At 71.9% G+C, this 93,368-nt stretch carries 57 protein-coding genes, 8 tRNA genes and 3 pseudogenes (1 of these 68 running past the window's edge); 18 read left to right on the top strand and 50 right to left on the bottom strand.

Translation table 11 applies throughout. From position 1 onward, the window contains the following. The 3 genes from thrS to ACGFWI_RS13490 form a co-directional block, all read right to left on the bottom strand. On the bottom strand, window positions 1–938 hold the 5' end (the start) of the coding sequence (gene thrS, locus ACGFWI_RS13480; RefSeq protein ID WP_393906111.1) for a threonine--tRNA ligase. 1,042 nt of this gene lie to the left of the window's left edge; the window shows 938 of its 1,980 coding nt (coding positions 1–938); it begins with the start codon at window positions 936–938; its stop codon lies off the left edge, out of view. A 111-nt stretch (window positions 939–1,049) separates the two neighbouring features. Continuing rightward, window positions 1,050–2,228 carry a hypothetical protein gene (locus ACGFWI_RS13485; RefSeq protein WP_393906112.1) on the bottom strand — a complete coding sequence of 393 codons (1,179 nt, stop codon included), beginning with the start codon at window positions 2,226–2,228 and terminating at the stop codon, window positions 1,050–1,052. Next, window positions 2,228–2,794 carry a DUF4365 domain-containing protein gene (locus ACGFWI_RS13490; protein WP_393906113.1) on the bottom strand — a complete coding sequence of 189 codons (567 nt, stop codon included), beginning with the start codon at window positions 2,792–2,794 and terminating at the stop codon, window positions 2,228–2,230. Before ACGFWI_RS13490 ends, ACGFWI_RS13485 begins: the two co-directional genes overlap by 1 nt. A gap of 199 nt (window positions 2,795–2,993) precedes the next feature. Here ACGFWI_RS13490 and ACGFWI_RS13495 point away from each other — a divergent pair, with 199 nt between their 5' ends. Continuing rightward, a complete protein-coding gene (locus ACGFWI_RS13495; protein WP_393906168.1) occupies window positions 2,994–3,719 on the top strand; it encodes an exonuclease domain-containing protein in 726 nt (241 codons plus the stop codon). A 115-nt stretch (window positions 3,720–3,834) separates the two neighbouring features. Here the strand turns inward: ACGFWI_RS13495 and ACGFWI_RS13500 are convergent. From ACGFWI_RS13500 to ACGFWI_RS13515, 4 genes are all read right to left on the bottom strand, one after another. Continuing rightward, window positions 3,835–3,906: transfer RNA gene (locus ACGFWI_RS13500), tRNA-Val, on the bottom strand. A 108-nt stretch (window positions 3,907–4,014) separates the two neighbouring features. Continuing rightward, the gene (locus ACGFWI_RS13505) at window positions 4,015–4,476 is read right to left on the bottom strand and encodes an SRPBCC family protein (protein WP_393906114.1); all 462 of its coding nucleotides are present in this window, start codon (window positions 4,474–4,476) and stop codon (window positions 4,015–4,017) included. Window positions 4,477–4,562: 86 nt separating this feature from the next. After that, window positions 4,563–4,634: transfer RNA gene (locus tag ACGFWI_RS13510), tRNA-Val, on the bottom strand. Window positions 4,635–4,688: 54 nt separating this feature from the next. After that, on the bottom strand, window positions 4,689–5,120 hold the full coding sequence (locus ACGFWI_RS13515; RefSeq protein WP_393906115.1) for a TIGR02611 family protein: 432 nt from the start codon (window positions 5,118–5,120) through the stop codon (window positions 4,689–4,691). Between the two features lie 190 nt (window positions 5,121–5,310). On the opposite strand from ACGFWI_RS13515, the gene ACGFWI_RS13520 reads away from it, so the two are divergent. Further along, window positions 5,311–5,724, top strand: a complete 414-nt coding sequence (locus ACGFWI_RS13520) for an SsgA family sporulation/cell division regulator (protein ID WP_003959770.1) — start codon at window positions 5,311–5,313, stop codon at window positions 5,722–5,724. A 227-nt stretch (window positions 5,725–5,951) separates the two neighbouring features. Then, window positions 5,952–6,521 (top strand): CGNR zinc finger domain-containing protein, encoded by a 570-nt coding sequence (locus ACGFWI_RS13525; protein ID WP_393906116.1) that lies wholly within the window; start codon window positions 5,952–5,954, stop codon window positions 6,519–6,521. 48 nt (window positions 6,522–6,569) lie between these two features. Here ACGFWI_RS13525 and ACGFWI_RS13530 read toward each other — a convergent pair whose 3' ends face one another. Next, complete coding sequence (locus ACGFWI_RS13530; protein ID WP_018087659.1) at window positions 6,570–6,725, bottom strand: hypothetical protein; 156 nt, start codon at window positions 6,723–6,725, stop codon at window positions 6,570–6,572. A 68-nt stretch (window positions 6,726–6,793) separates the two neighbouring features. Next, entirely contained in the window at window positions 6,794–7,255 is a 462-nt protein-coding gene (locus ACGFWI_RS13535) for a hypothetical protein (RefSeq protein ID WP_393906117.1), read from the bottom strand. A gap of 196 nt (window positions 7,256–7,451) precedes the next feature. Here ACGFWI_RS13535 and ACGFWI_RS13540 point away from each other — a divergent pair, with 196 nt between their 5' ends. After that, window positions 7,452–7,979: a DsbA family protein gene (locus ACGFWI_RS13540; protein WP_393906118.1), complete on the top strand. Its 528-nt coding sequence runs from the start codon at window positions 7,452–7,454 to the stop codon at window positions 7,977–7,979. 26 nt (window positions 7,980–8,005) lie between these two features. Here the strand turns inward: ACGFWI_RS13540 and ACGFWI_RS13545 are convergent, their stop codons facing one another. From ACGFWI_RS13545 to ACGFWI_RS13555, 3 genes are read right to left on the bottom strand one after another with little or no spacing between them, the layout of a single operon-like run. After that, on the bottom strand, window positions 8,006–8,836 hold the full coding sequence (locus tag ACGFWI_RS13545; RefSeq protein ID WP_393906119.1) for a GNAT family N-acetyltransferase: 831 nt from the start codon (window positions 8,834–8,836) through the stop codon (window positions 8,006–8,008). Window positions 8,837–8,871: 35 nt separating this feature from the next. Then, window positions 8,872–9,696 (bottom strand): aminotransferase class IV, encoded by an 825-nt coding sequence (locus ACGFWI_RS13550; protein ID WP_393906120.1) that lies wholly within the window; start codon window positions 9,694–9,696, stop codon window positions 8,872–8,874. After that, window positions 9,693–10,760 (bottom strand): chorismate-binding protein, encoded by a 1,068-nt coding sequence (locus tag ACGFWI_RS13555; protein ID WP_393906121.1) that lies wholly within the window; start codon window positions 10,758–10,760, stop codon window positions 9,693–9,695. The genes ACGFWI_RS13550 and ACGFWI_RS13555 overlap by 4 nt, the downstream gene beginning before the upstream one ends. A gap of 177 nt (window positions 10,761–10,937) precedes the next feature. Between ACGFWI_RS13555 and ACGFWI_RS13560 the strand changes: the two genes are divergently transcribed. The 5 genes from ACGFWI_RS13560 to ACGFWI_RS13580 all read left to right on the top strand — a co-directional run bounded on the left by ACGFWI_RS13560 (window position 10,938) and on the right by ACGFWI_RS13580 (window position 11,409). Next, window positions 10,938–11,010, top strand: a tRNA-Gly gene (locus ACGFWI_RS13560). A 35-nt stretch (window positions 11,011–11,045) separates the two neighbouring features. After that, window positions 11,046–11,119 (top strand) — tRNA-Cys (locus ACGFWI_RS13565). 1 nt (window position 11,120) lies between these two features. Further along, window positions 11,121–11,192: transfer RNA gene (locus tag ACGFWI_RS13570), tRNA-Val, on the top strand. Window positions 11,193–11,231: 39 nt separating this feature from the next. Beyond that, window positions 11,232–11,303, top strand: a tRNA-Val gene (locus ACGFWI_RS13575). 34 nt (window positions 11,304–11,337) lie between these two features. Then, a tRNA-Val gene (locus ACGFWI_RS13580) sits at window positions 11,338–11,409 on the top strand. 48 nt (window positions 11,410–11,457) lie between these two features. On the opposite strand, the gene ACGFWI_RS13585 is transcribed toward ACGFWI_RS13580, so the two are convergent. The 3 genes from ACGFWI_RS13585 to ACGFWI_RS13595 form a co-directional block, all read right to left on the bottom strand. Beyond that, window positions 11,458–11,739, bottom strand: coding sequence for a zf-TFIIB domain-containing protein (locus tag ACGFWI_RS13585; protein ID WP_393906169.1), 282 nt, complete (start codon window positions 11,737–11,739; stop codon window positions 11,458–11,460). A 73-nt stretch (window positions 11,740–11,812) separates the two neighbouring features. Then, window positions 11,813–12,826 (bottom strand): phosphotransferase, encoded by a 1,014-nt coding sequence (locus ACGFWI_RS13590; RefSeq protein WP_393906122.1) that lies wholly within the window; start codon window positions 12,824–12,826, stop codon window positions 11,813–11,815. A 245-nt stretch (window positions 12,827–13,071) separates the two neighbouring features. Next, window positions 13,072–13,278 (bottom strand): hypothetical protein, encoded by a 207-nt coding sequence (locus ACGFWI_RS13595; protein ID WP_393906170.1) that lies wholly within the window; start codon window positions 13,276–13,278, stop codon window positions 13,072–13,074. 609 nt (window positions 13,279–13,887) lie between these two features. Between ACGFWI_RS13595 and ACGFWI_RS13600 the strand changes: the two genes are divergently transcribed. After that, window positions 13,888–15,243, top strand: a complete 1,356-nt coding sequence (locus ACGFWI_RS13600) for a serine/threonine-protein kinase (protein WP_393906123.1) — start codon at window positions 13,888–13,890, stop codon at window positions 15,241–15,243. Window positions 15,244–15,447: 204 nt separating this feature from the next. On the opposite strand, the gene ACGFWI_RS13605 is transcribed toward ACGFWI_RS13600, so the two are convergent. From ACGFWI_RS13605 to ACGFWI_RS13645, 9 genes are all read right to left on the bottom strand, one after another. Beyond that, a complete protein-coding gene (locus ACGFWI_RS13605) occupies window positions 15,448–16,263 on the bottom strand; it encodes a TrmH family RNA methyltransferase (protein WP_393906124.1) in 816 nt (271 codons plus the stop codon). Window positions 16,264–16,316: 53 nt separating this feature from the next. Beyond that, window positions 16,317–17,555 (bottom strand): uroporphyrinogen-III C-methyltransferase, encoded by a 1,239-nt coding sequence (gene cobA, locus ACGFWI_RS13610; RefSeq protein WP_393906125.1) that lies wholly within the window; start codon window positions 17,553–17,555, stop codon window positions 16,317–16,319. A 166-nt stretch (window positions 17,556–17,721) separates the two neighbouring features. Continuing rightward, window positions 17,722–21,744: a nicotinate-nucleotide--dimethylbenzimidazole phosphoribosyltransferase gene (cobT, locus tag ACGFWI_RS13615; RefSeq protein ID WP_393906126.1), complete on the bottom strand. Its 4,023-nt coding sequence runs from the start codon at window positions 21,742–21,744 to the stop codon at window positions 17,722–17,724. 235 nt (window positions 21,745–21,979) lie between these two features. Then, a complete protein-coding gene (cbiE, locus tag ACGFWI_RS13620; RefSeq protein WP_393906127.1) occupies window positions 21,980–23,200 on the bottom strand; it encodes a precorrin-6y C5,15-methyltransferase (decarboxylating) subunit CbiE in 1,221 nt (406 codons plus the stop codon). 176 nt (window positions 23,201–23,376) lie between these two features. Then, complete coding sequence (locus tag ACGFWI_RS13625; protein ID WP_393906128.1) at window positions 23,377–24,012, bottom strand: GNAT family N-acetyltransferase; 636 nt, start codon at window positions 24,010–24,012, stop codon at window positions 23,377–23,379. A 288-nt stretch (window positions 24,013–24,300) separates the two neighbouring features. Then, on the bottom strand, window positions 24,301–25,158 hold the full coding sequence (locus ACGFWI_RS13630; protein WP_393906171.1) for a MetQ/NlpA family ABC transporter substrate-binding protein: 858 nt from the start codon (window positions 25,156–25,158) through the stop codon (window positions 24,301–24,303). 95 nt (window positions 25,159–25,253) lie between these two features. Continuing rightward, window positions 25,254–25,988 carry a methionine ABC transporter permease gene (locus tag ACGFWI_RS13635; protein WP_393906129.1) on the bottom strand — a complete coding sequence of 245 codons (735 nt, stop codon included), beginning with the start codon at window positions 25,986–25,988 and terminating at the stop codon, window positions 25,254–25,256. After that, the gene (locus tag ACGFWI_RS13640) at window positions 25,985–27,061 is read right to left on the bottom strand and encodes a methionine ABC transporter ATP-binding protein (RefSeq protein ID WP_393906130.1); all 1,077 of its coding nucleotides are present in this window, start codon (window positions 27,059–27,061) and stop codon (window positions 25,985–25,987) included. Before ACGFWI_RS13640 ends, ACGFWI_RS13635 begins: the two co-directional genes overlap by 4 nt. A 410-nt stretch (window positions 27,062–27,471) precedes the next feature. Continuing rightward, window positions 27,472–28,119 carry an HAD family hydrolase gene (locus ACGFWI_RS13645; RefSeq protein ID WP_393906131.1) on the bottom strand — a complete coding sequence of 216 codons (648 nt, stop codon included), beginning with the start codon at window positions 28,117–28,119 and terminating at the stop codon, window positions 27,472–27,474. Window positions 28,120–28,236: 117 nt separating this feature from the next. Between ACGFWI_RS13645 and ACGFWI_RS13650 the strand changes: the two genes are divergently transcribed. Together ACGFWI_RS13650 and ACGFWI_RS13655 are read left to right on the top strand one after the other, a co-directional pair. Then, a complete protein-coding gene (locus tag ACGFWI_RS13650; protein ID WP_393906132.1) occupies window positions 28,237–28,605 on the top strand; it encodes a hypothetical protein in 369 nt (122 codons plus the stop codon). Then, window positions 28,598–29,056 (top strand): hypothetical protein, encoded by a 459-nt coding sequence (locus ACGFWI_RS13655; protein WP_393906133.1) that lies wholly within the window; start codon window positions 28,598–28,600, stop codon window positions 29,054–29,056. The genes ACGFWI_RS13650 and ACGFWI_RS13655 overlap by 8 nt, the downstream gene beginning before the upstream one ends. Before the next feature lie 52 nt (window positions 29,057–29,108). On the opposite strand, the gene ACGFWI_RS13660 is transcribed toward ACGFWI_RS13655, so the two are convergent. Both ACGFWI_RS13660 and ACGFWI_RS13665 read right to left on the bottom strand, forming a co-directional pair. Continuing rightward, the gene (locus tag ACGFWI_RS13660) at window positions 29,109–29,651 is read right to left on the bottom strand and encodes a GNAT family N-acetyltransferase (protein ID WP_393906134.1); all 543 of its coding nucleotides are present in this window, start codon (window positions 29,649–29,651) and stop codon (window positions 29,109–29,111) included. Between the two features lie 327 nt (window positions 29,652–29,978). After that, window positions 29,979–31,115 (bottom strand): glycerophosphodiester phosphodiesterase, encoded by a 1,137-nt coding sequence (locus ACGFWI_RS13665; RefSeq protein ID WP_393906135.1) that lies wholly within the window; start codon window positions 31,113–31,115, stop codon window positions 29,979–29,981. Window positions 31,116–31,411: 296 nt separating this feature from the next. Here ACGFWI_RS13665 and ACGFWI_RS13670 point away from each other — a divergent pair, with 296 nt between their 5' ends. Beyond that, a complete protein-coding gene (locus ACGFWI_RS13670; protein ID WP_393906136.1) occupies window positions 31,412–32,080 on the top strand; it encodes a lysophospholipid acyltransferase family protein in 669 nt (222 codons plus the stop codon). Between the two features lie 82 nt (window positions 32,081–32,162). Here ACGFWI_RS13670 and ACGFWI_RS13675 read toward each other — a convergent pair whose 3' ends face one another. The 6 genes from ACGFWI_RS13675 to ACGFWI_RS13700 all read right to left on the bottom strand — a co-directional run bounded on the left by ACGFWI_RS13675 (window position 32,163) and on the right by ACGFWI_RS13700 (window position 39,944). After that, complete coding sequence (locus ACGFWI_RS13675; RefSeq protein ID WP_393906137.1) at window positions 32,163–34,133, bottom strand: bifunctional metallophosphatase/5'-nucleotidase; 1,971 nt, start codon at window positions 34,131–34,133, stop codon at window positions 32,163–32,165. Between the two features lie 225 nt (window positions 34,134–34,358). Next, a complete protein-coding gene (locus tag ACGFWI_RS13680) occupies window positions 34,359–35,996 on the bottom strand; it encodes an MFS transporter (protein ID WP_393906138.1) in 1,638 nt (545 codons plus the stop codon). Then, a complete protein-coding gene (locus ACGFWI_RS13685) occupies window positions 35,993–36,544 on the bottom strand; it encodes a TetR/AcrR family transcriptional regulator (protein ID WP_393906139.1) in 552 nt (183 codons plus the stop codon). The genes ACGFWI_RS13680 and ACGFWI_RS13685 overlap by 4 nt, the downstream gene beginning before the upstream one ends. A gap of 149 nt (window positions 36,545–36,693) precedes the next feature. Beyond that, on the bottom strand, window positions 36,694–38,136 hold the full coding sequence (gene argH / locus ACGFWI_RS13690) for an argininosuccinate lyase (protein ID WP_393906140.1): 1,443 nt from the start codon (window positions 38,134–38,136) through the stop codon (window positions 36,694–36,696). A gap of 119 nt (window positions 38,137–38,255) precedes the next feature. Then, window positions 38,256–39,449: an argininosuccinate synthase gene (locus ACGFWI_RS13695; protein WP_393906141.1), complete on the bottom strand. Its 1,194-nt coding sequence runs from the start codon at window positions 39,447–39,449 to the stop codon at window positions 38,256–38,258. A 117-nt stretch (window positions 39,450–39,566) separates the two neighbouring features. Next, window positions 39,567–39,944 carry a DUF488 domain-containing protein gene (locus ACGFWI_RS13700; RefSeq protein ID WP_393906142.1) on the bottom strand — a complete coding sequence of 126 codons (378 nt, stop codon included), beginning with the start codon at window positions 39,942–39,944 and terminating at the stop codon, window positions 39,567–39,569. Between the two features lie 142 nt (window positions 39,945–40,086). On the opposite strand from ACGFWI_RS13700, the gene ACGFWI_RS13705 reads away from it, so the two are divergent. From ACGFWI_RS13705 to ACGFWI_RS13725, 5 genes and pseudogenes are all read left to right on the top strand, one after another. Then, window positions 40,087–40,160: transfer RNA gene (locus tag ACGFWI_RS13705), tRNA-Pro, on the top strand. A gap of 96 nt (window positions 40,161–40,256) precedes the next feature. Then, a complete protein-coding gene (locus ACGFWI_RS13710) occupies window positions 40,257–40,394 on the top strand; it encodes a hypothetical protein (RefSeq protein ID WP_393906143.1) in 138 nt (45 codons plus the stop codon). A gap of 1,180 nt (window positions 40,395–41,574) precedes the next feature. Continuing rightward, window positions 41,575–42,062 (top strand): annotated as a pseudogene (locus tag ACGFWI_RS13715) (SDR family oxidoreductase); the annotation flags it as partial. A gap of 126 nt (window positions 42,063–42,188) precedes the next feature. Then, on the top strand, window positions 42,189–42,599 hold the full coding sequence (locus ACGFWI_RS13720; RefSeq protein WP_393906144.1) for a DUF4232 domain-containing protein: 411 nt from the start codon (window positions 42,189–42,191) through the stop codon (window positions 42,597–42,599). Between the two features lie 252 nt (window positions 42,600–42,851). Next, the gene (locus ACGFWI_RS13725; RefSeq protein ID WP_393906145.1) at window positions 42,852–43,493 is read left to right on the top strand and encodes a response regulator transcription factor; all 642 of its coding nucleotides are present in this window, start codon (window positions 42,852–42,854) and stop codon (window positions 43,491–43,493) included. A gap of 94 nt (window positions 43,494–43,587) precedes the next feature. Here the strand turns inward: ACGFWI_RS13725 and ACGFWI_RS13730 are convergent. The 18 genes and pseudogenes from ACGFWI_RS13730 to ACGFWI_RS13815 all read right to left on the bottom strand — a co-directional run. Next, window positions 43,588–43,924: pseudogene (locus ACGFWI_RS13730) on the bottom strand (helix-turn-helix domain-containing protein); the annotation flags it as partial. Window positions 43,925–44,091: 167 nt separating this feature from the next. After that, window positions 44,092–44,662: pseudogene (locus ACGFWI_RS13735) on the bottom strand (GNAT family N-acetyltransferase). Window positions 44,663–44,760: 98 nt separating this feature from the next. Then, entirely contained in the window at window positions 44,761–67,125 is a 22,365-nt protein-coding gene (locus ACGFWI_RS13740; RefSeq protein WP_393906146.1) for a hypothetical protein, read from the bottom strand. 125 nt (window positions 67,126–67,250) lie between these two features. Beyond that, a complete protein-coding gene (locus tag ACGFWI_RS13745) occupies window positions 67,251–68,090 on the bottom strand; it encodes a type VII secretion system-associated protein (protein WP_393906147.1) in 840 nt (279 codons plus the stop codon). Between the two features lie 106 nt (window positions 68,091–68,196). Further along, window positions 68,197–68,583, bottom strand: a complete 387-nt coding sequence (locus ACGFWI_RS13750) for a hypothetical protein (protein ID WP_393906148.1) — start codon at window positions 68,581–68,583, stop codon at window positions 68,197–68,199. Further along, window positions 68,576–69,019: a YbaB/EbfC family nucleoid-associated protein gene (locus ACGFWI_RS13755; protein ID WP_393906149.1), complete on the bottom strand. Its 444-nt coding sequence runs from the start codon at window positions 69,017–69,019 to the stop codon at window positions 68,576–68,578. The genes ACGFWI_RS13750 and ACGFWI_RS13755 overlap by 8 nt, the downstream gene beginning before the upstream one ends. A gap of 164 nt (window positions 69,020–69,183) precedes the next feature. Next, entirely contained in the window at window positions 69,184–72,567 is a 3,384-nt protein-coding gene (locus tag ACGFWI_RS13760; protein ID WP_393906150.1) for a hypothetical protein, read from the bottom strand. Window positions 72,568–72,714: 147 nt separating this feature from the next. Then, on the bottom strand, window positions 72,715–74,172 hold the full coding sequence (locus ACGFWI_RS13765; protein WP_393906151.1) for a hypothetical protein: 1,458 nt from the start codon (window positions 74,170–74,172) through the stop codon (window positions 72,715–72,717). Between the two features lie 285 nt (window positions 74,173–74,457). Continuing rightward, window positions 74,458–75,063, bottom strand: coding sequence for a hypothetical protein (locus ACGFWI_RS13770; RefSeq protein ID WP_393906152.1), 606 nt, complete (start codon window positions 75,061–75,063; stop codon window positions 74,458–74,460). Between the two features lie 46 nt (window positions 75,064–75,109). Next, complete coding sequence (locus ACGFWI_RS13775; protein ID WP_393906153.1) at window positions 75,110–75,400, bottom strand: WXG100 family type VII secretion target; 291 nt, start codon at window positions 75,398–75,400, stop codon at window positions 75,110–75,112. 82 nt (window positions 75,401–75,482) lie between these two features. Next, window positions 75,483–75,818, bottom strand: a complete 336-nt coding sequence (locus tag ACGFWI_RS13780; protein ID WP_393906154.1) for a WXG100 family type VII secretion target — start codon at window positions 75,816–75,818, stop codon at window positions 75,483–75,485. Window positions 75,819–75,869: 51 nt separating this feature from the next. Further along, window positions 75,870–79,292, bottom strand: a complete 3,423-nt coding sequence (locus ACGFWI_RS13785; RefSeq protein ID WP_393906155.1) for a right-handed parallel beta-helix repeat-containing protein — start codon at window positions 79,290–79,292, stop codon at window positions 75,870–75,872. Next, window positions 79,289–82,234, bottom strand: coding sequence for a hypothetical protein (locus ACGFWI_RS13790; protein ID WP_393906156.1), 2,946 nt, complete (start codon window positions 82,232–82,234; stop codon window positions 79,289–79,291). Before ACGFWI_RS13790 ends, ACGFWI_RS13785 begins: the two co-directional genes overlap by 4 nt. 2 nt (window positions 82,235–82,236) lie before the next feature. Then, on the bottom strand, window positions 82,237–83,565 hold the full coding sequence (gene eccB, locus ACGFWI_RS13795) for a type VII secretion protein EccB (RefSeq protein ID WP_393906157.1): 1,329 nt from the start codon (window positions 83,563–83,565) through the stop codon (window positions 82,237–82,239). A gap of 10 nt (window positions 83,566–83,575) precedes the next feature. After that, a complete protein-coding gene (gene eccD / locus ACGFWI_RS13800) occupies window positions 83,576–84,979 on the bottom strand; it encodes a type VII secretion integral membrane protein EccD (protein ID WP_393906158.1) in 1,404 nt (467 codons plus the stop codon). 57 nt (window positions 84,980–85,036) lie between these two features. Further along, complete coding sequence (gene eccCa / locus ACGFWI_RS13805; RefSeq protein ID WP_393906159.1) at window positions 85,037–89,002, bottom strand: type VII secretion protein EccCa; 3,966 nt, start codon at window positions 89,000–89,002, stop codon at window positions 85,037–85,039. A gap of 239 nt (window positions 89,003–89,241) precedes the next feature. Next, window positions 89,242–89,883, bottom strand: coding sequence for a response regulator transcription factor (locus ACGFWI_RS13810; protein ID WP_393906160.1), 642 nt, complete (start codon window positions 89,881–89,883; stop codon window positions 89,242–89,244). 542 nt (window positions 89,884–90,425) lie between these two features. Beyond that, on the bottom strand, window positions 90,426–93,350 hold the full coding sequence (locus tag ACGFWI_RS13815; protein WP_393906161.1) for an AAA family ATPase: 2,925 nt from the start codon (window positions 93,348–93,350) through the stop codon (window positions 90,426–90,428). Window positions 93,351–93,368: the final 18 nt, after the last annotated feature.

Raw genomic sequence — 93,368 nt, forward strand, 5'->3', positions numbered from 1 at the left:
GTGTAGACGAACTCGTACCCCGACTCCTCGTGACGCCGCCGCGAGTAGTCCTCCATGACCCGGCGGATGATGCCGCCCTTGGGGTGGAAGACCGCCAGACCCGAACCGATGTCCTCGGGAATGGAGAACAGGTCGAGCTCCGCACCGAGCTTGCGGTGGTCGCGCTTCTCGGCCTCGGCGAGGAACTCCAGGTGTGCCTTGAGCTCGTCCTTGGTCGGCCAGGCGGTGCCGTAGATCCGCTGCAGCTGCTTGTTCTTCTCGCTGCCGCGCCAGTAGGCGGCGGCCGAGCGCATCAGCTTGAACGCCGGGATGGCACGGGTGCTGGGGAGGTGCGGACCGCGGCACAGGTCCTTCCAGCACAGCTCGCCGGTCTTCGCGTCGAGGTTGTCGTAGATGGTCAGCTCGCCGGCGCCGACCTCGGCGGAGGCGCCCTCGGCGGCGTCCGCGGCCGAGCCCTTGAGCCCGATCAGCTCGATCTTGTACGGCTCGTCGGCCAGCTCCTCGCGCGCGGCGTCATCACTGACCGACCGGCGCGCGAACTTCTGCCCGCGCTTCTGGATCTCCTGCATCTTCTTCTCGATGCGCTTGAGATCGTCGGGGTGGAACGGGGTCTCGACATCGAAGTCGTAGTAGAAGCCGTCCTTGATCGGCGGACCGATGCCGAGCTTCGCCTGCGGGAACAGCTCCTGGACGGCCTGTGCCATCACATGCGCGGTGGAGTGCCGCAGGATGTTCAGACCGTCCTCGGAAGTGATCTCGACGGGCTCGACCGCATCGCCGTCGGCGACCTCGTACGCCAGATCCTTCAGCTCTCCGGCCACCCGCGCGGCCACGACGCTGCGCTCGCCCTGGAAGAGGTCGGCGGCCGTAGTGCCCGTGGTCACCACGCGTTCTTCCCGCTCGGAATCGCGTTGGACGGTCACACGGACGTCTGACACCGGTCTCTCCTGACTCATGTCTCTTCACGTCAGCGATTGCTGCGCAGCCGAATCGTACCGATCCACCGGACCCGACCGCGAAACGGTTTCACCACCCCGGCTCGAAAGCCGCTATTCCTCGGCGCCGCACGCCTCCTCGAAAAAGTCGAGGTTCTCCTGCAGCGACTTCAGCAGCCGGTCCCGCTCCGCCTCGTCGACCTGTACGGGCGTGACATCACGGCCGCCGGTGATCCGGCGGAACCCGCCCCGGCTCTCCAGCCGCCCGCTCACCCGGATGGGCAGTCCCACCAGGTGCGCATGCCCCGCGATGCGGTAGTCCTCCTCCCCCAGCGCGACCCGCACCTGCACCACATCCGCCCCGGTGATCACCCGCAGCCGCGCCGTGCCGGGCCCGCCCGGCCGCTCCCTGCGCAGCCGTATCACCGCGCCGGTCACCCGGACCGGCAACGACGGCTCATCGCGGACGTAACGCTGGGCGGCCTGCTGCAGCGCGGGCAGATCGCCGGGCGAGAACTCCACCGGCTCGGGGCGGGCCGGGCAGCCTGCCGGAACGCCGGCCCCCGGCGACCACTCGACCGCGATCCGCACCCCCTCCGCGTCCCGCACCAGCGCGATCAGTGCCTGGACCAGCTCATGGCAGACCCCCAGCTCGACGGCCGCGTCGTAGGCCTCCATACCGCCGGTGGCCCGCTGGTAGTCGGTGGCGTCGCGGACCGCGTGCAGCGCCCGCTGCAGCCCGGCGACCGCACTGCGCCCGCCGCGCACCGGGACGAACGCGGTCAGCCGGCGCCCGGCCGCCGCCGGACCGACCAGCACCTCGCCCATGAACCCCTCGGCCTGCCGTTTGTGCCGGGCGCCGTAGTAGCCGGCCCGGCCGTACGTTCCCAGCGCCCCGGCGATCAGCATCGAGCGGGCCGCGCCGCGCAGCTGTTCCTGCGCGATCCAGTACGCGGCCCCCGAGCCGCCGTCGGGGACCTCACGCTCCCAGCGCACCTCGTCGCTGGGCACCGCGAGCCCCACCAGCACCTCGCGGGCGGAGGACGAGGAGCTCTGCGCCAGCGCCGCCAGCGCCTCCGCGAGCAGCTCCCCGCTGTCGGGGAAGCGGCGGTCGTGCGGCACCAGCAGGCTGGTGCCGCCGGCCCCGCCGGGCGGCGTCCACCGGGCGTAGTGGCCCGCGGCCCCGCCCCGGCGCCGCCAGCCGTGCCGGGCCAGCAGCGCGCTGAGCACCGCCGGATCGAGCTGCGCGGGATCCAGGAGCCGCGCATCGTATTCGTCGGTCGGCCGGTACATCAGGGTCTCCCTCCCGCCCCGACCCGCGTCATGATCTCGCAGAGCGCTCGGTCGTCGAAGATCCGCGCGGTCGGGATCCGCACGGTGGTCCTGCGCCGGCCGGTCACCGGATGGCCGGCCAGATTGATCCAGTAGCAGCAGTGCCGCAGTTCGAGACGGTCGTGGCCGGCCAGCAGCCAGTCCTCCTGGGTCCGTGGGACCAGCATCACGACCAGGATCTTGTGTACCGATACGGGCGTACGGGCCAGCTTCACCAGATGGTCGTTGTCGAGCGTGAAGGCGAAGGTCGGCCCCGGCGGGCGGGGTGCGGTCTGGTAGGTGCACTTGAGCTGCACCTTGATGGTGACTTCGTCGTCGACGGTGTGACCGGGCGCGCCATGGCTGACGTGCCAGTCGATTCCGTTGTCCGGGAAGGGCTGCGCCAGCGAACATCCGGAGGCGGCGGCGACCGCGTGCAGATAGCCCACCTGGAGGGTCTCCATGCAGGCCGTGGTGGCGAGTCCGCCGCGCTGCGGTGTGGTCAGCTGGGGCAGCAGCCCGCCCGGTTCGGGCTGCGCGAGCGTCATCGCGGGGGTGCCTTCCGGGCTGTGCCGATCGATGTGAGTGGATGACGGGGAGAAGGCGGAGCGCGTCGGCCCGTCCCTCTGTTTTTCTCCGCGTCAAGTGGTCCGCAAACAAAGACGGTTCGACCACCGCGCCTCTCGGGTATCACCAGCTCGGGTGGCGTGCATGTCATCCCCTGTACGAGCGCGAGGAGTTGGGATGATGCCGTGCTGGTATGACGGTCCACTTGCCGCCTTCGACACCGAGACCACGGGGATCGATGTCGAGCGCGACCGCATCGTCTCCGCGGCCCTGGTGGTCCAGGAGACAGCGCGTTCCGCGCCCCGGATCACCCGTTGGCTGATCAACCCGGGCGTCGAGATACCCGAGGCCGCCACGGCGGTACACGGCCTGACGGCCGACCATCTCGCGCTGCACGGCCGCTGGCCCGCGCCGGTACTGGAGGAGGTCGCGCGCGCCCTGGCCGCCCAGTCGGTGGCCGGCCGCCCGCTGGTCGTGATGAACGCCCCGTTCGATCTCACCCTCCTGGAACGCGAGTTGAGGCGGCACCGCGCCAGCTCGCTCGGCGCCTACCTGGGCGCCCATCCGCTGCGCATCCTCGATCCCCACGTCCTCGACAAACACCTGGACCGCTACCGCAAGGGCCGCCGTACGCTCACCGACCTGTGCGCGCACTACGAGGTCGAGCTGACGGACGCCCATGAGGCGGCCGCCGACGCGCTCGCATCGCTGCACGTCGTCCGGGCGCTGGGGCACCGCTACGCGGACCGTCTGGAGGGACTGCAGCCGGCGGAGCTGCACACCCGCCAGGCGCTCTGGTACGCCGCCCAGGCGCGTGGGCTGCAGGCCTGGTTCGCCCGCAGCGGCAACCCCGAAACCGTTGATCCGCATTGGCCGCTGCGTCCCGAACTCCCCGCCGCGGCCTGATCCCTCATCAGCAATTCCGGAGCGACCGGCAAAGGCACCGGACGGAATTCCCGGTGCCGTGTTCTCCAACAAAAAGAACCGGGCCGCTTTTTGGCGGCCCGGTTCTTGATCCCGGTGGGCGATACTGGGTTCGAACCAGTGACCTCTTCGGTGTGAACGAAGCGCTCTCCCACTGAGCTAATCGCCCGGGCGTCGACGAGGTTTCCCTCGTGAACGAGCAGAACAATACAGGCCGTCCGGGCCTTCCATCAAATTCCTGTTCCGCCGCGGTCCCGGACCGCCGCGCCGGGGCACCTCATCCGCGGGCCAGCCAGGCGGCAAGACCACGGCGCCCGGCCCGCATCATCAGCGCGTGATTGGCGAGGAACACCGGCCGGCCGAGCAGCGCGAACCGCCGCAGCAGCGGCTTGCAGACCTCGACGTCCTGCTCGAAGACGGCGCGGGTGCCGCCGGCGCCGGGCACCACCGTCCAGCGCGCCCAGCCGGCCAGATCTCCGCGCATCTCTATCTCCAGCACCCCCGCTCCCGGGTCCCGCACGCGCTCGCTCGCCACGACCGTCAGGTCGTACGGCAGCAGCGACCGGAAGCGGGCGGTACCGCTGCGGTCGTCGAGCGGGTTCACCTCACGGACCTGGGGCCACCACCGGGGGTATGCCTCGGCGCGTTCGAGGACGGCGTAGACGACGGTCGGCGGGGCGTTGAGCAGCCATACGCTGCGGAAGCGGTAGCGATGCAGTCGGCGAGACCAGGCGGGCATGATCCCAGTGTGCGCCCCAGCGGGGCGCGCGCACCCAACAACAGCGACAGCCCGGAGACTTGAAGTCTCCGGGCCGTCGTCCGGGGTGGGCGATACTGGGTTCGAACCAGTGACCTCTTCGGTGTGAACGAAGCGCTCTCCCACTGAGCTAATCGCCCGGGCGCACCGCCAACATTACCCCACGTCGGCGGGCGGTTCCGACCATGCCGACGTCACTCGGAGACGTGCCACGGCATCGCGAAGCCGAACTTCCAGACATAGACCGCGAGCGCCGCGGCGATGATCACCAGGCCGATGGTGGTCAGAATGATGTTGCGTCGCCGCACCGCCGGATCGAGTGCCTTCCGGGCCGCTTCCGTGACCTTCCGCTTGGTCCAGCGCAGCACCAACTGGGCCCAGACGAATTCCGTCGCCCAGATCGCCATACCGCCGAAGATCACCAGCCAGCCCGGCCCCGGCAGCGGCAGCATGATCACGCCGCCTACCACGACCGCGAGGCCGACGACGAAGACTCCGACCTGCCAGCTCAGATGCAGTGGCCGGGAGCGCTTGATGAAGTGCGGCGCTCTCGAACCGAGCGGCTGCTCGGCCGGAGCGGCGTCCTCCTCCACCGTTCCGGGCCCCCCGTTACTCTGCGTATTCATGCCCACAAACTTACCGGACGGGATGGGTCCGGCGGAGTTACCGCCGAGGACGATCTCGCAATCCGCCGGAAGAGGTACCTGAAGCCACACAAAACCGTCAGAGGGGTTTACAACGGCACCGTAGGTGGCATGTCGATTTCGCCGACGTGCGAATCCCCGAGCGCACACTGAGCGAAAGGCCCTGGCGCTTATGAACACCACGGTCAGCTGCGAGCTGCACCTGCGCCTCGTTGTGTCGAGCGAGTCCTCACTGCCTGTACCCGCGGGCCTGCGGTATGACACGGCCGATCCCTATGCCGTGCATGCCACCTTCCATACCGGAGCCGAGGAGACTGTCGAGTGGGTTTTCGCCCGCGATCTCCTCGCCGAGGGCCTGCACCGGCCCACAGGCACCGGAGACGTCCGTGTATGGCCGTCCCGGAGCCACGGACAGGGCGTTGTCTGCATCGCCCTGAGCTCGCCGGAAGGCGAAGCCCTGCTCGAGGCGCCCGCACGGGCTCTCGAGTCGTTCCTCAAAAGGACCGATGCCGCCGTACCACCCGGTACGGAGCACCGGCATTTTGATCTCGACACCGAGCTCTCCCACATCCTCGCGGAGAGCTGAGACGCAGACCGGTTACCGAAAGCACCCAACCGCTCACGCTTGCGTCCGTCCGACTCGGGGAGACGGCGCAGGACCGACAAGTTCATACGGCACACTTCGGCGTCGTCGCCGCGGACCCACCGCGGAGTCGGCGCTGAAGCTTGTTCCAGGCGCTAGAGTCGGCGACCATTCGGCAACGACACCAGGGGCGGTACCCGTCCGGCCCCACCCTGCCAGGGAGCGGAACCGTGATGATCAGCCATGACACCCGGTGCGCGCTGGAAGCGGTCGTCGATCTGCTGAACACCGCTCCGGAGGGCGAATCGCCCGGAGCGCCGGACAGCCTGACCGACCTCGCAGGCCTTGAGGACTTCGTCCGGCGCAACGACGTCAGCGACGTGGGTCCGCTCGGTGCCGGCGACCTGGCGGCCGTACGGTCCGTCCGCGAGCGGTTCGCGCGGATCTTCGCGGCCGATGACGACCGCACCGCGGCCGAACAGCTGAATTCGCTGGTCGCCTCGGCGGGCACCACACCGCAGCTGACCGATCACGACGGGTACGACTGGCACGTCCACTACTTCGCGCCGGGCGCGTCGGTCGCCGAGCATCTGGCCGCGGACGGCGGGATGGCGCTGGCCTTCATCGTCGTCGCCGGGGAGCGCGAGCGGCTGCGGCACTGCGAGGCGCCGGACTGCCGGCATGCCTTCGTCGACCTCTCCCGCAACCGCTCCCGGCGCTACTGCGACAGCCGCACCTGCGGAAACCGGCTGCATGTCGCGGCCTACCGGGCTCGGCGGCGGGAGGCCGCAGCGGGCTGAGCGCCGGGCGCGGCGCCCCGGCAGCGCGGAGCGGCGGCACCTACCGCCTCACAGGAGAAAGAGGTCGTGCACTGCCCCGAGAAGGAGCAGAAAGCCGATAACGGCGAGGAAGAGCATCAGCGGCGGCTGGGACAGCGCGAACAGGCAACCGCGCGGTTCGGGGGACGGGGCGTCGTCTTGGGCGAGGGCGCACTCATCGTTCATCTCGCGCGCATCATGACGCAGATGATCGTCCCAGTGCGCCCGATAAGCGCCTCAGCAGGGGTAGTTCATCAGATCCCGTGCTTTTTCAGGATCGCTTCGATGTCCGAGAAGTCATCCTTGGGTGCACCGCCCTTGCCCTGAGCGGCCTTCCCCTTGGGGGCCGGCTGCGCCGCACCCCGGGCGGCTCCGAGGGAGGGCGCGGAGGCGGCCGGAGCCACCGCGTCGGACCGGTCGGCCGCCGCGGCCTTGCGTTCCTTGCGGCTGCCGATCCCGCCCCTGCGGCGCTCCACTCCCCTGCTGATCATGAACAGCACGGCGGAGAGCGCGAGCACACCGAAGCCGGCCCAGACCGTGGGCTTGAAGACGATGTTGGTGACCCAGTCGATGACGCCGGTCATCACCAGGCCGACGGGGATCAGGGAAAAAGCGGCGATGCGGGTCGCGGCCAGGAACCGCTTGCGGTAAGCCGTCAGCGCGGCGATGCCCAGGCCCGCTGCCGACACCGCGGCACAGACGGTCGAGGTCAGCATCCGGTCCTCCTGCCGATGATGAGCGAGCAGGCACTCTGCTCCCTTCCATCCTGCCTTGTCCGGCCGCATGGGGGCCATGTTCCGGTACGGGCTCAGGGACATCTCGGGGTTGCGCTCCTCCGCAGGTCCCGGTTCGGCCACCGGGCCCGGGGTACCACCCGGCGTGAGCCGGGGGAGGGCTGGAAGACTGACTCCCATGAACGACGCCACCGCCTCCGCCGCCCGTACCGACCGCCCCGTTCTGGACGTGTGGTGCGAACTGCAGTGCCCGGACTGCCATGCCGCCCTGGAGGACCAGCGGGCGCTGCGGGCACGCTACGGCGACCGGCTGGACATCCGGCTGCGCCACTTCCCCCTCCCCAAGCACAAGCACGCCTACGTCGCCGCACAGGCCGCCGAGGAGGCGATCGAGCAGGGCCAGGGCCTGCAGTTCATCGAGGCGGTGCTGGCGCGTACCGACGAGCTCGCCGCACGCGGCGAGAAGCTGCTGCTGGAGATCGCCGGAGAGCTGGGGATGGACGCCGAGGAGCTGGACACCGCGCTGATCGACGGGCGGCATCTGCTGGTCGTCGACGCGGACCAGGCCGAGGGCAAGGCGATCGGGGTGACCGGGACCCCGACGTATGTGATCGGCGGCGAGCGGCTGGACGGCGGCAAGAGCCAGGAGGGGCTGCGCGCCCGTATCGAGGAGATCGCCGACCGGCTGCTGGCCGGCCAGGGCTGAGCCTCACGGGCGCTTTCCGGGCTCCCTCACAGGATCGGCTTCCACAGCAGGTACCCGGTGGGCCGGTAGCCCAGCGACGCGTAGAGGCCGAGCGCCGGCGCATTGTCCGCGTAGACGTTCAGGCCGACGGTGGTGTGGCCGGCGGCGAGGCTCTCGCGCTCGGCGACGAGCATCAGGGTGCGGCCGTGGCCGTGCCCGCGATGGGCGGGCGCAACCCGTAGGTCGACGACATAGCCGCCCGGCTGTTCCGGCATCCGCAGGGCGACCCAGATGCTGCCGACGTCCACGCCGCGACGGGCCAGGACGCGCAGCGCCTGGTCGGGCGTGTCCACACCGTCCGGCAGCAGGGCGCGATGGCCCGCGGCCGAGGTCTCCTCGGCGCGTGCGCGGGGCATCCCCTGGCCCAGCTGCGTACGGACGTGCTCGGCGAGCGCGGCGTCCCGCCAGGCCGGGTACTCCGGCTCGGTCAGCGCACGGTCGCTGCTGTCCTCGGGCAGCCGGGGCGGACCGTCGAGGGTCTTGCTCATCGTGCGGCTGCGCTCGGTGTAGCCCAGTGCCGCCGCGAGCCGCCCGGCGGCCGGGGCGCCGGCCGGGACGGTCACCTCGATCTGCCGGCAGCCCCAGCCGCGCAGCACTTCCTCGGCGGCGAGTGCGGCGACCGTGGCGCGGCCGCGTTGCCGGTCCGGCGCCTCGATGGTCAGCTCCGCGATCCGGCCGGCCGCGGGGCCGAACCGGGCGTCCGTCGACAGCCGGATCCCGCCGACCCGGCGGCTGTTGACGCAGATGTCGTACGGCCGGGCCCGGCGCCCGTCGTCGTGTCGTTCTTCCGGTCCCGCGGGGCGCAGCGTTGTCGTCACGAGGACTTTCTACCCGCCCCTGCGCGGGCCCGTCATCACCGCGGATCGAAGTCGGCGGCGGACTGCTCGTCGAAGATCCGCATGGCTTCCGCGGTCACCGGGCCCGGGCCGTCGGCGAGTTGGCGGCGGTCGATACGGGTCACGGCCTGGACGTCGCGCAGGGTGGAGGTCAGGAAGATCTCCTCGGCCCGCTCCAGGGCGTCCAGCGGCAGATCGGTCTCCTTGGCGCCGGCCCAGCTGACGGTCAGGGCACGGGTGATGCCCGCCAGGCAGCCGGAGTGCAGCGGCGGCGTGTGCAGTTCGCCGTCCAGGACGACGAAGACATTGGAGCCGGTGCCTTCGCAGAGCGCGCCGACGGTGTTGGCGAACAGCGCCTCGGAAGCGCCCCGTTCACGTGCGCGGGCCAGGGCGACGACGTTCTCGCCGTACGACGTGGTCTTCAGGCCGGTGAGCGCCCCGCGTTCGTTGCGGGTCCACGGGACGGTGACGGCGGCGGTGGTGTCGGGGCGGCGTTGGGTCTCGGAGAGCGCGATGACCAGCGTGGGACCGGCGTCGCCGCGGTCCGAGCCGAGCGGTGAGACGCCGCCGGTGTAGGTGAGCCGCAGCCGGCCCAGCGCCATCGGGTTGGCGTCGAGGACCGCCGCGCAGCCGCGCCGCACCTCGTCAAGATCGGGGTCGGGCAGCCCGAGTCCGCGGGCGGAGGTGGTCAAGCGCTCCAGATGGCGGGTGAGGGCGAAGGCGCGGCCGTGCTCGGCCTTGATGGTCTCGAAGACTCCGTCGCCGACCGTCAGCCCGTGATCGAAGACCGAGACCCGGGCGCCCTCGGCGTCCTGCAGCCCTCCGTTGAGCCAGATCTTCATCGCTTTCCTCCACTCGCCTCGTGCAGGCCCGACGCTACCGCGAGCAGCCTGCGCGCCTTCAACTCGGTCTCGGCCCACTCCCGCTCCGGATCGGAGTCCCAGATGATCCCGGCGCCGGCGCCGAAACGGAGCACCGGGCCGCCGGGCGGGGTGCGGTCGATCCAGAACGTACGGATGCCCACCGCGAGCTCGCCGGTGCGGCGGTCCGCGTCGACCCAGCCGACGCCTCCGCAGTACGGGCCGCGGGGCGCGGTCTCCAGCTCGTCGATGATCCGCAGTGCGCTGGACTTGGGGGCACCGGTGACCGATCCGGGCGGGAAGGTGGCAACCAGCAGATCCGCCCAGGCGGTCTTCTCATTCGCCTCGGCCAGTTCGCCGCGCACGGTGGAGACGAGGTGGACCAGGCCGGGGTGCTCCTCGACGGCGCACAGTGCCGGGACGGTGACGGAGCCGGTGGCGCAGACCCGGCCGAGATCGTTGCGGACCAGGTCCACGATCATCACGTTCTCCGCCCGGTCCTTCGCCGAGAGGTCCGCCGCGGTCCGGCCGGTGCCCTTGATCGGGCCGGACGCGACGGTGCGGTCGTCACGCCGCAGATACAGCTCCGGTGACGCACTGGCGATCTCGACGCCATGGCCGGGCAGCCGGATCGTGCCCGCGTACGGCGCCGGGTTACCGCGGGCCAGCACCGCGGACAGCGCGTCCACGTCGGCACGGCCGGGATCGGGCAGCGGCGCGGTCAGCACCCGGCAGAGGTTCACCTGGTAGACATCGCCGGCCGCGATGTGTTCACGGATACGCCGCACCCCGCCGGTATAGGCGTCGCGGTCCAGGGAACTGGTCCAGGCGCCGGGTGCGGGGCCGCGCCAGCCGTCGGGGGCGGGCCCGTCCGCCGCGGTGGCCGGCCGTACGTCGCCGAAGCGGGCGCAGACCACCGCGCCCTCGAAGTCGGCGGCCACGGTCCACCAGCCCGTGGAGTCCAGAGCCGCGGGATCGCTGGTCACATCCAGCAGGTCGGTGGCTATCAGGCCGCCGAAGCGTGCCATCGGAGCGAAGTCGTGCACGTCAGCGAGTCTATGGCGGCGGCCCGGACCGTGCCTGTGCCGAGCGAGCAGCGCAGCACGCTGCACAAACGCGTTTTTGTACTGGCCCCGGAATCCGCTAGAGTTCAACACGTCGCCGGGACACGCAAGCGCCCCGGAGGCCGCGTAGCTCCCGGACGTAGTCTGGGAGAGACATCTGCGGACGTAGCTCAGTTGGTAGAGCACCACCTTGCCAAGGTGGATGTCGCGAGTTCGAGTCTCGTCGTCCGCTCGATGTGGGGGATCTTCCCGAACCCCCTCACTCCTGGTGGAGTGGCCGAGAGGCGAGGCAACGGCCTGCAAAGCCGTCTACACGGGTTCAAATCCCGTCTCCACCTCCAAGGACGATTAGCTCAGCGGGAGAGCGCTTCCCTGACACGGAAGAGGTCACTGGTTCAATCCCAGTATCGTCCACTGGAATCCCCGACTGTGCTTGACCGGGGGGTCCGTCCCGCGCGATTAGCTCAGCGGGAGAGCGCTTCCCTGACACGGAAGAGGTCACTGGTTCAATCCCAGTATCGCGCACGTAGCTGCGGATCTTCGTGATCCGCGGTCCCGAGGACGATTAGCTCAGCGGGAGAGCGCTTCCCTGACACGGAAGAGGTCACTGGTTCAATCCCAGTATCGTCCACACCTGAACCCGAGGGCCGGAGCATTCGCTCCGGCCCTCGGTCGTTGTTCAGGAGGAGAAGAGCATGTGGCCGAAGCTGCGCTGGTGATGGCCATGGTGGCCATGGTGACCGTGGTGGCCCTGGTGCGGGGCGCCCCAGGCGGGGGCGGCGGGGTAGGCCTGCGGGGCGGGCGGCGGCGGGGCCTGCTGGGACCACTGTGACTCGAGACGGGTGAGCGCCTCCAGCTCCCCGTAGTCCAGGAAGATCCCCCGGCAGCCGGCGCACTGTTCTATCTGGACGCCGTTGCGGTTGTACGTCTGCATCGGCGCATGGCACTTGGGGCACTGCATCGTCGGCTCAACTCCTGTCATCCATCACGGCTCACTGAGACGCCGCCGGAACGGCGTCCCGGCGACGAGGTGTTCACCCTATGTCCGGGCCGGCGGGCGCCAAGTGGTCCGGGAGGGAAGTCATCCGGGCGCAGGCGTCGACGACCGCTGTCTCGACCTCGTCCAGGGGGCGGGAGGCGGTGGCGGCCTTGGCGACGGCGAGCGCGGCGGTCTGCACGGTCAGGGCACGGGCCGGGACCTCCAGGTCGGGCCAGGGATCGCCGGACGGCCGTACGGCAGGGCCGCCGGCGGCGCGGTAGGCGGCAAGGAAACGCGTCCAGATCTCCGGCGCGAGCAGGCCGGTGGCGAACCACGCGGCGGGGCGGGCCAGGTCCCAGGCGCTGTCGCCGCTGCCGAGGTCGTCGATGTCGATGAGGAGCCAGGGGCCGTCGGTGGCCGGGTGGCGGACGAGCTGGCCCAGGTGCAGATCGCCGTGGCAGAGGGTGCCGGCGCGCGGCGGCGGGGCGGCCTCCCGGGCCCACGGCGGCAGCAGGGCCCAGGCACGCGCGACGGCCGCGGCGGCCGCGGGCAGCGATCCGGTGCCGGGCCGGGGCGCGGACGGCGGGCCGCCGTCCGGGCCCAGGGCGGTGCGCAGGCGGGCCAGGGCGCGGGCGGCCTTGGCGGGGCCGCGCATCGGCGGTACGGGGCCGGGCAGTTGACGCGGGTCGACGGTGTGCAGACGGGCCAGCAGGTGGGCGGCGGCTTCCCAGGGCGCGGCGTCGGGGTCGTCGGGCGGAACCGGGCTGCCGTACGGCCAGCGGGTGAGGGCCCGGCCGTCCTCGGTGAAGGTGAGGAAGCCGTCGGGGGCGGTGACCGGGAGCGGGGGCAGCAGGATGCCGTGCAGCAGCGGGTGGGCGGCGATCCGTAGCCGGGCGGCCAGGTCGTGCGGGTCGCCGTCGGGGGCGTGTGCCTTGGCGACCGTACGGCCGCTGCGGACGACCGTGCCGTCGGGGCGGTCGGCGAGCACCTCGGGGGCGGTGGCCGGTGCGTCCGGCCGGGCCGTCGTCGCGGACAGGGCGGCCAGGCGGACGAGCAGTGAGGTGGTCATCGATCCCCCGAGTCCTGCGCGTGCCGGATGCGCCGTGGGTGGTGGTGCGAGCTGTGGGCGGCCCGGAGGGGGATCGTACGCGCGGTGCGCGTGGGCCGGGGCAGGGCAGGTGGCCGGGAAAACTCGACGGCCGGGCATCTCCCCAGATGCCCGGCTGTCGTGCCGTCCGCCGCACCCCCGTCCCCACGGGGTTTTCGGCCGGAGGTCCCCCGTCCCGGGCCGCTCTCCCGGGCCTGGGGTGCCGCTCAGCGCCCCAGCATTCCGGCCACGGACGACGCCTGTGTCATGACGGCTTCCCAGCCGCCGAAGACCACGGCGAGAACGATCGCCAGCGGCAGCACCATGGCCACCGCGACGAGGGGGTGGCGAGTGCCGGAGGACTGCCGGCCGAGCACGGCAACGGCTCGCCGCCCCTGCGCCCGAAGGACCGTCCGCCCTGGGATCTCCGCCATCGTCCCGCTCCCGTCGTGACTGGAGCGGCGGGCGTTGACCTCGGGGGACGAGTGCTGCGCCCGCCGCTTGAAGACAACAGTAGGCACGCGGCCACCGACGGGCGTCATGCCGTCGTACCGATTGGTCGGCCTCCAGGAGGATGACGGGTCCGCGCCCCGTGTACTCCCCTGGGTGGAGAGACGGCTCCGGGCCTTGGGGATCTCCCCCAGGGGGACGGTTGCGCTGCCTTGGCCCGCGCAACTCCTGAGGGTGACCTCGCTCACGTCGTCCGCTCCCCCGCGCACCGCTCTCGCACCCCTGCGGACTGCCGCGCCCACCCTCGCCTTCCGCCCCCCGGCCGCATCCCCGGCATCCGCCGCCAACCCGTCCCGATCCCCTTACATCCCGTCAATCCCCCTTCTGCGGCGGATCATTGGGGTCCCGTAGGGGAAGTCGGCATGCCCGGCGGCCGGTTTTCCTCCCGCACTTCGAGAATCGCACCCGCCACCGGCAATCCGGCCACCGACGCATGCGCGGCCTCTCAGCACAGCGAGCCGCCAATCCGTAAGCTGTGCCACGTCAGACGGTTGGCAGCGGAGGGGGCTCCCCACCGCAGGTAGGGGACGGACATGGCGATGATGCGGCTCCGACGCGAGGACCCGCGTGTCGTCGGGACGTTCCGGCTGCACCGCCGGCTCGGTGCGGGCGGGATGGGCGTGGTCTATCTCGGCTCGGACAAGCGCGGGCAGCGGGTGGCCCTCAAGGTGATCCGGCCGGACCTGGCGGAGGATCAGGAATTCCGCTCCCGGTTCGCACGGGAGGTCTCGGCGGCCCGGCGGATCCGCGGCGGCTGTACGGCCCGGCTGGTCGCGGCCGATCTCGATGCGGACCGCCCCTGGTTCGCCACCCAGTACGTCCCGGGGCCCTCGCTGCACGACAAGGTCAACGAGGCCGGTCCGCTGTCCCCCGCGCAGGTCGCCTCCATCGGCGCCGCGCTGTCCGAGGGGCTGTTGGCCGTCCATGACGCGGGAGTGGTGCACCGCGACCTGAAGCCGTCCAACATTCTGCTGTCGCCCAAGGGCCCGCGGATCATCGACTTCGGTATCGCCTGGGCCACCGGCGCCAGCACGCTGACCCATGTCGGTACGGCCGTCGGCTCGCCGGGATTCCTCGCACCGGAGCAGGTGCGCGGGGCCGCGGTGACACCGGCGACCGACATCTTCGCGCTGGGCGCCACCCTCGCATACGCCTGCACCGCGGACTCCCCCTTCGGGCAGGGAAGTTCGGAGGTCATGCTCTACCGCGTGGTCCACGAGGAGGCCCAGCTCGCCGGGGTGCCGGACGCGCTGGCGCCGCTGCTCGCCTCGTGTCTGGCCAAGGATCCGGCGGACCGTCCCAGCACCCTGTCGCTGTCGCTGCGCCTCAAGGAGATCGCGGCACGTGAGGCGCACGGTCCGTCGGGCGGGCCGCTGGAGAACGGGGCGGGTGCCGAGGCCGGTTGGGAGCGTGCGGAGCGCCGTCCTTCGGACCGGCCGACCGGGCAGCGGGCCGAGGAGTATGCGCGCCAGCACACCGAGCGGCGGACGGCCGGCAGCTCCTCGCCGCGTCCGCATCCGTCCCGCCCCCCGGCTTCGCGGGACGCGGTCTCCCGGCCGTCCGGTCCGGCCTCGGCCGCGGGGAAGAACCCGCGGAAGACCGGCGAGCGCACGGCACGACGTGTCCCGGCCGCACGGCCCACGGGGCGCAACGGGACGCGCACTCCGGTGCGTACGACGTCGGGCGGACGCCGTCCCGGCCCCGACCGCAGGCTGCTGCGCCAGCGCGTGATCGTGTTCGTGGTGGTGACCCTGCTGGTGGCGCTCGGTATCGCGGCCGCTCAGGGGTGCCAGGGGCCGGCCCATGGGCTGGGTGTGGAGCGGCCGGTGCCGGTCGCCCCGTCCGGAGGCGTGGACGGGCCCTACGGGGTGGGGGAACAAAACCACTAGGGGAGGCGGATGCCCCCTGCGGGCCTCAACGCGGCGGGTTCGGGGCGGTATTCCCGTGGGGCATGGAGTTCGGGGCGGTATTCCCGTGGAGTTCGGGGCGGTATTCCCGTGGGGTTCCGGGTGGTGTTCCCATGGAGTCCGGGGCGGTATTCCCGTGGAGGGGCACTGGCCGGGCGGGCTGACCGGGCAGGGCGCAGACACGCCCTAAGCGGGCCCGCCCGTCGCCACCGCGTAGAACGCGACCGCGGCGGCCGCTCCGACGTTGAGCGAGTCCACGCCGTGTGCCATCGGGATGCGGACCCATTCGTCGGCGGCCCGCAGCGCGCCGGTGCTCAGACCGCCGCCCTCCGCGCCCAGCATCAGGGCGGCACGCTCCAGGGTGTGCGGAGCGGCCTCCTCGATGGCGGTGGCCTTCTCGGCCGGGGTGAGAGCGAGCAGCTTGAAGCCCGCTTCCCGTACGGCGGCCAGATCCCGGGGCCAGCTCTCCAGGCGGGCGTACGGCACGGAGAACACCGCGCCCATGGAGACCTTCACCGAGCGGCGGTAGAGCGGATCGGCACAGTCCGGGGAGAGCAGCACCGCGTCCATGCCCAGGGCCGCCGCGCTGCGGAAGATCGCACCGATGTTGGTGTGGTCGTTGACCGCTTCCATGACGACGATGCGCCGGGCCCCGGCGAGGAGTTCGGTGGCGTCCGGCAGCGGCTTGCGCTGCATGGAGGCCAGCGCGCCGCGGTGCACGTGGTAGCCGGTCACCCGCTCGGCGAGGGCCGGGCTGACGGCGTAGACCGGTGCCGGGACCTCGTCGATCACATCGCGCATGACGTCGACCCACTTGGCCGAGAGCAGCATGGAGCGCATCGCGTAGCCGGCGTGCCGGGCGCGCCGGATGACCTTCTCGCCCTCGGCGATGAAGAGCCCTTCAGCGGGCTCGCGCCGGCGCCGCAGCTCGACGTCGGTCAGGCCGGTGTAGTCGGCCAGCCGCGGGTCGTCCGGGTCATCGACGGTGATGATTTCTGCCACGGGGAGAGAGTGCCTTGTCGGTGTCGGGGTTCCCATACCTCGTACGGGATCGGTTACCTGTGGGTAGGAGCGGTCGCGACGGCGACGACATCGCCGATGACGATGACCGCCGGGGGACGTACGCCCTCGGCTCGTACGGTCTCGCCGAGGGTCGCGAGGGTGGCGTCGACCCGGCGCTGGGCCGCGGTGGTCCCCTCCTGGATGACGGCGGCCGGGGTCTCGGCGGCGCGGCCGTGCTCGATCAGCTTGGCGGCGATGGCGCCGCTGTTCTCCACGCCCATCAGGACCACGAGGGTGCCGCGCAGCTTGGCGAGCGCGGGCCAGTCCACCAGCGAGCGTTCGTCGTCGGGGGCGACATGGCCGCTGACGACGGTGAACTCGTGGGCGACTCCGCGGTGGGTGACCGGGATGCCCGCGGCGCCGGGCACGGAGATGGTGCTGGAAATGCCGGGGACGACGGTGCAGGGGATGCCGGCGTCGGCGAGCGCCTGGGCCTCTTCCATGCCGCGGCCGAAGACGAACGGGTCGCCCCCCTTGAGCCGGACCACGGCCTTGCCGGCCTTGGCGTGCTCGATCAGCGCGTTGTTGATGGCCTCCTGAGCCATGAACCGGCCGTAGGGGATCTTCGCGGCGTCGATGACCTCGACGTGCGGCGGGAGTTCGGCGAGCAGATCGCGGGGGCCGAGCCGGTCGGCGATCACGACATCCGCCTCGGCGAGCAGCCGGCGGCCGCGGACGGTGATCAGGTCGGGGTCGCCGGGGCCGCCGCCGACCAGGGCCACGCCCGGGGTGTGCGGGCGGCGGTGGTGCGGGGCGGCGAGGCTGCCGTCCCGGAGCCCCTCGACGATCGCGTCGCGCACGGCGGCGGAGCGGCGCGGGTCGCGGCCGGTGAGCACGGCGACGGTGACGCCCTCGCTGCGGCCGGTGGCCGGGGTCCAGGCGGTGGCCGCCTCGGCGTCGTCGGAGCGCACACACCACACCCGGCGGTCCTCGGCCTCCTGGGACGCGGTGGCGTTGGCCTCCGGGTCGTCGGTGGAGATCAGGGCGTACCAGGCGTCGGCGAGGTCGCCGTCCTGGTAGCGGCGGCGCTCCCAGCGGATCTCACCGGCGTCGGCCATCGCCTCGACGGACGGTGTGGCGGACGGGGAGATCAGCAGGACATCCGCGCCCGCGGCGACGAGGGACGGGAGCCGGCGCTGGGCGACCTGTCCGGCGCCCAGGACGACCACCCGGCGGCCGGACAACCGCAGTCCGACGGGGTAGGCGGCGTGTTCGGCGACGTGCTCAGCCATGGCGGTACGGCTCCTTGTGCGGATGATGCGAATACGGCGGCCGGCTCAGCCGCTGCGGCGCCGGAGCGGCTGGTGAAGGGTGGTACAGCCCTGGGACGGTACGGCCCCGGCCCACAGCCTATGGGGCTGCGGGCCGGGGGTCATGCGGGGGCGGTGGCTGCCCCGCTCAGCTCTTCTCGGTGACTCCGGCGGAGTCGAAGGTGGCGACCTCGTGCATGGCGCGGGCGGCGCTCTGCACGACGGGCAGCGCGAGGAGGGCACCGGTGCCCTCACCCAGCCGCAGATCGAGGTCGACCAGCGGGCGCAGACCCAGCTTGTTCAGGGCCGCGACATGGCCGGGCTCGGCGCTGCGGTGGCCGGCGATGCAGGCGGCCAGCGCCTCGGGGGCGATGGCACGGGCCACCAGGGCGGCGGCGCCGGCGCTGACCCCGTCGAGGATCACCGGCGTACGCAGCGAGGCGCCGCCGAGGATCAGTCCGACGAGGGCGGCGTGCTCCAGGCCGCCGATCGCGCTGAGGACACCGATGGGGTCGGCGGGGTCGGGCTGGTGGAGCTCCAGGGCGCGGCGGATGACATCGACCTTGCGGGCGTGCGTCTCGTCGTTGATGCCGGTGCCGCGGCCGGTGACCTCGGCCGGGTCGACGCCGGTGTAGACGGAGATCAGCGCGGCGGAGGTGGTGGTGTTGGCGATGCCCATCTCACCCGTGAGCAGCGCCTTGTTGCCGGCCGCGACGAGGTCACGGGCGGTGTCGATACCGACCTCGATCGCCTTGAGCACGTCCTCCTGAGTCATCGCCGGGCCCGCCGTGAAGTCGGCGGTGCCGGCGCGGACCTTGCGCGGCAGCAGACCGGGGGTGGCGGGGAGGTCGCACGCGACACCGACGTCCACGACACAGACCTCGGCGCCGACCTGGTTGGCGAAGGCGTTGCAGACCGCGCCGCCGCCCAGGAAGTTGGCCACCATCTGGCCGGTGACCTCCTGGGGCCAGGGGGTCACGCCCTGGGCGTGCACCCCGTGGTCACCGGCGAAGATCGCGACGGCGGCCGGCTCCGGGATCGGCGGCGGGCACTTGCGGGACAGCCCGGACAGCTGCGCGGAGATGATCTCCAGCATGCCCAGCGCCCCGGCCGGCTTGGTCATCCGCTTCTGCCGCTCCCAGGCCTCGCCGAGCGCCTTGGCGTCCAGCGGGCGGATGCCCTGCAGGGTCTCCTGGAGGAGGTCGTGCGGGCTCTCGCCGGGCAGCGCGCGCCGGCCGTAGGTCTCCTCGTGGACGACCCAGGACAGCGGGCGGCGCTTGGACCAGCCGGCCTGCAGCAGCTCGGGCTCCTCCGGGAACTCGTCGACGTAACCGATGCACAGATACGCGACGACTTCGAGGTGCTCGGGCAGGCCCAGTTCGCGGACCATCTCCCGCTCGTCGAAGAAACTCACCCAGCCGACGCCCAGGCCCTCGGCGCGGGCGGCGAGCCAGAGGTTCTCGACGGCGAGCGCGGAGGAGTACGGGGCCATCTGGGGCTGGGTGTGCCGACCGAGGGTGTGCCGGCCGCCGCGGGTGGAGTCGGCGGTGACGACGATGTTCACGGGCGTTTCGAGGATCGCCTCGATCTTCAGCTCGCGGAACTGCTTGGCGCGCGCCTTGGGCAGCGACTTGGCATAGGCCTCCCGCTGCGCCGTCGCGAGCTGGTGCATCTTCTCGCGGGTCTCGTCCGAGCGGATGACGACGAAGTCCCAGGGCTGGGAGTGGCCGACGCTGGGGGCGGTGTGAGCCGCTTCCAGCACGCGCAGCAGCACCTCGTTGGGGATGGGGTCGCCGCGGAAGCCGTTGCGGATGTCGCGGCGTTCGCGCATCACGCGGTGCACGGCGGCGCGCTCGGAGTCGTCGTACCCGGCGGCCGGGGACGGCATATCGGCTGCGTCGGGCGCCACGGGGCCGGAGCCGTCGGGTGCCGGCTGCTCACCGTCCGTCTGCGGCTGGTCGTCGCCGAGCTGGACGAGTTCGGCCGCGTCCAGCTGCTGGGGCCTCTCGTCGGCGGGGGCGTCGGCGGCGGGGACGCTGTCGGGCGCGGGCCCGGCCGTCGAGGGCTCTTCGGCGGCGGTCTGCGGGGTCGGGTCGTCCGCGGTGGACGGCTCGCCGGAGGCCTGGGCCGGGATGTGGACGGCAACGGGCCGGGCGTCCGCGGGCAGATCCGCGAGGTCGCCGGGCTCGGCTGCCTCCACGGTCCCGTCGGTCTCCGCGGGCTCGTCGGTCTCCACGGTCCCGTCGGTCGTCGCGTCCGCGGCGGGGCCTGCATCCAAGGACGCCCCGGCCATCGGGTCGTCCGCCTCGCCGAGCTGATCCGGGTCGTCGGGGCCGGCCCCCACGGGCACCTGCTCGTCGACGGCGTCCGCGCTCTGCGGCGCGGCCTCCGGTGCGGGCGTCTCGGCGGCCGGCTGCCCCGCGGTGTCCACGGGGGCAGCGGGCTGCGGCTGTCCGGCGGCCGGTTCCTGCGTCTCGGGCGGCTCTATGACCGTCTGCTCCAGGGGAGCGCCACTCTCGGTGACGGGCAGCGCGACGGGGCCCTGGGGAGCAGCGACGGGGGCGGGGGCGGCGATGGGGAAGTCGTCGGTACCGGCCTCGGGCGCGACGGTGTCGGGCTGCGGCTGGGGCTCGTCGGCGGCGGGGGCCGGGGCTGCGGGCTGGAGCCGACCGGCGGCCTCGGGCCCGGCGACGGCCTCTCCCAGGTCGGCGGGCTGCGGTGTTTGGGCCGGGTCGGCGGCGGCGTCGGCCGGCTGCCCGGATGCGGGCTCCCCGGCCGGGTCGACGGCTTCGACCGCGACAGGGGCCGGGGCCCCGGCGGACTGCGCCTGCGCGTCGGGCTCGGCTCCGGCTTCGGCGGACCCACCCTGTTCCGCAGGCTGCTGCGGGATTTCGGCGGCCACGGCCTCGGGGTGCTGGGCGGCCACGGCACCGGCGTCCGGTACGGGCAGCACGTCCGGTGCGGCGGCCTCCGGCAGAGCGGCCTCCGCCTCGGCCGTTCCGTCCTGACCGGGCGCGGCCGCGTCGGGCAGGGCGTCCGCCGTCACGTCCTGGGGCTGCGCCGGCGCCGCTGCCCCGGCCGGGGCGTCCTGCACGGCATCGGTGGGTTCCGCGGTGACGGCCGCGCCGTCACCGGTCTCCGCCGCGCCCTCGGCCGGCAGCGGCATCGGCATCGGCTGCAGCTGTTCGGCGGGCGGTACGGCCTCGGTGACGGGTGCGGAGGGCGCCTCGGGGGCGACCGATTCTGCAAGGGGGGCCGACGCCGCCTGGGCCACGGCCTCGTTCCACGACGGCACCTGCGACGGGATCTCGCCGAGCTGCGGGCCGGGCAACGGGCCCTGACCTGCGGCCCCGTAGGTCTGCTCGGCGGACAACTGCCCGCCGTAGGGCTGCTCGCCATAGGGCTGCCCACCGTACGGCGGCGTCGCATAGCCCTGCTCCACCGCGGCCGCGTCCCCGAAGGGCTGCTCGGCGTAGGGCAGGCCCGCGTCGGCCGGCGGGCCGGACAGCGGCTGTTCGCCCAGCGCGGCCTCGGGGGCCCCGGCCGGGACGTCGAAGTATTCGGGTCCGCCGGTGGGCGGTCCCGCGTGCCGCGCGGGCTGTGCGGGGGCATCGGCCGGTCCGCGGTCGGCGAGCGAACGGACCACTCCGCCGGTCGCATCGGGGACGGGCGGACCCATGTGCAGCGGACGGCGCTGGGGCGTGGCGGGCGCCGCGGCGCGGACCTGCTGTTCCGGTGCCGCGGGCTGCGGGATTCGCACGGCGCTGAGGTCGACGGAACCGGAGTCCCGGCCGCCGCTCTCGTGGTCGCCGGCCTGGGCGGGCATCGGCTCGAAGCCGGTGGCTCCCTGGTCGGCCGGGTCGAACGGCGCGGCCTGCTGGGGCTGCTGGTCCGGACCCTGGTGGGTCTCCTGCGGCTGCGGGAGCGGCTGGGGTGCCGGCTGCTCGCTCCAGGCGCCCTGGGCACCCGGCATCAGCAGCAGATCGTCGTCCTCGACGACGCCTTCGGCCTGGTCGAGATAGGGGTATTCGCCGGGAGGGGGCACCATGCCCGGCAGCTCCGTCGGTCCGGCGTCGGCAGGGGAGGGAGCGGCCGCCGGCTGCGGCTGCCCGGGATGTCCGCCTGCGTTCTCCGGCTGTCCCTCGCCCGGGACCTGGCCGGTGTCGGTCATGCGTACCCCTCGCCCATTGGTAGTGCTCCTTCCAACCGCTCGTGCGACGCGCTCGACCGGGGCGCGCCGACGCCCGATAGCTAGAACGAGCGAGCACGCCTCGCGGCACGTCCGCTCTCCAGAGCTTCATATTCGGCCAAAACCACGGCATTTTCCGGATATTGGCGTACGAAGCCGAATGCGGAACGGCGGCGCAACGATCCGCCAGCCTACCTCGCGCGGGTTGCCGTGCTGGTCATGGGTGAGAAACGCGATAGCCGCTGAGCAAAAACACCACGGCCCGCTCGCGTTCGACCCAGACGGAAGTGTCCAGGTCCACGGACTGCAGCAGCGCGCACTCGACTTCGTAGCCGCCGTCGGCCAGCGCCCGGCCCAGCGCTTCGGCCTCGTCGCGGGTGGCGGCGTGGGTGACGATCCGTTCGGGGCGGCGGGCCGCGCAGGCGGTGACGACGTCCACTCCCCCGCCGCCGACCCGGATCACATCGGGCTCGGGCAGATCCTCCAGGATCTGCGGCGCCCGCCCGTGCACGACCTGGAGTTGGACGCCGTGGCGCCGGGCGAGGGCGGCGGTGCGTCCGCAGGCGTCCGGATCCGCGTCCACCGCGAGGACGGCGGCACCGAAGCGCGCGGCCTCCACGGCGGCGGCTCCGCTGCCCGCGCCGATGTCCCAGACCAGATCGCCCACCTGCGGCCCGAGGCGGGCGAGTTGTGCGGTACGCAGCTGGACGGACTCGCCCTCGCCCAGGGCGCCGCCGTAGGCACTGGCCGGAAGTCCCCAGCCGCGCGCGCCCGTCGGATGACCCGCCTCGCGGCCGGCGATCCAGCCGGTTCCCTGGGCCGCGGCACCGCCGGGCGAACCACCGACGACAATGACGACATTGGGGTCACGCCAGACATGGTCGGCGACCTTGTCGGATGTGAGTACTGTCACCCGCTCGCGGTCGGTGCCCAGGTCCTCACAGATGACGAAGGTGCGGTGGACGCCGCCGAGCAGCAGGGCGAGTTCGGCGGGCCCGGCGCCCGGTGAGGTGAGCACCGCGACCTTGGTGTGGGCGCGGCAGACGTTCACCGCGCGGCGCAGATCACGGCTGTGGGCGACGACGACCTGGGCGTCGTCCCAGGGCATGCCGGCCCGTGCGAAGGCGGCCGCGACGGAGGAGACGGCCGGTACCACTTCCACTTCCAGGCCGTGCTCGGGTGCCCGCAGGGTGCGGACGACGCCGAAGAAGCCGGGGTCGCCGTCGGCGAGGACGACGGCGGTGCCGCGGTGCTGGGCGATGCGGCGGGCGGCCAGGGTCACGCTGCCGAGCCGGATCCGCTCGGCGTTCGGCGGGACTTCGGGCAGTGCGAGGTGGTGGGCGGCGCCGGCCACCAGCGTGGCCGCGCCGAGGGCGGAGCGGGCGGCGGCGGTCAGCGCGGAGCCGTCCCATCCGATCACCGTGACCCGGTCGGCCATGCTCGTCAGTCTCCTGGTGCTGCTGTGGTTACGCGGGCGGGGTCAGCAGGCGGGCCGGCTGCGGGCGGCCGCAGGCCGGCGAGGGTGCCGCTGTGAGGCGCTGGTCCGCGCGGGTCGCGCGGGTGCGCGGCAGGCCGAGGGTACCCCGAGAGGTCCGGACCGGAGTGCGGGCGTGGTCAGTTCCACTCGGGGTAGGAGAATCCGTTCGCATCCGCCAGCCGGCCGGGGATCCCGTCGAGGTCCTCGGGCAGCAGACTCCACACGATCAGGTCGGTGCGGATGTCCGTCCAGCCGCCGTCCTCGGTGCGGCTGCGGGCTATGAAGGCGTTGCGCAGCACGCCCTCGCTGATGCAGCCGATCTTCTGGGCGACCTGCTGGGAGGCGGTGTTGCCGGCGGCGGTGCGCAGCTCGACACGTTCGAACTTCTGGTCATGGAAGAGCCAGTGGGCGACGGCGAGCGAGGCCTCGGAGGCATACCCCTCACCGCGGGCCCAGGAGGCTACGACGTAGCTGATCTCGCTGGAGCGGATCCGCCAGTCCGTATTGCGCAGTTGGACCACGCCGACCAGGCGCTGGGTGAGGAACTCGGTGACGGCCAAGTCGATGCCCTCGCCCGAGGCCCGCTCGGCGGGGGCGCTGTCGGTGGTCCAGGTCCGCGCGGCGTCCTCGGTGTACGGCTGGGGTATTGCGGTCCAGGCGGCGACCAACTCGTCGTTCATCATCGCGGTGAGGGCGGGTACGTCGGCTTCCTCGAAAGGGCGCAGCACCAGCCGGTCCGTGCTGATGGAGATGTCCGGAAAGGTGGATGTCATGCCGCTGCTCCCACGCCGTTGACTGTGGTGTTCCGGAACGTCGCGGGCTGTGAGACCGCGAGGTCACGGGCCGTCTGGACCGTCTTGAATGCACCAGCATGCAGCATGGGCCCGCGGGTGTGCCACGCGCGTGGGCCCCGGCCGCGCGCTGCGCGGGTCCGGGGCCCGGTGACGTGCGTACGGACGGCCACCTTCCGGTGACGTGCGTACGGGCGACCGCACCTCTACACCCGCCCACCCCCCGAAGGGGGGTGGGCGGCGGGGAAAAACATCAGGGCAGGAGAGGCGTCAGCTCTTGGCCGGGCCGAAGGCCGGGATGACCGAGCCGTCCTTGTACTTGTCCTGGATGAACTTCTTGACCTCGGGGGAGTTCAGGAGCTTGGCCAGCTTCTTGACCCGCGGGTCGCTCTCGTTGCCCTTCTTGACGGCGAGGAAGTTGGCGTAGGGGTTGCCCTCCGCCTTCTCCACGGCGAGCGCGTCGGTGGAGGGCTTGAGGTGGGCGCCGATGGCGAAGTTGCCGTTGATGATCGCGGCGTCGACGTCGTCGATGCGCGGCGCGGTCTGAGCGGCCTCCAGCTCAGTGATCTTGATGCCCTTGTCGTCCTTGACGTCGGTCAGCTTGGCGTCGGAGCCGGCACCGGGCTTGAGGGTGATCACGCCGTTGTCGGCGAGCAGCTTGAGCGCCCGGCCCTCGTTGGAGGGGTCGTTGGGGACCGAGACGGTGCTGCCGGACTTGAGCTGGGACAGCTTGTCGATCTTCTTGGAGTAGATGCCCAGCGGCTCGATGAGCACGTTCTGGACAGGCACGATGTGCGTGCCGTTCTCCTTGTTGAAGGTGTCGAGGAACGGCTTGTGCTGGAAGAAGTTGGCGTCGACCTGGCCGTCGTCGGTGACCTTGTTCGGGATCTTGTAGTCGTTGAACGGCTTGACGACCAGCTTGAGGCCTTCCTTGGCCGCCAGCTTGTTCTTGATGAAGTCGAGGATGGCGCCGTGCGGGGTGGGGCTCGCGGCGACGACGAGCGGGGCGTTCTTGTCGCCCTTGTCGCTGCTGGCGGTGGTGTCGGAGGGGGCGCTGCAGGCGCTCGCGCCGAGGGCGACGGCGGAGGCGGCGGCTATGGCGACGGAGATCTTGAGGGTGTTGCGCACGAAGAGTGCCTCTTTCTTGTTCACACGCGGGGGTTCACGTGCGGTGTCCGCCCGGCAAAGGGTCCGGGCTCTTGGGTGGAGCGGTGGCTCCGGTATCAGGCGGCCTCGGTGACCGCGGCCGGCTCCTCGGCGCGGGCGCGGCGCAGACCGACCCGCAGGACGGAGACACGGGTGCCGCGCTCGGCGAGCCGGCGGACGACGAGGTCACCGAGCAGCTGGACGAGGGAGACCAGGACGATCAGCTCCACCACGGTGGCGATCATCAGTGAGGTCTCGTACTGCTGGTAGCCATAGGTGTAGGCGAGGTTGCCCAGGCCGCCGCCGCCGACCGCACCGGCGATCGCGGAGTAGCCGATCAGCTGGATGACGAGCGTGGTGACGCCCGCGATCAGCGCGGGCAGAGCCTGCGGGAGGAGCACCTTGAAGATGATGGTCCAGGTGCCGCCGCCCATCGCGTGGGCGGCCTCGACCAGGCCGCCGTCGACCTCGCGCAGCGCGGCCTCCACCAGCCGGGCGAAGAACGGGATGGCGGCGAGGGCCAGCGGGACCACCGCGCCGGTCGGGCCGATCGAGACGCCGACGAGGAGGCGGGTGAAGGGGATCAGCACCACGATCAGGATCAGGAACGGGAAGGACCGCCCGATGTTCGCGATCACGCCGAGCGTCTTGTTGACCACCACGTTCTGCAGGACGGCACCCCGCTGGGTCAGATGCAGCAGCACACCGACCGGGATGCCGATGAGCACCGCGTAGAACGTCGACCACCACACCATGAAGAGGGTGTCGAGCGTGTTGTCGTACAGCAGCGGCTGCATCTCGGTCCAGGTCACTTGGCACCTTCCTTCTCCAGCGGGGCGCCGGCCGTGACGGCGCTCAGCGCGTTGTCGACGGCTCGGCCAGCGACATCGGCCACGTCCACCTGGAGGCCCTGCTCGCGCAGGAAGCCGATGGGCACGACGTTCTCCTCGAAGCGGCCGGGCAGCTCGATGCGCATCCGGCCGACCTGCTTGCCGCCGACGGTGTCCATGGCGGCGCCGAGGATCGAGATGTCGACGTTGTAGGTGCGCGACAGCTCGGAGATCACCGGGCGGGTGGCGGCCGAGCCGTGGAAGGTGACGTCGACGACGGTGCGGTCGTCGGCCGACGGCTCGCCGCCGACCGGGAACAGCTCCCGGGCCAGCTCGGAGCCGGGGGTGGCCAGCAGTTCGGCGACGGTGCCCTGCTCGACGACCCGGCCGTTCTTCATCAGCGCGGCCGAGTCGCAGATCGTCTTGACGACGTCCATCTCGTGCGTGATGAGCACGATGGTCAGGCCCAGCTTGCGGTTGAGGTCGCGCAGCAGCTGGAGGATGGAGCGGGTGGTCTCCGGGTCCAGGGCGCTGGTGGCCTCGTCGGAGAGCAGCACCTTGGGGTCGCCGGCCAGCGCGCGGGCGATGCCGACGCGCTGCTTCTGGCCGCCGGAGAGCTGCGCCGGGTACGCCTTGGCCTTGTCAGCGAGGCCGACCAGGTCCAGCAGCTCCAGCGCCTTGCGGGAGCGCTCACCGCGGTCGACCTTGAGGATCTCCAGCGGCAGTTCGACGTTGTCCTGGACGGTGCGCGAGGACAGCAGGTTGAAGTGCTGGAAGACCATGCCGATGTGGCTGCGCGCGGCCCGGAGCTGGGCGCTTGCGCGCTTACCGCGTCCGGCGATGGACGTCAGCTCCTGGCCGGCGACGGTGACCGTGCCGGAGGTGGGGCGCTCCAGGAGGTTGAGGCAGCGGATGAGGGTGGATTTACCGGCGCCGCTCTGGCCGATGACGCCGTACACCTCGCCCTCGCGGACGTGCAGATCGACGCCGTCCAGGGCGGTGACTTCGCGGTCTCCTGAACGGTAGACCTTGGTCAGGCCCGTTGTGGTGATCACTAGGGAATTCCGTCACTGTCGAGTGCTCGGCGGCTCGCCCGCCGGGCACGGGGCATTCTTGCGAGTGCGGCAGAGGGGAACGGGGAGCGGCGGCGGGCGCGGGGGCCCGGCTCCCGGTTCCGGTGACGCGGGGCGGCGGACGTCGTCGGGGGGCGACGCACGGCGCGGTGGGGTCCCCCTTGCTCCGCAGGAGCTCGGGGAGGGTCTCGCTTCGGGGCGCGAGGCTCAGGCGGGGGCCCTCAGCGGTCACACATTCGACACATGCAACGAGCACCGGGCGTCAGGTACGCCTCGGTCGCAGGGGTGCGGTTGCTCGTCGTGGTCATGGCGGCAAGTAAACCAGACAGCCGTACGGGCCGATCAAGCCAGTCCGGATAGCGGACATGCCTGACCGACCCGTGGACACTGCCTCACTCCGCGATGGTGATCTCCACCGATCCGTCCGTGGCCTGCGCGGATACCTCCGAGAGCGTGGTGATGACGGCATCGGCCGACAGCTCTTCCGCCGGGTGGGTTGTGGTCAACGCCACGGTCACCATGCCGGCCGCGCGGCCCGCCGTCAGTCCGGCCGGTGCGTCCTCGAAGACCACACAGCGGGCCGGGTCCACCCCGAGCCGCTCGGCGGCGAGCAGGAACGGCTCCGGGTCCGGCTTGCCCCGGCTGATGTCATCGGCGGCTATCAGATTCTTGGTGCGGATCCCGGCCTCGTCGAGACGGGCCTCGGCCAGCCGGCGGCCGGCGGAGGTCACCACGGCCCACCGCTCGGCGGGCAGGCTCTCCAGCAGGGCGAGGGTGCCGGGCAGCGGCACGACTCCCCCGGCGACGTCCTCGACCTCCAGGTGCTCGATCCGGGCCACCGCCTCCGGCACCCGGTCCGCGGGCACCAGATCGGCGACGATCTCCGCCGCCGGGCGGCCGTGCAGCTCGATCCGGGCGAAGGCCTGCTCGGTGATGCCGTACTCCTTCGCCCACCGGGACCAGCAGCGGTGGACGGACTCCAGGGAGGAGACCAGGGTGCCGTCATTGTCGAAAAGGAGCGCATCAGCGGTGATCTTCATACTTCACGAGCGTACGTGCCGCGGTGGGGCCGGACGCGGCCGCCCGCCCGCAGCCGATTAGCATCGCCCCATGCCCCACAACCCCACGGCGCGCAGCCACGTGGCCCGGAGGTCCCGGTGATCGACGCGCTGACGCTCGCGGTCGCGGTGACCGCTCTCGCCCTCGCCGCCTGGTGCGGCTTCGCCGCGTTCCGCGACCAGCCCACCAAGGACTGGCACTTCATCGGCATGGCTCTGGTGTCGCTGCTCGGCGTCGTCCAACTGGTCATCGCCGTCGTGCAGTTGACGCGCGGAGAGTCGCCGGACAAGGGCACCGCGCTCTTTGTCGCGTATCTGCTCGGGGCGGCCGCCTGCGTCCCGGCGACCGGGTTCATGTCGCTCTCGGAGCGCACCCGCTGGGGTTCGGCCACCGTCGCGGCGGGCGCCGTGGTGCTGGCCGTACTGGAAGTGCGGCTGTTCGACATCTGGGGAGGCGGCAGTGCCTGAGACCACGGCGACCACGGGGGCGGACGGCACCACGGCCGCCACCCCGGCGAAGCGTTCCCTGGGCACCGGTCCCGGGCGCCTGCTGGTCACGCTCTACGGCGTCTTCACCGTCGCGGCCGCCTCCCGCTCGCTCTACCAGCTCCTCGCCCAGTTCGACCGGGCTCCGCTGGCCTACAGCCTTTCGGCGGTCTCCGCGGTCGTCTACGGGTTCATCACCTTCTCGCTGGTGCGCGGTGGTGAGGGCGCCCGCCGGGCCGCGTTCGCCTGCTGCGCGCTGGAGCTGCTCGGAGTGCTCGGCATCGGCACCTGGACGCTGCTCGACCGGTCCGCGTTCCCCGACGCCACGGTCTGGTCGGACTACGGCATGGGCTATCTCTTCATTCCGGTCATCCTGCCCGTCACCGGGCTGATGTGGCTGCGCCGGGCCCGTACGGAGCAGGCGGCCGCCTAGGCGGGAGGGGAGGACGGGCCCGGCCATCGCGAGGGCCCGTCCTCCCCTTTTCTCACGCCTGGGCGGCGAACTCCCCCTGGCTCGGTCCGTGGGATGTCCCCACGGCGGTGGCCTCGGTGCGGAACTCCTTCTCCAGTGTCACCACGCTCAGCCGGGGGGTGAGCTGCTCGGTGCCCACGGGGGCATAGCCGTGGCTGCGGTACAGCCGCAGATTGCCCTCGCTGCGGTGACCGGTGAACAGGCGGTAGCGCGTGGCCGACCGCTCGGTCGCCAGCCGCTCCTCGACGGCGTCGAGCAGCCGTCCGCCCAGGCCGTGCCGCTGCATCCGCGGGTGCACGATGAGCTTGGCTATCCGCGCGGTGCCGTCCTCGTCGACCGTGCCGCGCACGGACCCGACCACCTCCTCGCCGAGCCTGGCCACCACGACGCAGCCCTCGCCCAGTTCGGCGCGCAGCGCCTGCAGCGTCTGGGTGAGCGGCTCGATGCCGTAGTCGTCGTACAGCGCGGCTTCCTGCTGGTAACAGAGGTACTGGAGTTTGAGGATCTGCTCGGCGTCCTGGTCGGTCGCCGCAGAGATGGTCACGCTCGTGCCCATGCGCGTATGCCTCCCCTATTCGGTTCGCTGGTCCGGGCGCTGAGGGTGAGAGGGGTGCGCCCGGAACGATGTGCCCTGACAGACGGCGCCGCGGGGTACCCGTCGCCGTCATGGCGTGGCTGACACTGCTTCTTCCGGGTTCCCCGGTATGTGGCAGCGGCAATCTCCGCCGCGAGCATTCTGCGCAGGCATGTGGGACAGGCGGAACGGACCGGCACCGAGCTCTCCTGTGACATTCCCAACTCAGATGAGAGTTCAGGGGAGGTGGTGCCGGTCCGTACTCCGCCGCGCAGGCGGTCCGGGCGGCCGGCGGTGGGCGGCCGGCGGTCAGCCCTTGCGGAACTCCGCGGCCACCAGCAGCGCGGTGTCGGGGTTGTCGGAGAACAAGCCGTCGATGCCGGTGCCCAGGAGCGCCCGGAAGAAGCGGAGGGAGTCCCCGTAGGCATTCGGGTCGGTGCCGCGACGGTAATCGGTCGGCAGGAAGGTGTTCTCGTTGCGGACCGTATACGGGTGCAGCACCAGTCCGGCGGCGTGGGCGTCCTTGACCACGGAGCTGGGCTCGCCGAGCTTGCCGTCGGCGTCCCGCGGGATGATCACGGTCAGGTCCGGGCCGATGCCCTGGGCGAAGCCGGCGAGCCACTTCAGGCCCTCGGGCTTGACGAGGTCGGCGACGGTGCGCGGGTCACCGGACGCCGTGAAGTCCCAGGGGCGGTCCTTGAGCGTGCCCAGCAGGACGACCTTGGGGCAGTCGACAAGCTTGTCCAGACGCTGGATGCTGCTGGGTTCGAAGGACTGCAGGAAGTTCGGGGAGTTCTTCCGGTGCCGGCCGTGCGCACGCAGGGCCTTGGCCAGCCGCTCCTCCAGGCCGAGGCCGAGCCCCCGGAAGTAGGTGGGGTGCTTGGTCTCGATGTGCAGCCAGACGCGACGGCCCCGCTTGCGGCCCTCACGCTCGGCCCACTGCAGCACCTCCTCGAAGGTCGGCACCTCCCACACACCGTCGTAGAGGGTGTTGTGCTGACGGTTGCCCGGTATGCGCTCCTTGGCGCGCAGCGTCTTCAGCTCCGCGAGCGTGAAGTCCTCGGTGAACCAGCCGGTCAGCTTGACCCCGTCGACGGTCTTGGTGGTCTTGCGGTCCGCGAACTCGGGGTGCGCGGAGACATCGGTGGTGGCGGTGATGTCGTTCTCGTGACGGCAGACCAGATGCCCGTCCTTGGTGGGGACGAGGTCCTGCTCGATGACGTCCGCGCCCATGTCGAGGGCGAGTTGGTAGGAGCCGAAGGTGTGCTCGGGGCGGTAGCCGCTGGCGCCGCGGTGGCCGACGATCAGCGGCACCGGCAGCTCCTGGGGCACTCCGGCTCGCTGACCGGCGCTCGCCTGACCGGCCGTGCCGAAGACCGCCGCTCCCGCGCCGAGTGCCGCGGCGCCCAGCACCATCCGTCGTCCCGGCTGCTGCCGATTGTGCATGCCCACACTCCTCGCTCTAGGTGTTCTGTGGTGTTCCAGGTGCTTCCGGGTGTTTTCCGGTGTGCGGTGAGGCGTGTTGCGCACCGGCCCAGGGAACCGGGCCGATCGTAAGCACGGACGGGTCACGCCGGGGAGACGCACGACAACTTCGGAGGGAACATGGTGGTAACACACGTCAACTGTGCGTATCGACCTCGTGAACCCGATGTGCGAGCGGGAGTGACCCGCGAGTATTGTCCTGGGCTGCAGAGTTCTGCGCCCGCTTGACGTTGACCAGTCGCGACCCGGAGGGCCCGTTGTCCCGCATTGTGCTGAAGGCGATTCTCGGATTCCTCATGCGTGTCCTGTACCGCCCGAAGGTCGAGGGCATGGAGCGCATTCCGGCGACCGGACCGGTGATCCTGGCCGGAAATCACGTCACCTTCATCGATTCGCTGTTCCTGAGCCTGGTGGTCAAGCGCCCGGTGTACTTCATCGGCAAGGACGAGTACGTCACCGGCAAGGGCTTCAAGGGCCGGCTGATGGCCTGGTTCTTCACCAGCGCCGGCATGATCCCGGTGGACCGGGACGGCGGGCACGGCGGTGTCGCGGCGCTGATGACCGGCCGCCGGATCCTGGAGGAGGGCAGCGTCTTCGGCATCTACCCCGAAGGCACCCGCTCCCCCGACGGCCGCCTCTACCGCGGCCGTACGGGCATCGCCCGCCTCACCCTGATGACCGGTGCGCCCGTCGTCCCGTTCGCGATGGTCGGCACCGACAAGGTGCAGCCCGGCGGCAAGGGCCGCCCGCACATCGCCCCGGTGACGGTGCGCTTCGGTGAGCCGCTGGACTTCTCCCGCTACGACGGCATGGACCGCGACCGCTATGTGCTGCGGGCCGTGACCGACGAGGTGATGAGCGACGTCATGGAGCTGTCCGGCCAGGAGTACGTCGACATCTACGCCACCAAGGCCAGGGTCGCCTGACCTCCCCCCTCCGCCGCGCCACGGGCCCCCTCCGGTTCTCGGACGGGGCCCGTGGCGCGTGCTGCGCTTTTTTCGCGTGAGGTCAGCAAGGCACCCGGAAGCCACCCGGGGCGCGCTGGCCCTCGGCGCCGCCGGTCAGCGCCGTACGCAGCGCCGCCTCGGGCCGCGGGACCACGCTCCCGTCGGCCTGAAGCAGCTGCTGGCGCTGGGTGATGGTGCCGGTGCGGGCGCCGGGCACCCCCGCGTTCTTGGCTCTCACCCGGCTCAACGGTGCGGGCTTCAGCTGTTTCTTGGCGCGGACGAAGGAGATGAAGCTCTCGAAGTCGCGAGTGTGCCGGACCGGTGCGGTGAAGCCGGTGAAGGCGCTGAAGCCGTCCTGGTTGATGAGGGTGTACGAGGGGGCGGCGAGGCGGTAGCGGCGGGTGAGGTCGAGTGCGGTGCCGTTGATGAAGACCTCGGCGGGGTCGATCCGCCGGCCGACCGGTCCCGCGGCGTCGAAGGTGTAGCGGACATTGCCGGAGACGGCCAGCGGGGAGAAGCCGAGGCCGCCGCCGGCGGTCGGCGCCCACTGTTCCTCCAGCGCGTCATGGATCTGCCGGCCGGTCACGGTGACGGTCAGGATCGGGTCGCCGAAGCCCACGGAGTTCCAGGCCTGCGCGAAGGTGACGGTGCCGTCCGTCTCCTGGTTGCGGATCAGATCGCCGGCGATCACCGCCTGGCCGACGCGCGGTGCGACCGCGATCACGGCAAGGTCGGCGGGGGTGTTGGGGTGGTCGGCGGGGTCGTCCATCGCACCGTGCGACTGCCGGCCCGCCCACAGGGCCCAGTCGGCGACGAGGTTGCCCATGGTGCTCTCCCCCACCGCGTTGCGCCGCCGGGTGAAGGAGGCGGTCTGCGTGCCGATCTTGCTGCGGGCGCGCCGGGAGGCGTAGTCCGCCCAGTAGCCGGCGATCGAGCGCAGGTCCGGGTCCGGCGTCACCTCGCGGGTGTTGGGGTGGTTGGTGGAGGTGGTCAGCTCCCGGATCACCGCTCCGGTGTCCGGGTCGAGGCGCAGATTGATCTCGTTGATGAGCTGGCCGTAGCAGCCGGCCTCGACGAAGGGGCGGGGGTCGCCGTTCGGGTCGGGCAGCATCATGGTGAAGGCGCAGTGCCAGTGGCCGGTGACGATGGCATCGATGTCGGGCGAGGCGCGCAGCGCCAGTTCGTATGCGGGTCCCGAGGGGTTCTTGCCGCTGGAGAAGTCGCTGCCGGCCACCGCGCCGTCGTGCATGCTGAGCACGATCGTATGGACGCCGCGTGACTTGAGTTCCGCGGCACAGCGGTTGGCGGTCTCCAGCTCGTCCAGGGTGCGCAGTCCCGGCTGGTAGGAGCCGGGGAAGGACTCGGTGCCGATGGCGGTCAGATGGATGAAGCCGATCGCCAGCCGGCGGCCGCGGCCGTTGTCGACGTACTCGATGTTGTAGGGCGCCAGTACGGGCTCGCCGGTCGCGTTCCACACCATGTTGGCGCTGTAGTAGGGGAACTTCGCGCCCTCGAATCGGCGCCCGGCGGAGTCCTTGAAGTCGTCGTCGCGTCCGACGACCGGGAAGGCGTCGCCGTCCGCCATGTGCGAGGTCAGGAAGGTCGCCGACTTGTCGAACTCGTGGTTGCCGGCCGAGGCGAAGTCCATGCCCATGGCGTTGAGCGCCTCAATGGTGGGCTCGTCGGAGAAGGAGGAGGCGTCGAACTCCCACCCGGAGAAGAGGTCACCAGGGGCGAAGAAGAACGAGTTGCTGCGGCCGTCCCTCAGCCGCTCCAGGTGGGCGGCCATATAGGCCACGCCGCCAACGGTGTACCTCTTTCCGCCGGCGCCGGTGATGAGGGAGTTGGCGCCCGGGGCACCCTGCAGATAGCCGTGCAGATCGGTGATGTTGAGGAGCTGGACGTCGACATATTCGTCGGCGGTGGCCGCGTCGCGGGCGTGGCCGGTGGCGTAGGCGTTGCTGCCGATGGCGCTCGCGGTGGCCAGAGCCCCCGCGGCGGTGAAGAAGGAGCGTCGTCCGATGTCGCGCACTGCGTCACTCTCCTGAGCGGGCCGTCCGTAGGGGGACGACGGGAGAGTCAAACGAGCCGCACGGGACGGCCGGTCACCAGAACACCTACCGGGCGTGAACGGGCGAGGGACAGTCGCCCCCAGGGCGTGTCCTGTGGATCATGGCGGGTGCATGGCACCGTGATCCACAGGACACGCCCTGAGGCGCGGTGTGTGCCCGCCGTCCGGCGGATCGGCCCTGCGGCGCTACGGGCGTTCCGCCGGGCCGCCGGCCGCGGGGCCGGAGCCGCGGCCCGGCTTCCGGCCGGCCGTGGAGAGCGCCACCGTGGTGGCCGGGGCCGGGCTGTTCGCCAGCTCCTGGCCACGGAGCAGGAACCAGGCGGCCACCGCGGCGGACAGCAGGACCACCGCGCCCACCCCCGCCGCGACGTCCACCCCCTCGACGAAGGAGTCCTGAGCGGCCTTGACCAGCGCCGCGGCCTGGTCGGCGGGGAGATGGCGGGCCGTCTCGAAGGCGCCGCCGAGCGATTCGCGGGCGGCGTCCGCGGCCGGCGCGGGGACCCCGGACGGGGCGGCGAAGCCCCGGTAGATGCTGGTGACGATGGAGCCCAGCAGGGCGATGCCGAGCGCGGCGCCCAGTTCGTAGGCCGTCTCGGAGACCGCGGAGGCGGCGCCCGCCTCCTCCTTGGGGACGTTGGAGAGGATCACATCGGCGGTGACGGTGAACGAGAAGCCCGCGCCGATACCGACGACGAAGAGGATGAGGCAGAGCGCGGCGGTGCCGGTGTCGCCGTGCAGGGTGGTGCAGCCGACGAGCGAGAGCCCGACCACGGCGAGGCCGCCGGCCACCACGATCCGTACGGACAGCCGCCGGGCGACCCAGCCGGCGGCCAGACCGGCACCCACCGCGCCGATCGCGGCCGGGAGTTCGACGAGCCCGGCGTTCAGCGGCGAGCGCAGCTGCACCATCTGGAGGAACTGGGAGAGAAAGAAGACCAGGCCGGACAGTCCGAGGATGGTCAGCAGATCGGCCAGCACCGACCCGGTGAATCCCCGGTGGTGAAAGAGCTTCATGTTCAGCAGCGGCGAGGGGAGGGTGAGCTGCCGGCGGACGAACACGAGCAGGGCGAGCACGCCGATGACGGCCGCCAGCGCGATGTCCCAGCGGTAGCCCTCCACCGCAGCTTCCTTGATGGCGTAGACGACGGCGACGATGCCGACCAGGGCCAGCAGAACGCTGGGGAGGTCCCACGGGCCGGGATCCGGATTGCGCGACTCCGGGATGACCCTGGCGCCGACGGCCACCAGCAGCGCCATCACCGGCAGGTTGATCAGGAAGACCGAGCCCCACCAGAAGTGCCCCAGCAGAAAACCGCCGAGGACCGGCCCCACGGCCATACCGGCCGAGGCCATCGCGCCCCAGATGCCGATGGCCAGGCTGCGTTCCTTGGGATCGTGGAAGAGATTGCGGATCAGCGCCAGGGTGGACGGCATCAGCGTGGCGCCGGCCACGCCCTGCAGCGCACGGGCGACGATCATCATCTCCGGGGTGGCGGCGTACGCGGCGAGCACCGACATCGCGCCGAAGCCGACGGAGCCGATCAGCAGCAGCTTCTTGCGGCCGATACGGTCGCCGAGGCTGCCCATGGAGACCAGCAGGCCGGCGATGACGAAGGAGTAGATGTCGCCGATCCACAGCAGCTGCGTCCCGGACGGCCGGAGGTCTTCGCTGAGGAAGGGGGTGGCGAGGCCGAGGACCGTGGCGTCGACGCCGACCAGCAGTACGGCGAGGACGAGGACGGCGAGCGCGAGCCAGCGTCCCGGCCGGGGCTGGTCGTCCACATGAGCCGAACCGGCCGGTTCTGACGCTATGGTCTCGGTCATTTCTCCATGCTCCGTCGGATGCCGCCGAGCAGCAGCTCGGCGATCGAGTGGTTGAGGTCGTTGCGGGCGACCCGCCCTTCGTGGACGGCCCAGGCGCCGGCGCCGATCAGGCCGTAGAGCGCCTCGGTGAGCCAGGCGGCGCTCAGATCGATCCGGAAGTCGCCCTCTTCCTGGCCGCGTCGGAACAGGTCGGTGATCCGGCCGTCGAGCCGGGCCCAGCCGGCGTTGACCTCGGCGCCCTCGAAGAGCTGATTCTCGGTGGAGAGGAAGGCCAGCATGGCGGCGACCGGTTCGGTTTCGGCGATCAGCCGGCGCAGCGCCCCGGCGGCGTCCCCCTCATCCAGCCTCGCCGCGTCCATCGCCTGCGTGAACTGCGCGATCCCTTGCTCCTCCAGGGCTCTGATCAGGGCGTCCCGCCCCGCGAAATGCCGGTGCAGGGTCGCGCGGCTGATCCCCGCGGCCCGCGCGATCTCGTCCATCGAGGTCGTCGCCCGCCGCGTGAGCAGCGCGGCGGCTTCCTTCAGAACCCGTTCGTGATCCACAGCCATGAGACACACACTATCCGAATGAGACGTCAATGTCTCACTGTTTCTTCCCTTCCGCACCCCTCCGCGCCCCCGCACAAACGAAGGCGGCCCGCCCCGGTCTCTCCCGGGGGCGGGCCGCCTTCCACACACTCTTACGACCAGGGCAAGTCCTACGGAAGCACAGTGGCCTTCCTGGCCGCCGCCCACTCCTGCTGCTTCACCAGGTCGGCCCGCACCTCGGCGAGCTGGACCGCCACCGCCGAGGGCGCGGTCCCGCCCCGGCCGCTGCGCGAGGCGAGGGCACCGGGGACGTTGAGGACGCCGCGGACCTCGGGGGTCAGATGCGGCGAGATCTTGGCGAACTGCTCGTCGGTGAGCTGGTCCAGCTCGATGCCGTGCGCCTCGCACTCCTTGACGCACTCGCCCGCGACCTCATGCGCCACCCGGAACGGCACGCCCTGCTTGACCAGCCACTCCGCGATGTCGGTGGCCAGCGAGAAGCCGGCCGGGGCCAGCTCTTCCATCCGCTCACGGTTGACGGTCAGGGTGGCCATCATGCCGGTGAACGCCGGGAGCAGCACCTCCAGTTGGTCACAGGAGTCGAAGACCGGCTCCTTGTCCTCCTGCAGGTCGCGGTTGTAGGCGAGCGGCAGCGCCTTGAGCGTCGCCATCAGACCGGTCAGATTGCCGATGAGGCGGCCCGACTTGCCCCGCGCCAGTTCCGCGATGTCCGGGTTCTTCTTCTGCGGCATGATCGACGAGCCGGTCGAGAAGGCGTCGTGGAGCGTGACGAAGGAGAACTCCTTCGTGTTCCAGATGATGACTTCCTCGGCGATCCGGGAGAGGTTCACCCCGGTCATCGCCGTGATGAAGGCGAACTCCGCGACGAAGTCACGGGAGGCCGTGCCGTCGATGGAGTTGCCGGCCGAGCCGTGCTCGAAGCCGAGGTCGGCCGCGACCGCCTCCGGGTCGAGGCCGAGCGAAGAGCCGGCCAGCGCGCCCGAGCCGTAGGGAGAGACCGCGGTGCGGTCGTCCCACTGCCGCAGCCGCTCCGCGTCCCGGGACAGCGACTGCACATGCGCCAGCACATGGTGGGCGAAGAGCACCGGCTGGGCGTGCTGGAGGTGGGTGCGGCCCGGCATCGCGACGTCCGGGTGGGCCTCGGCGAGCTGGACCAGCGCCTCCTGGAGGTCGGCGATCAGTCCGCCGATGGTCCGGGCGTGGTCACGCAGGTACATCCGGAAGAGCGTGGCGACCTGGTCGTTACGGGACCGGCCGGCCCGCAGCTTGCCGCCGAGGTCCGGGCCGAGCCGCTCCAGCAGCCCGCGCTCCAGGGCGGTGTGGACGTCCTCGTCGGCGATGGTGCCGGTGAACGAGCCGTCGGCGACGTCCGATTCGAGCTGGTCGAGCCCGGCGAGCATGCGGGTCAGCTCGTCCTCGGTGAGCAGTCCCGCCTTGTGGAGCACCCGGGCGTGCGCACGGGATCCGGCGATGTCGTACGGGGCCAGCCGCCAGTCGAAGTGGACGGACGCCGACAGTTGGGCCAGCGCCTCGGCCGGTCCGTCGGCGAACCGGCCGCCCCAGAGCCGGACATCACCGGTGTTGCTGCTCACTGCTGCTCCTCAGGCTGCTTCGGATGTGCCACCTTCCCCACGGTCTCAAGGACCAGGGGGTGCCCCCGCTCCGCCACGACGGCGGGGCGGAGGCGTCATACGGAAGTAACGAGACGGGATCAGGCCAGGTCGCGCTTGGCCGCAATCTTGCTCGACATGCCGAAGAGCTCGATGAAGCCCTTCGAGAGCGACTGGTCGAAGGTGTCGCCGGTGTCGTAGGTCGCGAGGTTGAAGTCGTACAGCGACCGGTCGGACTTCCGGCCGGTGACGACCGCGCGGCCACCGTGCAGGGTCATCCGGATGTCGCCGCTGACCTGCTGGTTGGCCTCGTTGATGAAGCCGTCCAGGGCGCGCTTGAGCGGCGAGAACCACAGGCCGTCGTAGACCAGCTCGCCCCAGCGCTGCTCGACCTGCCGCTTGTAGCGGGCCAGTTCGCGCTCGACGGTGACGCTCTCCAGCTCCTGGTGCGCGGTGATCAGCGCGATGGCGCCGGGCGCCTCGTAGACCTCACGGGACTTGATGCCGACCAGCCGGTCCTCGACCATGTCGATCCGGCCGATGCCCTGGGCGCCGGCCCGCTCGTTGAGCTGCTGGACGGCCTGCAGGACGGTGACGGGCTTGCCGTCGATGGCGACCGGGACACCCTCCTTGAAGGAGATGATGACCTCGTCGGCCTCGCGCTGGGTGGCCGGGTTCTCCGTGTACTCGTACACGTCCTCGATCGGCGCGTTCCAGATGTCCTCCAGGAAGCCGGTCTCCACGGCCCGCCCGAAGACGTTCTGGTCGATGGAGTACGGCGACTTCTTGGTGGTCGCGATCGGCAGGTTCTTCTCCTCGCAGAAGGCGATCGCCTTGTCCCGGGTCATCGCGTAGTCGCGGACCGGGGCGATGCACTTCAGGTCGGGGGCGAGGGAGGAGATGCCGGCCTCGAAGCGGACCTGGTCGTTGCCCTTGCCGGTGCAGCCGTGGGCGACGGTGGTGGCGCCGTGCTTCCTGGCGGCGGCCACCAGGTGCTTGACGATGGCCGGCCGCGAGAGCGCGGAGACCAGCGGGTAGCGGTCCATGTACAAGGCATTGGCCTTGATCGCCGGGAGGCAGTACTCATCGGCGAATTCGTCCTTGGCATCCGCGACCTCGGCCTCGACCGCGCCGCAGGCAAGCGCCCGCTTGCGGATGACGTCCAGGTCCTCGCCACCCTGGCCGACATCCACGGCAACGGCGATGACCTCGGCGCCCGTCTCCTCGGCGATCCAGCCGATGCAGACAGAGGTGTCCAGGCCGCCCGAGTAGGCGAGTACGACGCGCTCGGTCACGGGTTTCTCCTTACGGTGCCTTCGCTGATAGGTATAAGTATGCACTCCACCGTATGTTTCGTCAACGAGCGGATGAACAGGCAGGCCAGCGGGCAGGGCGACGGGGTGGCACGGGCCTTACACCCCCTCCCGCAGCACCTCCGTCAGCACGGCCGTATGACTTGCCGACACCTCCTTCGTCGCCGTCAGCAGCGTCAGCGGCCCCTGCTCGGCGAGCTCCCGCAGCCGTTCCAGCGCCCGCTGCGCCGACTCCCGCGCCAGCTCCTCGCGATAGCGCTCGGCGAACACCTCGAACCGCTCCCTCTGGTGGCCGTACCAGCGCCGCAGCTCGGACGAGGGCGCCACGTCCTTGCACCACTCGGTGAGCTGCGCATCCGCCTTGGACAGCCCGCGCGGCCACAGCCGGTCGACCAGCACCCGGGCCCCGTCCGCCGGCTCCGGCGGCTCGTACACCCGGCGCACACGGAGGGCATCCTTTGCCGACATATCACCCATATGCATATCGAATCACGTAAGCGCACCCCCTGCAGGAGGCCCGAAAGGGCACGGTGAGGGACCCGCTTTGGATTCATGGCCCGGGACAGGGTATTTTTCTTCTGCACGCCCCGGCCGGGAGTTCTCCGGTCGGAATGAGCACCGGGACGTGGCGCAGCTTGGTAGCGCACTTGACTGGGGGTCAAGGGGTCGCAGGTTCAAATCCTGTCGTCCCGACGGTGTAGAGGGTCTTCGCAGGTGAGAGCCTGCGGGGGCCCTTTCTTCGTGTTCCGGATTCCGCCTTCGAGGTCGAGCACGCCGCTCGTCGACACCTTGACTCGGAGGCTGGGCCACCTGCCGCTGCTGGACCTGAACAAGATCACCGCCGGACTGCTGACGACCTGGGCGGGGTACCTGCGGGACTGGAACCGCTGCCTGCGCTCGGGGAACTATCCGGAGACCACCCGGTAGAGCGCTCTGCGTCCACGGCACGGAACAAGCACAAGGCACTGCAGCAGCTCTTCAAATGGCTGATGCTCCACGAGGGCGACATCGACCGTTCGCCGATGGAACGCGTCAAGCAACCCAAGACACGGCAGAAGCTGATCCCCGTCATCCGCGACGAGGCGACCTCGAAAATCCTCGGAACCTGCAAGGGCAAACAAGTCGTCCAGCTGGAAGCGGGCCGGCAGCGACACCGGCGACCTGATGCTCCTCCTCGGCTGGGTCTCCGACGACGTGCCTGGCCACTACGGAGCCAGCGCCGCAGCCGAGCCACAGCACGCGAAGCGATGACGCGCTCCACGGAGGTGCTCGGCTCCGCTGGTCGCGCCCGCCGTTGACCTGTCGGTCTTCGGCCTTCTGCTCGGCAATCGGTACCTGGCGCTCGATGCACAGATCGCGACTCTCCAAAGGCAGCGCCGGCACCGAGACGACGCCAGGAGGGCGCACGCCACCGGGAGCTACACCAACGCCCCGTCTCGGCCCAGACGTTGCGCAAGAGTCTGCGGGTGGGGGCGAAGCGATCAAGGATGCTCGTGGCCACGGTTCGGGCGGAGCACAGTCGCAGAGCGGCATCGGATCAGGGCGGCCGCGAAGGGGACGGTACGAATGAGGCGGCGTGACCCACCGTAGGGACCGGGGCGCGGGTCCAAGACCGAGGGGGGACTTGAACCATATGCACATGCCGGTGATGCGGGGTGAGTTGCGGTTGCCGTAGGGGGAATCGAAGCCAGGGGGAAGGCCAGCGAACCCCCGTACATCCGCAGAACGAACGGCATGGACCGGAAGCGTACGCCTGGGCGAGAGTGAATTTGGTTGTGGTCCCACGTCGCCCCAAGTACGACCACCACCTGCAGGGCACCAAGGCGTGGGGCCCATGTATGGAGCCGCATCTGTGTGGCCGTGGCGGGCATCTCATCAGTTCCGCTCGTCGCCGCCACCCCGGCAGGGGCATCGGCTCAGCCGGCTGGGAGCGAAGCAGCGAAGCGCGCAGCCACAGGGAAGTTCCACTAGACCGTTTCCCGGCCGTGTGCCTGGGTGCGCCGTACCCGGGCACAGCCTGTCCTGGCTGGTTCTTCCGCCGCCGCCCAGACTCCGGACAGCGAGCTGGACGGAAGCACGGAAGGGGACGCGGGTGAGTCAACAGTCGATCCCTGCGGGAAGGGCCGGGGCGAGGGCGGATGTGGTCGGTGCGTGGCTGGCCGCGGACTGGCACCCGGTCTTTCTCGACGCGCGCCGTATCGGCCGACTGAAACTGTTGGTCGAAGAGATCACCAGGGAAGGCGGCACCGCCGCCTTCCGCGAGCTGGACGTGACCGACGCGGCAAACATGCACGCCTTCATCGATGCGGCGCGTTCCACGTACGGCCGGATCGATGCCGTCGTGAACAACGCGGGCGTCATGCCCCTCTCCCCGCTGGAAGCGCTCAAGACCGACGAGTGGGACCGCATGATCGACGTGAACGTGTGGGGAGTCCTGCACGGCATCGCCGCCGCTCTGCCCGCGATGCGCGCACAGGGCGGCGGGCACTTCGTGAACATCGCCTCCGTCGGCGCCGCGTACCAGGTCTCGCCCACCGCCGCCTCCACTGCGCCACCAAGTTCGCCGTCCGCGCGATTTCCGAAGGACTGCGGCAGCCGTGCGAACCCGAATAAGCATCAGCGACGTCGTCGCGACCCTCGTACTGATCTGCTGCATCGCAGTCGTGATCGGACTGGTCAACCGTCGCTGAATCCACCAACACCACGGAGAGCCGATCCACCGTGAACACCATCCGCCCCCGCACCGCCATCGCCACCGTCGCGCTCGTGGCGGGGCTTTCCCTGACCGCCTGTCAGAACGATGCCAGGCCCGGCGCGGCCGACCCCGCAGCCTCCGGCAAGACGGCCAACGGCGGCAGCCAGAGCACCCACGGCGGCAACAGCGGTGGCAGCTCCGCCCCCGGCGCCTGCACGAACGCCAACACCAAGGTCGTCGTCAGCAAGGTCACGCGCCCGGTCAACCACCTGCTGCTCACGGTCACCAATACGGGCTCCGGCACGTGCGACGCCTACGGCGCGCCCGTGCTCCGCTTCGACGACGAACAGGCCGCCGTGCAGCTCGTCGAGGACAGCCGCCCGCAGGCCGTCGTCACCCTCGCCGCCGGCGGTCCGCCTACGCCTCGATCAATCTGACCGGTGGGCCCGGCGGGGATACCAACGGCCGTACGGCAAAGAAGCCGGGCGTGCAGTTCACCCCGCGCAGCGGCTCCGGTTCCGTCGGCAGGCCCGTCATCCTGAACCTTCCGACGGGCACCGGTCCCGGTGCTCGTGCCAGGTTTCCCTGTCCTTGAGCGCGCAGGGCGCGCGGGAAGCCGATCAGCGAAAAGTGCCTGGCACGATCAGCCTCTTGAAACCTCTCGTACGACTTCCTGATAGGGAGGCACTATGCCCCGGCAGACGCTCACTGGCACCGTGTGCGTGGGGGTCCACTCGCCCGACGCCCTCGTCCGCGCGGGACTCGTCAGCTCTCTCCAGAACGACCCCCGCGTCCAGGAGGTCCCACCCGAGAGACTCCACGAGGCCGATGTCGTCGTCGCGGTCTTCGACACCGTCGACGCCGCCGCCCTCGATCAACTGCGCCCGGTGTCGGACAACTCCGACACACGCTTCCTGCTCGTCGCTGGACGCCAGTGGCAGGCGGACCTCTCAGTGGCCATCGACCGAGGAGTTCGCGCCGTCCTGTGGCGCGACGCCTTTACCCCGCCCGCGTTCATCCGCACCCTTGTCACCATCGCCGACGGGGGCGGCAGTCTCCCTCCCACCCTGCAGGGCACCCTGATGGAACAGGTCCGCTGGACCCATAGCGAAGTCCTCACCCCGCACGGGCTCACCGCCTCCGGCGTCAGCCTCCGTGAACTCGACGTCCTCCGCCTCGTCGCCGAGGGCAAGGAACTCTCCGAGATAGCCATCGGACTCCGCTACTCCGAACGCACCGTCAAATACACCCTGTACGGCCTCATGAAGCGCCTGCAGCTACGCAACCGCGCACACGCCGTCTCCTACGCCATCCGCGCAGGCCTCATCTGACCCCCTGGCGGACGGAGACGTTCCCGGGGCGGGCGACCGGATGAACAGCTCACCGCTCTTCACAGCCTCGACGAACGACGACCAGCCGTCCGCGCACGCTCACCGCGAAGTGCCACAGGCTGGTGGCTTCCGCCTCCAGAGCCAGGTACCGCCGGTACCACTCGCGGAAGTGGGTCTGGTCGCTCACCGCCGGCTCCCAGAGCGCCGGCAGCAGGCCCGGCGTCCCGTAGTGCTGGTCGAGGGCCTGGACGACTTCGGGGCCTCCCACGGTCTCGCCGTTCTCCATCTTGCCGAACAACGGACAGTCCCAGCCCAGCCGTTCGCCGAGCCGCCGCATACGGTCGCCGCGCTGCGTCCGCAACAACCGCAGCTCCTCGGCGAAGCGCGCGTGGTTCCCGGCTGCAGCCGGTGACCGCTCGCCTCGTCGGCATGGTGCCCTCCGTGGAAGCTGTGGAACAACCCCCGTAGACGAGGTAGACCGCGACGGCGCCGGGGCTCGACCCGCGCGAACCGGCCCGCTCCCTGGCCCATCAGGCCCTCGAACGCCTCCTGCCAGCAGGCGGGGTCTACGTTGTGACCTGCGGCCAACGCAAGATCGTTAGTCTTCACACACCGATGATGAGCGGTGGCCGCGGCCTTCCCGCAGCCGGTCCCCAGGCGAGGTCGCGCTGTATGGCTGGAGCACCAGATCGCGCTGATCCCAGGTGCCAGGCTTACCGCCGATGCGGGCTGGGTCCCGGCGGGGCCGGGGAAGAACCCGGCTTTGGCCAGCACCTTTTGGGACGCGACATTCTGGCGGGCCGTGGCCGCTCGCAATGTGCGCAGCCCGTGCCGGGCCGCCGCCAGTTGGCACACTTCCCGGACGGTCGCGGTCGCCACGCCGCGGCCGGCCACGTGCTGCGCGACCCGGTAGCCGAGTTCCGCAGTCCGGTCCTCGATGTCGACCAGGTTGAACCTGCCGATTACCGAGCTGTCCTCGGCGACGAGCACGTAGAAGGCGCAGATGCCCGCCTCCTGCTCAGCCAGCAAGGCGTGGTACCTGTCGGTGAACTGGGCGAAGAGTCGTCGCCGCGGTCGGAGACCGAGGCAGCGAAGTAGGCGCGATTCGCCAACTCGAAGGCCAAGACCGCCGGGGCATGGCTACCATGCAGCCGCTTCAGCCCGGGCATTGCCCAACCTTACCCAGGTGGTACGCCGAGGCCACCTGGTTTCGAACGGCGGCAGACAGCCTCAGGCCAAAGGCACATGACGATCTACGACTGGAGTACTAGAGGCTCGGCGCTATGCCGCCCCCGAAGATCATGTCCTCTATTTCCGGGGGAATTTCTCCTCCGAACGCCTCGCGCAATTCGCTTTCGACCTTGAGTGATTCAGCTGCGGAGGCGGGGTTGGAGAAGACGAGACCGGTGTGCAGTGGTGCTCCGGTCATGGCTTCCCAGACTTCTGACGCGAAGCTCGTACAGTTATAGAGAGCGAGGTTGTATTTGGAGTTCGCTCTAGCTACGGCCTTGCGGTAACCATCGATCATGTCATCGAGATCGATCTCGGCCAATTTTCGCTCTGTGCATTCTAGGTGGGGATCCGGGCACACCACCGTGCCTGGGACGTTCCTGAAGTCCTCGACACCATGCCGTGGGTAGAAGCCGAACCCTGTGAAATCCCCAAGAGGGGAGACGACGTTGATCCACGCATGCCCCACCTCGCCGTCGAAAAAGAACGCTCTACTGATCCAGGAAGCACCACTATCGATCATTGCCAAAATGGTGAACTTCCCGTCCGTTCTGACACTGATCACCCGCCTGATCAGATCACGCAGAGGCACGAGGTCTTTGTGATAGGGAAGTACGAGATCGTGTTCGGTCATTGTGGCGACCGAGTCGGAGTCCGAGTCGGATTCCGAGTCCGAGTCCGAGTCGGATTCAAAAACGGATACCAGCCGCGGCTGACCGTAGTCCTGAGCAGGCTCGCTGTCCTCCGGCGCGAGAATGTCATCGGCGGAGAAGACGATGTCTTGCACAGGCTCGCTGTCCTCCGGCACAAGAATGTCATCGGCGGAGAAGACGATGTCTTGCGCACCACCGTCGTGCGCTCCAGGGTGCTGGTGATGCGGCGTCGAGCCGGCGGAAGCCGCCGTCTCGTCCTCATTTTCCCCGGAGATCGTGGGCACGACTCGGCTGGTGCGGTCATGCCCCCGCCCGGCTCTGGAACTCAACTCCTCACCGAACCGGTCGCCACCGTCCGGCACGTCGTGCGGGTCGAGTGCGAGTGGCACGACCTCAGCGGTGCTCGGAACCGTCCTCCGGTAAGGGAGCCTCGATGGATGCGGTGGGGGATTGTCCTGGCCACGGGGCATACCTTCCGACGGGTGGTCGAAGGACTGGGTGTCGGGGTGGTCCTCGGCCTCCAGGCCGACGCCGTTCCGATAGGCCGGTGCCGGAGGGGCGGCCGACTGCGCCTGGGCACGTATCTGTTCCTGGGCTGTCCTCACAGACTCAAGCTGGGAGCGAGTCTGCTCAGGTGCATGGTCGGCGTTGGCCTCGCCGTGAACTCCCCGGGGCGTCCCCCCATCGCCCTTGCGGTGGGCGGCGGGCGCATCCTCCCCGTCCAGGAACCAGGTGGTGACAACATCGTCGTTGGTCGGGTGGAATCGCAGGAGCGGCTCACCGTTCGGACCCGGACGGTGAGCTTCGAGGATCTTGGAAAAGCTCTTCTCGCTGTACGGCGACCGGGGCCCAGGCCAGTACCGGTGCGGGCCGTGCATGACCGCCATGTCGTTGGCGATCATCGCCTCGGTCACGGAGGCAACCGCCGCCGACGATAGGCGTGATCCCTCAGGGGTCGATATATCGAACACATCGTGATCCCCCGTCAGCGGCTTCCACTGCCCCTCTCGGTTGCGGCCGACGACAATCCCCTCCTCCACCTTGAATCGGCCCTCTGCCTCCAACAGCTCCATTGTCGACCCGAGTTCGACGAACTCGTCCAACCGCTGGTTGAACCGCGCTTCGATACGACTCCAGGTGTTCTCGTCGAAGGTGGCCGTCCGCAGGGGAAGCTCCGGGCGGAAATACCCCACCAGCCCTTTGTGCTCCGCCTTCGCTCCAAGGTGGACATCGAGACCAGTGATCGTCTTTGCCTTGATGTCCTTGGGTTTCGGCAACGCCCCCCGCTCCAGCCACGCGGCTGCGCTGGGGTTGGTCGGGCGAGTGTCGATCACGAGGTTGCGCTCGCGCGCCATCTGCCGGAACTTGTTGAAGTTCTTCGGCGGCATTCCGAATTGAGACCGCGCCACATTTGCCCGGACAATCTCCGACGGCAACTCGGTCGACACTCTCGCCTCGCCGTGACCGGAGTGGCGCGTCGACGCACGGGCGGGCCGCGGCTCCTCGGACAGGATGCTCTGCGGGACGCTGGTGCGGCTCTCCGGCAGGGAGGAGACGAACCCCGTAGGGCTCCCGTCGGCCCGTTCGTGGGTGTGCAGCCGGACCGGCTCGCCGTCGTCCGTGGCCGGGGTGAGGGAGACGTCGCCCAGGGGCAGGTGCGCCCCGAGGCCGGTGGCCTCGCGGATCCGCTGGGCCTCAGCAGCCTGCCGCGCGGGGTCCGCGCCGGAGAAGCACGGGATGATCAGGATATCCGTGGCGTCGGCCGGCAGCGCGTCCTTGATCAGGGCCAGCAGGCCGCCGGTCCCGAACACGACCGGCGTGTCGTCGGCCGCCGCGCCCCTGAACCGTCCGTCGCCGGAGCCGTGCGACCCCCAGACCACGACCTTGGCGTCCGGCCGCACCGGGAGCGAGCGTTGTGTGCTGACCAATTGGCCGTCGGGCCCTCGCCACCACTGCGTGTACTGCCGCAGCCCCGACGCCTGCCGGTAGGCATCCCGGCGCAGCGCGGCGTCGTCGCGGGTGAAGGACATCAGGCTGGTGGTCCGGCCCTGGTCGTCAAGGAGCTTCTCGACGACCACCCGTGAACGCAGCACATCGTGCCGGGGATCGGTGATGGAGCCCCCCGCCAGCAACTGTGCGGCCGAGTCGCGGGTCATCCGGACCGGCACGGGGTGCGCGAGGGGGATGTCGAGTTCGGCCGAGGCGTCCTTGCGCCACAGGGCGGTTCCGCTCGGCAGCCGTGCGGACAGCCTCAGGTCGACGGTGAACTGCACCAGAGCGGAAGGGCCGGAGTAGAAGCGCATGGCCATGTTGCCGGCGTTGCGCCCGCCGCTTACGCCGGTGCTGTGGTCCCACGAGCGGGCGAGTGTCGGCTCGTGGTCGTGGAAATGGTGCGGGGCGGAGCTCATCCAGCCCGGCAGCGGTGCACCCTGCGCCGCCGTGGTCCCGCCGTGCGTGTGCGCACTGGCGCGTCCGCTGTCCGACAGCGCCATGCCACCGGGGGCGGTGGCTGACGACGCCTCGAACTCGGCAGGCCGGCCGGCGTCGATGACCTCACCTTCGGTGAGGCGCGCATGCAGGACCACGTCGAGATCCTCGACTCCGAACAGCTTCTTGACGAACGCCCCGGGCAGCGGCATCCCCGTCGTGGCGAGCACCGGCAGCGCCGACTTCAGCCAGGACACCGACACCCCGCGCAGGGCGTACGCCGCCGCCTCGCCGATGGTGTCGAAGTCCGGCGACGCGTCGAGCGCACGGGTGAGCGCGGTCAGGCCGCTGCGCAGCTGCCGGATTCCCCGGAAGCCGTTGGCCTGCGCCTCCCACGGCACCTGCACACTGGCGGCGCGCCACTGCGCCAGGGGTACGGGCGGGGCCGTACGCCGGCCCGGGGGCGACAGTCCGCGTGGCGGGCGGAGGCGGGCCAGCGCCCGCAGGTCGGGCTCCGGGATGCGGAACAGCAGGTAGCGGTCGTCCTCGACCGGGGAGTCGTCCTCGGTCCGCGAGTGGTCCTCGGCCCGCGCGTCGTCCTGTGCGACGGGCAGCGGCTGCCGCCGCGCGGGCGCCTCCAGTTCCACCTTGATCAGCGGCCGCGCGGTGTCCGGCGATCCCGTGCCGTACAGCTCCAGCCGCGCGGACACCGGGATCCGCATGTCCACCTTGCCGACCTCGCCGGGCACGGTCGTCTGGACGGTGGTGGTGACCGCCGCGCGCACCGTGTCCGCATGGGAGCGCTGGGCGGCGGCCCCACCGGTCGGCACTCCGGCCACACCGTTGGAGGCGTCCATCACGATCGCGGGGACGTCGAGCCCGGCGGTCCTGACGTTCCCCTTCGCGGTCCCGCTGTCGAGCGCGGCACTGGTGGTGTACGCGATCTTGCGTCCGGGCTTGGGGCGGCTGTCGAAGGCGCCGTCCTGACGGTCCAGCACCAGCCGTGCCCAGTAGGCCCGCTGTCCGCTGTCCTGGTGGAAGAGCTCCATCCAGACGCCGTCGTCGTCCAGGTCGTCGAGCTGGTTCACGGCGCTGTCGAGGAGCGCCGCGAGGCGTTCGGTGTTGCGCCGGCGGTCGTCCAGGAGCCGATGCGGCAGCAGGTCGACCGGAATCCGGTCCTTGGTGAGCCTGCCCCGCCGGGCCTGCAGAACGCGGCGCAGCGCGGGCAGGAGACGTCCGAAGTCCGGTCCCTTCTCAACCGTGCCGAGGCCCAGCGGCAGGTTGCTCGGCAAGCTCAGCCCGGCAGCGGGGTCGGCGGTCCCGGAGGCGACGGCAACGGTTGCGGACGCGACCGGATCGGTCCCGGACGCGTCGACCGCGACCGTGGTCTCCTCCCCGGCCGGCCGCCGCTCCTCGGACTGACGCAGCTCCTGGGCAGTGTCGGGCGGCGTGATCCCATGGGCCCTCAGGCGGGCGTCCACCTGCTCGCCGAGCCCTAGCTCGCGCGCATAGGCCTCGGTGACGAGCGCGGTGGCGCCGCGGGAGATCCGCTTGCCGTCGGAGCGGAGCTTCGCCGGCAGGACGCCCACCGCCACCTCGGCCGCCATGAGGACCTCCAGGTCGGCCTGGACCAGCACGAGCCGGTCTTCCGCCTCGGTGTAGGTGATGCGGTCGACGGCGGCGGAGAGAGCCAGCGACGAACGGTGTGCCTTGCCGAAGCCCACACCGGGGACGAGTCCGCTCAGGAGGAACGTCCCCTGCGAGGGATCGCCGGCTCCGCCGAGCAGCAGCGAGCCCTTCAGGCCCCTGGCGGACTCCCGGGTCCCGGCGGCCTGGTGGCTGCCCGTCAGCCACTGCTCGGTCGCGGGTCCGTCGAGTGCCTCCACCACGGTGAGATCGACCAGGCGGATGCGGCTGCCCACGCTGCCGGTCAGCGTGCCCGCCCTGCGCTCGTACTTCAGCCCGTCGACGAGCCAGGCGCTGCGACCGGCCCGCGCCATGCCCGCCGGAAGCGTGTCGACGCTGAACTTCTCGTCGATCCACTCCGCCGGCTCCAGACCCGGGACGGAGAACGCGCTGTCGCCGCCGGCAGCGTCCGTCAGCAGTCCGCGCGCCAGATCGCGGATCTCTTCGCCGTCGCCCACGATCTCCATCGCGAGCCACTGCCGCAGCACCCGCCCGGAGGGGGCCGCCCACGCGGGGTCGTACATGTCGCCGATCCCGCGCAGCGGGGGGACCGGGACGGACACCGTCTCGGCAGCGATGTGCGGCAGCGAGCTCTGGGAGGGACGGAAGGTGAGCGCGGTCGGAACGGTCAGCTGCACCTCCTGCGAATCGGTCTCCAGCGGGCGCACGCCGTCCGCCGCGCCGGTTCCGGCGCCGGTGCGGGCGATCGTGGTCACCTGGGGGACCTGTCGGCCGGGCCGTCCCGGGGTCATGAGCCGCCGCCGGCCGCGGGGACGGCTGACGGAGGTGACCTCTACGTCGAACGCCAGCACGGAGTGGTACGCGCTGGTATCACTGGAGCCGGTGGTCAGCCAGCGCGCCTCCACGCCCGGACCGGACTGGCCCGCCCTGGACCTGGAGAAGGCGAGAGCGGCGGCGAACGTCAGGTAGGCATGGCCGGGAATCGGCTTGGCCGAAAACGTCCCGGTCACCGAGGCGCCGTACTGTCCGCTCTGACCGCTCTGAGCCCCCTCGACCAGCTTGGCGGTGCGGCGGGACTTCCAGTCCGCGATGTCGCCTTCGTACCGCGGTGGCGTGACCAGGCGGCCCTTGACCCGTACCAGGACGTAGTGGTTACTGCCCCACCCCTGGCGGTACAGGCGCGCCGTCAGGCCGGTGGTGAAAAGCCGTCCCTTGCCGGAGGCCGTGGCGGACGGGGACAGCTTCGACGTCAGGACGCGGTGGTTGGTGTGCATCCGGGTGCGGTCGGATGCCGTCGTGCCGAAGCCGGAGCTTGCGGCGTCGCCGTACCTGGGCAGGAAACCGGCCAGCCGCGGGTCCTCCGTGAACAGCTCCTCGATCTTGGACACGAGTTGGGCAGTGTCCAGGGGGGACAGCGCCACACTGGGACTGAACGGGCCGAAAGGCAGGATGCGTTCGTGTCCCGGGTGCCGCAGAAGCGGCGGGACCGACGGCGCGTCGCCCGGCAGCCGCAGCCCCAGCGAGACCGCCTCGTCGGGGCGCAGGCTCAGCCAGGCGGTCACGTCCTTGTACGCCGGTCCGCCGCGCAGTCCCGCCCGCATCTCGCTGGACAGGTCGCCGGTGCCCTCCGCCCAGACCCGCACCCGGGCCCGGTACAGGACGCGGTCACCGGTGATCTGCCGGCCGTACGCCGTCACGGCGCCGGAAGTGGAGGAGACCGAACGGCTCGCCGAGGACGACACCGCGGGCCGGACGGCCAGCCGGAACTGAGGGCCGCCGGGGAGCAGCCCCAGGCCGACGGCCGGGCCCAATCCGACCTCCCCGCCCACTCGGCGGCTCTGCCCCTGCGAGCGCGACCGGTCGGACTGCCGGTAGAGCCGCGAGAACGCTGGGCCGACACCGCGCTCCGGCGCGATCTTGACGATCTCGGCCCGCGCCCGGTATCCGCCGCGTACGCTCCCACTCGCGTCGACGAACTCCTCGGAGTCCGTCCACCCCTCCATGTAGGCGTGCAGGTCCTCGGTGAGCCGGTCCGCCGTCCCGGCCGCGAACGCGGTGGACCGCCCCGGGGCACCGTGCGCTGTGAGCGCGGGGTGCATGACGGCACGGAGGACGTCGAACAGTCCCATGCCGCCCTCGTACTGGCCGCCGGTGTCGGTGACCGCCAGCACGTCCAGCGACGCGGCGAACCGCAGGGCGCGCTCGGTCCTGGCGGCCAGCGGTTCGAGCGCGGCGCGCGGCGCGGGCGTTCCGTCGGCGACGAGGTGCCGGACGCCCACACTGGTGGTCGCCGACCCCTTGGCGCGGAAGACCCGCGGCTGCGCGCCCGCGCGCTGTACCCGCACGGTGGTGACGATCTTGCGCGGCACGTCCACCGAACCGCCGGAGCCGACTGTCAGGCGGTTGAGCGACACCTTCTCCTGGACGACCGACTCGTACGCCGTCCGACCGAACGCCAGGTTCACCGCCGCCGTTGGGCCCCCGAGCAGACCCGGTGTGGGCGTCGGCAGGAGCACGGTCCCCACCGCCTTGACCGCCCAGCCGCGCGTGGAGACCGACGACGCGGCGGTGGCGGAGCCGGTCGAGTGCATGCCGGCGATGTCGGGGCCGTCGGCCTTGTCCCGGTCCGCCAGGGCGATCAGCGGCCGCTGTTCGTCTTTGTCCCGCGTGAGGGAGACGGTGACGTCGTACCAGCCGTCCCTGCCGCGGATCTGGAACGGGACGCCGTCGCCGAGGAACGCGTCGGCGTTGGACTCCAGCTTGCCGACGACCGGCGCCGGGTCGCCCCCGGTCTGCACCCGTATGCGTTCGGCGACCCAGGCCAGGTCGTCCAGGCCGTGCAGGTGCGACCTTCCGGGGGCCTTCATCGACTCCAGGTACCAGGGCAGCCGCAACCGGGCGAGGACACGCGGAGCGGCCGCCGGCGCCGGCGGGTGGGCGGCCGCGTCCCGCGGGGGCTCGTGCTCGCCGGGCGCCCGCCGCGCCACCTCGGCGGCGTGGTCGGCCGCGGCGACGGCGGTGCCGCCCGCCGAAGTGCCCTTCGCCGCCCCCGCGCCCTCGGCGGTGTTGCGGAAGCGGGGGTCGGGGTAGGCAGCTGAACGGCCGGGGGCATCGAGGGCGGGGCCGGGCCGGGACGTCCCGGAGTCTGCCCGGCCGCCCGTCGTGGAGGGGCCGGGGGCGAAGAGGGTGACACCGGGGGCGTGACTGGGCGCGTGCGCCGACCCGGTTGTGGCGACGCCCTTGACCGCCTCGTGCGCAAACCGCGGATCGGCGGACGGCTCTTCGGCGACCCGGACTACGTCGTATACGGTGCCGTCGCCGGCCGTGGCGCTGGTGATCTTGGTGACGAGCAGCCCGGTCGGCCGGGGGTACCGCACATGGCTCTTGCTGGGGTCGTGCGCCAGGGCGGTGTGGTCGCGGGCCGAGGAGTGCTCCACCTCGACGAGGACGCGGGGCGTGCCGGCCGGGAGGTCTCCGAGGAGCGCCAGCGCCTCGTCGGGGTCGTATGCGACGCGGTGGAACCGCGGCACACCGAGCCCACGCAGGGAGGCGGCAGCCCCGTCGGCCGGTGCGGTCGTCGCGTAGTACACCGTCCGGTCAACCGGCGGCAGCTCCGCGAGTCCCTCCGCGGCCAGCCCCAGGTGGAAGGGGATCTGGACGCGCAGCTGCCCGGCCATCCGGGGGGCGAGGCCGAGCATCTTCCCCAGCGCGTCCTCGAATTCGGCGCTGCCCGGTGCGGCGGCCGCCATCTGATCGGCGGACGGCCGCAGCAGGGGACGCAGCAGCAGCGGAAGCCGCAATCCGCCGCCGCCGCGGGCCTGGTCCACCGCGTCGGCGATCGTCTTCCGCACCAGCGGCATCAGCCGTGCGGCGCCCTCGGCGAAGGGGAGCTCGTCGGCTCCCGACAGGAGGAAGGGAAGGCTCGGCTCGTGGCCGAGCAGGAACAGCCCGATGACGTGGGCCGGGTCCAGCCGGTCCAGTGGCGAACCCTGCGCTGCGGCGTTCCCTGCGCGTGCCACGGGGTGCCGGGCCGCCCAGCTGTCCGCGCCGAGCTCGGACTCACCGCCGAGCGGAATCGGGGGAGGCTGCTCGGAGGCCGACAGCGTCCGGACCGCCCGGATCAGGCCGTGCGGTACCTGGATACCGTCGGCGTCCGCCAGCGTGTGCGCCATGCCCTGGGTGTGCATCCGCCAGTGCGGCAGGCGCAGCCGCTCCGCCAGGTTGCCCGGGGGCAGACCGGTGCGCGGTGCGAACAGGGCGTCCACCAGGCCGTACAGATGGGTGCCGTCGCCGGCCAGCGCCGCGCCGAGCACGGCCGGGCTGCCGCTCATCTCGGACTCGGCCAGGTCGATAAGGAGCGAGCTGAGGGGGATCTGGTGGGTCAGCCCCCAGCCGAGCACCGCCTTGACGAAGCCGGGGAAACGATCCGCGGACAGTTTCAGGTCCCGGTAGGACCAGTACATCGCCCGGGTGCTCGGCACCCGGCCCTGGTGGTAGTGAATGCCACGGCCATCGAGCAGCCGCTGCTGCGTGGCCGCATCAGCCCCGTCCCTGAACGTGGCAGCGAGGTGGGCGCCCGCCGCCGCTGTCCACGCGGCGTGAGCCAGTCCGGGCAGGGAGACTCCCGGCTTTCCGGGATCGGCCGTCACCGGGTACCGCCCGGTGCCATTGAACGCCGTGACGACCTGGCGCATGATGTCCAGCGACTCCGGATCGTCGGCGAGCCGCTCGCCGAGGGCGCGCTCATAGTCCACGGCGTACTGCCGCCACCTGTTGCCCGCTGCGGAGTAACGCGCCGCCTGGCCTGCGAGGTACGACTCGGCCGAGCCGGCCGACTGCGCGGGCCCACTCCGCCGCTGGACCTTCCCGATCCCGGGAGCGGGGGACGAGCCCCAGCCCGGAAAGAGCTGGACGAAATCGGTCACGCGGTCGGCGGGAAAGCCGACGACCGTGTTCCCCGCGTAGAGGTCGCGTCCCGGCGGGTGCTCGTCGGCAATCTGCTGCGCCACCGTCGGAAGGCCGGGGCGTGCGACGCCCGCCGAACAGCTCCATTGGAGGAAGGGTGTGTTGTCGGCCACGCCCCTCTCCGCCAGCCGCCGGGCGGAAGCGGCCCCGCTCTGCCCACCGCTCAGAACCTTGGGACCGAACCGCCCCACTGCCGCGATGAAATGGGGATTTCCGTGCGAGCTGCCGACGACGAACCCGGGCGCGCCGCCGCTCCCGCCGGAACCGCCCGGCAGGGGCCACACCTTTTTGGTACCGGTGCCGGCGACCTGCGCGTGTGTCACCTTCGGCAGGTACCTCAGCATCGGACGGGCGAGGGAGAGATCCCGTGCGTTGAGACTGGAGAAGCCGAACCACGCTCCCCGACTGGTGTACAGGTCCCGTATCAGGACCTCGTTGTCCCAGCCGGTCGGCGCGGTCGGCTGCGGCTTCTCGACGACGACGACACGCCCGTACCACAGCCCCGTCCGTTCGTCCTTCGCGTGATTGAAGCTGTGCACCTGCAGGGTCGTGTGCGGGGGAAAGACCACCTGGCGCCGCGACGGCGCGAAGGCGAAGACGGAGACCTCGCGGGCCGCCATCGGCCTCACGACCTCGATCAGAAGCGGATGCGAGCTCCCGGGCGGTGCCTGCCGCACCTGGTGGGCCAGCTGGTCCATCGCCACGACACGGTCCGTCGTCCCGACACGGAACGCGACGTTGCCGATCTTGGCGCCCACCGTTGTGAGCGGCGACGTGCTCGCGACCAGCGGCCCCGGAGTCATCGAGGCGTACAGCACCGAGCGGCCGTCCGCGGGCATCGCCGGGAGAATGTCCAGGGCCTCCTCAGCCATCGCCGCGTGGCCGCGGATCTCGGCCAGCAGGTTTTCGTCCGCCGCGGCGGCGACGGCGTCGACCGCCGCGTACAGATCCGCCTGCGGGGCGGACCCGGCAAGGGCGGCGCTGACGCCGGGGTCGCGCAGCAGCAGCAGCGGCCAGGTCGCCCGGACCCGCGGATCCGCCTCCCGGCCGGCGCTCCGGATCCGGCCGCGCAGCCGGTCCAGCGCCCCCGGAGCGTCGAGGCGCATCCCCGGGGCCAGGAAACGCGCGTCGGGACCCGAGGCCAGGGTCAGCGCCATGGAGTGACCGCCGGACAGGAACCCCAGTCCTTTCTCGGACGCCGGGTCGCGCAGCAGCTCGCGCAGCGCCGCCCGGCGGCCCGCCCACATCTCGGTCGCGGCAGACCCGGCCGCCGGGGAGTGGCTCAACCCCCTGCCCAAGACCTGGAGGGGATCGGTCCAGTCCCCCTGCCCGGTAACTGCCCCGCTCATCAGCGGAAGCGTCTGTTCGGCGTACAGCGCGACGTGCGGCAGCCGGCGCAGCCTGCCCGCCAGTGCGGGGTCGGCAGAGGGGCCTTTCAGCGCTCCGCGGGGATCGACGGTGCCGTCGATCCATCCGTGCACCCGGGACATGTCCGTCAGCCAAGGCTCAGGCTCCACCCCCGCGTCCCGGACCCCGGCCCGGTGGGAGACATCGAGGAACCACTCCCACGGCAACGCGCCCGGACGCGACAAGTACCAACCCGCCAGCGCGGTACGGAACATGAACACGTCGGCACCCGGGGGCGACACATGCCGGTACACGCCCAGCAGCAACTCGACGTCCCGGGCCTGCTGCCGCTGGCGGTCCGTCAGGTCGGCCGATCCGCGATACCCGCGTCCCCGCATCTCGGCGTCCCACGCATCACCACGCGGCAGGACGCCGACCGGCGCCGACAGCCCCCGCAGCCCGTGGAAGTACGGCGCAACCCGTGCCAGGGCCTCCATCAGCACGGTGAACCGTGCACTTCCCTGGCCGTCCACCAGGGCCCTGACGAGGGCGAGGGGTTCTTTCCCCTTGGGCGCGGGCCCGTTGAACAACCGGCGCGCGAAGAAGACCTTCACAGCCCCGGTCCCGGTCGTGAAGTGCCCAGCCAGCGCGGTGAGCACCGCGCCGACGTGCGCGAGTGGGACCGTGTCACGGGTCAGGGCCTCGGCGGCCGCCTGCCCATAGTCGCCCGAAAGCAGCAGATAGCGCGACCGCGACGGCCCGGTGAACATCCCCGGGAACCGCGGCGCGTGCACCGCCGGGAACGACGACACCACCGCATTCCCGGGCGGCATATGCTGCAGACCCGCCGCCGCTTGGGTGTTCTCGGCGGGGGTGAGAACGGGCGGCGGGGCGAGCGGAGCGGGGGCCGTCTCCGGCACGGCGGCCTCGCCGTCGTCGGTCACCGCGATATCCGACGGTTCCGCGGCCGGCTCCAAAGGCGGCGGCAGGGTGACGGTCGCCCTGGCCGGTGCGGTGTGGTCCGCGGCCGGGAGGGGCGCCGGCCCGTGGGTCCGCGGTCCGGTGGTGTCCTCCGCCCGGTCCCACTGGTCCCAGAACGCGCGATAGCCCTCGTACAGCGCGTTCTCCCGGCCGGTCCGGATCACCGGGTTGAACGTCTCGCCGCCGTGCCGGGCCGGGCCGAACAGGTCCCGCAGCAGCCGCCGCACGGCCTCGTCGTCGTCCTGCCACTCCGGACCGTTGTTGCGGGGCAGCTTGGTGAACGGGTCCACGCCCGCGTTGGCACCGAAATGGGCGTTGACGAGCTGTCCGAAGTACTCGAACTCGGTCTTGGACGAATAGTTGGTCTCGCCGCCGGGCACGGCGCTCAGTGAGCCGTCCGGCCACTGGGCGTCCGCCTCCCGGGCCAGCTTCCTCCGGTAGACGTCCCTGATCTCCCGGCGCATCTCATCGGTCAGTCCGTAGCGGTGGACGGCGTGAGCCATCTCGTGCACGACCGTGGAATAGCCGTCCGGGTACGTCCGGGAACCGGGCACACCGGTCTGCTCCCCCAGGAGGTTCTCCTCCGCGACGGCCGTGACCCGGTTCTCGACGCCTCCCCGTACGGTGTCCCAGGTGCGCGAGCTGCCCGTCCGGGGCTGTTGTCCCGCCAGATGGCTGAAGGGCGCGAGCGAGGTCAGCGCCTGGTTGCGGGGCAGGACGAACACGCGCGCACCGGCCTTGAGCATCCGCTCCGCCACGTCCGGGTCGCGCATCAGCAGCGAGAGCGTCGCCCGCGCCTGGTTCCGGGCCGACACCGGCTGTTCGACACCGTCGGCCGCGTGCACCATCAGCCGGGCGGCCGACGCGACGAACTCCTCGGCCGGCAACCGGTTCCGCAAGGCGTCCACCAGCGCGTGGTCCGACGCCAGGGACATTCGGTCCGCCTCGGGCAGAAACTCCAGCTCCGCCTGCCGCTCGGCCGCCGTCATGCCCGGCAGGCGAGCAGCCAGGCCCGCGGCGTCGCCGGTGGCGGTGGCCGGAGCCCGGACCGGGCCGGCATGGTCGGTGGTGGCGGTGGCCGTGGTCTCCGGGTCGTCCTGCCGGTCAGCCGGAGGCGGCGCCAGGGCGGAGGTTCCAGCCGGTGCGGACACGTCCTGAGCGGCGCGGGTGATGGTGACAACGCGGAAGGGGGGCTGGTGGCGGACCAGCATCGGGACCTCGCCGAGCTGGATACCCAGGGCGCCCCCCAAGGCCGCCAGCGGCCGGGGACTCACCGCTTCCTTCGCGACCTCGAACGGGATGAACCCCGGGGTGCCGCTGTACCGTTCGTTGAAGTCCCGGAGGTGCCTGGCCAGCTCGTCCGGCTGGCTCTTGCCCTCCATGTCGTTGTCAGTCAGCACCCACGCGGTGCTGCCCGGGCCCATGACGTGTTCCAGGGACGCCGCCAGGCCGTCGGCGCCGCCGTCGAGCGCCCACGGTCCCGGATGCGGGACCAGCACGTTGGTGTGGGGGACGTGGTGCCCGAAGTCGTTCAGGGGCCCGGGTACCAGTGCCATCGTCCCCAGGTTCGCTGACGGGCCCATGCGCGTTTCGATGACCGGCACCATGGCCGGGTCGTAGGCGCTGAGGTTGCCGCGCAACTTGAGCGCGTCGGTCAGGAACCGCTGGTCGTCGGGGACCGCGCCGTCAACCGCCGCTACCACCGTGTTCCGCGTCTGCTCCAGCGCTTCGGAGAGGAGCGTCATCTCGTCGATGGCGCGCAGTCGTTCCTGCTGTCCCGTATGCAACTCCCGGAACCAGTCCGACGCTTCGATCTCCGGCCAGGTCAGAATCGAACCGTCGCCGTCCTCGTCCATCATGACGAGGTTCGATTCCTCCGCGTCCGAGGGCGGAGGCGGCGCCAACGCGCTTTCGTCGGCCTCGTGCTCCTGAGCGGCGGGCGCGTGGGGGAGGACGTCGCTGAGAAGGGCCTCGTGGGTCCACGCCGACGGAAGGGGCTGCGGCGCCCACAGCTCCTGGTACGCGTCGATGACATCGTGGCGGAAGTCGTCGGCGATCTCGTCGAGCGGGATGCCCTCGCCGTGTCCCGCGCTGAGGGCGTCGAAGGAGCCGGCCACGCCCTTCAGCACCTCGGCGACGTCCGATTCGAAGGTGAAGTGCGCCGGGAGCAGCCGCGTTTCGTGGGCGCGCCGGGAGTCCCACTCCCACATCCGGCCCGTGAGTTCCGCCAGGGTGCCGGCGTGTGCGCCGAAGACCGCGTCGAAGGCGGAGAGCACCCGCTCGTCCCAGCCCGACCTGGCCCGCTCCTCGTCCTCGTCGGACAGCTGGACGCCGGGGTGGGCTTCCCGCCACCGGGCCAGCTCGCGCTCGAAGACCTCGCCCGCCGACCGCAGCGCGGCATCGTGGGCGTGGCCCCGCAGCAGCCAGGTGTGAATCCGGTCTGGTTGGGTCAGCTTTCCGTAGTCCCGCTTGAAGTCCTCCAGCCGGCTCGCCATCGGTCCTCCGCCGCCGGCGAGCCGGCCGAACAGCCCGTCCACCTGGCTGGCAACGACGGCCCCCACCAGGCTCGAAGCGGCGGAGTCCGTGGGTCCTTCGGGGAGCGGGAACCGGCGCAGGAACGCCTCACCCACCGCAGACGGCGCCGTGTCCCAGGAGTCCACAGCCGCCTGGACGTCGTCGAGCGCGGTCTGCCGCACGGTCTCACGGGTGGCTTGGACGGCCAGCTTCGCGGGCAGTCCCGCGAGAATCCCGTCGAAGCGGGCCCCCCACGGCGCCGACAGCGACGAGGTGTCGGCCGACAACGGTCCCGGGCGGTCCGCTGTGCCCGACACATCGCCGAACGCCTCGTCGAGTTCCCGCTCCGCCTGGTCCAGCACGACGCCGAGTCCCTCCGGGGACACCGTCGTGTCCTGCGTCCCGAAGGCCTCCAGCAGCGCCCGGCCGTCCTCGTCGAGGTCCTGGGCGAAGGAGTCCGCCAGCCGGGCGAGCCGGTCCGCCAACTGCGCGCGGCCGGACTCGTGTCCGGCGTGGGCCGTGAACTGGTCCCCCAGCATGCCCAGCATCTCCCGCAGCCGGGCCCTGGCCTCGGGGAGCTTGGCCCTCAAGTCGCCCGGGGCCGCGGCACCGGCCGGGAAGACGGCGTCGATCTCCTCATGCAGCCGCTTGTCGAAAGGGACCGCCACGCGGGCCTCGGTCGCACGGACGATATCGGGGGTCACCTCGAAGGGGAGCTGCTCCCCGGACGTGGCCAGCCGCTGCAGCCATGCCTCGAAGGCGCCGGTGAAGGCGGCGTGCCCCTCCCGCAGGGCGAGCCGACGTACGGCTTCGTTGTCGAAAGTGTTCCGCGGGTCGGTGTCGCGATCGCCCACGGGACCGGACGCGTGATGCGCCCATGCCTGCTCCCGGATTTCGGCGAGCTGCCGCTCGTCGAGCCCGCGCGGGGCGTCCGCGGTCCACTCGGCGAACGTCTCGTCGAAGGACCGCCGGGCCTCGTCCCGCTGCCGCTCGGCCGCGGCGTGCGCCGCGGCCTCCGCCAGCCGTTCGGCGTAGTGGGCGTGCAGGTCCTCCTGCCGCCGCGCCCACAGCGGGATCCGCCAGTCGTCGGGCGCGGCGTGGGAGGGCGCCGGTACGGCGGTCCGCCCCGGCCCGGCCGCCTCTGCGGCCTCGCGCGCCCCGAGGTAGTCGCGCTGGACCTCCTCGATCTCCCGCTGGGCCCAGTCCACCGCGCCGCGCGAGGACAGCGTGACCGCCTGGTCCGGCTCGTCGGCGACCAGGTCGCGGAAGTCCTGCCGCATCTGGTGCCGGGAATGCGCGACCTCGGCGAACCCGGCGGCGCGCCGGTCGAACTCCTCGCGGATCTCGGGCCAGGCGCCGGGGCCCTGTTCGGTCAGCCGGCGCAGCAGCGGTCCGGCGATGGCCTGGCGCCCGGTCTCGTACCAGGTGGTCGTGGGGCGGTCCCACTCGGACGCGGGCGCCCAGCCGGTCCGGGTGTGCTCCTCGAACAGGCGCGTGAGACCGGCCGCCTGCGGGGCCTGGTCCTGGAGCCTGCGCGCCGCTTCCCGCAGCTGCTGGTCCAGGCGCTCCGCGTCGGAGGCCGGGCTGCCGGAGCGGGCGGCCGCGAGCTGATCGGCGACGTACCCGTCCCGCAGCGAGGCGAGCCGGTTGTCGTACCACGCCCGGGTGCCGCTGTCCCAGGCCGACGGGTACGGGGCCAGGCCGGTGGCGTCACCGTACAGGTCCGGACCGGCGACCCTGGCGGACCGCGTCCACCCGCGGTACGCCTCCGCGAACTGCTGCCGGAACGTCTCGGTCACGGCGGGAGGGGCCTGGACGTGCCCGTCCGGCGCCACCACCCGGCTCGTCGCGTCCTGGGACAGTGCGTGGTGGAAGTCGTCCACCAGACGCGTGTACTGCGCCGACGTACGGAACTCCATCAGCGGCAGGGGCAGCGTCTGCGGGGCGGCCACCTGCCGCTCGAAGAGGTCGCGCGCGGACTCGCGGGCGGCCGCCTGCTCCTCCATCTGCCGCAGCTTCCCGGCGAGTTGTGCGTCGAGCGGTGCGTGCCCGGCCTCCTCGGCGGCGCCGCGCTCGTCCGCGAACCATTCCCGGGCCTGCGCGATCTGCGCGAAGTCCCCCGCCTGTAGCCCCGGAAACGCCTCCAGGTGCGCGTCGAACCGCTGATACGACGCGTCACGATCCGCGGCGGTGTCCGCTACGTGGTGCAGCCGCGCGACGGCGTCCGCCGCCTGGCCCTGTGGGCGAGGCCGGGCGTCCGCGTACCGGCCGTCCGCAGTCTGGCCGGAGGGGCCCTGCCGGTTCCCCTCCGCGGGCGGGTGCGCATGGATCCGCTGCTGCACACCCGAGCCGTGCTCCCCGGCGGACGACGGGTGGAACGGGTCCTGGCTGACGTCGAGCCGGAAGGGGCGCAGCGTCCACGTCGGGTGGCGCTGCGCGTGGGCGTAGGCCTCCTCGTCGGCCCGGGCCCCGTCCCGCAGCACCTCCCAGCGCTCGCGCGTCTGCTGCACCAGCTCCTGGCGGGCCGCGCCGAAGTCGCCGGGGTTCTCCTCCCTGGCGCGGTCCCAGGCGCCGGAGAAGTCCTCCCGCAGGGCGGCCACGCCCTGCTCGTAGGAGGCGCGCGCCTCGGGCGAGCTCAGGTTGTGCGAGTCCAGGCCGGACGAGGACGACAGCTCCTCCAGGACCGACGACTTGCCCAGCGCCTCCCGGAAGGCGGCCTCCATCTGCTGCCGAGCCGCCGCGCTCTCGGCGGCGGTCCGTTCCCGCATCCGCTCGGCGTATGGCGAATTCCGTTCGAACTCCTCCTGCCTGGCGGCCAGTTCGTTTCCGAATGCGTCGTCCTGGCTCTTCTCCGCGTTCAGCCAGCCACGGATGTCGCGCTGTTGCGGGCCGTAGATCTCGTGGTACTGCGTCGCCCAGCCGCCGCGGAAGTCCTCCTGGATGCTCGCGAACGTCTCGTCAGTGACGCCGAACCGCCGGACGGCCCGTCCGCCGAAGAGGTCGTTGACCGAGGCGGTCATGTCGTTGAACCGGCCGGCGCCGTCCTGGAGCGCCATCCGCGCCGCGGCCTCGAACGCCACGCGGTGCGGCAGGGACCGCATCGCGGGTTCGAAGACGTCCTGCCGGAAGCGCTGTTCCCGCAAGGCCAGTTCGTCCCTGGACCAGGTCCGTGAGTCGGGCCAGCCGACCGTCTCGCGGTAGCCGCGGGTGATCTCCTGCCGCACGTCGTCCCGGACGCGCGCCGGGACGCCCCGGCCCATCGCCTCGTCGATCCGGGTGTCCGCCCCGCGCAGCGCCGCGTTCAGGCCGACGCGGTACTCGTACCGTCCGGGCAGCTGGCTCCTCATCAGGTCGTGCGTATCGTGCAGGGCGCGGATGTACGCGGCCTGATCCCCAGCGGGCGGCCGCTCCCCCGGGCCACCGGGGAGCAGGTCGCCGCCGGGCTGTGCCCGCAGTTTGGCCTGTGCCACGAGGTCCTCGTGGTACTGGCGGGCCACCTCGGCGGTGTTCACGCTGTCGAAGTCCGCGGCGGCATGGGCCGACTCCTGCCGCGCGAAGGGGTTCTGGTAACTGTCGACAATCTGCTGGCTGTCCCAGAGCAGGTCGTCCTCGGTGACCCGGACCGCCAGCCGCTCACGCCAGCGGGCGGCCAGCTCGTTAACTGCGGGCTCGACCTCGTGCCGGTGCGCCGTCCACTCCTCGTGCGGCAGCCGGAGGACCTCGCGGCCGTCGGGCAGGGCGTGGGTGGCCTTCTCGAACTCCTCGTTGAACGCGCCGCGCAGGTCGTCCAGCTGCCGCTGGGTCGCCTCCGCCTCCCGGCCCGCCCGCTGGTAGATGTCGTCAGCGGCGACCGCGAGCTCCTGCCGGGTGCGCAGGCCGCCGGTCAGCTCCCCGATCCGCTCGTCGGCCACCCGGTGCAGGGCGTCCCAGGTCGCGGGGTCGATCCGCCCGTCATCGGTTCGCAGGCCTTCGGCGGCCCGTTCCACCTGGTTGCCGATGTCCTCGACGAAGCGGGCCCGCAGCCGCGCCTCGTCGGCAACCGTCAGCCCGGTGGTGGGACGGTCCGGCCGATTGTCGTACGTCCGCTCCCCGACCGTCCGCGCGGCGTCCGCCGCGGCCTCCAGCTCGAACTCGTCCTGCAGCGCGTCGACACGGTTGCGGAACCTCTCCTCGAACTCGCTCCTGGAGAGGGCGCGGTTCCGGAACGTCTTCAGGTCGGGCGCGTCGTCACGGTTGCCGAACTTCGCCTCGAACTCCTCCTCGGAGATGACGCGGTTCCAGAACTGCTCAAGGTCGGCCCGCCAGCCCGCGTTGAAGCGGTCCTGGACGCGCTGCCGCCACTCCGGCCCCTGGTGGGCGGCCCTGGTTTCCTGCCGGATCATCGAGTCGGCCAGGACCGCGGGCGGAAATTGCTGGTCGAGGCCCTCGATACCGGACAGGCGGTCGGCCAGCAGCTGCCGGTCCGGTGTCTCCGTGCCGTCCCTTGGTGGCCGGGCCACCGCCTGGGCCCCGTCGCCCGAGTCCTGCTCCTCGGTCCCGCTGCGGCCCCGCAGCTGCGCGTATGCCTCGGCCACGGGACCCACGAACTCGTCCGGTACGCCGAGTTGCCGCGCCCAGGCCACCAGGCCGCTGGGGCGGGGCGGGGGGACGCCGTGCATGTTGTCCTGCAGATAGGCGTCATGGCCGGCCGCCACGGCCCGGTCCGCCTCCTGCTGCCACCAGAACCCGTCCTCTTCGCGGTCGAACCTCTTCTCGTACGAGGCGGCGATGCGGTCCTGGGCCGCGTTCCACTTGCCGGCGCGCGTCTCATCCGCCGCGGGGAAGACGTACGACGGGTCCACCGGCTCGACAGGCGGCGCCTCGCCCTCCGGGTGCGGCGGCTGCGGTGCCTCCGCGTGGTCGTGGCGGGCGGCGTCCTGGGTGCCGTCGGCGGCCCGGTCGTGCGCCCCCGCGGCATGGCTCTCGCCGGGACGCAGCGCGGGCGCCGCAGACGGCGGGGACGGCGGCCGCGCCGGCTCATCACCGGCCGTACGACTGCCCTCAGCAGCGCGGCGGGGAGCATCACCGGGGGTCTCGGGAAGCTGCGGCCGGGCGTCCTGACGGCCACCAGCGAGCGACGGAGCGCCGCTTTCGGTGGACGGCCGCGCGGGCGTCACGCCCGGGGCCCCGCCGGTCCCGCGCGCCGCCCCGGGCTCCTGAGCGGCCGGGATCACGGCGGGGGGCCTGCCCGCGCCCCCGGGCGGCCCGGACTCCGCGACCGGGGCGGGTGTTCCCGGCAACGGCGTGGCGGACGGCTCCGCGTCCCGCGCCAACGGCGTTCGCTGCGGCGCCGGTTCGGGCCGGACGTCGGGCGCGCCGGGGGCCCGTCCCCCGGCTCCCTCGCCGGACGCCGCCGCTACGGGGGCGCGCTCGGACGGCGCCGCGGTCTCCGGCAGATCGTGCGGTTCCTGTACGACGCGCACCGGTGCGGGCTCGGGCGGTGGCGAGGGAGGCTTTCCCGCGGTCCCCGTGCGGACCCCGGTGCCCTGCGCGGACTCCCCGTCGCGCCCGGAAGACGGGACGTCGCCGCGCGAGGGAATGTCGCCGCGCCCGGCCGGAGGCTGCGGTGTCTCGTGCACGCCTCGCTGCCCGCCGCCCTCGACGAGCGCCGGTCCGGGGCGCGGCACGTCACCACCGATCCGCGGACCCGCCCCGCCCTGCGCCGGAACCGTACCGGGCGGCGGCTGCAACACGCCGGTCTGCGAGGCGGACTCGTGAGGGACGCCCGTCTGCGAGGCGGACTCGTCCGGCGCGCCGGTCCGCTGGAAGGGCTCGCCGGGCGTGCCGGACCCGTCGAGGCCGCGGGACGGACCGAGGCCGTCCACCGGATGGCCCGGCCCGGCCTGCTCCGGAACGGGCGTCTCCTCGGGGCCGGTGCGTTGCCCCGTCACGCCGTCCAGCCAGTCCTCGATCGAGCGGTTCTGCCGCACGCCCTGGTCGGCGGGGAACGCGGTGGCGTGCTGCGACGTCTCCTCGGTGGCGGGCCTGGCGGGACTCTGCGGCTCCCGCGGGCCCTCGGGCTGCGCGAGGCTCTGCCGCTCGTGCGGAACGCCCGGCCCCGACAACTCCCGCGCACTGTCCGGAACACCCTGCTCCACCGACGGCGCCTGCTCGGGGGCGCGAACGGGCTGCGCCACCGCAGCCGGATCCTGCGGCGACGTCACCGTGTTGCCGTCCGTGGTATCGCCGGGGCGGACCACGGGCCCACCCGGCGACGTCACCGTGTCACCACCCCTCGTGTCCCCGGGGCGCACGACGGGCTCACCCGGCGACGTCAGGCCGGCGTCGCCGGTGCCGCGGTCGGATTCGAATCCGGGCAGACCGCGCAACGGCTCGGCCTCCCCGGGGACCGTCCGGTCCCGGCCGGCCCGCGGCGCCACAGCCGTCCCGTCGGTGTCGCCGGAGCGGAGCTGTCCGGAAGGCCCGTCGGTCGTCAGCCGCGGCGGCTGCGCGGCGGTCGGCACCTCGGCGAAGTCGCTGCCGTGGTTGGCTCCCTGACGGGCCTGGGCGGGCGATTCGTAGATGTCCGTGACCGAGACGGCGTCGTCGAAGAGGCCCCCGTCCGTGGCCGACACGAGGTCATCCTCGCGGTGCGCCCGAGAACCGCGGCCCCCCGGACTCCGTGTGCCGCCGACGGACGCCTCCCCGGCAGAGGCCGGGGAACCGCCGGACAGGAAGGTGGGGGACCCGCCGTTCTCCTGGACGTCGACCGGCGAGCCCTGCTCAAGGTTCCCGTCGTCCGCGAACGACGCGAAGCCCCCGTCCTGGTCGCGGTCACCGCCTTCCCGCCACGGGGGGGCACCGTCGCTCTCGCGGGGGATGTCCGGGCGGCTGCCGATGTCCGTTCCCGTCGCGTCCGGCCGGAAGCCGTCGCCCTCCAGGGGCACGTTCGGGCGTCCGAGTGCTTCCCCGTCCTCGGGCCTGCCGGTAAGGGGCGCGCCGTCGGCGCCCTCCGGCCCCTGGGCCGGGCGCGGCACGTCGGCCAGCCTGGACGGATTGGTGATCTCCGGGACCTTGTCGATCTTCGCCCCGCCCTTGCCGCCCTTCAGCGTCGGGATGTGACCGATCGCGCCGCCCACGGCTCCGGCCACCGCGCCCAGTCCGGGGTTGCCCTCGATGTTGAACGCGGCGTCCGTCGCCGCCGTGCCCGCCGCGCCACCCGCAGCGCCCAGCGCCACCTTGCCCACGAACAACTTGAGGATGTTCGGCGCGATCACACCCCCCGCCCCGAACATCCCACCGATGATCGCGCCGTTGATGGCACCGGCGCCCAGCGCCATTTTGGTGTTGTCCCAGTTCCAGTGACGTCGATGCCCAGCGAACTGGCCCCCCTGAATCGCCGCGTCCAGGAGTCCGGCGACCCCTACGTTGATCGCGACCGCGGCCAGCAGCCGGCGCAGGATCATCCCCACCGCAGCGCGTCCCGCCGCCACGATCCCCGGTACCGCCTCCGGCGCCCACCACGCGAGGAACGCGATCTGCGCCGCCATCCACCCCAGCATCGCCAAGATCATGATCTTGGCGTACTGCACCTGCAACGCGGTCTCGTTGCACAGATCGGCGACCTGATCGGCCACCGACGCCATCTGCGACAGGTTCTTGTGGACCTTCGTCAGGTACTGCTCGAACTCCGCGGACGTCGGGCCCGAGACCCCCGACTTCACATCCGCGATCACGGGACCGATCCCGGCCGCGATCTCGCGCGCCTTCGCCGCGTAGTCCCGGTGCGCCGACTCCAGCCCCCACAGCTTGTCCTCGTCGGCCTTCGGCCAGACGCCGCCGGCGAGAGCGGCCACCCATTGCAGCCCGGGGGGCATCATGATGCTCATGGGCAGCAACCACCAGTCGACGTGTCACAGGCCCGGAACGCTCGGCGCACCCGGGGCGGAACCGTAAGGAAAGCTGGGGCGACAGTCGCCTTGCACATGCGAACGACCCCCGGGTTCAGGGACGTTCACCCTCCCCCTGATGCGGGCACGCCGTCGGCGGTGCCGCCCGCGGTTGGCTGGGCCGGCTCGTCCGGACGGGGCGGCAGGATGTCGTCCAGGTCGCCGACCCAGGTGCTCTCGCCCTCCGCTTCGGCGGCGGTCATAGTCTCGCGCAGCATGTGCGGCTCCACCGTCATACCGACCGGGCCGGAGGGGTTGACGTAGATCAAGTGGCCTTCGGGCAGCTGGTCGAGCAGTTCGGCGGCCTTCATGGTCCGGAAGGACAGCCTGCCCGCCGCGTGCAGGTGGTCCGGTGCGGTGAACACCGGCACGACGGGCGTCGCGTCGTCCGGCGCGACCGCGGACAGCGGACCGCCTCCCGGTGCGAGGAACACGGCGACCTCGGCCGTGGTCAACGCCCGCGCCACGGCCTCCGCCGGGCCGTAGCCGGTCGCGGCGAGCTGCACCGCGGCGTCCACCGAGTCCGTCGGATCGGGCCACTCCAGCGCTGTCGGGGACGGGCGATACTCCTCGTTGTCCCGCCACTCCACGATCTCGCCGTCCACGTCGGACCTCCACTGGCCGACCAGGGCCCAGTCCGGCGGGGTGCCCCCGCCCGACCACGTGGGGTCGACCATCGCGAACCAGTGGTCGGGCGCCTGCCGCGCCGCCTCGCGGATGTGCTCCGGAACGGGCGGCATCTCTTCCACGTCACCGCTCCCGGACTCCACCACTGCGGTGAACTCCTCGGCCTCCGGGCCCTCTTGCGCCTGATGGGGCGTCTGAGGACCCGACGGCTCCGTGGCGTCCGAAGCCGCCGGGTCCGGCTCCTGTGACGACGCATCCTCGCCCGGCCTGTCGCTCATTTCGTTCTCCACGTCCACTCGTACCGGTTTCGCTCTCCGACAGGCCGCGCGCGAGAGCCCCACCCTGTCGTGGGTTCGCGGCGGTCGGCGGCCCTCGCCCGACGTCCTACGCCGTCGGGCCCGAGGGCGGGTTCTGCTGGCCTTGGGGGTCGATGGACGCCTTCAGGTGCCGTCCCTGATCCCCGGCCTGCTGCTCGACCCCTTCGAAGACCGCCACCATGTCGCCCACCTGGTCGGCCGAGTCGCGGAAGCCCGAACTGCCTTGATAGGCAGAGGTGATCAGCTGGCTGTGCGGACCCTCGTACTGTCCGTAGAACTTCTCTCCCGTGGAGTCCTCGCCCCACGCGGGTCCGTACGCCTGGCAGGTGTCATCCAGTTGCCTGCCCGCGGCCTTCAATTGGCTCGCAAGGTCCTGGAGCTTGTCGATCGCGGGCTTCAGCCTGTCCGTGTCGACGTGCAGGCGCTCGTTCGAGGACTGCGAGGCGTCAGCCATGGCGGCCACCTCCCTCGGGCACGCCCTGGCCGCGGTCCACGTAGGCCCGCACCACGTCCGGCAGGTCCAGGTCCTCGGGCAGGAACGATCGCGGATCGACCTTCCCCTGGAGCAGATCGGCCGTCGGCACGCCGCCGAGCATCCCGCCCAGCGCGACCTCGGCCACCTGCGACAGGGCCTCGGCCCTTGCCTGTTCGAGGGTGGTCGTGATCACCCTCGAGAGGTCCTTCGGTGGCAGGCTGCGGTATGCGTTGGTGGGGAAGTCCAGCGCCGTCACCTGGCCCTGGGCTCCGACGGTGACCTTCACCACCTTGCGCGGCGCCGTCACCGTCGCCTCGACCTCGCTGATGCGGCGCTGGGTGTCGGCCGCCTGCTCGCGCGCGTCGCGGTACTCGGCCAGCAACTCCTCGACCTGCTCGTCGTATGGGGACGACATCCCGGTTCTCCCAACGCCGTGCTCGATCATTCGCGGTTCCGCCCAGTCAACGCCGGCGCATCCCGCGCGGCCAATCGGATGCGGCCGGGAATGGCCGTGCGTACAGCCGCTTCTGCCTCCGCGGTCAACGGACAGCCGGCGTACGCGTCCGCCCGGGTGCCGCCTCACCCCCAGACCTCCTCACCCTGACGCAGCAGATCGGCGACGCTGTTCCTGCCCTCCCCGTCGCCTTCCCTCTCCCGGCGCCTGTTCCTCCTGGCGGCCGCGCCGGCCGCCTCCTCCTCCGGCTCGGGCTGTGGCCGTGGCTGCGGCTCCTCCGGTTCGGCGAACGAGCAGGTCAGCTCCGTCGGTGCGGAGCCGGACGCCGAGGGCCGCCACGCGGCCCGGGCGGGTCCGGAGGACTGCCGGTCGGCGGTGGCACCTCGGGCGATCGGGTAGGCGCCGGCGGCGACCGCGGTCGCGGCGGCCGCGTCCTGCCGGGCGGCCTCGCCGGCGACGCCCTCGGCGCCGGCCGCAGCAGCCTGACGCGGGCCGAGCAGCGGCAGCAGCGAATCGGCCGCCGCGTCCCAGGCGGCCGCGTCGTCGACCACGGAGGCGGGGGGAGCGGCCACTTCCCGGTCCGGCTCCTCTTCGGCGGGTTCCCCGGAACCGGCCGCCGTGGCCTCGGAGTTCTGCGGCGCCTCGACCTCGCGAACCGTCCGGTGGTCCGGCGCGACGGCCTCGTCGGACCGGCCGTGCGATGCTGTCGCCTCGCCGGGGTGCCGCGCCGGCTCCTGGACCCGGTCCCGGGCCTGGTCCAACCCCCCGGCCCGGTCCGGCTCCTGGGCTCCCGCCCGGCTCTCGTCGCCTCCGCCGTGCCCGGCGAAGACGCGCGGCCGGGCGGGCTCCCCGCCGGTGGGCTCCGCTCCGTAGGTGGCGACCGCCGGCGCACCGTGGACTCCCCACTCCTCCTCTCCCCACGCCGATGCAACGGCGTTCTCGGGGGCGCGGCTCTGCGCGTCCGCCGGTCGGGGACGACCGTCCGCGGTGCCGGTCGCGCCGGCCGTGGCGGCGAGGAAGGGCATCGACGCCGGCGTTCCCGCGGCGAACGCCTCGGTGGCGCCGGACGCCGGGTGCGAGGGCGTGCCGGCGGCGGGCGTGCCCTGCGCCGGCTGTCCGGAGAAGAGGTCGGCGGCCGGCTCGTGTCCCTCCGGCATCGTCAGGCGGCCCTCGTCACCGGGCGCACCGTGCGGCGCGCCCATGGTGTGACCGTCGCCCTCCGAGGTGGCCACCACCCATGGCTCCGTCGTGCCGGACAGCAGGCCCGACGCGTCGGAGCGTTCGTGCTCCCGGTCGCCGCTGCTTCCGGGGTTCATCCCGGCCATCGGCATCATCGGCATGCCTGGCGTCGTCGACCCGTTGACATCGCCCTGCACGCTGCCGTCCGACGCCACAGCATGCGGCGCCCCGGACACCGCCCCCTCCTCATCCGGCATGTTCAGACCGGGACCACCCTGATCCACACCGCCCGTCACACCATCCGGTGCCGTCGACGCCGCCGAACCGTCCCACGGCTGCGCATCCCCACCCAGCAAACCCGAGGCATCCGACGGACCCGACTCACCCGCAGCACCGACCCCACCCGTCGGCGCCATCGGCATGCCCGGCGACATCGGCATCGCCGACCCGTTCACACCACCCACATGGTTCCCACCAGCCAGATCCGCGTTCCCCGGGAAACCCTGCACGGGGCCGTCCGACGCCACAGCATGCGGCGCCCCGGACACCGCCCCCTCCTCATCCGGCATGTTCAGACCGGGACCACCCTGATCCACACCGCCCGTCACACCATCCGGCGGCGTCGACGCCGCCGAACCGTCCCACGGCTGCGCATCCCCACCCAGCAAACCCGAGGCATCCGACGGACCCGACTCACCCGCAGCACCGACCCCACCCGTCGGCGCCATCGGCATGCCCGGCGACATCGGCATCGCCGACCCGTTCACACCACCCACATGGTTCCCACCAGCCAGATCCGCGTTCCCCGGGAAACCCTGCACGGGGCCGTCCGACGCGAGCGGGCTGTGCGATGCGGAGGACGGCATGTTCGGCGCAGCGGTGTCCAGGCTGGTGTCAGGGGAGCCGGAGAGGGACGGGACGTGGCCCGCGCTGGGGGCATTGGTCCCGGTGGTGTCCAGACCCGGCACGTCGGCACGGGGGAAGGGCGAGATCGCGGCACTCGTCGGCGTGGTCTGCCCCTTGGGGGTTCCGGGAGTACCCAGGCTGGTGTCTCCCAGGAACGGCGACACGTTCGCGCCGGACAGCTTGGGGCTCTTCGCCGAGCCGGCCGACGCGTTCGGTCCCAGGCCCAGATTCGGAAAGGCGGCGACAGGCGCAGAGTCATTCCCCGACATGCCGTCGGTGGGGTTGAGCGCCGCGTCCATGTCGGGGTTGAACTGTCCGATGTCGGGCCGCTCCGGGCCACCGTGCTCCAGGGACGTGTCGTCCGGGAACGAGGCGGGGTTCTGACCCAGGGAGAGGTCCTCCGGTGTCCCGTCGAGGCGTCCCGCGCTCGGCCCGTCCGGCGAGACGTCGGGCGCGGCCGTGGTCTTGAGGTCCGGCATCCCGGTGGCGCCGTGCTCCTGGACGCCGGTGCTGGGATTCGGCGCGTTCCCGTCGAAGCCGGAGATGTCATCGCCGAGGTTCGGGGTGTTCTGGTGGAGTTTGGGTGCGTTGTCGCCGAAGGGCCCGATCTTTGCGGTCTTGAAGTTGGGGCCGCCGCTCTCGAATTTCGGAAGCTTTCCCGGGTTCGGATGCGAGACGCGGCTGCCCGTGTTCGGACCGCCGAAGTTGAGGTGGGGTGCGTTCGGATTTCCGGTGTTCGGGTTTCCGGTGTTCGGATTTCCGGGCGAATTCGGCTGGGCGACCGAGTCCTTCGAGGCCGTGTAGTGTCCGGCGAGAGCGACCAGGACCTTCCGCATGTCGTCGCTCATCATCGTGACGATCTGCGGGATCTTGCCGACATGGACGAGTCCGTTCGACATCGTCAGGTGAGAGTTGATCTTCAACGCCTGGTTCGCGTACCAGTGGTTGATGTCGTTGACTTTCGCTATCGCCTCCCGCAGGTGCTGGGCGTTGTCCGCCAGTTGCTGCGGGACATTGTTGTCACCGGTCACACCGCCCGAGATGACGTTCGCCATCTCCTCGGTATGCCGGGCCACCTTGGTCATCGCGGAGTTGAGGGCCCGCGCGGCCTGACCCTGCCAGGGACCGTGCTCACCGGTCAGCGCCTCCGTCTGCTCGGAGACCGCCTTGGCAACCTCCTGGAGCACCCGCTGCGTGTAGTACAGGCTGTCGGCCGCGGTCTGGATGGTCTGCGGGTCGGACGGGTGCAGGACGGCGGACTGGTCGCTTTGGGCGGCGCCGCCGGTGACGGCCGCCATGATCTTCTTCCAGTCCCAGTTGCTGTAGTCACCGGTGGTGTCACCGGTGTCGTCGGCTATGACACCGCCGGAGGCGTTTTTGAAGCCGCCCGTGTTGTTGTCGCTGTAATTCTTGGGGTCAGCCATTCCGTCCGCGCTCCATTCGACCCGATGACCAGTGATGGTGGCCTCTGCGCCGGCCGTTCGTTCCGGCGATGCCTACCAGGTGGCGACGTGCGGTCCCGGTTCCCGCTGAACCACGGCACCGGACGCCGCCACCGCCTGCGATGACGCCTAGAATCCGGACAGCCCCACCGGCTCCGGCTCCTTCTCCTCCGGTGATCCGACCGTCTGCCCCGCCAGCTGGCCAACCGGCGTCGACTGATCCGTCAAGGGAGCATCGACGTGCCCAGGTTGCACAGAAGCCGACCCACCCAAAGGCGTCATCTCCACCGGCCTCAACACACCGCCGTCAACCGCATCCCGCCGCTCCATCGGCGCCAACGGTTCCGTAGCCTGACCAACCGGCGTCGACCGATCCCCCAACGGAGCATCGACATCCCCAGGTTGCACAGAAGCCGACCCACCCAAAGGCGTCATCTCCACCGGCCTCAACACACCCTCGCCAACCGCATCCCGCCGCTCCATCGGCGCCAACGGTTCCGCGACGGCGCCAGGCTGCGTAGGACTCGCCGCACCGTACGGGTCCTGGTCGGCGCCGCCGTAGTACTCATCGGGGGAGGTGTACTGCCCGAGCGGGGCAGAGCCGTGGGTGTACCCGGGGCCTGGTCCGTACATGGGCGCGGAGCCCGGCTGATAGCCGGGCTGACCACCGTACTGACTGTCGGGGCTGAAGGCGGCTGTAGGGGCTTCTCTCGTCTGGAGGTACGCCGCTGCAGGGGCCTCACTGGTCTGACTGTCGGGGCCGAAGCCGACTGCAGGGGCTGCTCTCATCTGGCTGTCGGGGCCGTTCTGGCTGCTCTGCAACCCGTACGGGGAGCTGCCCGGCACACCCTCGGTGGCGTCCTTGCCGGTCGAGGGGCCGGGGGCACCGGTGCTGTTCGGGTCGGAGGGGGAACCGGGCTGGCTGACGGAGTCCTTGGTGATCACGTAGTGCTTGGCCAGTGCCTGCAGAACCTGCCGCATGTCGTCGCTCATCATCTTGACGATCTGCTGGTTCTTGCTGACCATGACAAGCCCGTTGTCCATCCGCAGGTCCGGGCGGAGCTGGGTGGCCTGGTTCGCGTACCAGACGTCGATGTCGTTGACTTTCGCTATCGCCTCCCGCAGGTGCTGGGCGTTGTCCGCCAGTTGCTGCGGGACACTGTTGTCACCGGTCACACCGCCCGAGATGACGTTCGCCATCTCCTCGGTATGCCGGGCCACCTTGGTCATCGCGGAGTTGAGGGCCCGCGCGGCCTGACCCTGCCAGGGACCGTGCTCACCGGTCAGCGCCTCCGTCTGCTCGGAGACCGCCTTGGCAACCTCCTGGAGCACCCGCTGCGTGTAGTACAGGCTGTCGGCCGCGGTCTGGATGGTCTGCGGGTCGGAGGTCCGCTGCGCGCGATCGGCGTTCGCGGCGTCCTCGGAGTAGGCGGCGCCACCGTGGATGGCTGACATGATCTTGCGCCAGTCCCAGTTGCTGTAGTCACCCGTGGTGTCGCCGCCCGCGTCCGCCCACGTGCCGCTCGAATCGGTTTTGAAGCCACCGGCGTTGTTGTCGCTGTAAGTCTGTTCGTTTCCGTCGGCCATGCCGTCCGCGCTCCCGTTCGCCCGCCGTTCGCCAGGCGCACCGCCCGGGCCACCGGCGCCGCGCCGCCAACACACTCGGTCGTGCCCCCGGCGTGGCAGCCGTGGGACCCGTCGTCACCTGCTCCATGGCCGCGGCCGCGGCAGGGGGGGGGGGGGGGGGGGGGGGGGGGGCGGGCGCGCGCCCCCCCCCCCCCCCCCCCCCCCCCCCGCCGAACGGTCCTGGCGCCCGCACGCCATCCCGTACGGGTGCGGCACCGTCAGGAGGCCGCGGTCAGCGGGCCGCGATCAGAGTGGGTCATGCTGAAGTGTCTGCAACCCGTTCTCCGCCTTGCTGATCAGGTTGCTGAGATCCTTGCCCGCTTTCCGGTTGATCTCTTCGATCGTCGCGTACTTATTGGCGAGCGTCCGCACATTCAGGGCCGACTCCATCAGGACCTGCCGCAGGTCGTGCAACGCCTTGTGGTAGTTCCCGCGCAGCCCCACATCGGGGCTGCCGGGGGAGCCCGAGGGCGGCGTTTTGCCGCCGTCGGAGGGCGGCGTTTTGCCGCCGCCGCTGACCACCTTCTCGAGCTCTTTGGCCTCTTTGAAGGCGCCGGCCGCCAGGACCGGCATCTGGTCGACGCGGTCCCTGGCCTTGCCGAGTGCCTCGGCCAGTGTGTCGAGGTTGTCGGCGAACTGCTTGAGCGACGAGGTGTCCACCGACGTCTTGCCGTTCGCCCCCTCCTGCGGAATGTTCTGAAGGCGAACCGGAGGGATCTCGCTCTGGTCCAGGTGCCCCTTGCTGCTGTCGGTGTAGAGGCCACCGTTGTACGCTTGCGGCCCCGACACCGCCTTATTGACGGAGGGGTGCAAGTCGCCGACGGTGGACCCGTCGTTTGCGCCGTAGGTCATCGCTCACCCCCCTGGCTGCGGTTCGGTCCGGTCAGTGCCACGGTCCTCACCCCTCAAAGAGGCTGACACCGTACTTCTCGCCCTGGGTGTAGAGGCCGTCGATCTCGCCCAGCGACTTCCGGGCGGTCATCGCCTGTTGGTGCATCTGCTGGGCCGCGGCGTCCCACTTCGCCTTGGCGATGTTGTACGCATCCCGCGCGCCACTCTCCCACTGGGCGAGGGACTGCTGGGCGGTGTCGTTCAGGTTGGTCAGGGTGTCCTGGATGAGCCGGTTGATGTCGTCCATCTCGCCACCGACGAACTCCATCTGATTGTGACTGACCGAATACGTGGTCATGCTGACTTCCTTACGGTTGAGCTTGTGCGGACGGGTTGGGACAACGGCTGCCGGATGCCCGGCGGACCCGTGCTGCGGCGGATCAGGAGAAGCCGGGCAGACCGCCGGCGACGGCTTGCTGCAGCGCGGAGCTCGCGTCGCTGGCGTTGGCGTGAACGTGCCCGTAGTTGCCGGTGGCGGCTTCGAGCTTCTCGGTGACCTTCTGGAGTTCCTGCCTGACGACGTTGCAGTTCTCCAGCCAAGCGTTGAGCGCGCGGACGAAGATCTGCGCGGAGTCACCGGTCCAGGTGCCCCCGAGCGTGCCGGCCTGCGCCTGCATGTTGTTGTGGACCCTGGTGGTCTCGCTCAGCGCGGTCTCGAAGGCCGGCAGGGCCCTCTTCATGCCCTCGATGTCGACATTGGTCGTCTGATTGGCCATTGCTCGTCCTCTCGTCGTAGGGCCGTGATCTCACGGGTGATCAGATGCGGATCAATCATTGCCCGGTGACGCACCCGCGAGGAACGGGGTGCGGGGTTCATTGCCTTCCGGTACAAGGACCTGTGCCTGTGCGTTCGGTGGCTGCGTGTCCGGTGCCCGCGCGGGGGCGGGTGCCGGCGCGGGGGCGGGTGCCGGTGCCGGCTCCGGCGCCTCGGACCGGTCGCCGGGATCGCGCAGCCGCAGCGTGGGCGACGGCACCCGCTCCGCCACGCGGTCGGCGAAGCGATGCGCGCCCCAGGCGCCGTCGGAGGGCGGCTGAGCGGCGAGCCGGGCGGCCAGGACGGACCGCGAGGTGTCGTCGACCTGGTAACCGGCCGCGGTCAGCCGGCGGGAGACCAGGTCGGCCAGTTCCTGCGCGCTGTACGGCGGGAATCGCAGGTAGTCCGTGAAGCAGCGCGCGACGTCGTCGCGCCCCCGCAGCGCCTCGCGGAGCGCCTCGCGGCTCCCCCGCAGGACGAGCACGGTGTGCGGGGCGCGGGGCGCGGCCGCTGCCAGGGCGTCCCACACGGCGTCGCGCTCATGGCCGGGCCGGGCGGTGAAGGCCGGGTCGAGGTCCAGTTCCAGCACACCCCCCTCGGCCTCGGCGAAGAGCGCGGCCGTGCGGGCCCCGGCCTCCTGCGCCCAGCGGGCGGAGACGGTGGAGAGCGCGGCGCGGTGCACCGCTCCGTTGGGCAAAACCCCGGTCTCCGCCAGACACTTGGCGTACAGCGTGGTCACCGAGCGGCGGCCACTGCCCGGTTCACCGGCGAGGACGAGGTTGGCGGACGGGACGGGCGGCTCGCCGTCACGGCAAGCGGCGACCAGGTCGTTGACGCGCTTGAGCAGGGCGGTGCGGACGTCGCCCAGGCCGCACAGACCGGCCAGCCGGCGCATCGCCGGCGGCGGTTCGGCCGGCGCCGGCGGCGTGGCGCGCTGGGTTGCCGGTGTCGGCTCGTCTGCCGGCTCCTGCGCCTCGTCGGTGGTCTTCGCCTCTCCCGGGACGGGACCGATGTCGCCGGCCGCCAGGCGGTTGAGTGCGGCCGCGTCGCGCGGCGGATCCGCGGCGAAGCGGGACGCCTGATTGCTGATCATGGTCTCGAAGACCGAGCGGGCGACGCGGCCGTTGCCGAACGTCGGCCCCTTCGGGATGGTCTCGAAGTACTGGGCGAGCGCCTCCTGGGCCGATTCGTCCAGCTCGTAGTAGTGCTTGGCGCACAGGCCGTGCACGATGGTGACGAGTTCGGAGACCTCGTAGTTGGGGAACTCCACGGTGCGCGAGAAGCGCGAGGCGATACCCGGATTGGACTCCAGGAACTGGCCCATCTGCTCGGAGTACCCGGCGACGATGACGACAATTTCGTCCCGGTGGTCTTCCATCAGCTTCATCAGCGTCTCGACGGCCTCCTGGCCGAAGTCGGGGCCGCTGCCCTTGGACTGGTTGGTGAGGGTGTACGCCTCGTCGATGAACAGCACCCCGCCGATGGCCTTGTTGAACACTTCGGTCGTCTTGATGGCGGTGCCGCCGATGATCTGCGCGACGAGCCCGGACCGGGAGACCTCGACGATGTGTCCCTGGCTGAGGATGCCGAGTTCGGCCAGGACGGCGCCGTAGAGCCGGGCCACGGTGGTCTTGCCGGTGCCCGGCGGGCCCGCGAAGACCAGGTGGCGGCTCATCGGCGGCATGGGCAGGCCCAGTTCCTCGCGCCGCTGCGCCATCTTGTTGAGGTTGATCAGACCGGTGACCTCGCTCTTGACGCTGTCCAGGCCGACGAGCGCGACGAGTTCGGCGAGCGGGCCGGTGCCGCTCGAGGCGGTGCGCCGATCCTCGCCCGAGGAGTCCGCGGGCCGCTGGGTGTGCCCACCGGACCCGGCCTGCGGTGCCGCCGGGGGCGGCTGCTCGGTGTCGTCGCCGTCGCGCAGCCGGTTGACCGCCGTCCCACCGTTGTCCGTTATGTCGCAGCGCTGGACGGTGACCGGCTCCTCGGAGTTGCTGCGGACGCCGTCGCCCGCGTTATAAGCGACCGTGCAGTCGCTGAGGTCGGCCCGGCCCGACACCTGGACGTTGACCCCGTGGCCCTTGGCGTGGTGCACCCGGCAGCCGGCCGCGGTCAGGCTGCCGCCGCCGAGCACCCGTACGCCGTCGCCACCGGCCCCCACCAGTTCGGTGTCGCGCAGCCCGGCCTCGCCGTCCGTGCCGACGAGGACACCCGCGTCGGCCACGGTGGAGGACTCCAGCTCGACGCGCGCCCCGCCGGAGACGGTGACGCCCCAGTCGCCGGTGCTGCGCAGCCGTACGTCCTCGAACCGCGCGGTGGCGCCCTCGGTCAGCTCCGCACCGGTGCCGCCGACCGCGTCGATGTCGCACTGCCGCAGCTCGATGCGGGCGGAGCCGCCCACCCGCAGGCCCGCGGAGCCGTCCGAGACCGACAGATCCCGGAACGTGGCGGTGGCGCCCTCGCCGACTTGCACCGCGGTACCCGACGCGCCGGTCACCCGCAGGCCCTGGAACGTGGCACGGCTGCCGTCGTCGACGAGGACCGCCAGCGGCGTGCCGGTGATCTCGCACTGCTCCAGCCGGGGCGCGGAGCCGCCGGTCGCATGGAAGCCGCTGGTGTGCGCCGAGGCCAGGGTGCAGTCCCGCAGCAGGGGGGCTGCGCCCCCGCTGACGTGGACGGACTGCCCGCCCGAGCCGCTCAGGTCGCAGTCGGTCAGCGTGGTCAGGCCGGTGCTGGTGAGGTACGCGTCCAGGCTGGCGGAGCCGGTGACGGTGACGCGCAGCAGTTCCGCCTTCGCCTGCTGCTCCACGACGACGGCGGGCTTCTGGCTGCCGCGCACGGTGGTGGACTCGACGGTGACGCTGCCCTGGCCGTTGACGCAGACACCATTGCCACGGGCGCGTTCCAGCGTGCACTCGCGCATCGTCAGGCGTCCGTTCTCGGCGACGACTACGGCGGAGGAGCCCACGTCGGTGACTGTGACGCGCTCCACGGTGTTGGCGGTGGGGGCGGTCACGACGACGCCGGCGCCTCCCGGGTTGCTCACCTGGCAGTCGCGGGCCGCCAGTTGGCCCGACTGCCAGGCGACCATCGCGGCCCACGCCGTGTCGCCCGTCACCGAGCAGGCGTCGAGTGCCGCCTGCCCGCGGCGGACGTCCAGGACCGCCGCATTGGCGTCGGAGCCGCACAGGGTGAGACCGGACAGGTGCACCTCGTCGGCGTCGACGACGATCGTGCTGCCCACCGGCGACTCCAGCCGGACGCTGCCGGGATCGCCGTCGGCGGACAGCGTGACCGCTCTGGTGAGCGTGAGCGACTCGCTGTAGGTGCCCGGTGCGACGGCGATCAGCGCGCCCTCCCCGGCGGCCGCCAGCGCCTGGGAGACGGTGCGGTAGGCGCCGGACTGGGTCGTGGAGACCCGCAGGACCTGTCGGTTCACGGCGTCGCCCCTTTCTGCGGCAGGGTGCCGGCCGGATCGGCGGGCCGTTGCGGCCCGTCCGGCCCGCCGGGCTCTGTCTGGAGAAGCCCTGGAGCGGTGCGGAAGGCGTCCGCGTGCTCGTCGGGAAGAGGGTCGTTCAACTGTTCTTCGGGGTTCTCCTCGGCTTTCTTCCAGAGGGCGTGGACCTGTTCGAGTCCGGCCACGGCGATCTCGTCGATCGGGACCCGCCCGCCGCTCACCCGGCCGTCCTCCGCCTCGGACGCCGACAGCTCGCGCAGCAGCACGGCCGGGCGGTCGCCGTCCAGCACGCGCAGCACCTTGAACCGGGTGCCCGGTGCATACAGCACGCGGTCCGGGATCTCGGAGGCGACCGGGGCGGTCCGGCGGGCCGTCAGGGACCAGACCAGGATGTCGGTGGTGCCGGGCAGGCCGCGGCGCATCGTGGTCAGGGCGGCGAGGAAGGAGCGCTCGGTGACGAGTGCCCCCTCCGCATACCAGGCGCGTTCCAGGGGGCTGAGCGTCGCGCGCAGCACCGTGGCGCCGCGGTGGGACGGCAGACGGCGCAGCCCACTGGCGGCGCACCGGGCCAGCGGGACGTGCGGCCCCGGGGCGCCGGAGCGGATCGCCGCGTCGATCGCCGAGGTGGCGCCGGACAGGTACAGCCGGACGGCGGCGAGGTCGGTGAGCGCGTCGCCCGCGGCGTTGCGCGGACCGGCGTGCAGGCCCGGCGACTCCGACAGCACGCGGGTGACGAACGCCGCCGCGGTGTCGTAGCGCGGACCGAGGCTGCGTCGCAGCCAGTCGCGTTCCCGCTCCACGCCCTTCTCCGGGGGCACGACGTTGGCGGTGGGCCCGGGCTCGGGCTGCGCCTGGGGGACGTGGTGCGGGCCGGGTCCGGGCTGCCGGCGGAGCGCCTCGGCGGGGGCGGGGCCCGGCGCCGATTCTCCGCCGGCCGGTCCGCCTCCGGTGCCGCCGGCCGGTCGTGGCGCCGGTCCCGGCGGGGGTGCCCCGGGCCCGGGAGTGGACGACTCCAGGCGGATGCGGGGCGCGCTGGTGGACGCCGCGGCCGGTGACGGGAGACGCGCGGCGGGCGCGGGCAGGCCCGGCGCGGCGGGGTCCTGCGCGGGCACGGGATCCTGCGCGGACGGAGGAGGCGGTGGTGCCGCGGCCGCGGGGCCGAGGGGCGCGGCCGGCGGTGGCACCGGGCCGACCGGCGGCTTGTCCGGACCGGCCTGGGCTGTGGCGCGGGCCGTGGGTGGCGTCGGGGCCCGCGGCAGGTCCGGTCCCGGCACCGGTGCGGCCGTCGGCGGGACGGGCGTACGGTACGCCGGCTGCGGGACCAGCGGCTGCCGGGTCAGCGGCACGACGGGCGTCTGCTGCGCCGGGCCTGCGGGCTCCTCCGGCCAGGCCGGCCCGGCCGGCCCGAGCGCGGGGACGGGGCGCGGCGTCTGAGGTCCGTCCGTCCAGGTGCCGCGGCCGTCGGAGGCGGGCGGGCGGGGATGCCCCGCGGCCGCCTGGTCCTCCAGAAGCCAGCCGTCCGCCGTCCCAGACGCGGCCGGTGCGGGCGCACGCCGGGCCGCGGCCGGGGAGCCGACCGCGGCCGACGGGGCTTCGCCGGCGAGGACGCGGCCCGCCGCGCCGGAGGGCACGATGCGACTGTCCCTGCTGAACGCCGGGTCGAGGCCGCGCAGCAGTTCGTAGGCGATGGACCGCATGCGGTCGGTGGCCGCCGGATCGGTCTCGTCGTAGACGATGGCCGGGTGCGGCGGGGCGGCCGGCACGGTGCGCACGGTGTCGCCGTCGCGTGGCTCGGTGGACGGCCGCACCCACAGGCCGCTCTGCACGACCTCCAAGACGGCGTCGGGCGCGTACTGGTAGACGCCCGGCCCGACGGACGGGATGTCGCCGACCGGTGCCCGGGTGGACAGCGCGACCGGGGCCACGGGCCGACCGCCGGTCTGCGCGCGCGGCGTGAAGCCGAACTCCTTGGCGTACGGGCGCCAGCCGAGACCGCCGTCGCGCAGCAGGGTGCGAATCTCGGGCTCCGAGCCGTCCGAGCCGGCGACCGGGAGGCCGGAGTTCACGGCGATACGCTGTCCGAGCAGGTCGGCGAGTGCCTGGCCGAGCGGCGCGCCGCCGGGAACGGCGACCGGGCCGTAGGGGACGAACCGCACCAGGGGCCGTGCGCTGCTGGGCAGTCCGCGCCAGAAGGCGGCGACCTCCTCCATCGGCAGGGCGGGCTCCCCCGGGCTGCCGAGCGCGACGGCGAGCAAGTGCGGGTGGCCGGCCAGCAGGTCGACCAGCCGCGCGCGGTGGCCGGCGACGGCTGTCTCTCCCTGGGCGCCGTGTATCCACACGCCGCCGGGCAGCGGTTCGACCATGCCGCCGGCGCCGGTCGGCCGGGGCTGGTCCGGCACCGAGAACTCCCACTGCGGTTTAGGGAAGCGCCGTGAGTCCGGGTCCGGCGGCTGGTTCGGCCGGTAGCGCAGCCAGCCCGCGCCGTGGTGGGCGGGGACGAACAGCGCACCGCCCGCCGCGGGCATCACGGCTCCGTCGGGGGCGAGCACGATGCGCTCCAGTCGGTCGGCGAGCCACTGTGCGGCGCGCCTGACGTCCTCACGGCTACCGCGGCCGGGGACGAGCCGAAAGCTGCGGCCGCGGCGGTCCAGCGCCCGCGCGACGGTCTCCCACACGGCGTCCTGCGGGCTGGCAGGCAGGTCGAGGACGACCAGGGTGTGCTGCGCGTCGGCTGCCAGCTGCTCGGTGAAGGTCAGCGCGCGGCTGTCGACGAAGCCGCGCGGATGCACCAGCAGCGCGTTGCCGATGCTCCGGGACTCCAGCGCGGGGCCGGTGCCGCGCAGCGTGGCACGCGCCAGCCGGGCGGACCAGCGGTGCAAGAACTCGCCGCGGGCGGTGGGCTGTTCATGACGGGTCCAGGACATGGTCACTTCGCCCCCGGTACGGCGGTGAGGGCCTTGGCGCGGCTGAGCGTGACACCGGTCGGGATCTGGTCGAGCACCGCGGCCGGCAGGGTGCGCGGGCGGAGGCCGCCGTATCCGAGCGCCTGCACGGCCGGGCCGACCAGGACGTGCTTCACCCCCTGGTCGGTGATCAGGTAGGGGTCGGGCGTGCCGGTGGCGCCGGGTTTGCCTGGCCGCACGGCCAGGACGGCGTGGTCCGGCGGCACCCGCACCGAGGCGCCGGGGGCCGGGGCGCGGCCGGTCTCCTTCACGACCGAGGTCTTCTTGCCGCCCGCGGAGTGCAGCAGGCACAGCGCGGCCCCGTCGTTGGCGGGGCCGCGGGCGTCCACCAGGTCGGGGATGCGGTGCATGAGCGTGGTGTCGGAGGACGCCTGGACGGCGGCGATGTCCGTGGGGCTGACCTTGGACGGCTGCTGCTCGCCGGGCTCTGCGGCGAGCAGCGCGGACTCGGTGGCGGTGAGCGGGGCGATGCCGTCGGTCCGCAGGACGTAGTGGTGGCTGACGCCGCTGACGACGGTGCGGAAGAGCTGGCCGACCTTCGCGGGAGCGCCCGCCACGGTGCCGCCCGCTTTGCCCGCGTCGGAAATGGAGGCTGGGGCGATGGGGGTGCCGCTGGGCAGGCCGCCGAGCCACGCCCTGGTGGCCTTCACCGGCCGCTCGGCGTCCAGGCCCAGCGCGATGAGTGAGGAGCGGGCGCCGACCTCGTGCTTGGTGCCGTTCCACACCACGTACCGGGTGTCGTCCGGGCCGGAGACGAGCACGCGGGTGCCGTCCGGCACGCGGCGGACACCGGGCGGGGCGAAGTCCAGTGCCTCGCTGACCGCCGCGCCGGGCCGCAGGCAGTCCGCCCACTCGCCGGTCAGCAGCCCCGACGGCTCCGCCACGCCGTCGGGTGCGCCGGGGATACCCATCGGCGCACCGCGGGGCACATCGGCCAGTTCGTCGCGGTTGACCTGCTGCACGGCGGCGCCGCTGCCGACCGCCAGCATCGCGGAGGCGTAGTTGGCGGTGGGGCGCAGCTTCCCGCCGGTGTACAGGTAGCGGTTGCCGGTCTCCTTCTCCACGACCAGGGCACCGTCGTGCTTCCACTCGGTGTGCTTGACGGGCCTGAGCAGGCCGTAGACGGCGAAGACGGCGATCAGCAGGACGGTGACCGCGACGCCGAACATGGCGCCGAGTCCGGATCGGCGCATCGGGGCCTCGCCGGATCCTGGGTCACCTGAGACCAGCGAGGAGGCCAGCCGCCCGGTGGCGAACTGATAGGCGTGCAGATGGTCGCGGCGGTTTTGCACTGCTTTCCCCTCAGCTGACCGCTGCGCGGACGTGTGCGTAGACGTGGAGCAGTTGCAGCAACAGCGGCAGCAGCGCCAGCGCGGTCACCAGTTCCAGGATGTCCGCGGTGTGGCCCCAGACCGGCAGGAGCCGGGCGGTGGGCAGCCGCCAGGCACCGGTCAGCAGCAGACCGGCGGCGGCCAGCAGCCCGAGCAGCAGCACCCACCGGGCGGCGGTGGAGGAACCGGCGGTCCACGTCAGCACCACGGTGAGCAGCCCGATGGTGCCGGAGACGGCTACCGGGACCCGATGCCAGGAGGCGTTGAGGCTCTTCGTGCGCAGCAGTACCGCGCCGGAGAACACCAGCGGGAACACCCAGCCGATCCAGTCGTCCTGGCCGAGCAGGAGCAGGAAGGCGGCCGAGCAGAGCAGTCCGGTCGAGATGCTGATCGCGGTGAGGACGTTGTCGGCCGTCATGGCGCGCCGGGCGACCAGCCGTGCCGGATGGGGGTCTGTGTCCTCCTGGAGTTCCTCGGCGTTGCGCGGGAGTTGGGGCACTCGGAGGCGGGCCAGCCGCAGCGAGGTGCGTGGCGCGAGGTGGCCGAGTAGGAAGACGGCGCCGGCGACCGTGCTCGTGCCACGGACGATGTCCCCGAGCCAGGCGGCCACCGCGCCGGTCACCAGGGTGAGCACCCCGCTGAGCAGCAGTGTCGCGGTCACGGCCGACCGCAGCCGCGGGACAGGCAGCAGGGCACCGGCGACGGCGGCGGCGCAGCCTCCGCCGGTCATCAGGTCGGCGGACTGCGGCGCCATCAGGCCCTGCGTACCGTGCAGGACGGTCAGGCCCGCGAGGGCGGCGAAGACGCAGGCGCCGACGCCGGTGACGAGCACGGCCGCGCGGTCGGCGGGCCGGCGCCGGTCCAGCGCGCATCCGGCGGCCAGGGCGGCGGCGGCGACCGCATGCAGGACGGGCACCTGCAGCCCGTGCCCCAGGACGGCGACGGCCGCGGCGAGGATGATGAGGACGAAGCACGCGAGCGCCAAGAACAGTCGGCGGGTCAGCTCGGGGCGCCACCGGTTGGAGTGGTCGCCGATGGCCTCCGAGACGCCCTCGGCAACGTCGTCGAAAGCCAGCTCGGGCATCGGGTCGTCCACCGTGCGCAGGTACAGCACGTCACCGTGGAGCAGTCCCGCGCTCTCCGGCGTGGCCTCGGGGTCCAGCGGGGCCTCGCCGAGGCGTTGCAGTGTCCACACGCCGGCCGGCCGGCCGGGGTCGGCGGGCACGTGGCGCAGCAGCACCGGCAGCAGGGCCGACACGGTCGTGGTGACGGGTACGGCCAGGTCGGCGCGTCCGGCCGGCCCGGCGATGGTCAGCCGGCACACCTCGGTGCTGACCGCGCCGGGGGTGAGGGTGGCGGGAAGGGCAGTGGTCATAGTGCTCCTCAAAGGCATGGGGTGCGGCGACGCGGCGGGGAAGTGTCCGGTACGCGGTCAGGGGCCGGCGCGTCCGGTCTGCATCAGCCGCACACCGCGCCGGGTGACGAGCTGGGCGCGGCCCGGGGGCAGGGTGCGCGGCCTGGCCTCGCCGATGAACTTCCCCTCCTCCTTGGGATAGGAGTGCAGGAGCGCGGGGCTGCCCAGTTCCCAGATCCGGCGCAGCACCGGGTCCATCATGGCCCGGGTGGCGCCCGAGGTGGAGCGCGAGATCACCATGTGCAGGCCGACGTTCACCGAGTGGGCGAGCATCGGGGACAGGGCGCCCAGCGGGGACCCCGTTCCCGGCCCGCCGACGTACAGGTCGTAGTCGTCGACGATCATGAATAGCCTGGGTCCGGTCCACCAGTCGCGGTCGGCGAGCCGTTCCGGGGCGATGTCGGGCCCGGGGACACGCTTGCCGACCGAGATCGCGGCGCTGCCCACGAGCTCGGTGAGCGCCTCGCCGTCCACCGCGAACCCGACCCGGTACTCCTCGGGTACCGCGCCGAGCAGGTCGCGGCGTGTGTCGGCGAGGATGATGCGAGCCTCCTGCGGCGAGTAGCGCCGCAGGATCGCGTCGATGGCCAGGCGCAGCACGTTGGTCTTGCCGGTCTCGCTGTCGCCGAACACCATCAGGTGCGGGGTGGTCCGGAAGTCGTGCCACACGGGGGCGAGCCGCTGCTCGTCCCAGCCGAGGCAGAACCGCAGGTCGCCTTCGGGAGCGGGAAGCTTGTCGAGCGGCAGCCTGGCGGGCAGCAGGCGTACGCCCGGAGCGGGCCGGCCGGTCCAGAACGTATCGATCTCGGCCACGGCGGACTTGGTCGCGGCCGTCAGGTCCTCGGTGTCCGAGGAGCTGTCCAGCCGCGGCAGGGCGCACAGGAAGTGGTACGAGGACTTGGTCAGGCCGCGACCGGGCTGGTGCGGGACGCTGCGGGCCGGCTTGGACCCGATCTCGGACTCCAGGGTGTCGCCTAGCCGCAGCTCGAACTTGGTGCCGAACAGATCGCGGGCCCGGGGCCGGATCTCCGACCAGCGCACGGCGGACGCGATGACGTGCAGTCCGAAGGACAGGCCGCGGGCGGCCAGGTCGGTGATGCGCGGTTCCAGGTCCTCGAAGTCCTGCTTGAGCATCGACCAGTTGTCGACGACGAGGAACACGTCGCCGTAGGGGTCCTCGATCTCACCCCGCTCGCGCAGCTGCCGGTAGGCCGTCATCGACTCCAGGCCAAGGTCGGTGAAGCGCTGTTCGCGGACCTCCAGCAGCTGGGTGAGTTCCTCCACGGTGCGCTGGACCCGGTCGCGTTCCAGGCGGGTGGCGATGGAGCCGACGTGCGGCAGTCCCGCGGTGGACTGCAGGCCGCCACCTCCGAAGTCCAGGCAGTAGAACTGCACTTCGGTGGGTGTGTGGGTGAGGGCCAGCGAGAGCATCAGGGTGCGCAGCATCGTGGACTTGCCGGTCTGCGGGGCCCCGGCGAGCGCCAGATGCCCGTCGGCGCCGGACAGGTCGGCGACCATCAGCTCGCGCAGCTGCTCGTAGGGCCGGTCAACGATGCCGAGCGGGACGCGCAGCGTGCCGAGCTCCGGGTGGTCGCTCGCGCTCATGCCGCGCTGCGGGTCCGGGACGATGCCGGGCAGCAGCTGGTCGAGGCTGGGCGAGAAGTCGAGCGGCGGCAGCCAGACCTGGCGGGCCGGCGGGCCGGCTCCCTCCAGTCGTTCGACCAGGACCTCCAGCAGGCTCTCCCCGTCGTCCTGGGCGGGCTCCGGCTGCGGCTCGCTGCGAGGTGCTAGCTCCCCCGGCTCCTCCAGGGCGTTGCGCGGCGCGGGCGGCCGCTGCTCCATGCCGAAGACGACGATGTCGTCCCCGGCCGGCGCCGACACCTGCGCCGGCCTGGACGTGCCGGCGGGCGTCGGGCAGGGGCCGGAGACGTAGGCGGCCTTGAAGCGCGCCAGGCTGGTGGTGTCCACCTTCAGGTAGCCGTTGCCGGGCGAGGAGGGCAGTTCGTAGGCACTGCCCACCCCGATGACGCTGCGGGACTCCATCGAGGAGAAGGTACGCAGGGCGATCCGGTACGACAGGTGGCCCTCGACGCGGTGGATGCGGCCTTCGTCCAGCCGCTGGGAGGCCAGCAGCAGGTGCACGCCCAGCGATCGGCCCAGGCGGCCGATGGTGACGAAAAGATCGACGAACTCGGGCTTGTTGGCGAGCAGTTCGGAGAACTCGTCGACGACGATCAGCAACGACGGCAGCGGGGTGAGCGCCGCGCCGCCGAGCCGCGCCTTCTCGTATTCGTACAACGAGGAGTAGCCGCTCTCCCGCAGGAGCTCCTGGCGGCGGATCATCTCGCCGTTCAGGGAGTCCCGCATGCGGTCGACGAGGTGGAGTTCGTCGGCGAGGTTGGTGATCACAGCGGAGGTGTGCGGCAGGCGGTCCATGTTGAGGAATGTCGCACCGCCCTTGAAGTCCACCAGCACGAAGTTCAGCACGTCCGAGGAGTGGGTCGCCGCCAGCCCGATGACGAGGGTGCGCACCAGCTCGCTCTTGCCGGAGCCGGTCGCGCCGATCAGCAGGCCGTGCGGGCCCATGCCGGCCTGGGCTGACTCCTTCAGGTCCAGCTCCAGCACCTCGTTGTCCTCGGTGATGCCGATGGGCACGCTCAGCCGGGCGCTCTGCGAGGTTCGGGTACGCCACAGCGCGGCCACGTCGAACGAGCGCGGATCGCGGACCCCGAGCAGCGCGGTAAGGTCGAAGTCGGTCTCCAGCGGCTGCTCGACGAGCTCGACAACGCCGCTGGTGCGCATCGGTGCCAGGACACGGGCGAGGGCGTCGGCCGCCGACGCCGACAGCGAGTCGGCCTCGGCAGTGACCGGGGCCACGCCCGCCGGGTACTCCACCTCGCCGTCCCGCACGGTCAGCCGCAGCACCTGGGGGCCGCCCGTCATCGCGCCGGTGGCATCCAGCAGCACCACGTTGCGCAGGCCCGCTCCGAGCAGCCGGGAGGTCTCGGGAAGATGCGCGCGGTAGGCCAGCACCACGACGAACGGCTCCCCGATCCGCGGCGGCACGTCCGGCTCGTGGTCCGGGCGGTCGGTGACCTCGGTCCCGAGCAGGTCGAACAGCGCGTCGTGGTCGTCCGCCACGAGGCGCAGCGGTCCGGCGCCGTCCTCCTCGTACGGGTGGGCGTTGTGCGGCAGCCACTTGAGCCAGTCCCACTCGGCGCGGCCGACGGTGTCGGTGAGCAGGGCGATGCGCAGCTCGTCCGGCGAGTGCAGCACCGCCAGCTGCCCGATCATCGCGCGCAGCAGGCCCAGCGCGGCGATGCCGTCGCCCGCGAACTCCACGCTGGTGAAGCGCCGCAGCGGCACGGGCACCGGCAGGTGTTCGACCGACTGGTACGCCTTGGTGAAGCGCCGCAGTGAGACGGCCGACAGCGGTTCGAGGTCCTCGACCGGCTTGGTCTCCGGGGGCACCAAGACCAGGCCCGCGCGGCGGCTGCCCAGCCCGATGCGCACCTCCGCGAAGTCCTCGTGGCCGGCCCGGCGTTCCCACAGGCGCGGCCCGCAGGCCACCGCCCACAGGTCCTCCGGACGCGGGTTGTCCCAGCAGGCCGCGGCGCGCTGTTCGGCGGCTGCCTGCCGGACCCGCCGACGCAACTGCACGAGGTAGCGCAGGTAGTCGCGGCGTTCGGCGCGCATCCGGCGTTTGCGCTCGGCGCCGCGCCTGCCGATCTGGCCGAGGCCCATGCTCATCATGGCGACGCCCATCATCCCGGACATCATGTACGTGGACGGCGAACCGGCACCGACGGTGAACATCATGACCATGGCACCGACGCCGAGCCCCATTGGCAGATACACCATCGCCGAACTGAAGTCCGCGGTGGCGGGCTCGCCGAGGACCGGAGGCTCGGCCAGCTCGATCCGGCCCTCCGGGGCCTCCGGCCCGGGGACGCGGGCCTGGCGGTTGACAACAACGGTGCTCATCGGACGGACTCCTGCAGGCATGTGGTCTTTCACGGCGCGACGACGGCAACGGCGCGTCACGCCGGGGCCGGTGGCCGTAGGGGCCGCAGCAGGGGCTGCCCACTCAGCGTAGGAATGTGTGTGCGGCCTGTCCGCGGCAGCGTCCGCACTCTTGTCCGTACGAACAGCGGATTCTGCCTGCGTGTTCAGCCGCCGGCCGGACCGGACTGTGACCCCGGTCCCGGCGGGCCGCCGAGGGGTCAGATGAGGCCCGCGCGGATGGCATAGGAGACGGCGTGCGCGCGGGTGCGCAGTTGCAGACGTTTCATCAGGCCGTAGAGAGTGTATTTCACGGTACGTTCCGAGTAGCACAGTTTTACAGCTATTTCGGATAGTTCCATGCCCTCGGAGACCAGGCGGAGCACGTCCAGCTCGCGGGGGCTGACGCCTGAGGCTGTGAGGCCGCGTGGCGCAAGGACCTCCCGGTGCGTCCATTGGACCTGCTCCATCAGCGTGCCCTGAAGGGTGGACGGGAGGCTGCCGCCGCCGTCCGCGACGGCGAGCAGGGTGCGGACGAAGGCGGGCGGAGTAAAGGCGTCGCGCCACAGCACGGCGCGGACTCCCCGGTCGACCGCCGCCGAGACGTCCGCCTGCCACCGCCTTCCCGCGACGACCAGGAAGCGTGCGTCGGGCCTGTCGGACAGGGCGCGCAACTGGTCCAGGGCGGCGGCGTCGAAGGTGTCGAAGGCCGCCACGACGGCGTCGGCCTCATGGAGTCTGTCCGGTGGGACCTCCTGGAGGCGGCGGTCGTGCTGGAGGGCGCTGACCAGTCCCGCGCGGATGACGGCGTCGGGTGAGTGCACCGCCACGCACACTGTGCCGGCGAGTATCTGCTGGGGCATTTTGCCTCCTCATCGGGAAGTCATCCATGAGGTTTCGAGGCGGTGATCGTGCCACGCACATTTCGACTGACCGGCTTCCCACGCCCCTCGATTGCTTAAGGACAGGGAAACCTGGCACGAATGCCGCGCCCGGGAACCCAACAGCCTGTACGAAAGGGCAAAGTTGCCGGTCGACGCTTGCCGCAGACGGCTGAGTGCCGCATGATCAGCCACTCAAGTCCGCGCTCCCGCATGGCATTTCACCAGCGCGGGAGGCGTGTCTCGCCGCCCCCGCCGCCGGAGAGCGTGCGTCCCCCCTACAGCACAATCGTGGGGGAAAGACGCCGGCACGACTTCTCAGGCATGTCGTTTTGGACAGGGCGGATGCCTCCGCAACGCCTTTCGCCCGCCGCGGGGGCCGGACTTCGCGCGGTACGAAATCGCTTTCCATGCCCGGGTACGGGTCCGCCGAAACAGTCTGCCCTCCGGTAGAAAGGGATTTCCCGCGCGTGCTCCCGGGCCGCCGCCCCGCCCCGCGGAGCACCGGCGCGCCGCGGGACCCTTCACCGGTCCGTGGCGGTCAGCGGGTTGCCGGTGAGCATGGCCGAGACGACCTCCGTCCGGGACCGCAGGCCGGTGCGTGCGAACAGCCGTGACAGGCGGTTGGCGACGGCGTCCTCACTGAGCTGCAGCACGGTGGCGATCTGGCGGTTGGTGAGCCCCTCGGTGATCAAGGTGGCCAGCAACTGCTCGTTCTCGGCGGTGGCCTGTCTGCGGCCGGGGACGGTCAGCCCGGCCTCGCGCATCGCGGCCCTGGTGTGGAAGCGCCGCAGCAAGGAGCCCGTCTCGCCGTACAGTTCGTACGCCTCGTGCAGCAGCTCCGGGGGACCCGCGTTTCCGGCCGCCGCCGACAGCGTGACCGCGGTCTCGAAGGGCTGTCCCCGCGAGCGGGCCAGGTCCACCGCCTCGTGCAGCATCTCGCGCGCGGCGTCGGAGCCCTGCCCCAGCACCCGGGCCGATGCCAGCAGGTACAGCAGCCGGGTCCGTCCGCTGCCGGTGCGCCCGGCGAGCTCCTCGAGGCGCCACAGACAGGTCGCCGCCGCGTCGGCCCGGCCCGTCTCCGCCCGGACCGTGGCAAGGGCGGCGGCGAGCTCGTCGGTTCCGTAGACATAGCCGTGCGCGTCGGCCTCGCGCAGTCCGCGCCGCAACGTGTGGTCGGCCGCGTCGGGACGGCCCATGGTCCGCAGCACTTCGGCGTCGGCGACGTCCAGGAAGGTCTCCAGGGGGCCGTTGCTGTTGCCGCGCTCGCCGGCGATCAGGCGGGCGGCGCCGGCCGGCTTGCCCCTGGCCACCAGGATGGCCGCCATCCCCGCGGCGAACAGGTGGTGCTGGGGCGCCGCGATGAACGTCTGGTCCTTCGCGACCATGAAGCGCGCCAGCGCCAGCGCCTCGTCCCACCGGCCCTGGAGCTGGAGGAGGAGGAAGCGGGTGCCGGGGGGAAGCGCCTCGGGTGGCATCGCGCGGTCCTTCAGCAGGGCCATGGCACCGGACAGGTCGGCGGCGCCGAGAAAGTGGAGGGCGTACCCGGCCGTGATCCCGTAGAGCATCTCCGGGGGCAGGCTGGGCTCCGGCGGCGCGTCCAGGATGCGGGCGAGCATGTCGGTCCGGCCCTGCACCATGTTCGCGACGGCCTGTGCCAGCTCGGGTATCAGCCGGGTGTGCGGGTCCGTGCGCCACACCGCCCCCGTCCGCGAGAGCAGGTCCAGCACCTCCTGCCACCGCTCGGCCAGGCACAGCGCCAGGGCCCGCGCCGGCACGGCGGCCTCCGGGGGCAGCGGCAGGCGGTCCCACCACTCGGCCGAGCCCATCCGGGACAGCTGCGGCCAGTCCTTCCCGGCGGCGGCCGCGACGGCCTGGATACTGGCGACCTCCTGGAGTTCCTGGCCGGGGAGGACGTCGGAGGGGTCGCGCAAAATCGCCTCCGCCGCCCTGCTCGCGGTCGGGCGTTCGCCCACGACCCAGGCGGCCTTCACACACCGCAGCAGCGCCAGTTCGCGGGCCGCCGGATCCTCGATCAGACTCAGCGCCGCCCGGAACCACCGCAGCATGCCGCGGTCCTCGGGGTCGGGGTGCAACGCCTTGGCGGCGGCCGTCAGTTCCGCCACCGCACGATCGCGGTCGAGCAGCACCCCCGCGTCGGCGATCCGGTCGGGCAGGTAGGTCTCGGCGTCCGCCTCCTCGACGAGCACGGCCGGCCGGTGCGGGGCCGCCGCGGCGTCCGCGTTGTCCCGCGCCGCCCAGAGCGCCTCCACCGCGGCGGCGGACATCCGGCCCCGTTCCAGGGGCCCGAGCCGTCCCCGGGTGGCGTGCTCCACCAGAGGGGACCGGAAGGTCCAGCCCCGGGGGCCGCCGCCGTCCTGGCCGGGCAGTTCGTCGAGGAGTCCCGCGGCGATCAGACGGCGCACGCCATCGGCGACCTCCGGGCCGGACAGACCGGTGGTCTCGGCCACCAGCGTCATCGCCGTCCGGCCGAGCGGCCACAGGACGCTCAACGCCGCCGCCGTCGTCCAGCACGGTTCACCGAGCTCGTGCAGCGCCCTGACGAACCGGTCCTCATCGGGCAGCACCGGCACCGGCGCGCTCGCGGCGAGGAACGCGTGCCCGTCGGCGATCCGCACCGAGTCCCGCCGCGACCACCCGGTGAGCAGTGCGTCGGCGGCCGCGGGAATCCCCCGGGTCAACCCGAGGACGCGCTCCACCAGAGCCGGGTCGGGCACCGCCTGCGACCGCCGCGCCACCATCTCGGCGATCTGAGGCCGTGTCAGGCGTGGCAGGATGATCTTCCGCGCCGCGCCCGCCTCCGTCAACAGCTCGACGGCCTGGTCCCGTCGGCGGCGGGACGCGGAGTCACCGGCCTCGGAGGTGTGCCGCACCGACGTGATCACCAGCCGGGCCTCCGGGGGCCGCTGGGCGACGACGTATCCCAGGACGTCGAGGGACGCCGCGTCGGCGTACTGCGCGTCGTCCACCACCACGGCCACGGGCGACGCCTGCGCCAGCGCGGACAGCAGCGCGTCGGCGAGCGCCGCCCGCTCCCCGGCCTCCACAGCGGGCAGCACCTCGGCGTCCGGGTCCGCCCGGCCGGCCAGGGACCGGTGCCCGTTGACCGACCGGTGCTCCCGCACGGCGGTTACCGCCCGCAGCGCCAGCAGGAGCGGACGGTCCTGGTCGCCGCGCACGCAGACCAGCGGCAGGACCATGTGATCCCGCGCACGCAGCCGTTCGGCGGCCGCCTGAGCGAAGGCGCTGCGCCCCGACCCTCGTTCCCCGTGGACGAACAGCAGGCCGGGCCCGTCCGGGGCGTCCAGGAAGTGCTCGAACTCCCTCAACTCCCGCTCACGGCCCACCAGGTGCACGCTTGCGCCGTCCGCCCACGTCGCCGTGGTACCGCGCACCGCCTCGGCTTCCGCCGGCCGGCCACTGTCCACGGGACCTCCTCAACGACT

This window comes from Streptomyces sp. NPDC048434 (assembly GCF_043200375.1).
Taxonomy (GTDB): Bacteria; Actinomycetota; Actinomycetes; order Streptomycetales; family Streptomycetaceae; genus Streptomyces.

Coding starts and splice junctions, on each gene's coding strand:
- ACGFWI_RS13485 (WP_393906112.1), bottom strand. CDS start 2,228: ATGTACCGGCCGACCGACGAATACGATGCGCGGCTCCTGGATCCCGCG.
- ACGFWI_RS13490 (WP_393906113.1), bottom strand. CDS start 2,794: ATGACGCTCGCGCAGCCCGAACCGGGCGGGCTGCTGCCCCAGCTGACC.
- ACGFWI_RS13495 (WP_393906168.1), top strand. CDS start 2,994: ATGCCGTGCTGGTATGACGGTCCACTTGCCGCCTTCGACACCGAGACC.
- ACGFWI_RS13505 (WP_393906114.1), bottom strand. CDS start 4,476: ATGCCCGCCTGGTCTCGCCGACTGCATCGCTACCGCTTCCGCAGCGTA.
- ACGFWI_RS13515 (WP_393906115.1), bottom strand. CDS start 5,120: ATGAATACGCAGAGTAACGGGGGGCCCGGAACGGTGGAGGAGGACGCC.
- ACGFWI_RS13520 (WP_003959770.1), top strand. CDS start 5,311: ATGAACACCACGGTCAGCTGCGAGCTGCACCTGCGCCTCGTTGTGTCG.
- ACGFWI_RS13530 (WP_018087659.1), bottom strand. CDS start 6,725: ATGAACGATGAGTGCGCCCTCGCCCAAGACGACGCCCCGTCCCCCGAA.
- ACGFWI_RS13535 (WP_393906117.1), bottom strand. CDS start 7,255: ATGCTGACCTCGACCGTCTGTGCCGCGGTGTCGGCAGCGGGCCTGGGC.
- ACGFWI_RS13540 (WP_393906118.1), top strand. CDS start 7,452: ATGAACGACGCCACCGCCTCCGCCGCCCGTACCGACCGCCCCGTTCTG.
- ACGFWI_RS13550 (WP_393906120.1), bottom strand. CDS start 9,696: ATGAAGATCTGGCTCAACGGAGGGCTGCAGGACGCCGAGGGCGCCCGG.
- ACGFWI_RS13585 (WP_393906169.1), bottom strand. CDS start 11,739: ATGCAGTGCCCCAAGTGCCATGCGCCGATGCAGACGTACAACCGCAAC.
- ACGFWI_RS13590 (WP_393906122.1), bottom strand. CDS start 12,826: ATGACCACCTCACTGCTCGTCCGCCTGGCCGCCCTGTCCGCGACGACG.
- ACGFWI_RS13595 (WP_393906170.1), bottom strand. CDS start 13,278: ATGGCGGAGATCCCAGGGCGGACGGTCCTTCGGGCGCAGGGGCGGCGA.
- ACGFWI_RS13600 (WP_393906123.1), top strand. CDS start 13,888: ATGGCGATGATGCGGCTCCGACGCGAGGACCCGCGTGTCGTCGGGACG.
- cobA (WP_393906125.1), bottom strand. CDS start 17,555: ATGGCTGAGCACGTCGCCGAACACGCCGCCTACCCCGTCGGACTGCGG.
- cobT (WP_393906126.1), bottom strand. CDS start 21,744: ATGACCGACACCGGCCAGGTCCCGGGCGAGGGACAGCCGGAGAACGCA.
- cbiE (WP_393906127.1), bottom strand. CDS start 23,200: ATGGCCGACCGGGTCACGGTGATCGGATGGGACGGCTCCGCGCTGACC.
- ACGFWI_RS13625 (WP_393906128.1), bottom strand. CDS start 24,012: ATGACATCCACCTTTCCGGACATCTCCATCAGCACGGACCGGCTGGTG.
- ACGFWI_RS13645 (WP_393906131.1), bottom strand. CDS start 28,119: ATGAAGATCACCGCTGATGCGCTCCTTTTCGACAATGACGGCACCCTG.
- ACGFWI_RS13660 (WP_393906134.1), bottom strand. CDS start 29,651: ATGGGCACGAGCGTGACCATCTCTGCGGCGACCGACCAGGACGCCGAG.
- ACGFWI_RS13665 (WP_393906135.1), bottom strand. CDS start 31,115: ATGCACAATCGGCAGCAGCCGGGACGACGGATGGTGCTGGGCGCCGCG.
- ACGFWI_RS13680 (WP_393906138.1), bottom strand. CDS start 35,996: ATGACCGAGACCATAGCGTCAGAACCGGCCGGTTCGGCTCATGTGGAC.
- ACGFWI_RS13685 (WP_393906139.1), bottom strand. CDS start 36,544: ATGGCTGTGGATCACGAACGGGTTCTGAAGGAAGCCGCCGCGCTGCTC.
- ACGFWI_RS13700 (WP_393906142.1), bottom strand. CDS start 39,944: ATGGGTGATATGTCGGCAAAGGATGCCCTCCGTGTGCGCCGGGTGTAC.
- ACGFWI_RS13725 (WP_393906145.1), top strand. CDS start 42,852: ATGCCCCGGCAGACGCTCACTGGCACCGTGTGCGTGGGGGTCCACTCG.
- ACGFWI_RS13740 (WP_393906146.1), bottom strand. CDS start 67,125: ATGAGCATCATGATGCCCCCCGGGCTGCAATGGGTGGCCGCTCTCGCC.
- ACGFWI_RS13745 (WP_393906147.1), bottom strand. CDS start 68,090: ATGAGCGACAGGCCGGGCGAGGATGCGTCGTCACAGGAGCCGGACCCG.
- ACGFWI_RS13750 (WP_393906148.1), bottom strand. CDS start 68,583: ATGGCTGACGCCTCGCAGTCCTCGAACGAGCGCCTGCACGTCGACACG.
- ACGFWI_RS13755 (WP_393906149.1), bottom strand. CDS start 69,019: ATGTCGTCCCCATACGACGAGCAGGTCGAGGAGTTGCTGGCCGAGTAC.
- ACGFWI_RS13760 (WP_393906150.1), bottom strand. CDS start 72,567: ATGGCTGACCCCAAGAATTACAGCGACAACAACACGGGCGGCTTCAAA.
- ACGFWI_RS13765 (WP_393906151.1), bottom strand. CDS start 74,172: ATGGCCGACGGAAACGAACAGACTTACAGCGACAACAACGCCGGTGGC.
- ACGFWI_RS13770 (WP_393906152.1), bottom strand. CDS start 75,063: ATGACCTACGGCGCAAACGACGGGTCCACCGTCGGCGACTTGCACCCC.
- ACGFWI_RS13775 (WP_393906153.1), bottom strand. CDS start 75,400: ATGACCACGTATTCGGTCAGTCACAATCAGATGGAGTTCGTCGGTGGC.
- ACGFWI_RS13780 (WP_393906154.1), bottom strand. CDS start 75,818: ATGGCCAATCAGACGACCAATGTCGACATCGAGGGCATGAAGAGGGCC.
- ACGFWI_RS13790 (WP_393906156.1), bottom strand. CDS start 82,234: ATGTCCTGGACCCGTCATGAACAGCCCACCGCCCGCGGCGAGTTCTTG.
- eccD (WP_393906158.1), bottom strand. CDS start 84,979: ATGACCACTGCCCTTCCCGCCACCCTCACCCCCGGCGCGGTCAGCACC.
- eccCa (WP_393906159.1), bottom strand. CDS start 89,002: ATGAGCACCGTTGTTGTCAACCGCCAGGCCCGCGTCCCCGGGCCGGAG.
- ACGFWI_RS13810 (WP_393906160.1), bottom strand. CDS start 89,883: ATGCCCCAGCAGATACTCGCCGGCACAGTGTGCGTGGCGGTGCACTCA.